Raw genomic sequence first — 112,249 nt, 5'->3', positions numbered from 1 at the left:
GTTGAGGCGGCTGTAAGGCAAGAAACTTTCGTTGGATCCATCCCAGCCACCTCTAAGTAAACTTTCTGTACTTACAGCCTACGCCTGATCCATCCCAGCTGTCTCTAAGTAAACTTTCTATACTTACAGCCTCCGCCGAAAGAGAAACCTAACTCACAGCTTCTTTAACAACAAAAAAATGAGCCGGATCGTCGTGTATCCGGCTCATGAAAATAAATACTTCGTTATGGCAGCTACATTCAAGATTCGATGTCGATTTCACGTTAGCGTCTTCTTGCTTCTGTTAATTGGAACTGACTGACCAGCTGTTGCAGAAACGCTGTGATTGCCTCCACATGATGCGAAGTATGCCTCACACCGTCGAACTCCTGGATCAGCTCCTGCACTTTACCTTCTACCTCTGTAGAAATCGTGCGGTTCTCCATGCTGACAGCTGCAATCTTCTCCATGAGACGAACCACCTCGTCAATAACTTGGTTCTTTTGAAGATCCTCTTCCTTGGCGCTTGCCAGCATCTCAGAAGCCGCGGCGACCAGCGCTGTGCCTTCACTCACCACTAGTGTTCCTTCTTCCATCGAGGAAAAGGCCTTTTGGGCATTGGCATGAATATTTTGCACAATCTCGTGCACCTCTTCCGTTGACTCCCGTGTCATATCCGCCAGCTTGCGAATCTCCGAGGCAACAACGGCAAACCCTCGGCCATGTTCGCCGACTCGAGCGGCTTCAATGGATGCATTGAGCGCCAGCAAATGCGTCTGATTAGAAATCTGCTCAATTACACTCAAAACGCTGCGGATCTCCTGGGTCGTATCCATAAAGGCCCGAATCGTCCCGTTGGTCTCCTCGACCTTGGTCGAAATCTGCTGCATCTTGCCGCCAATCCGCACGACCTCTCCTTGTGCCACGGCAATCTGCTCCGAGGCTTGATGCTCCAGAACGCGGAGCGTCTCCCGCATCTGAGCGGCTGCGTCCTTGGCGTGATCGATATCCTTGAGCTGCCGGCGCAGACTCCGAATCATGTCATGGACACGGGTTCCGACGCGTTCCGTCGAGCCCGCCGTGGTTCCTGTGGACTCGTTTAATTCATGCTGACTGGAGAGCACATCCCTGGCCGCCAGCTTGACCTGGAGCATGATTCCTTCAAGGGAGTCGATCATGTTGTTGATCCATTTGGCTAACTCTCGAATCTCATCGTTATCGAACGCCTTGGTCGACAAGCGCTGGGTCAAATCGCCCTGCCCCTCTGCATTGACCCGAATAAAGCGATTGATCTGTTGCAGATGATCGACAACGCGGCCGCTCCCGCGTTTTTGCAGCACCGATATTCCGATCCCTCCGGCAACGAGCAAGAGTCCAGTTGTAGCCAATGCAAGCCATGCAGCAGAGAGCTGGGAGGCCAGTAAATAGACGAACAACCCAGTTAGGAGACTTAAGCCGAACAAGTGAATAAGATTCATCTTGAGCTGTTGCCAGCCAATTCCCCTCAGACGGTAGACCTCCTCCAGATCGCCCTCGCACATCATCCCCCATCGGTCAGGGCAATGGGGCAGCTGGAAGGTTACCCCTTTGCCGATCACTGGAATGTGCCGGTAATCCGAATAGCCGGGGAATTCCACGAACAGATTGCTGCCATTCTTAATCGTATTCGCAACGCCAGGGTGCAATTCACCAGTAGCGGGATCCGTGAACATGATTTCCAGCTCGGTATGTTCCTTAATGGATACGATGCCCCAGTCCGTGGTTACTCCGTCCTTGAGATTCTCTCCATGCGTGAAGGTACGGTCTTCGAAACGGCTTCGGGATAGTGCAGTACCCGGTACAATATGCGTATTTAACTGAGGCTTAGCCATAAAGATGTAATTATCGCCAGAGTCCGGATAGACGTGGCCCGACTCACGCTGGATGAGGTCGCCCAACACATCGTTAGGGACTCGTCCGCAGATCGCTCCCCGGCAGATGCCCTCTTCCACGAGAGGAAGAATAAACAACAAGGTCATCTTGTCATGGAATGCAGAGGATCGCGCACCGATGGTCTTGGTCAGAGGATCCGGATACGGACCGAATAGACAGTTTCTCCCTCCCTGCTCCCTGGCGTATTGCAGTCCCCCTGCAAAAGGGCTGTCCTGCTCATGAACTTGTCCAATATGATCGCGATAGGTGGAGCTGATGACACGTCCAGCAGGATCTAGGATGAAAATCTCGGTAAAGTCAGCCGCTCGAGTGTAGGTCGTAGTTAATTGCTGAAGAAAGGCCGAAGAATCTGCCGTATGTAGCTTGTCTCTTAGCTGATAGCCTAGACGATCCAAGTGCCCCCAATATTCTTCGGTCCAGGAGATCAACAAATTTTTGCGAGTATCAGCAAACCCTTCGAACACATTTTCCACATCAGCTTTACTGTGACGGTTTAATCGGTAGGACCACCAGAGCGGAAGCCCTTTTTTGAACCCTAACCAATCGAACATATTCATCCCCACTCTCAACATTGTGTTATCTCTATGTTCGTTAATATAACACAAAGACTAGGCATTTGGGACTATAAAACCATATTTATTTGTAAAAAACCCAAAAGTTCAATGTTTTATACGCATACATTTCCATTTATATATCGGATTCCGAACAAAAGTCGGTATTTTAGGTCTTGGGCATCACTTAAATTCAACAAAAAAAGCAGGCTCTCCGCACGAAGCGGCAGCCTGCTTTTTTGTAAGGGGTCTAGAACCCTTTTTTGACCTCGAGGCGGTTGATTGCGCGTTGCAGCGACAGCTCCGCACGCTTGCGATCGACATCACCTTTGCCAGCCAAGCGTTGCTCAGCACGTTGCTTAGCTGCTTGGGCCCGCTCAGGATCGATATCGGTCGACAGCTCGGCACTCTCAGCCAGAACGACAACCTTGTCCTTACGCACCTCAACAAATCCGCCATTGACTGCAATGACTGTCTCTTCATTCCCCTTCTTGATCCGTAGTGGACCAATCTGAAGCGGAGTGACGAGCGGGATATGACCAGGCATGATGCCCAGCTCCCCTTGCAATCCACGGACAATCACCATATTGACATCCTGGGCATATACCTTGCGCTCAGGCGTTACGATTTCCAATAGAAAGGTACTCATGTGAAATCCCCCTGCCTTTTCGCTTTACAGAACTACCTCTTACAGCGTTTTGGCTTTTTCCACGGCCTCTTCAATCGTGCCTACATACATGAACGCTGCTTCAGGCAGCTCGTCATGCTTGCCGTCGAGGATCTCTTTGAAGCTGCGAACTGTATCTTGTACAGCCACATACTTGCCTTTGATGCCTGTGAACTGCTCAGCAACGTGGAACGGCTGAGACAAGAAGCGCTGGATTTTGCGGGCACGCGAAACCGTTACTTTATCTTCCTCAGAGAGCTCGTCCATACCGAGGATGGCGATGATATCCTGAAGCTCTTTGTAACGCTGCAGCAGACGCTTAACGCCTTGCGCTACATCGTAGTGCTCTTGACCGATAACTTCAGGTGCCAGAATACGGGAAGAAGATGCCAGCGGGTCAACCGCCGGGAAAATCCCCATCTCGGAAATTTTACGCTCCAGGTTAGTCGTTGCGTCCAAGTGGGCAAACGTTGTTGCAGGAGCTGGATCCGTGTAGTCATCCGCAGGCACGTAGATCGCCTGGATCGATGTAACGGAACCTTTTTTGGTCGAAGTAATCCGTTCTTGCAGCTGACCCATCTCGGTTGCCAGCGTTGGCTGGTAACCTACTGCGGATGGCATCCGGCCGAGCAAGGCCGATACTTCGGAACCCGCTTGCGTGAAGCGGAAAATGTTGTCGACGAACAACAATACGTCGCGGCCTTCCGAGTCACGGAAGTATTCTGCCATGGTCAGACCCGTCAAGGCAACCCGTTGACGTGCGCCTGGCGGTTCGTTCATCTGACCGAATACCATCGCGGTCTTCGGCAGAACGCCTGCGTCCTTCATCTCATGGTACAAGTCGTTACCTTCACGTGTACGCTCACCTACGCCAGCGAATACGGAGATCCCGCCATGCTCCTGTGCGATGTTGTTGATCAGTTCCTGAATGGTTACGGTTTTACCTACACCCGCACCGCCGAACAGACCGATTTTACCACCCTTGGCATAAGGGGCCAGCAGATCGATAACCTTGATGCCGGTCTCAAGAATTTCTGCTTGGGTAGACAATTCGTCAAATGCTGGAGCTGGACGGTGGATCGGCAGATTAATCTCCGATACCGCTTCACCCGCTTGGTCGATTGGCTCGCCCAATACGTTAAAGATACGACCCAAAGTAGGAGCACCTACAGGTACAGTGATAGGAGCACCAGTGTCGAGTACTTCCGAGCCACGTACCAGTCCGTCAGTGGAGCTCATCGCAACCGCTCTGACCATGTTGTCGCCAAGGTGGACCGCCACTTCAAGCGTCAAGTCGATGTCCTTGCCGGCAGCACCGCCGTCATACTTAATCTTGATGGCATTCAAGATTTCAGGCAATTGTCCGCGTTCGAATGCCACGTCGACAACAGGACCCATGACGGATACAACGCGTCCTTTTTTCATGTTTTTCCCTCCTGGTTCCTTCTATATTAAATCCGTTTCCTAGGATTGCGCGTTCGCACCTGCGACAATCTCGGAGATTTCTTGCGTAATCGATGCCTGACGCGCACGGTTGTACGTCAGCGTCAGTCCGGAGATCATCTTCGATGCATTCGTGGAAGCACTGCCCATCGCTGTCATCTTAGCCCCGAACTCACTTGCCTTACCATCAAGCAGCGCACTGAAGATCAGTGTCTCTGCATATTTAGGCAGCAGCACCTCAAGCACACCTTCCGGGGAAGGCTCATATTCGTAGCTGGCCACAGTCGCTTCGCCGCCTACATCCTCAAGCGGCAACAAGCGTTTTTCCGTCGGAACCTGCGACATCGCATTAACGAATTGGTTGTAGAAGAGATTCAATTCGTCGTAGACGCCCTCTTCGTACTTTTTGACCGCCGTATAAGCGATCGACTTGATGTCCGCAAATGTCGGCATATCCGGCAAACCGGTAATTTCCTCCATCACACGCATGTTGCGTCTGCGGAAGTAATCCCGACCTTTGCGTCCAATGACGAACAGCTCGTATTCATCCTGCGACTTATGTCTCGCCAGAATCGTTTGCGTCACTTTGCGAAGAACGTTCGCATTGTAGCCGCCCGCCAGACCTTTGTCAGATGTGATGACCAGATAACCGACTTTTTTAATCGGACGCGTCTCCAGCATCGGATGCTTAACATCCTTTGTACCGGCCGCGATGCTGGCAACCACTTCTTTCAGTTTATCTGCATAAGGGCGTGCCGCTTCTGCAGCCTCCTGCGCACGTCTCAGTTTGGCAGCAGCCACCATTTCCATCGCTTTGGTGATCTGCTTCATGTTCTGTACGCTTTTGATCTGGCGCTTAATATCGCGCATGCCTTTAGCCAATCGTTTCACCCGCCTTTGTTGCTATAGAGCACTCCGTGACGTCTGAGTGGCCAAGCCCTTCAGATTACGACGCTCCTAAGCCTGGTGTTGGTTCTTGTATAGGGAGCCCCCTCCGGCAGCGCCGGGGAGGGATACACTGTATAGTCTATAACGCGGCTTAAGCGAAGCTGCGTTTGAACTTGTTGATCGCATCCACCAGAGCCGTCTCGTTATCGGACGTAATCTCTTTGGTGTCGCGGATAGAGGTCAGAATTTCCGGCTGATTCGATTCGAGGTAAGCGTGGAATTCGCTCTCGAAGCGCAGAATCGCATCGACAGCGATGTCGTCAAGATGACCTTTGACAGCTGCAAAGATACTAACAACCTGCTTCTCAACCGGCATTGGTTGGTTAACGCCTTGCTTGAGGATCTCAAGCGTACGCGCACCGCGGTTCAAACGAGCAACGGTGGACTTGTCCAGATCGGAGCCGAACTGGGAGAATGCTGCCAGCTCGCGATATGCTGCGAGGTCCAGACGCAGGGTTCCCGCAACCTTCTTCATCGCTTTGATCTGTGCCGAACCGCCTACCCGGGATACCGAGATACCGACGTTAACCGCAGGACGCTGACCGGAGTTGAACAAGTCAGACTCCAGGAAGATCTGTCCATCCGTAATTGAGATTACGTTGGTTGGAATATATGCCGAAACGTCAGAAGCCTGGGTCTCAATGAACGGCAGAGCCGTCAGCGAGCCGCCACCCATCTCGTCGCTCAGCTTGGCTGCGCGCTCCAGCAAACGGGAGTGCAAGTAGAAGACGTCACCCGGATATGCCTCACGGCCCGGAGGACGACGGAGGAGCAAGGAAAGCTCACGGTATGCGGAGGCTTGCTTCGTCAAGTCATCATAGATAACGAGAACATGCTCGCCTTTGTACATGAAGTACTCGCCCATCGCACAACCGGCATAAGGTGCCAGGAAGAGGAGTGGGGAAGGCTCCGAAGCCGCTGCAGTAACGACGATGGTGTAGTCCATTGCGCCATGGCGACGCAGGGTTTCTACAACGTTAGCTACGGTCGATTGCTTCTGACCGATGGCCACGTAGATACATTTCATGCCGCTGCCTTTTTGGTTGATGATCGCGTCGATCGCGATAGCAGTTTTACCTGTCTGACGGTCACCAATGATGAGCTCGCGTTGTCCACGGCCAATTGGTACCATCGCGTCAATTGCCTTGATGCCTGTCTGCATTGGTTCGTGTACCGACTTACGATCGATAACGCCTGGTGCAGGAGACTCAATAGGGCGAGTTGCAGTCGTCACGATCTCGCCTTTGCCATCGAGTGGCTGGCCAAGTGCATTGACTACGCGGCCCAGCAAGGCTTCGCCTACAGGCACTTCCATGATGCGGCCAGTACGCTTAACCTGGTCACCTTCGCGAATGTCTGTATAAGGTCCAAGGATAATGGCACCGACATTGTTCTCCTCGAGGTTCTGCGCCATACCTACAACGCCATTAGAAAACTCAAGCAGTTCCCCGGCCATTACATTCTCCAGGCCGTGTACGCGGGCGATACCGTCACCAACGTTGATGACCGTACCGACATCAACGACTTGGATATCGTTTTTATATTGTTCGATCTGTTGTTTAATCAGCGTGCTGATTTCATCAGGTCTGATACTCAATTCGTTCACCCCTATCTACAGTGCTTTAAATTTCAACGATTTTTCCAATCGCGACAGCTTGCCGGACAGACTGCCATCGTAGAGGCGGTCGCCAATTCGTACCTGAATGCCGCCCAGAAGAGTCGGCTGCACGACTTGCTCTGCCAGTACTACCTTGCCTAGCAGCAGGCTGAATTGGGCTTCAACAGCCTTCAATTCGGTCTCGGACAGCTCTTGCGCCGTATAAACCGTCGCACGCGCTTGTCCCAGCTCATCCGCTGCAACGCGGGTATAGGCTTCATACACGTCAGCCAGCAAACCTTGACGTCTGCGGGCAATCAGAAGTGTCAGTACATCCAGAACCAGCTCGGACACATGGTTGCCCAGCGCCTGCTTCAAGAGTGCCAGTTTGTTGCCGCTCTCGATATTGGGACTGGCCAAAAACTTGCCGATCTCAGCATCGCTTTGCACAGCCTCTACGACCAGCTTGAGCTGGCTTTCGACCGCTGCAACAGCTTGTTGCTGCTGAGCCAGCTCGAACAGCGCTTTGGCGTATCGTTTGGCTACGACAGCTTCGCGGCTCATGGTCGGCCTCCTACCTCTTTGAGGTACTGGTTAACCAACTGCTCCTGAGATTTGCTGTCCACTTGCTTTTCGATAATCTTCGAAGCGATTTTCACAGACAATTCGCCCACTTCGCCACGCAGGGTCGCGATCGCTTTGTTCTTCTCGCTCTCGATATCCTTAACCGCGTCTTCTTTCAGACGGGTTGCTTCCGCTTTAGCCGTATTTACAATTTCATTGGCTTGCTTCGTGCTGGTGGTTTTGGATTGCTCGATGATTTCGTAAGCATCCTTACGGGCTTGATCCAGCGCTGCCTTTTGCTCTGCCAGGAATTGCTCAGCCTCTGTACGGCTCTGTTCCGCCGTTGTGATCTGCTCCTGGATCAGCTCTCTGCGCTTCTCCATGATGCCGAACAGCGGTCCAAAAGCATATTTGTTAAGAAACACATACAGCAGTATAAAAGCAACAATCATAATAATTGTAGTTGATGGTACAAAATGCACAGTTGACACTCCTTTCGAACAGATGGTTTCCTAGACGGGTGATACGTCCGAATCATAACGAAGGCGTGGAGGCTGAAGCCTTCCCCGCCTGGAAATGATCCTTATAGTATTATCTTAGGTAAAGAAGATAAGGAAACCGAGAACGACGCCGATAATCGGCACAACCTCGACGATACCAACACCGATAAACATCGTTGTTTGGAGTGCAGATTTTGCTTCTGGCTGACGAGCGATACCTTCAACTGTTTTACTTACGATCATACCGTTACCAAAGCCTGCTGCGAGTGCACCCAAGCCGATTACGATTGCTGCGTCAAAATATTCCATAATTCAAAAATCCTCCTTAGGGGTTCGTGTAAATTTGGTTTATATTGTTCCCGGTACACACCCCGGTGAGGGCATGTTTACCAGGTTCATACGGTGGTTAATGGTCTTCATGAACGATGGATTCAGAAATGTAAACAAATGTCAAGATGGTGAACAGGAAAGCCTGAATCGCACCGACGAATATACTGAAGCCTTGCCAAACCGCCAGAAGCGGAATGCCTATCCAGCCGAGCATGAGGATCGTAGCGATCAACACCTCACCAGCAAAGATGTTTGCGTATAGACGCAAAGCAAGCGTGGTTGGCTTCGTAATGGTCTTCAGCAGGTTAAGCGGCAGCATGACCGGGAATGGTTCAAGGTAATGCTTGAAGTAATGCTTGGTGTTCTGCGTAATACCAAGGAAATGTATTAAGAAAAATACGACCAGAGCCAAGCCGGCTGTAGCGGCAATGTCAGCTGTTGGTGATTTGAACCAAGCGAAAGCCAAATGTTCATTATTCGCGTGCGCTTCGTCCACCTCTTCAGCACTTAACAGCTCCTGCCCCATGAAGGTTACCGGACCATGGTGGTCGTGATCCACTTCGGTTACGAATCCCAGCGGCAATCCCAGCAAGTTGGAAACGAAGATGAATACAATCAGCGTCGTGGCCAGGATAACAAACTTCTTGGCTTTTTGTAGCGGCATCGTACTGGCAATTGTACTGTGTACGAAATCGATGACCCACTCCATGAAGTTCTGAACCTTCGATGGATTATGAACCGACAGATTGGACACTGCGACTCTTGCGAGCACCATTACAACTATACAAGATACCACGATGGCAAGAATCGACGAGATGTCAAATCCAATGCCGCCAAACTCTACGACGGGAAATAAATGCATGCAGTAATTTCACCCCTTTCCTCTGGAATCGCGCAAATTATGCATGAACGCTGTGACCAAAACCGCAAACTGAACATAAAAACTGGCTAGTACGGCTGCTGGTAAGTTAAAGTTGTCCGGAAACCGAAGTGCAATCAGCGCGACTAGCAGCACTGAGGCAAACCTTGCTCCCGTCCCTATTCCTACCCGGCGCGGACGCCCTTCCCTGATGACCTGCTCCAGCCGGTCAATCCGGCGTTTTAGCAAAAGCGCATTCATCAAGCTCGCCAGTACTCCAAGAATCAGACCGGCCGCAACCGTTCTGCCCTCGGGGACGATAAACCAGGCGACCAGACAACCAGTTACAAAAAAAAGAGCCGATCGGGTTGCACCTCTCATCAGATTATCCATTGGTATCCTCCACTACTCGCTTAAGAATGAGTATGCAGGTGTAGATGCCGACTGCCAGTCCAACTAGCACGCCTGTCACAATCGACCCTAGCCAATTACCAACGAGATAACCGAGGTATATACAAACCGCAAGGTCTATTCCCATCGCGCCGACCATACCGGCAGCGCGCCATGGACTATCCTGATTGCTCTTCTTCGTCATGGCTCATACCCCTGTCAATCCTCATATATTTTATCGAAGCGACGCAAGGTTTGTCAATCAATATAAATTCAAACATTTAGTGAACGGAAAACCGAAAACCCTTGATAATGCTGGATTCTCAAGCTATCACAACCATACAGTGCCACTGTACGCTGTATGATTTTCCTAGGCCCTGCGTTTTTCAAAACGGCATAAGTACTGTGGGAATGCTCGGAAACGAGTTGCAAGCGCTCTAACGGGAGGTAAAAAGACAGGCCAAAAGCTCACGCTCACGGCCTAAGCCGAGGGGGGACACCCCCTCAGGATTGTGCGGTAAATGGATCGGGTCGATCAGAGGAGCAGCCAAAATGATGCAAGATCGCCTGAACGATACGTTCGGACGCCTGACCATCGCCATACGGATTGGCCGCCTGGCTCATCGTCGCGTACGCTTCGTCGTCCGTGAGCAGCTCACGGGCAGAAGCGTACACTTCCTCTTCGTCGGTTCCAACGAGCCTTAGGGTGCCAGCGCCGATGCCCTCTGGACGCTCGGTTGTGTCCCGAAGCACCAGTACCGGGACGCCATAGGATGGCGCCTCCTCCTGCAAACCGCCGGAATCTGTCAGAATCAGGTGGGTATGCGGATAGAAATTATGCAGCTCCACCACATCCATGGGGTCGATCAGCTTAATACGCGGATGACCGCCGAGAATTTCCTCGGCTGGCTCCTTGACAGCAGGACTGAGATGAACAGGATAGACAATAGCCACATCCTCGAACTCGTCGGCAATCCGTTTCACGGCACGGAAAATCTGGCGATGCGGCTCGCCCTGCGCTTCCCGTCGATGAGCTGTCATCAGAATCAGACGTTTTCCTTTAGCCCATTCCAGTACAGGGTGTATGAAATCGTCCTTGACCGTGTAGCGGAACACATCGATGACCGTATTGCCAGTGATGTAAATATCCTCTTCGCGCTTGTTCTCCTTGCGCAGGTTGTCACCCGACAGCGAGGTGGGCGAAAAATGCAGATCCGCTAACACGCCGGTCAACTGACGGTTCATTTCTTCCGGATACGGCGAGAGCTTGTTCCAGGTGCGCAGCCCCGCCTCCACGTGTCCAACCTTAATCTGTTGCATGAACGCTGCATAACTGGCAAGAAACGTCGTCAGCGTGTCTCCATGTACCAGCACGATATCCGGCTTCGCTTCCCGCAGCACAGGCTCCAGACCCTGCAGCACGCGGATGGTAATCTCCTGCAGCGTCTGCCGATCCTTCATCACATCCAAATCGTAGTCAGGCTGGATGCCGAACACTTCAAGCACCTGATCCAGCATGCGCCGATGCTGAGCCGTAACGCACACGATCGATTCAATCTGATCGGGATGGCGCTGCAGCTCCAGGATGAGCGGAGCCATCTTGATTGCCTCTGGGCGCACGCCGAAAATCGTCATTACCTTTAGTTTGCTCATACAGGATTCACTCCTATTCCAGAATCTCGCTCTTATGCCACAACTTATTACTTCGTTCCGAAGATACGGTCGCCCGCATCGCCCAGACCCGGCACGATATAGCCGTGTTCATCGAGCTTCTCATCTACGGCAGCCACGTGAATCTCTACATCCGGATGGGCCTCTTGCACAGCCCGCACACCCTCTGGTGAAGCAATCAGGCACATCAGGCGAATCTGGGTGCAGTTATGATTCTTCAGGGATTCGATCGCTTTGATCGCGGTATTGCCTGTAGCAAGCATCGGATCAATAACAATCAACATGCGGTCCTTGGCATCTGTCGGCAAGTTGATGTAATACTCAACAGCATCGAGGGTTTCGGGGTTGCGGAACAAGCCGATATGGCCTACCTTGGCAGACGGAATCAGCTTCAGAATACCCTCTACCATCCCCAGACCTGCACGCAGAATCGGAACCAGCCCGATCATGCGGCCAGAGATGACCTTGGAGGTGGCAGTCGCCACAGGGGTCTCCACGTGAATCTCTTCCAGCGGCAGATCACGTGTAATTTCATAGGCCATCAGCGTGGCCACTTCGTCGACCAATTCACGAAAGTCCTTCGTATTGGTATGTTTGTCGCGGATAAAAGTCAGCTTGTGTTGAATCAGGGGATGGTCGCAGACCACCAGTTTACTCATCGGGGATCCTCCTAGCTGAGTCATGGAAATATTAGAGTACAAGTTACTACCTCTTAGGGTTGACTCAGAGCCTTGTATATTATAGCACTGTAGAGCCATCTCTGCACAGGAAGCTTGTCACTGTCTTTAGGACGAGCCGCAGCCGCCGCCCGAGCAGGAGGAACCGCCGCCATCGCCGCCGCTATCCCCACCGCCTGAATGACCGCTGTCCTGAGAGGAGTCTACATCATATGAATCCCGCTCCTGCGCGCCTGTCGTGCCCGCGCCGCAACTGCTGGTGGATTGCTGCTGCCGCTGCTGAGGGCCCATGACCTCTTCCATCGAAGACTGCAGCTGGTCGGGGGCCGTTACGGACGCCAGCATAAGTGTACCACCCAGTAGCGACCACGTAACCGTCTCATCTGACCCGCGAGCATAGCGTCGTTCCCCTCGTGAAGCGAGCTCTTCCACCTCGTGCAGCTGCTCCCTCGCCCGGCGCAGTAGTCCTTCCCGTGCCTGCACCAGCTCCGGAGACTGATCGCCTAGACCGCTATTGAACAGCTCCTTGCGCGCCGGCTCTTCATCGTCTTGCCCCAGCAGCTCCAGCAACGCAGGGGACATGGGGGTCCGGTACATCGCTCCCCATAGACGAGAACCCGGGTTGTCAGGGCCAAACAGCTCCCCATACACCCAGTCAAACCACGCCCGTTCCGCGCCAGGCTCCTGCAGCTTGCCGGCTGTTTCCACGGCACTGCTATGCGGGGCATGGTGAATCATTCGGCCGCAGAAGCGTTCACAGAACTCCTGGTATTCGCGCGTGAACATCAGCATCTCATGCCATACTTCATCCACTTGGGCACTGTACATGTTGACGCGGCGCAATAATGCACCCATCAGCAGAAACCGCTTGAGCTCATGCCAGCGCCATTGCCATTCACGATCGGTGAGGGTCGTGTCTTGTTGCTGCATCCGCTCCTTGATCCGCTCTTCGTAGCCCGCCGGAATGGATTCCTCCAGACGGAGAGCCGCATCATACGCCATATGCCCGGCGAAGATTCCCAGCTTCTGCGGCGGCTGGTGAGCTGGCCAGCTGCTTTCCTTATTAGGCCCTGCCTGCCGTTCTTTTTTGACAAACGAATAGTACAGCACTGACAGCAGCACAACAACCGCCACAATGATAATAATCGGCTCCATCTCATCTCTCCTCGCTGATGAATTTCCATGGTTTCACTTTACCACAAGAGAGCACGCCTATGTTTAAGCCATCCCCTGCCGGGTATATTCTAAGAAACGCCTACAAACAGTAAGCAGGTGCTACCAACTAACCTGGAGGAGGAATAATCATGAAAAGACGTATGTTGATGTCCGCACTCGGCATGGGGGCCGCGTATCTGCTCCGCAACAAACATGCCCGCCAAAAGCTCATGGATACGTTCCAGTCCATCACAGGAAAGGCGAGACGCCGGGTACGTTAGGCCGCCTTACGTATACACAACATGCACAAAGACTCCAGTTCCGCTGAGGCAGCGAGACTGGAGTCTTTTGTCATGCTATAAACCGGGACAATTAGTACTTCATGTCCGGATACAGCGGATATTGTGCCGTCAGATCGCGGACACGTGCTTCTGCCTTGGCATGCACGTCTGCATCTTCCGGGTTTTTGAGCGTCATTGCGATAACTTCGGCAATCACTTGCATCGCCGCTTCGTCCATGCCCCGGGATGTTGCCGCCGGAGTACCGATCCGGATGCCGCTAGTGATGAACGGCGAAGTTGGGTCAAATGGAATCGCGTTTTTGTTTACCGTAATACCAACTTGATCCAGCAGATGCTCAGCTTGCTTGCCTGTAATGTTCAGGCTGCGCGTATCAACCAGCATCAGGTGGTTGTCCGTACCGCCGGAGACAATGTTCAGGCCTTCGCCAACGAGCGCTTCCGCCAACACACGAGCGTTGTTGACTACTTGCTGGGCATATTCCTTGAACGATGGCTGCAACGCTTCGCCAAATGCTACGGCTTTGGCTGCAATGATATGCATGAGCGGTCCGCCCTGGGAGCCTGGGAAGACAGCTTTGTCAATGGCTGCAGCCCACGGCTTGCGGCAAAGAATCAGACCACCGCGCGGTCCACGCAGCGTCTTGTGCGTCGTCGTTGTCACGAAGTGTGCATGCGGTACCGGACTTGGATGCAAACCAGCAGCCACAAGACCAGCGATATGCGCCATATCGACCATGAACAGGGCGCCTACGTCATTCGCGATTTGACCCAGCTTCTCGAAGTCGATAATACGCGGATAGGCACTTGCACCGGCAACGATCATCTTCGGACGATGCTTGAATGCAGCTTTGCGAACATCGTCGTAGTTAATGGTGAATGTGTCTTCTTCAACACCGTAAGCGACAAAGTTGTAGAGCAAACCGGAAGCATTAACCGGACTGCCGTGCGTCAGATGACCGCCATGCGCCAGGTTCATACCAAGCACGGTGTCACCAGGGTTGAGGGTAGCCAGGTAAACAGCCATATTCGCTTGCGCGCCAGAGTGCGGCTGCACATTGGCATGCTCTGCGCCGAACAGTTCTTTTGCACGGTCGCGTGCGATATCTTCCGCAATGTCGACATGCTCACAACCACCATAGAAACGCTTGCCTGGGTAGCCTTCAGCATACTTGTTGGTCAGGACAGATCCCATCGCCTCAAGTACTGCCTCGCTGACGATATTCTCGGATGCAATCAGTTCGATGTTGTCGCGTTGACGCTTCAGCTCCAGGCCAAGGGCCGCGAGCAATTCTGGATCCTGTTTGCGAAGATGTTCCATAAGTTCTAATATCCTCCCTATAATCCGTATCCGTTCCGCCGCAACCGGAAATCCCGGCTGGGCGAAGCGGAAGACGGTAAAAATAAGTTATAATTGGTCTTACTTAATCACACGTGCCGCCTGGCTGTTCTGGCGTTGCCTCGGCTGCCTGCAGCAGCGGCTCACCATCCAGCACGTAGACGGCCCTGGCGCCGCCGATCAGACGCGGCCGGGTGGTTGCCATAGTGACATGAGCCTCTCCGATCCGGCGGATCGTCGGGCGCACGGGCACAGCGACCCTCCGGAGATGCATGCCGATCAGCGTGTCGCCAATGTCGATACCGGCGTGTGCCTGCACCGATTCAACGAGCAATGCCTCGTTAAGGGTCCGGTACGCATACGCGGCCATCGAACCACCGGCTCCTGGTACAGGAACAGCGGCCACTTCCTCCAGACCATAGCGCTCCGCCGCTTCGCGCGTCAGCACCAGCGCCCGGTTGAGATGCTCGCAGCACTGGTAGACCGGGTAGAATCCCCGTTCCCGGCGCACAGCCTCGACACCTTCATAGATCGCCCTTGCGATCTCTAGGGTGCCGGAAGTACCGATGTGCTGACCCGCCACCTCGCTCGTGCTGGTTCCAATGACCAGTAATTGGCCGTTACTGAGCCTTGCGGCATCAACCAGCTCTCTTACTGTAGCCTCTACATCAGATGCAATTGTCTTCAAATCTACGTTAGTCATATAGACCTCCGCTTACGGGTGCAGCGATTGCTTGTCTTCCAGCGCTTTGACCTTGCTGATGCGGCCGATATGGCGTTCGCCCTCGGAGAACGGCGTCTCTAGCCAGATCCGGATGATCTCCTGAGCTACCCCAGGGCCGATTACGCGTTCGCCAAGCGCCAGCACATTGGTATCATTGTGCTCGCGGGTGGCTTTGGCCGAGAACAGATCATGCGTCAGAGCGCAGCGAATACCGGGAATCTTGTTGGCTGCGATCGACATCCCGATGCCAGTGCCGCAGATCAGTATTCCGCGTTCCACATTGCCTTCCACCACCTGATTGCATACTTGCAGGGCGTAGTCCGGGTAATCAACGGATTGTTCACTGCTCCAGCCGAAGTCCTGCACTTCGTGACCTAGCGATTCCAAATATGGAACCACCACATCCTTCAAGCGGTAACCTGCATGATCAGCGCCGATGGCAATTTTCATAAGAACCCTCCTAAAAGTTTTCCGAAGGAAAACTCACTTCGGAAGCAGATATAATGAGTACACAGCGGCGCAGTTGTCCGCTATGCCCTTGCTTGAACTATTCTTGTCCCATTATACCCGAATACCCCCAAAAAGACGAAAAAAGAGCATGACGTGCAATGCACGCTGCTCTTTGCCCAGGCGACCGGCCATATGTTCCGATGCTCCCCCGTGGTTGCCCACTTCCGTCGCCAGTTACACCGGATCCTTGTTTGTTATCCTAACTATAATGGAATCCCTGCCAAAAATCAAGACGTCACCGCAGCTTACGAAGCAGCTTGCCCAGCGCTTCAGCGATCTCTTCCGCCGTCATCTCGTACTGCGAGAGGCTGCCTCCGAACGGATCGCCGATGTCGAAGCTAGGGATCCGGGCCTCCAGCTCCAGCAGCCTGGCTCGCTCCTGCTCCGTGAGCTGACCGCCAAGCGCCTGCTTCATATGCAAATCCGTGTATAGACGCTCCAGTTCTTCAATGTCCGAGAGGACTTCCCCTTCCCGGGCAACAAACTCTTTGAGCGTATGGCTTTTATCCACCGCTTGCGGGTACCGCTCCAGTAAATGGCGCTTGTGACCGGCAGTCATCGTCAGGATCAGATCGGCCCAAGCGACCGCTTCGGCTGTCAGTGCCCGTGAGCTTGCTCCATGACGGATCTCTCGGCGCCGCAGTGTCTCGGCAGCATTGGCAGAGATGGGCAGACCATCTATCGTCGATACGCCTGCGGATCGAACCTCCAGCGCCATGCCTTCCCGCTGTGCCAGATCACGAAGCAGCGCTTCCGCCATCGGACTGCGGCAGGTGTTGCCGGTACATACGAATAAAATGCGTTTCAAGGACGCAACGCTCCTTTCCTACCGATCTCATGCTCCTATAGTTCTCCATCCTCATGCCTGTACCCTTTATTTTTACCACATCTGGTTTAGATTAAAAACATCAGACCGAATACAAGCAGAATCACACCGCCACAAGCCTCCCCGTATTCCCCTAGGCTCCCGCTCACTCTGCGGCCCAGTAGCAGCCCGAGAATCGCCGCCAATCCGCCGAACAATCCAAAGATCAGCACCGTCAGCAGCAGATTGGCGGAGAACATGCCGAGCGACACACCAACGGAAAAGGAGTCGATACTCACCATCAGACCCAGCAGCAGGGTGCCCCAGAGGGAGGTGTGATCAATGCTGCTCTCCGAGCCGGAGCGGAGCGAGTTATAGATCATATGGGCGCCCAGCAAGAGCAGCAGCACGCCCGCAGCAGTCGTCGCCACCTGCCCGAGCAGTTCGCTCATATAATGACCGGTCAGGATGCCGGCAAGCGGCATCAGAATGTGAAACAAAGCGATGACGCCGCTCAGCCGCAGCACATGGACCAGCCGAATCCCCTTCAAACCGATCCCGATGCCCAGCGAGAAAGCGTCCATGCCCAACGCAGCGGCCATCAGCAAGATCGTCAGCAACTGTCCCGTCTGCATGGTTGCTTCAACCATCATGTATGGCAGTCCTCCCCCATGTCCAATCCGTCGTTTGATCCAGCATATGCGGACAAGACGGCAAACATGACCAAGCCCCCTCGGCGAGGGGGCTTGGTGTCTAGCGACAGAGATAATGGCCAGGCAAACGGCGGGCTACCTTTTTAGAGGAACAAAGGTACGTTACAGCAGCTGATCGACGGGTTGTCAGGCAAATAGAGGAACAAAGGTGCGCTACAGCTGCCAAACAGCCGGTTTCCAGGCAAATAGAGGAACAAAGGTGCGCTACAGCTGCCAAACAACGGGTTGCCAGCTAAATAGAGGAACAAAGGTGCGTTACAGCAGCCGAACAGCGGATTGCCAGGCAAATAGAGGAACAAAGGTCCCTTACAGCTCGCGGTTAGCGGACTTACGCTCCTGCAGAGGAACAAAAGTCCCTTACAGCCGGTCGCTGCAGCACACTTACACCTGCACCAGCCGGTGGCCCGCAGCCTTGGCCAGTCGGTTCAGCAGCGCTTCACCGATGCCCGCGTCCGGACAGGCCTGGGCCCAGATGCGCTCCACGCCGCTTGCGTCCATTTCTCGCAAAGCAGCATACAAACCGTGCGCCACCGTCTCCAACTCAGCCAGCGAACCCATAGCAACGACATGGTCGGCCCGGTACTCGGCTTCATGCTCCGTATAGGTGAGCACGCCAGTGACTAAGCCCCGGTCCCCGGCGGCATCCACCCCAGCCTGGATATAGGCCTGGACCCGATCTGACGCACCTGCGACGAGCTCCATCTCTCCGCGCGGCGCGTAATGGGTGTACTTCATGCCGGGCGAACGTGGGGCGCCCTCCCCACTGCCTACATCTACCATGTGCACCTGGCGGGCAAGGCCCATCCCTTCATCGCCAGATGCTGGGTGATGTGCGTTCTGACCCTGTACCTGTGAATCATGCGAAGCATGCACTTGCTCATCCTCCACCGCATGAGTCTTCGCAGCCCGGGGCGCGCGCTCTACACCTTCTCCGACGCTCGGTGAATGATTGGTCGTATCATCCTCCACCTGCAACACTTCACCAAACCGGCGCAGCATTTCAGCTGTTACGCCACCTGGGCGGAGCAGGACGATCTGTCCATCCACGACTCGTACCACCGTTGACTCCAGTCCGACGCCGGTTGCTCCCCCATCGACGAGACCATCAATACGGCCCAAGAGGTCTTCCGCGACATGATCCGCCCTAGTGGGGCTGGGGCGTCCCGAGCGGTTGGCGCTCGGAGCAGCCACCGGGCAGCCTGCAGCCGTAATCAGCCGCAGCGCTACAGGATGATCCGGCATCCGTACAGCGACCGTATCCAGCCCGGCGGTGACGAGAGGCGAGACCGCCCCTTCCCGCACAGGCAAGACCAAGGTCAGCGGCCCTGGCCAGAAGGCTTGCATCAGCTCGTTCTCCAACGCTCCATACGAAGTCGTCAGCGGTGCCAACTGCTCCGTATCAGAGATATGAACAATCAGCGGATTGTCTGACGGTCGTCCCTTGGCCTCGAATATACCTGCCACCGCCCCACTGTCAGTAGCATTCGCTCCCAGTCCATAGACGGTTTCCGTCGGAAACGCAACCAGTCTGCCCTCGCGCAGCATTGCTGCTGCTTCCTGCAGACCGGATTCATTCTCTACTTCTATACGATTGTCACTTGCCGTGACAGTAATTTCCCATTGTTTGGTCAACGTATTCATTCCTTCTGCTGTGGTGGAATCGGCAATAACTGCGTCCCATTATACCACATCAAGCTCCAAGCAGTGCCCTACTAACTGAACAAGCCGCGGAAGAAATCGATGATGGATTGAATCAGCTCCCAGAGAAAAAACTTCACCTCAGGCGCTTCGTCGCCTGCAGCAGCTTCTTGACTTGCCGAAGCATCCGTAGAAGCATCAGCAGACACTTCACTCACTGGTGTCGATTCGGCTGCGGAGGCTTCACCGCTAATTCCGTCTACAAAACAAAGTGGCGGAAACAGTACGCACCACCAGTTCTGGCCGTCGCCAGCCCCCAGTGTAACGCGCAGTGCTTCGTAGTCGCCGGCTGGATAGACTTGGCTGCCGTACATTTTTGTCGGAAACGGAACGTTAGCCAGCTCTACCTCAAACCCATAGGTAAACCCCCGGCTCTCCAATGTATCTTCAACCGCAGCCTGCAGCAGCGGCAGATTCGCCTGAATGGCCATGCGTGCTTCCCCGATCGTTTGGGGTCCAGTGGCCCAGCTCTCCATCTCTGCGACGACCGCATCTCGCACGTGGCGTTTGATGGCCTGGTCCTGCGGAGAGTCAGAATTGGCAAGGATACGCAGACGGATCGACTCTTCGGGAATCGCCCCCTGGACGATAGCGGCATCCATCCGCTGGCCTTCCCAACTCATAATAAGAACCATCAGAGCAATAAACAGATAACCGTACGAAGCGCGATAAGAAAAACGGGTATGATTGCGGATAACCATGTCACACAAGCCCCTCTCGTACACATCCGTCGATGCGTCAGCTTGCGTTCCGGAACGTCTATGCTCCTCAGTATGTCCGCGGCTCCCATTCTCTAAACCTAGTAATCTCGAAAACTTCAACTCTCTCTATCAGACTACCTCCGTGACCCCTCAGCAGTGCAATGTATTCGGTTTTTCGTGTTCGTGGAGCTCATTTGGTACTTAATCCACTTAATAAACTCGATTTTTCGTGCTTATTGGGACTCTCTTGCCCCTCAGCAGCGCAATGTATTCGGTTTTTCGTGTTCGTGGAGCTCATTTGGTACTCGATCCACTCAATAAACTCGAATTTTCATGCTTATTGAGACTCTCTTGCCTCTTAGCAACGCAATGTATTCGGTTTTTCGTGTTCGTGAGACTCTTGCGGGGCATGAAAAACGGATGATGCAGTCTATAGCTGCAACCATCCGTTCCTCCCCCAACTATGCTATCTGACAGCGACCACATGCCGCTCAATTCCCGCATAATCTTCGATAATCCGCACCTTGCTCCAGGTGAACCGCTCCTCCAGCAGCCTTGCCACTTCGCGGGCCTGTCCCATGCCCAATTCAAAAGCGACGATACGCGGCAGCTGTGACAATCCCTCCAGCTGCTGCACCATCCGCCGATACGGGTCGAGCCCGTCGTCGCCACCGTCCAGCGCCAAGCGAGGCTCGTAATCCCGCACCTCTCGCTGGAGGTGGGGCAGATCGCCCGCCGGGATATAGGGCGGGTTAGAGACAACAATATCCGCCGACAATCCCGCGACTGACGAGGCTGCTCCTGAAGCTTCCTCCTGTCGCATGAACGGTGCCAGCAGATCGCCTTGCACGAAGGTCACGCGCTCCTCTACGCCCAGCGAGACCGAGTTGGACCGCGCGACCGCAAGTGCATCCGTCGACAGATCGGAGGCGTAGACGTGCCAAGCCGGACGTTCAGCCGCCAGAGTCAGGGCGATAGCACCGCTGCCGGTACCGATATCCAGAACAGTAGGACTCGTTTCATTTACCGTTGCGCTGTCTCCAGCCTTCCGGACGACCTGAGCGTCATCACTCTTGCTTAGTATTTTGCCAGTTGGTCCGTCACCGTTCTGCCTCGCTGCAGCATCGGAGGCGAAGCCCGCAGGCCTTGCCACTTCACCGCCCACCGCCGGGGCCCGTCCTGCGACAGCTCCAACGTCAGAAGAGCTGACTGTCGCTCCGCTTGCCATTGGCCATAGCTGATCCGCCTCTTCCAGGACCGCCTCTACGAGCAGCTCCGTCTCCGGGCGCGGAATCAGCACCGCCGGCGCAACCGCAAAGGCGCGGCCATAGAACCAGCCCTCGCCCATAATGTACTGCACCGGCTCGCCCGCTGCCTTGCGGCGGATCAGCTCGCGCCACGTCTCCCACTGCTCCGCTGGCAACGGCTCGCGCCAGTCACGCAGCAGCTGCGCCCGCTCGATACCGAGCAGATGCAGCAGCAGCAGCTCGCTATTGGCGCGCGCCTCCCCCACGCCGACCCCCTCCAAAAGAGAAGAAGCCTGCAAGCAGGCTTCTCTTAAGGTCAGGCCGGCGGAGTACACAAGTGCAGACGATGTGTCCTGCTTCTCTTGCATACAACCACCTCCCGTCTATTCCCATCTGTATGAACGACACCGGAAGCCAGCCCCCTCCTCGCCAGCTTCGATAGCAACCGTCAGCTCTGCGAGTCTGGATCTGCCGGCCTCTCGCCGTTCGCAGATTAAGCCAAATTCTCCTGCTCCAGCATCTCCGCTTGCTCGGCGATGGTCAGCGCGGAAATAATCTCCTCCATGTCACCGTTCAGCACGGTATCCAGCTTGTGCAGCGTCAGCCCGATCCGGTGATCGGTTACGCGGCTCTGCGGATAGTTGTACGTACGGATCCGCTCACTCCGGTCGCCCGTGCCGACTTTGCTCTTGCGCTCGCCGGCATACTTGGCTTCTTCCTCCTGACGGCGGATATCGTAGATCCGGGACCGCAGCACCTGGAGCGCCTTGGCCTTGTTCTCGTTCTGCGATTTGCCGTCCTGACAGGTCGCCATGATGCCGGTCGGTACATGCAGCACCCGGACGGCCGATTTGGTTGTATTAACCGACTGACCGCCGGCGCCGCTCGAGCAAAACGTGTCGATCCGGATATCCTTATCGAGAATCTCGACCTCGACATCCTCAACCTCCGGCATAACAGCTACCGTCGAAGTAGAGGTATGAATCCGGCCGCCCGACTCGGTAGCCGGAATCCGCTGCACGCGATGCGCGCCGCTCTCGAACTTCAGCTTGGAGTAGGCGCCTTTGCCGTTGATCATGAAGATGATCTCCTTGTAACCGCCCAGGTCGCTCTCACTAGCCTCTAACACCTCGACGCGCCAGCCCTGCGTATCGGCGAACTTGCTGTACATGCGGTACAGGTCGGATGCGAACAGCGCTGCTTCATCGCCGCCCGCCGCGCCGCGCACCTCAACGATAACGTTCTTGTCGTCGTTAGGGTCCTTCGGCAATAACAGGACGCGGATACGCTCTTCAAGCTCTTTCATCCGCTCGCCTTGCTCATCGAGCTCCATTTTCACCATCTCGCGCATCTCGTCGTCGAGCTTTTCTTCGAGCATCTGCTTCGCATCGTGATACTGCTCAGACGCTTCCTTGTACTCCATATAGGCATTATACGGCTCCTGCAGATCGGACTGCTCCTTGGAATAGTCCCGGAGCTTCTTGGTGTCGCTGGCGACATCCGGATCACACAGCAGCTCGCTCAGTTTGTCATACCGGTCCGCCAGCGCTTGCAAACGGTCCAAATTCATAATGGTTCACACACTCCCGGGCGCTGAACGAGTGCCTCGTCCCGCCAATTAGAATTGATTCTTCGGCAGTCCAAGCTTTCGCTCCCGCCTGCCTCCCTATAGTATATCACATTACGCAAGAATTGGAGCAGTCGTTACTCCATCACGCAATTCATTAGCCACGAGGAAAAGCCCCACCCTGTGAGGCCCTCTGGGGCGCTGCCTGCGCAGCGTGCCCGCTATACGTTGAAACGGAAATGCATAACGTCGCCGTCCTTGACGACATATTCTTTGCCCTCAAGGCGGAGCTGTCCGCGTTCTTTGGCAGCATTCATCGTACCGGCGGCTACCAGATCGTCGTAGGACACCACTTCCGCCCGAATGAAGCCACGTTCGAAGTCCGTATGGATGACGCCCGCCGCTTGTGGCGCCTTCATCCCTTTGCGGATCGTCCAGGCACGAACCTCTTGCACACCTGCAGTGAAGTACGTATACAGGCCGAGCAGCTTGTATGCAGCCTTAATCAGCCGGTTCAGACCCGACTCCTCAAGACCCAGCTCCTCCAGGAACATTTCCTTGTCTTCGCCCTCGAGCTCAGCGATCTCCGCCTCTACCTTGGCGCTGATCGGCACGACTTCCGCGTTCTCAGCAGCAGCAAATTCACGGACTTGCTTCAGGTACGGATTATTGTCGCTATCTGCCACCTCAGCCTCGCTGACATTGGCAGCATACAGAACAGGCTTGATCGTGAGCAGGTGCAGGTCGCGGATCAGCAGGCGCTCATCATCCGTGAGCTCCAGACTCCGTACCGGCTTATCTTCGTACAGGGCTTCCTTGATCCGCTCCAGCAATTCGACCTCTTGAGCGTATTTCTTGTCGCCGCCCTTCATGTTCTTGCGGGAGCGCTCGATGCGCTTCTCTACCGAATCCACGTCAGCCAGAATCAGCTCCAGATTAATCGTCTGGATATCGCTTAGCGGATCGACTTTGCCGTCGACATGCGTAATATTCTCATCCTGGAAGCAACGCACGACATGCACAATGGCGTCCACCTCGCGGATATGTGCCAGAAATTTATTGCCCAGACCTTCGCCTTTGCTTGCCCCTTTGACGATGCCGGCGATATCAATAAATTCAAAGGCAGTCGGTACAGTTTTGTTGGGTACGACCAGCTCCGTCAACTTGTCCAGACGCTCATCCGGTACCTCGACGATACCGACGTTGGGGTCGATCGTACAGAACGGGTAGTTGGCCGACTCGGCCCCTGCTTGTGTGATTGCGTTAAACAATGTCGATTTACCTACGTTAGGAAGACCGACAATTCCGCATGAAAGTGCCACGCTTAAACAACTCCTATCTCCATTTCATCTTTCGTCATTATACCCGAAGGGCTAACACTTTAAAAGATTAAAAGAGTTAGGCTGGCCACGCTGCAAATGTCCTCCTAAGCTTCCATGGCAGGCGCGCCTGTCAGCGTTCCCTTTTTACGCCACCTTGAAACGCCGTCTCATCCTGCTTGATATCGTCTTCCGACAGCCCCGAGGCCGCGAGCAACTCCGCCGCATCGTCCTGGGGACGGTAGCCAATCAGCTCCGCGAGGTAGCCGATATCGTAATAATTGTCTGTGTTGGCCGAGGTGCCGTACAGCGACAGAAACCGGTGCGAGTCATCTGCCTCTACGCAGCAAGCCGCCAGCTGCACCAGGTCGCGATCAGAAATCCAGATGTGCAGGGAACGCTCGGAGTGCGGACGATCATCGCCGGGGAAGTTCCCGATCCGGATGTTAATGGATGACAGATCATATTTGTCCGAATAATAGCGACCAAGCAGCTCAATATAGCACTTGCTCAGACCGTAGAGACTATCAGGCCGGTAGGGATCATCCACCGCCGCCTCCTCACCTACCCGATAGAAGCCCATCGCATGATTGGAACTGGCAAAAACGACCCGCCGCACCCCATTGATCCGGGCCGCTTCATAGAGATGATAGGCGCCCGTCACATTGACCGGCAGCACCATGCCGAGAAAGTCCTCATTGTCCTTGGCCCAGCTGTTATGAATAACTGTATCCACACCGCGAGTCAGCTCCAGCCAGCGGTCTGCATCGGTCACATTAAGCTCGACAATCTCCTCCTGCCTGTTCGCCTCCAGATCAGCAGCGATGATATCATAGCGGTCCAATGCCCGCAGTCCAGCCGTGATGCTCCCACCCACTTTACCTGCCGCACCAGTAATCAGCAGCTTGCGTCTGTTCATCTGCGCTTCACCTCATCCTATTGTGGTTGTACTGTTCATTACAGTATTAACCATTTGGCGGAGGAATGATTACGGTCGTCGTAAAGAGGATGGTGCAGCAAAAAGGACTAACGTTGCCGTCAGTCCTCAACAAGTCAGAATGTTAGCAGGCTGCCCTCAAAAAGGCCGGAGATGTCCGGAATAGAATCTGGGGACAACAGCGATCGAAAGATCGATCCGTGACTGTAGGCTTTCTTTTTTCAGCACTCCATCACCGGCAACACCTCAATGTCCTCTGGCAGCTCGACCATGTACAAATTCGCATAGCCATTCTTATCGCTGGTGAACAGAATGCGCTCGCCCGTCCGGTTAAAGCGCGGGTGTGCGTGTACCTTCTGCGAATGGAAGCTGCAGCGCAGCTCACACAGAATCCGGGGTGGACCAAAATCAGCCGTCTGATCCCGCCGCCACATCACGAGCGTCTTCACCTGTCCTTTTCCATCGACAACCGCCTGGTCCTTACCGTCCGCGTGCGCATGCCATGTGTCGAAGGGGAAGTCATGCTCCTCCATCTCCGTGTTGTCGTAACGGATGCTGCCAAAGTAGTTGGTCCCATCCAGCCGGAAGCCATGGTAGCCGATTCGTTCGCCGTCGGGAAAGAAAAACTCGTGCCCCACCTTCTCTGCCGGCTCCAGTCGCTCGCGGATCTTCCACGCCTTGCCGTTCCGGAGATCGAGTCCCCAGATGCGGTGGTCCACCAGCTGCCACGGTCCTTCATGACAAAAGGTGATCAGCCACGGCACCGTGCCGGAGGCATTAATATGCGTAATGAAACAATGCGCTTCATAGCAGACGTCCACTTCGTCCGTATCGACATCGATCCTTACAATCCGGCTGACCGGCTTCGCCTCCATCAGCTCGCGATGGCCGACATAGCCATGCCCCAGATCCAGATCGAGCCGGTGCGATAGATCCTCCTGTATACAGGTCAACACATACCGGCCATCTGCACTACAGCTCATATTGCCGATCCCGAAGCCTTCCGGGCAGGAGAAAACGACACGTTCTTCGAGCGTCGTCATATCGAGCTCGACGATTTGGCCTTTGACCCGTACATAAACGATCCGTTCATCCGGATGGATGCAGGCTTCGAGATCGTTATTGTCGGGATAATCCGTCAACTGCTGCATCTCGCCACTCTCCACATCCATGGAGTACAAGTTGGTGCTATTGCCGCGGTCAGAGAAGAACAGCAGCCGCCGCTCCTCATCATACCAGCCGCTCTCGGTAAAATAAAAATGATGGCTATGTGTCTTGTGATCCGTCAACTGGCGAACGGACAACCCCGTCACCCGGTCCTTGTGTGCCTTCGCTTCTGAAGGCCATACCTTGCCTTTCATGGCGATCGCTCCCTTTGTTTTTAAAATGGTACGACGTTTACAGCCAAGGCTTAAGACCTTCCCAGCGCACATTCCAGCCCTCACTAGGGAAGCCCGGTCCGCCCTGATTGATGCCTTGCGTAGCCTCAGCTCCATCAGCCCAGCCAGCAGCCATCATCGCGACGGCCGTCAGCAGGCCTCCGTTGCCCGGCAGATAAGCCGACAGGCCGGGACGCTGGTAATTGTGGCCGCTGGGCAGATAGGTGTTTTTTGTCGCCTCCATGAGCAGGAAGTCCACGGCCAGCGCCGGCTCACCCAGACGCGCTGCGGTCATGGCGCACATCGGGAAATCCCAGCCCCAGGCGGAATCCCACTCCCAGCTATCCTTGACCTTCAGCAATGTGTTCTTCATGACGGTCTTATCCACCAACGTACCCGGCAGCAGCCCAAGCGCACCGACCATGGACGGGTGGTCGTGATTTTTATCCGTATACGTATCCTCGCATCGCTCATGGGCCAGATAGACGCCTTCGGCTTGCGGTGGCGCAGCCATCTTCCCGGCTACCTCACGCCACTTCGGATCGACCTCGCGACCCAGGCGCTCCGCCCAACGGATAGCAACCTCCAGGCCATATTTCCAGTACTCCAGCTCGTAGGGCGGGTTCATGCTCTCGTCAAGGGCATGGCACTCCTGCGCTGGAATGAGCGGCGGACCCAGCACATAGGCGTCGCGCTCTTCCTCATAGTGGGCATAGGCCACCATGAAGTCCGCTGCTTCGAATACAAGGGGAGCATAACGCGTGAGCAGCTCCTCCGTCGGCTGCTCCAGGTAGCAATATTCGGCCAGTGCCGTCGGGTGCGGCTGCTGCCAGATCAGTCCCGGCGCCACCGGGGATGGCGTCTGCGTGCCGTCGTAGCCGACCATCTTGGGCCAGCGGGCCCCCCGGTAGCCTTGCGATGCCGCCAGCTCGCGTGCCTTGGGCAGAATGTCCAGATACCAGTCCATGCTCCGCAACAGCAGCTCGGATCTGCCCCAGAGCGGGAAATGCGCCGCATGCCACCAGTGCATCTCCAGGTGCATCTTGCCGAACCAGCTGTTGTACATGAGCCCGGTCTCTTGCGGCGGCATCGAGCCGCCGCTGTGAATGGCGCACAGATACTGCGAGAGGACTACGCGGCGCTCCAGCTCCGCTGCCCTGGGATCGGTGCTGCCCGCAAAATCAATGGCCGCCCCGCTCCGCCAGAATCGCTCCCAATACTCGCAGCTGGCCTGCAGCACCGTCGGCAGCTGTGCCGGCTCATGCGCCTTCGTACCGAAGGCCAGCACACACGACACCTGCTCTGCCTGCTCTGGCGTCCACGTGAATTCATGCGTGCCGCTTTGGGCGAACGTGCCGCCATCCCACCGCCAGCGTACCTGGTAGCCGTCCTCATCCATCGTCCGCTGCAGTAGTGCATCCTGGCTGCTCTGTGCCACGATCTCACTAAGGTGCCGATCCTCATTGTCCCAATCCGCTTCTACCGACCGGGCCCAGCTGCGATGCAGCATATCCGGGCCAGGGAAGCGGAGGAACAGCTGCAGGCGGCCTTGGGCAGTGAGCGACGACTTAACCTGCACAGCCAGCGTGTCTTCCTCGGGATGGCAGACGGTCGTGACCTCAACTGTCTCCCCATCAGCCAGAAAACGGCTATGCAGCACGCCCCGCCATAGATCCAATTCCTGATGGAGCGGCTTTACCTCTTGGGCAGCCAGCTCCGTCCCGTCCGCTCGCTGCAGCCGCAGTCCCAGCCTTCCCAGTTGCAGGCGATGCGGATTTTGGCGCAGCCAATGGTACGCCTCTTCCTTGGCACCCGGCTTCATGGGATAGCCAACCTGTCTGCCGTGCGTGTCGTACAGCTGGAACTCAATATCGTCGTCGCCATACTTGGTGTGCCCTCCCGTATAATGCCAACCCCAGTTGGACTGGGTGCCGATCGGGACTTCATATCGCTCGGGATACGACTGCAAACCGGTGAAATCCGCACTGAATGCGAACTCCCCGTTGCCAACTGATAAAGGCGATAACGCTTCCACCTGCGTCAAAACCGGATGGTTGCGCGTCACAATAGCCTGTCTGTCCATGCGCTTGTTAGCCTCCTTGTATGGCCATTATTCCGCCAGCCCCTCCTTGCGAGCCCGCATCATCTCCCGGTATTTGCCCGGCGTGATGTCTTTGTATTTGCGATAGACGCGGATGAAGCTGTTCTCGTGCTGATACCCGACCATGGAGGCAATCTCCGAGATCTTGTGGTCCGTCTTCAGCAGCAGCTCACTCGCCCGCTCCATCCGCAGCTTGGTAAAGTAACCGTGAATCGTCTCGTTCATTTCCTGCTTGAACAGCTGGCTCGCCAGCGAGCTACTGATCCCCGTATGATCGGCGATTTCCTGAACGCCAATCGGCGCCTCCAGGTGCTGCTTCATATAGCCAATCATCTGCTGGCACAGGACATATTCCTTGCTCTGAATCGTGATGCCGAAGCGTCCGGCCAGTTCACTCACCCGCTGACGCAGCCGCTCCAGAATCGAATCAAGCGGCAGCGAAGGCAAGTCCCCAAGCGGCAAGGCCTCCTCGCCCTCCAGCTTCTCCTCGGAGAGCTGCTCCAACCTCTCTGCAACTAGCTCCAGCAAAGGCAAGGCCGCCGACGGATACCAATAGTCTCGGTGAATCTCATCGCCGATTCGTTCAAGCGACCGGAGCGCCTGCTCTTCCTGGCCTGCCCGTACAGCATCCGTCAGCTCGGAGACGATAGCCTCCTCCTGCAATCGGGGCTCGGGCATTTCGTGATCGGAGACTTCCGCGTAAGGAATGACGGACCCGCTGCCCCGGTGCAGCCGGTAGCCAAGCGCATTCTCCGCCTCGAGCATCGCCTGACGCAGCTTGCCTGCATCATCCTGCTGCCCGCTGACACCCACAGAGACGCTAAGCTTGAGCAGCTTCGATACAATAACGACTGCCTCGCGCATCCGCTCCGCAGCGGCAATGGATGCACGGTGCTCCCGCACTCCGGGCACTGCCTCCTCTTCGGGAGAGGTCACCGTCTCCATTTCGCCCACGCGAGGATTACCGCCATCTGCTTCTACTGGCTGCAGCAGCACGGCAATCCGGTTGCGCCCCAGATCTGCGGAGGACACCCGCCATGTGCCAGCCATCAGCTCAGCCACCACATTGATGATAGCGAACTTGAGCAGCGAGCGGTCTGCATGAGAGTACTGCCGGTTCCAGGTGTCATAATCATCGATGGAAATCATCACTACGGTTAAATCACTGCCTGACCAATCGGCGTAATAGCTGCGCCATTTCTCCAACAGCTCGCGGCGGCCATTCATGTTGCCCGTGTAGATATCTACAAGCAGCTTGGAGGCTGCTTCCGGCATCGTCTGGCGGATCATCCGCGAGAGCTGGGCATGGTCAGTCAGCAGCTCACCTGTAATTTTTTCCAGATTGATCAAATCAGCACCCTCGTCATCCCGCTCGTACCGACTCAGCAGCTGACGCATCCGCCGCACGGGCTTGAAGGCCCGTGCATTGAAGTAGATAATCGCCATCGCTCCCAGCGCCAACGCGACCACAGATACGGCCATGGCTACATTGCGGATCTGCTTGGTGCTTGCCAGCAGACTGTCCTGGGAGACGACAGACAGATACCGCCAGCCAGTCACTGGTGATTGCATCTGCGATCCCAGCAGCCGCTTGCCCTCATGCCCGAACTCACCGGAGTCCCGATCTTGGAGCTGGGAAATGGCGGCCTCGACCGTCCCTGGCTCGAAGGCATGATCACCAATCTCGTAAACCAAGTTATCCTGGCTGTCCAGAATATAGCGCCGGCTCGCCAGATCGGAGACAGAAGGTGGCAGCATGTGGGCGAACAGCTGGTCATTACGGAAATTGACGGCGATCAAACCACGAGGCTCGCCCTGGATGATAATTTTGCGAAAAAGCGACACCTCGGTCGCCGTTCCACCCAGACGAAGCGGGACGCTCCGCTTCTTCACGAGCATCGACCGGTCGCCGAACTCGCCTTCTACATCCAGCCAGGATGAATCGACAAATGTGATTTTGTTCGAGCTGTATCCCTGCGGAAAAGCCATGAAGCTCTCACGGGTACTATCGTAAATGTATACGCTTTTAATATAGGGGACCGCGCTAACCGCTGCCTCCATGAACTGATACAGCTCGGTAATATTGGCGTAGGAAGCCTGCTCCTCGCCGGTCAGGAATTGATAGACGTTATTGTTGAGCGCGACCTTGATCGCCAGTTGATTAGTTTCTTGAATGTAGCCGTCAATAAAGTTCATGCTAATCCGCAGCATCTGATGCTGCGGCTCGCTCAGTTCCTCCTGAAGCACCGCTGTCGACGAATAATACGTGCTTGCGCCCACGGCGATAATCAGGATGAGGATGGCGCCTGTCAGAATCAAAACCAGGCGGTTTTGGGTCTGGGACAGACTATATTTGAGCCAGCGAAGACGTGGTTGTGTCATCGGATTCCCACCTTGCCTGCAGTATGCCCCCATTATACTGCCTTCGCCGGCCACTGGCGAATCGGGGCGCGTCGTGTCGGGCAGCAAACGCTACAAACGCTCGCCGCGTACCGGTAAGCAGCACGCGGCTGAAATCGCCCCGTCCGAATTATTTTACTTTCTCATACCATTCCTGTACGCGCTCGGTTACGGTATCGCCACCGGAGGCTTTCCATTGCGCCACGTAGTCATCGAATGCTTCGATCGGACGCTCGCCAATGATGATGCGCGTCATGGTTTCCTGGAACAGCTTGTGGGATTGAATATCCGGGAACCCTTGATAGACGGAGGCCGGCAGCCCGTCTCCGGCAATGCGTTTGGCATCCTGCTCTACAACCTCGTACATGTCCTTGACCATCTGCCAGTCTTCCTCAGGGAAGGTTTCCTCAATCCGCAGCTCCATATCCTCGGCTGTCGTCAGATTGCGCATACCCAGTCGCAGCGGACGGCTATCCTCCGGAGGCAGGATGACTTTGCGCCCATTCTCGCCCATCTCATAGTGCATACCCTCGATGCCATAACGGCCGAACTCATCGTGCTCAGGATTATAGAAGAAGTCCAGCAGCTTCAGGGAAGCTATCGCATTGGCCTCGGCCGCTTTGGGAATCATCCACTCCGGCTCGCCCATGCTCTTCACGGTGACAAAACCTTCATAGCCTTCCGCTTGGGGAAGCGGCATCGCGGCGATATACGCATCCGGCGCTTGCGTCCGCATGGCGGCCAGACGATCTCTTACGTTCGCAGGCATATGATACCAGCTGCCGACGAGGTTGTTATTGATTTTGGCCTGCCAGACATCACCTTTGTTCAGGAACGTCTCGTTATCGAGCAGCTTCTCTTCATAGAGCATTCGCATAAACTCAATCGCCGCTCTCATGTTCTCCGTAATGCCAGCGTACTGGATCTCGCCGTCATAGACATCCCACTCCGGATAGCCTTCCCACATCGCCACGCCATAGATGGCGAACAAGTGGTCCATCCAGCGGCCGAACTCACGGCCTGTCGTTGGCAGCTCGTCAGCCTTGCCATTGCCGTTGGGGTCCTCGTCGCGGAACGCCTTCAGCAGCTCAACATAGTCGTCCACCGTCTCCGGCATATCATGACCAACAGCCTCCACCCAGTCCTGACGAATCAGCGGTGAGCGTTCCGGGATTAGGAATACCTTTGGAACATAGTAGATCTTGCCGTCTTCGGAAGAAGAACGTACGATATCCCATGCTTCCTCGGGGATACTGTTCCAGACATTAGGCGCATGCTCCGGTAGCAGATCATCGAGCGGCAGTGCTCCGCCTTGCTGGATCAGTGTCTGCTCCACGCCGCCGATGGGGCGCATAATGTCGGGCAGATCATCGGAAGCAATCATCATATTGATGTATTCGGCCGGCTCGGAGCCTGGCGGCGGGGTAATCAGCTCATATTCAACGCCGGTATGCTCCGCTACATATTGAACATGCGGATTACTGCTATCCGGTATCGAGCCGACGCCCATGTGACTTTTGAACACCTGAATCTTCGTCAATCCCTCTGTCTCGCCGCCTTCTCCACCGCTTGTTCCCGAGCCGCCCCCACTGTTACCACTGCAACCGGCAGCTAGCAGAAGCCCAGACATCATAAGCAGCATGGCGCGTTTGTGCACGAATTTTTTCATTTGGTATTCCTCCCCTTTTATTTAAAAATGTATTGTAAAAAATGTACCAAAGCGTTCAAAATGACACTGGAGAAGCGTAGCGTCCGCCTCTTTCTCTCGGATTTCCACCCCTGAAAGGGGTCCAAATTCAAGAAATCTGGGAGGAACTGCGGTCGGAAGTGCATTTTGCTCGCAAAGGATCTATTTTTTACTCTTTCAGCGAGCCGAGCAGAGCACCCTTCACGAAGTATTTTTGCAGGTAAGGGTACACCAGGATGATCGGCACGGTCGCAAAAATAATCGTGGCCGCTTTCAACGTCGTTGTATTGAAATCGTAGTCGCCCAGGAACATATTGACGGCCGCCAGCTCCTCGGGACTGACCAGATACGAACGCAGCTTCATCTGAAGCGGGTAGAGATCCTGGTCACGGATGAACAGCACCGCCCGCTGGAACGTGTTCCAGTACCCTACCGCGTAGAACAGACTAACGGTAGCCATGACCGCTTTGGAGAGCGGCAGGTAGATCTGGAACAGAATCCGGAAGTCATTGCAGCCATCAATGCGGGCCGAGTCGTCCAGCTCCTTGGGCAAGCCCATGAAGAAGGTACGGATAATGACGAGGTTGAACGTGCCGATTAGGCCCGGAATGATCAGCGCCCAGAGCGAGTTCATCATGCCCAGCTCGCGAACCGTCAGGAAGAACGGAATCATCGGCGCATTGAAGATCATCGTCAGCACGATGGCGAACATCACATACTTGCGGATCAAAAACTCTTTGCGCGACAACGGATACGCCGTAAGAATCGAGAACAGCATACTGAGCGCCGTGCCGACTACCGTGATATAGACCGTAATGCCAAAGGATCGCCACAGCCCGGCATTTTGCAGCACATGGGTCCATGCCCCTGTGGTGAACTCCACCGGCCACAGGAACACTTCCTTGGAATCCGCTGCGATCGGCGAGCTAAAGGACATCGCGAGCAGATGCAGCAGCGGCATCAGCATTGTCGCCGCAGCGACAATCAGGAAGAGATAATTGAAGGCCTGAAACGTCTTTTCGCCTATGGTTGGTTTCATATTACCACAGCCCCTGTTCGGATTTTCTGGCCAGTCGGTTGAAGATCCACAGCAGCGTAAACCCGATGACGGACTGGAAGACGCCGATTGCTGTCGTCACACTGTATTGCCCCTGCAGCACACCTGCCCGGTAAACGTAGGTTTCGATGATGTCCCCGACGGAATATGTCATAGGCGTCAACAGATTGAACATCTGGTCGAAGCCGAGCTCCAGGAAGTTGCCGATGTTGAGGAGGAACAAGATCAGAATGGTCGGGAACAACGCAGGAAGCGTAATATAGATGACCTGCTTCCACTTGTTCGCGCCATCGACGACGGCCGCTTCATACTGACTGGGATCGATACTGCTGATGGCTGCCAGGTAGATAATCGTACCCCAGCCGACTTCCTTCCAGATCGCCGAAATGACGACGATGGTTCGGAAGAATCGCGATTCCTGCATGTACAGGATGGGTCCGTAGCCGAACCACTCGCGGATCGCATTGACGAAGCCCTGATTGGACAGCAATTCGAATACGACGCCACCTACGACAACCCAAGACAGAAAGTGCGGGAGATAGAATAAGCTTTGCAGCGTCCGTTTGGCAAGCATCAGCCGTACTTCATTGAATAGCAGCGCGAGGATGATCGGTGCCGGAAAACCGAACACTAATTGATAAAGCGCTATCAAAGCCGTGTTGCGTAAAACATTGTAGAAATCATCATAAGTAAAGATAAACTTGAAATTGTCCAGCCCAACCCAGGGGCTGCCGAAAATGCCGTTGAAAATCTGAAAGTTCTGGAAAGCGATTACACTTCCCGCCAGCGGAATGTACTTAAAAATAATATAGAACAATATCCCGGGCAGGATCATCACGTACAGCATCCAGTGCTTGCGGACGTTTTCGACATAGCGATTGCCCGGCTTGCGTGGTGCCGGCCGCTCGGATCGATCCGTCTCTTTTGTACCTGAGCCTGATGTTCGATCCGCAGACAGTTCAGCCATATGACAGCCTCCTTTGCGATTGCTTGTTGCCTGCCCCTATCTTACGCAGCAGACCTCTCCAGGACAATTCGGCAATCGTCCAACGGATGAGCATTTTGGCATTTGGGAGGATCTCTGCGGGATCGGTTCATTGGCTGGAGGATCGGTTAGGCATGGCATAATCCCAGTCTTACCAAGGGTTGTCGCGTGCTCATGCGTTCGTCGGCAGCAGATCAATCAACATAACAAACCCCGGTCTGGACTTGTCCAGAAGCCGGGGCTTGTGATAGGTATAGGCCTATAATTGAAGCTATCGTTGCGGTTCCTCTTGTGGTTCCTGCTCCACACCAGTCTCCGCTTCCGGAGCCTCCGATGCGTCATTCTCAGGAGCCGTGCCGTTCTCTTCTTCTTCTCTGAGCCGCTCCAATTCTTCTTGAAGCTGTCGCTCCATCTCTTCCCATTCCTCGAGTTCCTCTGCGCTGGGCATTTCGATCTCGGGGGCGTTCAGCGCTTCTTCCGGTACCGTCACAGGCTCAGTCGCATCCCAGTCCCGGTAAGAAACCTCGAAGGTTTGGTCAATGTCAACCGGGTAGCCCGCTTCGAAGGCAATGGAGAAGGTCGATTGCGACCAGATCTCCACAGGAAGTCCCGTTTCTCCGTCCATCACAATCCGATATTGCAGCATCTCCGTTTCAACGCTGTCTCTGACCTCTTGCGGCAGCTGTGAGCCGTTCAGGGTACTATCCAGCAAATCATTCATCAACGCGGTCGATTCACGGTCTCCGCCATTGCCTTCATAGCTGAGGATCTGCATGCCGTCTTCTTCGCTCACGGTGAGGCTTCCGCCGACGGTTTCCTTGATCCGCTCCAATTGCGCAACAGGGTTCACCTGATAGTCGGACAGCGTCTCGGTGACGGTAGCAATCTCATCCTGCGGGTATTGGCGCCATCCCTCATCGAAGGTATGGTCGTAGACATAGTAACCGTCCGGGGTCAGGATCGTTTCAATCTGCGTCGGACTCTCCCCCTCGCCGGACTCGATCATTTGCTCCACGGCCAGCGGCTCGAGCTCCACTTTGCCTTCTGACGTCATCGAAAATTGCTCGCTACTCTGCCCTTCGTTATGGGAGAGGTTCTGGCCTAGCTTCATGGTCATTGCAAATCGCTCTTTGGCCTGCGCTTGCCGAATGGCTTGGTCAAGTATGGTTACGGCTTCGGAATCCGGGGCTCCCTCCGCATTTTCTTCTGACTGAGAACATCCCGCTATAACCAGCACAAGTACTAGTAGCAGCAGACGTACTTGCATCGCTTTATTCACATCTGTGGCCTCCTTGTTGTCCAGTGGCACCGTTAGGCACCTTTACACGCTCTAAACAGTGTGCGTCAAAACGAGAGTTTTGGCAAGTTTATGGGAATTTTTTAAAGGTTACGAACGTGTGACCCAAGCATCTTTGGCATAGCCTCTGACGATCCAATACCCATCATGGTCGCCATCTATGAGCTCGATGCGGTTGAGCCATTTTACGGATTTGTAGGCATACATCTGAGGCACGATCAGCTTGACGGGTCCACCCAGGTCGCTGGGAATGGGTTGACCGTCATGCATGACAGCCACCAGAACATCGTCCATGTCAGCCACCTGCTCCATGGAGAGCGAATCCGTATAGACGCCATCGCCGGAATAAAATTTCACAGTACGCGCTTCCGTACGAACCCCAGCCTGTGCCAACAGCGCCTTGAGCGGGACACCTTCCCAGGTGTTTTTGTAGACCGACCAGCCTGTGACACAGTGAAAATCGCTCACCTCTGCCACACGGGGCAGCTTCAGGAAGGCCTCCCAATTAAATCGCAGCGGCTGGTCCACCAGACCATCTACCGTGAAGGACCAGTCGGCATTGGAGAAGCTGGGAATTGGCGTGACGGTATAGACGCGGAAGTTACCCTGACTGCCACCGCCGATTGGCGGCGCAGAGGCGGGGAGCGGCTGGGGCGGCGGCACCATGCGGTTGGCGTCGTTCTCAATCAGATACTCGAGATTAGTGGATCCGCCGCTGAACGTGCGTCCCACCCACTGCAGGAAGGATGGCCCCAGTGTAATCGCGAGGCCCGCACCAATAGTGAGCTTGATGAAGGCCCGACGCGTGTAGACCGCCTGCGGGTTGGCGGCTGGATGTAATGACGTGTCTGAATCGGGTGTTCCTTTGTTACTACGGACTGTGAGCTTGGCTGGCTCCTTGAGCCACTTCAGACGGGTAATGGAATGATAGATGATATAGGGCAGGCCCACCCAGGTGAGCACATCATGAATGACAAGCGCCATATTGGCATTGGCCGGGCCAAACCATTTGAACTGCCAGAGCACGAGCCCTGAACCAAACCAGCCCAGCAATAAAAAGAGGACGATAAGCACATTGACCCGCTGCCACGACTTGCTCCGCAGCTGCTTCCAGTGCTTGGCGGCCAACAGCAGATAGTAGATGACGGGGACAATGGATGCGATGCCAACTACAATATGCGCCCACTTGATCCATACCCGGACCTCGCCCAGCACGCCGCGCCAGAGCCCACTAATCAGAATGAGGCCCGTCAACGCCAGGACCAACACGATCCAGCCATTCCATGTATGCAGCGAGACCAGCTTGCGACCATATCCTTTGCGTATGCGCCCGAGCCATGTTTTCATCGGTCCGTTCCCCTTCCTCATATCCGACTGCCGCACTCAGCGGCCAAAAAACTGACTGTCTCCAGTATACCCTTCGTCGCCCGGGTCTGCCAGTTGACCATGGCGGCCACCTCTGCTTTGTCGCTCGACGCAACCGTCTGCTTTGACTAACCTATGTACTCCGTATAACGTTCGCTCGGCTGTGTTGGATGACTTCAAGAGGAGATTGGTTGGGGTGGGCGTTTGGCTCCCGGGCGAGTTGCAGAGGAAAAAACATGTTGGCAGCGCCGATTAGCAGCTCTAAGTAAAGAAAGTTTCGTTGGAGACGGTTGGTGGCGCGGATCGGCACCTCCAAGTAAAGAAAGTTTCGTTGGAGACGGTTGGTGGCGTGGATCGGCAGTTCTAAGTAAAGAAAGTTTCGTTGGAGACGGTTGGTGGCGCGAATCGGCGGCTCTAAGTAAAGAAACTTTCGTTGGAGGTGGTTGATGGCGCGGATCGGCAGCTCTAAGTAAAGAAACTTTCGCTGGAGGCGGTTGGTGGCGCGGATCGGCAGCTCTAAGTAAAGAAACTTTCGTTGGAGACGGTTGGTCTAAGTGCTGTCGCGTCTACGGTTTAGTGTGCTTGGAGGAGCTCAGGTAGACCTCTAACGAAACTGGATATCGCTATTCACACACATTTTAACGATATGGACTAGCGGACGAAACTAGGTATTCTTATTCCACGGATTTGCCGCATTCGAGCTCTCTTTTGCTCTAATAAGACGATGACGTTTCGTTACTACGCTAACCTCCCTCATTTCGCCGCAATAGGGATATGTCGTTTGGTTAGCAGATGGCGGAGGTGCGCTACTGCGGGCGAATGGCGAGGGTGCGAGCAAATAAAGGAAGAATGGTGCGCTACTGCAGGCGAAAGGCGAGGATGCAAGCAAATAAGGAAGAATGGTGCGCTACTGCGGATGAATGGCGGAGGTGTGAGCAAATAAAGAAGAATGGTGCGCTACTGCGGACGAAAGGAGAGGATGCGAGCAAATAAAGGAAGAATGGTGCGCTACTGCGGATGAATGGCGGAGGTGTGAGCAAATAAAGAAAGAATGGTGCGCTACTATCGGCTAAGGTGCTCCCAAATCGGCTCGCGGCCGGCCTACGGGCGGGACGCCCGTAATAAAAAGAGCGGTGCGGGGACAATCCCCACACCGCTACTTTAATTGCAGACCCCTGCCAACTAGTTGCGCAGTGGCGCTTCTTGCAGGTCTGCCTTGGCCTGCAGGAAGCGGAAGAATGCTGTCGCCGATTCGGCGCGCGTGACCAGACGATCCGGATTGAAGTTCCCTTTTTCGTCCGGGTTCATAATTTTCAGGCCTGCCACGATTGCGGCTTGACCTTTGTTGTCGATCGACGCCGTATCGTTAAATGGAATGTTGAACAGTCCTTCATACTTGGCCAGCGTATTGTAGCCAAGCGCACGGACGATCAGCTCCGCCATTTCCTCGCGGTCGACTTCGCCTTCAGGATTGAAGGTACCGTCGCCGAGGTCGATCAGGTTCGCTTGAACGGCATTTTCGACATAAACGAAGTACTCCGAGCTGGCCCCAACGTCTCTGAAGGATGCGGATTGGTCCGCTACCGACGCGAGCATTGGACGATAGCCGCTGTTCATCGACAGAACGAGCATCTTGATCATTTCGCCGCGGGTAACGACCGCTTGCGGGCGCACTTTGCCATCTTCCAGATCCAGCGCTTTGTACGCCACCATCATCGAGAGCTCCCGCTCGGCCCAGTGACCGGCGATGTCCGTTGCGGTTTCCTTGATCAGGCTGGTGACGTCGCCTGTCTGATAATCACGCCATTGGCCGCTCTCGGCATCCAGGAATACCTGCCCGTCAATTGGACGCTGCACCAGACGGTACACGAGCTTGGCTTCGCCGCTGCCCTCTGCCCCGCCAACACCCGGTACGATCTCACCAGCAGCAACCATCAGATTGTATTTCTCCAGCGGGATCGGCTGGCCGTATTGCGAATGAGTCTGGACATACGTCAGCTCCAGATTGTAGTAATCCATGAAGGAATCTACCGCTTGCTCCTCGGAGATCGTCTGCGGCTTCTGCGCCGGATAGCTTACGCCACCTAGCTCACCACTAAAGCTGCGTACTTCGCCCGTGATCGCATTGATAGACACATGTACGCCCTCTTGAACGGCTGCACCATGGATGAGCCGCTGGAAGCGGAAGTTGTAATCGCGGATATCGCCAGGGATGACCATTTTGTCAGCCAGCTCCCGGTCCTGCTCCGTCTCTTGCAGGTAGAGCTCATTGGCATAGCCCGGCAGCAGTTTTTTGACCGTATCGAGCGCCTTGGTCTTAGCCTGCTCATAGGCCACAACCTTCACCTCGTCGCCGCCTTTAACTTCACTGTTATTATAATTGTAGAAGCTGGTGATTTCGCCTGTGCGGCTGTTCACGGAAGCCCAGATCGATCCGATGTCCTTGCCATCTTCAGTAATCGACCAGTTGAGCTGCCATGTGGCATTCGGTGTGCCACTAAGTTCATTCGTATATTCATGGTAGCTGCTATCCGTCAGCTTGCTGCCAGCCGGCAGCTTGAAGGCATCCGTTACCACTTTGACCGCCTGATCGCTCGTCAGCGATTTGTTCGCAGCCGGTTTGGCACCCAGCGCAGACGGCGCCACAGGATTAGTTGTATTTGGTTTAGTTGGCGTAGCAAACGGCTCATAGCGCTCTCCGGTCAATGCGTCAATCATGAGCGCCTCCAACTCATAGCTGAGATAAGGCTTAATCGGCTGTTTCATTTGGTAAGGCACCACATAGCTTAACCGCGGCTGAGCAAGCTCGCGGATCTTCGCCTCAGCTTCCTCAAGATTAATCGAAGGCTGGCCGGCCTCAAATTTGAGTGTCTTATCCCACTGAACCTGGTAGCCCAGCACATGGCCTTCTCCGTCCACTTCCAGATCAATGAAGTTATCCATATAGGCGATATCATTCACAACCCGGTTGAAGCGCAGCTGATACCGTACATCGCCATTGAGCGGCGGACGGAATTGAATGCCGAAATCGGCATTATAACGCAGCTCTCCGGCATAGCTCTTACCAACTTCGGCGATGAATGCCTCTGCCAGCTCCTGCGCCTGCTCGCGATCGACCTTCGGCGGATAAACCGGCTTGCGCGTTGGGTCGTTCAAGTACGTGTTGAAGCCCAACAGTTCACCACTACCCGCATCAATACGAGTATGAATGCTGCCGAGGTGCTTGTTATTGACTCGTTTCACAAACGACAGATTCCACGCACTGCGTGTGCCTTTGGCCAGTCGCTCGGTTTGGTAGGAAGCGCTTTGGAGTGTATAATCTGCGGGAATCTTCACTAATTGTTTAGCCAGTTCGACGGCTTTGTCCCGGGAGACCGCCACATCGGCTGGAGCTTCCTCTCCGCCCTGTTCAGGCAATACCGGCACGCTCCCCTCCGTAATGGCCGGAATCGGTTGATCCGCCCGCACAGCCACCTCAGCCCATGCGCCTGCCGGCACAGTAGTAAGCGCTACCGCAGCAGCCAACGTCACGATCAACTGTTTCTTGGTTGAACCCGTTTGCTTCTTCTTTTTCACCTTGCACCCTCCTTATGTAAGTGGATAAAATAAGATCCTAACTATATAACGGACGGATTCTGGAATATGTTGCATGGATGTGAAAAAACTTCTGCATCCGTTATTGGGGCTTTCCTTGCCTGCCAGTCGCACCCTGCAAACACGGTGCCGCAATTGACGGGCGGCTACAAACGAAGGCTGCTATGCTACGAATCAAGGAGGAGAGAGACGCTATGAATCCCATGAAAGCCATGAATGAGGCCATCGCCTATATCGAGCAGAACCTGCGGGAGGAGCCTGACCTGGACGAAGCGGCCCGCCGGGCGCACTGCTCAATCTACCACTTCAAGCGAATGTTCTCTTTTCTTGCGGGCATCCCTCTCTCCGACTACATCCGGCGCCGTCGTCTAAGCTTGGCCGCCCTTGAGCTGCGGGAGGGAGCCAAAGTCATTGATGTGGCTCTGGCTTACGGCTATAGCTCACCCGACGCCTTTGCCCGTGCTTTTCAAAACCTGCATGGCATGAGTCCGTCTCAGGCGAGGGAGGATGGACGGCAACTCAAGACATACCCCCGGATGAGCTTTCAGCTTATGATTCGAGGAGGAGAGGAAATGAATTATCGCTTGGAAGAAAAGCCAGCCTTCGGCATTGTCGGGCTGCACCGGCGGGTCCCGATTCAGTTCGAAGGGGTCAACCCCGCCATTGCCGAGATGTGGCAGGAGCTCGGTGCCGGTGGCGCACAGCAGCTTAAGTCCCTCTCAGATATTGATCCACGAGGCATGATCAGTGCGTCAACACAGTTCTCGGAAGGACGAATGGAAGAACAGGGTGAGTTGGATCACTACATCGGTGTCGCGACCACGCAGTCAGCACCTAGCCCCTATGTGCGACTTGAAGTGCCAGCGTTAACCTGGGCAGTATTCACCGCTGTTGGCCCGTTCCCGTCTGCGCTGCAGGAGGTATGGGGCCGCATTTATGCGGAGTGGTTCCCATCCTCGGGCTATGAGTCCGTACCCGGACCCGAGCTGCTCTGGAATGAACACCCCGATACAGACGTCCCTGACTACCACAGTGAAATTTGGATTCCTGTGAAGAAATCCACGGGATAGACACCGGCTTGCTTGCACTACCTCTACAAACGCCAAACAGGCCTGCGCCCGTCAGTCGGGTAGCAAGCCTGTTTGTGTAGCCGAGGATCCGAATCGCTTAGATCTGGCCGAGGATTTTATTTTTCAGAGAATCTTTGCTTTGCAGACCGACCATTTTGTCCACTGGCTGGCCGTCCTTGAACAGAATCAGCGTAGGAATACTCATCACGCCGAACTGGGAAGCAATCTCAGGCTCTTCGTCCACGTTTACTTTCGCAACTACAGCCTGGCCTTCCATCTCAGCGGAGAGCTCCTCCACGATTGGAAGCTGCATTTTACAAGGTCCGCACCAAGGCGCCCAGAAGTCTACTACAGATACGCCACTTGCAATGCTCTCTTTGAAGTTGTCTTTCGTCAATGCTACTGCCATCGTCATCATCCTCCTAAAAATGTTGCGTTTTGCGAAGCAAAACTAGGTTCGTGTCTGGTAACTTAACTCCTGCAAAAAGCTCGGTATCCCGGTGCTTCAGCAGTCCCTGCACGCATGAATCCGGTTCAGTACATCCTGGATGGTAATCCCGGCGAAGTAGGCTTCCAGCTGCCGGTCGGCCTCAGAGAAGATCTCACACATGACATCCTCCATGTTGGAACCAACGACGCAATCCATCTCAGGATCCCCCGAACACCAGCTTGGCATGAGGGAACCGATGGCCATCGCCCGGTATACATCGCCGAGCGTGACCACTTGCGGATCAATCGTCAGCCGGTAGCCGCCGCGCGTGCCTTCTCGCGTCTCCACGAAACCGCCACGCCTCAGACAGCCCATCACCTTGCGGATGCGGGCCGGGTTCGTCTGCACATTGTCGGCGATCGCATCGCTGGAAGCCATGCGTTCCGGCAGATTGGCCAGGAGAACCAGACTATGGACGGCTATCGTAAACTCGCTGTTCATAACTGATGGCACCCCGCTTCGTACTGTAATATTATCAGTTACAGTTATTCTTGTCAATAAGTGCCCTGGAGTTATTTTATACAACCCAGCGAGGGTTATACAGCCTTGGTTCCATAGCCGGTCATCCCATCCGGTATCTATAGTTTACCACCCGTTCCACTGCCCAAACCACATCCCAAACTTGCTTAGAACAACTCCATTTGTTCCAGTCCGTCATCCGGCGGCTTCGGCGGCTCAAAGGATCCCCGGGGCGGCGCCAGTCCGAGCATCTGCATTAACTGCAGCGCATTGTCCGCCGCATCGCCGCCTGAATTGTTATTGAATACGACGACGACCTGCTCACTCTGCTGCTCCAGCCGGATCAGCCGCTCCGCCCATTCCGTCAGCTCTGCTTCATTATATCGGTATAAATAACGAACCTCCCGCCAGTTGGGCTGCCCGCTAGCATGCCAGCCTGCTGCATTGCGTCCGTGGAAGCGGACGACGGTCATCCGTTCATCTGTCGCCTCCTCTACAATCGGAACACTGCCCTCGCCCGCTTGAGGCTCGTCGCAGATACTATGTATCCATCCTTCCTCGCGCATAAACCGTAATGTTCGCGCCCGCATATCCCCGGCATACCAGCTCTGGTGACGAAATTCCAGCGCGCAAGGGATGTTCCCCATCCGCTCCTTGTCACTTCTTAGCTTGGCTACATTTTCTTTGGTGCAGTCAAACCAAGGCGGATATTGAAACAACACGGCACCCAGCTTACCCGCCTCCCGAAACGAGGTCAGGGAGAGACGGAACGCCTCCACCATGGCGTCTTCATCCGGGAAAGGAATCTTGCCGCGCGTGTGCCCCGTCATACCTTGATATGCTTTAACAATAAACATGAAATCATCTGGCGTCTCTGCTGTCCATTTATCCATGTTGCGCTGGGATTGAACCGCGTAAAAGGAACTGTCCACCTCCACCGCGGAGAACCATTCGCTGTAGCTCTGCAGCTTGCGCTTGGCCGCAGCGGCATCCGGATAGAGCTGATCATGGTCGCCCCAGCCCGTAAGTCCAATTGTAATCATCAGCCCGCCTCCTCTACCTGCTATTCCTTATCCTACCGTAAAATCCGTTGTCATGGAATGCAGGGGCAAGTGAATACATATTACCGATAGCCACTGCAATATAATCTGTCACAAAGGTGGTGCAGCTTCTATGGAAGTTGTGTGGATCATCATCGCCGTCGTCGTCGTTGCCGGAATCATCGTCCTGAGCGTGCTCAATGCCAAACGCTGGATAGTCGTGCGTACGGAGGGTGCCTCGCGGACACATCAAATCGAACAATTGCAGGCTTATCTGAAAACGCAGGGCGTCAAATCCAAACTCGGCGCCGGCGCCGCCAGCACGGTTCAACTGAAGGTACTGAAGTCTGAAGAAGCCAAAGCACGCACGCTGTTCGAATCCTTTGAAAACGAGCAGTAGCACATGGAAAGAGCCTGCATGTGTTGACGGATGCTCTCCCGCCCCTCTCGCCACCCAGGCGAGAAGGGCGGGTATTTGTGCTGCAGGTTCAATTGTGCTTTGACGCCGAATACGGCATACTAAGAGCATTCGGTTTACGTACAAAGGAGATGCTCACATGCATATTGATGTTTATCAGGATTATGTCTGTCCCTGGTGCAGAATTGGCAAAAAAAATCTGTCCGACGCCCTCGCGCAGTGGCAGAACACGTATGACGGCGAGATCACGGTAACCTACCGGGCTTATCAGCTGCACCCCGAGCTTCCACCCGAAGGCGCCGACTTCAAGGAAATCATGGCAGCCAAGATGGGCGGCGTAGCCAACATCAGCCAAGCCACGGGACAGGTAACCAAAGCCGGTGAAGCCGTCGGACTGCCCTTCCATTTCGACAAAATTACCCGTATGCCCAATACGGAATTGGCTCACCGACTGACTGCCATAGCGCCGGAAGAGCATACGACTGCGCTTGTCGATGCGCTGCATCAGGCTTATTTCGCAGAAGGTCGCGATATCTCGGACCATGCCGCATTGACGGAGATCTTGTCCGGTATCGGACTGGATGCACAAGACCTGCTCGCCCGTGCTTCGCAAGGAGAAGGAGCAGAGTCTGTCGCAGCCGATCTGGGACAAGCCCGGGAGATCGGGATTCAGGGCGTGCCTTTCTTTGTCTTTAACCAAAAATACGCGCTCTCAGGGGCGTACCCCGCTTCTGAGCTCGTACGCGTACTGGACAGCGCATCCGGAAAAGCCGACGAGCTGTAACATCGTGTGGCTTAACCCTGCTATAGCAAAGAGCGGTGCCTGATTCACTCCGGCACCGCTCTTTGTTTATTCCACCCCTACGCCGATGATGCTCTGCACCTTCTCAGGGTAGTCGGTAATGATTCCATCAATCTTGTATTTGAGCACCTCACGGATGTTGCGCTCTACGTTGACTGTCCACAACCAGACCTCTCGGCCATTGCGGTGAGCATGGTCGATGAAGCGTTGCGAGAGCATGCTCTGTTCTATCGTGTAGAAATCGACGTCGATCGTGGATAGATTACCCGCTGCGATGAAGAGAATCTGTCCCAGCTTGATATCGGGATTCAGATCCCGCACAGTACGCAGAAGCGAGTTGTCGAACGACTGGATGTAGCAGCTGTCTACCCGGTCATAAGCCTCGATTAGCTCCACAACCTTGGCCGCCATTTCCCTGCCATCCCCGTAAGGCTTCATCTCAATGATCAGCTTGACCTGGTCCTGCGTCTCAATCAGCACTTCCTCCAGCGTAGGGATGCGTTCGCCTGCAAAAACACTGGAGAAACGCCGGCCGATATCCAGCACAGCCAGATCAGCGTAATTCATGTTGTGCACCGATTCCGGGACGCCAGCCACGCGATTCAGCGTGTAATCGTGATTGAGCACAATGACGCCATCCTTGGTCATCTGCACATCAATCTCTACCGCATCGATCTTCTTGTCGATCGCCGAGCGGATACTGCTCATCGAGTTCTCTGGCGCGCTATGCAGATCGCCCCGGTGACCTGCAATCTGTACATTCCATTTCAAATACAAGAGGTTATCATTGACGTAATAGTTGATTCCCAGCGAGACTAACAAATACAGCGGGATACCTACCACAATGAGCAGCTTGCGCTTGCGCGTCCGAAATAGACGGGCGACCCGTACCTCCAGCACCCGCAGCCAGCGCATGCGGTATACATGCAGCCGGTCCTCCGGCAGCCTGCCCGCCCGGGCATGGAGCCGGTAGAACATCCGGGTCATGAAGATCATATTGATTGGAATCAGCAGCAGGGCGGCCATATAGGCCAGAAAACCCGATATCGTCAGCATATAATCATTGATGAAGAAGCTGAACGGACTGTTCGGAATCAGCGAGGTCAGATAGTTGACCAAGGATACAATCCCGAAGCCAGCAAGCAGGACCACCGCATTAAACAATACCAATTGCAGCAGAATGCGGATACGATTGCCACGGGTTAGTTCGAGACTGCTGCGGATCGCTTGGCGGGTGGACTGTCCTTCGATAATGATAAAGTGCAGAGAGAACAACCACCGAAGAATATAATAGATAAAGACGATCAGCAGTACAATATAGAGACCCAGCAATATATAAGAGCCGTTGCTCAGCTTGGTTGTAAAATAAATCTGCAGGTTCACCTTGGACAGAACCGATGCCGACAAAGGCGACTCGATAAACGGCAGCAGAAACAGGAAATACAGCATCAGCTGAATCGTCCCGAAGCTGAACAACGCCGGTGTCCGCCGCAAAATAGTTATAAATGCGTCGGCAATCAAGATATCCTTGCGAAAATACACCTTCTGAGCAATGACAAGCACGACCCCAAGCTGCAGGAATAGCACAAGCATCGCCACCAGCGAGATGGCCAGTACAGCCCCAATCCCTTGGTAACTCAAGGCAATCCGGTAGATCTCGCCATTAAGCAGGGAGCCCGTACTGATGGCCCGCATCATCCGGTTGAAGATATATGAGATCAAGGGAATGAACAAGTAACTTGTCATTACCAGAAACAGCAAGGCAAAGGTCACATGCTTCTTATAGGAACGCCTGAAATCTGTCAGACTGTATCGCAACAAATCGGTCATGGCCACTCATCCTGTTCTATCGCGGGTGTTATGATGCCAACATTTATCATAACACAAATAGGGACAAATTAGTGTCCTCCACCCACGACTCTTAAGCCAATGACACCGGTAATGATCATGCCGATGAAGATCAGTTTACGAATATCGCGCGATTCGCTGAACAGATACATACCGAGCAGCACACCGCCAGCCGAGCCGATCCCTGTCCAGATTCCGTATGCTGTACTGATGGGAATCTCCTGCAACGCCCGGGAGAGGAAGTAGAAGCTGAATGCCCCCGAAATAATAGCCCCCAGCGTCGGCTTGAAGCGGGTGAAGCCCTTGGACAGCTTCAGGAAGGTGACGCCGCTCACTTCAGCCAATCCGGACAATAACAAAAACATCCATGCCATCGTTAATTCTCTCCTCCTTGGTATTTCAGCTCAGGTTCAGACTTCAGCTTGGGATCCACAGGCACATCCGGGTCGTCCTTGGAGATGACCTTCAGCCCCACCACCCCACTAATTAAGAGCAGCACGAAAAAGACGCGAAGCGCGCCCGCAGGCTCGTTCATGAAGGCCATTCCGATGATGACCGTACCTGCCGTACCAATTCCCGTAAATACTGCATAGGCGGTTCCAATCTCCAACCGGGTCATCGATTTGGCGAACATATAGAAACTGATGCCCAGCGCCGCTATCGTAAACACACTCGGCCATAGCCGGGTGAAACCCTCTGTCGTTTTAAGGCCGACCGCCCAGCCGATCTCGAACAGACCGCCAATCAGCAAATAAATCCAAGCCATCTCTTGATCATCCTTTCGCGATAACCTTCCAAAACCAGGACCACAACACGTCGCGCCGCGCCAAAAAAACGGGCTCATCATACAACTGCTGTTCGACAAGCAAGCCATCATTTAGCCCATAAAACAGAGCCATCAGCGGCTCAGGATCCTGACGAATCAACACACCTTCATCCATTCCGCGCAGGAACAACTCCTTGTAGCAAGAGGACATTCGTTCTTCGCAGTTGGCAAAATCCTCGCGCAGTTGTCCCAGCAGCCCCTTGGGCGGCACCATCATGGTCCGCTTCAAAAACGTGCTGCCGCTCGTATTCATCTGTGGTTCTGTCATTAAACAAAACAGGGCGTACCACTGCTCCTTCAGCGGTCGGTCCGCCACCTCTCGCATCAGATTCCATACGCGCTCGTTCTCTTCGCGAATCGCATCGGTAACGAGGGCCAGGAACAACTGCTCCTTGGACTGGAAATGAGCATAGATAGAGGGTGTTTTGATCCCAACAGCCTTGGCGATTGCCGAGAGTGCCGTGCCTTCATAGCCATACTCCGCAAACAGAGGAAGCGCAGCTTGCTTGATCCGGTGTGCCGTCACGAATAACCCCAGCTCCTTTCAGACAGCCTAACGAACGTTAGTTAGTGTGAGGTTATTATAGCTCCATCTTTTCTAGCTGGCAATAGAATCATACCAAAAAAGCTGTTTTCCAGGCTCCTCAGCCCAAGAAAACAGCTTTTTATAGCAGACTAGCACCCTCTTCTAAAGGACTCTCCGAGCCGTCACATAGGTCTTGTCCCAGGAACTGCCCGAGAATTTGGATACCGTCACGCCAATTCCCGCTCTGTACGTGTGTAGCAGCTGGTCATTGCCGATATAGATGCTCACATGATTGATAACGCCGTCCCTATTCGTGTCAGAGAAGACCAGGTCGCCGGGCTGCAACTTCGATTTGGCAACATAGCTGCCGCTCTTGGCTTGCTGTCTCGACGAACGGGGCAGCTTGACACCATGCTTGCCGAACACGTATTGCGTGAACGACGAGCAGTCGAAGGCACGTGTCGACCCCGAGCTCGCTCCAAACACATATCTGGTACCGCTGAGCTGTTTGCCAGTCTGGATAATGGCATTGACCTTAGAGGTCGAAGCGGCTTCGACCTGCTGCGGTGGAACAGCAGCCAAGCTTCCGGCACCAACGATAGCAAGACTCAGACTGACGGCAAGCAGCAGCTTCGCAACGGGGCGGCGTTTCTTCATGTTGTAATTCATAGATGTCCTCCTGTAGGATCTTGGATGTGATATTGACTCTATCAAAATACCACATCCAAGGTCCCCACCAATTACCAAGGAGAGACCAAAGTCTTGCAACATCTGGCATCATAGCGCGGAGTTAGAAATGGATGAAAAAACTTTAACCCCATTGGGATTGACAGAAAGCTAGAATCAAACCGGTAACATAGTAGGCAGTTCATCGCCAGCCAGCCAGGTAATTCGCTCACGCATAGCGACAACAGGGCCAATGACGATCGTCACAGGACTTATGAGCTGCTCGGCCTCTTGCAAAGCGACAATGGCATCAAGCCGGCCGGTCAGGACCCGCTGGGCCCCCGCCTTGGAGCCGCTCTGAATGAGCGCCACCGGCGTGCCTTGCGGCTTGCCGGCGTCGAGCAATCGCTGCACAATTACAGGCAGCTGCTGCAGTCCCATCAGTACAACCAGCGTCTCTGCTCCCGCCGCCCACGACCAGTCGACAGATGCACCCGATTTGCCAGTGCATTCGTGTCCGGTAATGACGGCGAAGGAGGCTGCCAGCTTGCGATGCGTGACAGGAATACCCGCATAAGCGGGTGCAGCAATACAGGATGAGATCCCCGGCACCACCTCAAATGGGATCCCCCGGTCCGCCAGGTAGATCGCCTCTTCGCCCCCGCGTCCGAATACGAACGGATCGCCGCCTTTGAGCCGTGTCACGGTGAGCCCCCGGTCCGCGTGGCTGGCGATAAGCTCATTGATCTCTGCCTGAGGCAGCGTATGATGCCCCGAGGCTTTGCCGACATAGAGTAGTTCAGCACCAGGTGCCGCCTCCCAGAGCAGTTCTTCCGAGACCAGCCGGTCGTAGACGATGACATCAGCAAGACGTATGGTCTCCAGTCCCCGCACGGTGATCAACTTGGGATCGCCAGGTCCTGCGCCTGTCAGATAGACATAACCTTTGTTCCCCATGGTCCTTGCCCCTCCCATGATTGGTGCAATGCATTGATTCTTCTTCAGTCAGCTAACAGCCCTCTGGTTTGTCTGCTACCCAACGCGTGACGTCCGCTTGCTTGACTTCCTGCTCAGCGAGTTTCATGTCCACCTTCTCCGCTTCGGACGTTTCATTCAACTGGTCAAAATAACGGGACATCGAAACAACCATACTCCCCATCCGCTCTTCCTCTGGATAGAGCACCCGTGTCACGCCCTCTTCGCGAAGCGACTCCGCTGTTACCTTGCCTACTGCAACGGCAAGGACCTTCTTCTCCAGAGATCGCAGTACCTCATCCAGGCGCCCCATCCGGGCGGCACTAGCCATGATGTACCGAACCTGAACGGTACTCGTCAGAGCTACAGCATCGATGGCCCCCGAGCAGATCTCATCGATCAACTGCTCGGTGACGTCACTTTCAGGCGGAATATGACGGTAGGGGAGGAGTTCCTCGCAGATCGCGCCGCGCTCCGCCAGCATCGCCGTGATACGTGGGGCGGGGTCGCCATAGAGCTGCAGCGCAACCCGGCGGCCGGACAGGTCTACGTCCTTCATCTCCCGCAACAGCCCCGCCGTCGTCCCATCCAGATCACGGGCGGACGGTGTCAATCCGAGCTTTTTCAACACATTTACGGTTTTATATCCCCGTGCCGCCAGCTTCATACGAGACAGTGCCCGCCTGAAGGATTCGCTGAGTCCCAGCTTCTCTGCCGTTTGCAGCAACGCCTCCGTGCCCACTCCCGTGGTCAGGATGAGCCACTCCGCCGGCTGCTCAATCAGAGCCGTCAATTGCTCGCGAATCCGGCTGTCATCCAGGAATACCGTTCCCTGCGCGGGCCGAACCACGGCACTGCCGCCAAACTTGCCGATCATGCGACTCATTTCCTCTGCTTTTCGCGGCCCGGTGATCGCAATGACCTTGCCTTCCAGTCGACTCATGCGCAGTTCTCCTTCCTATTGCAATACGGCGGTCCTCAATCATAAGAGACTTAAAAACCCGAAAAAGACTTTTCTGTGACCGCTGCGAGGAGAGGGGGCCTACGATCGCTGTTGTTCCCAGATTTCTTGAATATATAACCGTATCAGCGGTTGAAATCCGGGAACAAAGGCGAGCATTTAAGGCTTTCTGTAAGAAAGCAGCTTCGGAAGCATATGCTTTTCTCCAGCCTCCCTCTCCTCTCCACTACTCATTTTCGTTTTTTTCTGGGCAAGTCTACTAAGATACTTTGGTTGCCGTATTGTTCATCTTTAAGAATACTTGACCGCTGTCGCCAACTTCAACCTCGAAGGTGCGGACGCAGCCATCATCCGGTGCCTGGACCATGCCGTCCTGCAGGTCGATCTTCCAATCATGCAGCGGACAATAGACATGGTGGTCGCAGACGATGCCCTCCGACAATTTGCCGCTTTTGTGCGGACACAGATTTTCTACCGCCTTGACCGTACCGTCCGACAGACGAAACATCGCCAATTCCAGCTCGCCGATCCGCACCACCTTGCCGCGCCGCTCCGGGAACTCCGACAGATGACCGATATGAATCTCATGCATAGTGCTGTCTCCTCTCTGCTTTGACTCCCGATGGACTACAATGATGGTCTCTGCGTAGTCTCTTCCACTGTCGATGCTGCAGCAGCCTCTGGTGAGGCCGTTGCCGTCAAGGCATCGAACGCACGACGCAGATCGTCGTTTTCATTAATTTCCTGCCATGGATCCTTGGTGAGCGCCAGCGTCTTATCGATCCGCTCGACTAGTGCATCCCGGTCCTCTTTGCTCGCCAGCGCCTGCTTCACCGTATCCAGTCCGATACGCTGCACCCATTCACTGGTCCGCTCAGCAAAATTAGCCGTTTCGCGATAATACTGCAGGTAAGCAGCTGTCCAATGCAGCACTTCATCCTCTGTCTTAACCTTCGTGAGCAGCTCGGCTGCCCGCACCCGGGTACCGCCATTGCCACCTACATACAGCTCCCAACCGCCATCAATGGCGACAACGCCAAGATCCTTGATCGTCGACTCTGCACAGTTCCGCGGGCATCCGGAAACCGCAAGCTTGACCTTATGCGGCGTGTTGAGACGCTCGAACTTCTTCTCGAGATCAATACCCATTTGGATGGAGTCCTGCGTTCCAAAGCGGCAGAACGTGTTGCCGACACAGGTTTTGACCGTACGCAGCGCTTTACCGTAGGCATATCCGGAAGGCATGTCGAGATCCCTCCACATGTTCGGCAGATCTTCTTTCTTTACACCCAGCAGGTCAATACGCTGACCGCCGGTGAACTTGACCATCGGTACATTATACTGTTCAGCCACAGTAGCAATCCGTTTCAGATCCTCTGGCGTCGTTACGCCGCCATAGATGCGGGGAACCACGGAGAAGGTGCCGTCTTTTTGGATATTGGCGTGATTGCGCTCATTGACGAACCGCGACTCCAGCTCATCCTCATGCTCTTCCGGCCAGGCCATGCCCAGATAATAGTTAAGCGCTGGCCGGCACTTGGAGCAGCCTTCGGGATGATTCCACTCCATGACATGCATCACTTCCTTGCTTGTCGTCAGATGCATCCGGCGGATCTCGTCAACGATCTCATCCCGGCTGTGCGTGGTACAGCTGCAGATGCCTTCCTTGACCGTTTCGACCTGATCAGCTCCCAGCGTCGCCGTCAGAATGGCCTCAACAAGCGGCTTACAGCCGCCGCAAGAACCCGACGCCTTCGTGCAGGCCTTGATTTCATTGATGCTGACACAGCCTTTTTCTTCGATGCTCTCGACGATTGTATCCTTGGTCACGCCGTTGCACCCGCACACAATCTCGTCTCCGCTCATGGCCTGGACTAGATCTTCATTAGACATAGCGCCTCCGCCGCCGGATGGCCCGAAAAGCACTTCCTTCTCGCGACCTGCGAAGTCCTCTCCCTTGCGAATCAGCGAGAACAGACGCGAACCCTCCGAGGTATCGCCGAACAAAACCGCGCCGATCACCTTACCTTCCTGGAAGACCACTTTCTTATAGACACCGTCCAGATCATCCTGCACCCGCAGCGACTTCGTGCCCGGCTCGCTCATGAAGCGCCCTGCCGAGAACACATTGACGCCGGAGACCTTCAGCTTCGTCGACAGAACCGAGCCCTGGTAGCCTTCATGCTCTACACCTGCCAACTGTTTGGCCAGAATGGCGCCTTGCTCGTAGAGCGGTGCGACTAGACCGTAGGCGATCCCCCGATGCTCCGCGCATTCGCCGAGCGAATAGATTCCTGAAACACTGGTCTGCATGCTGTCATCGACAACAATACCCCGGCCCACCTCAACGCCGCCGTCTTTGGCCAGCTGGACGTTGGGCCGGATACCGACCGCCATAACGATCAGATCTGCATCCACATGAGACCCGTCTTTAAAAGAAAGCCCCGTTACCCGCTTCTTACCGAGAATCGTGTCCGACTGCTTCTCCAGCAGGAACTTCATGCCTTGACCCTCAAGCTCTTCCTGCAGCATATGGGAAGCCGCCTCATCCAATTGGCGTTCCATTAAATATTTGAAGATATGAACCACGTGTACTTCCATGCCAAGGTTCAACAAGCCGCGTGCCGCTTCAATACCCAGCAGACCACCGCCGATGACCACAGCTTTCTTGTAAGACTTGGCCGTCTCGATCATCGTCTCGCAATCCTTCATATCCCTGAAGGCGATAACCCCTTCTTTGTCCGCGCCCGGGAGAGGCAGCATAAACGGCTGCGAGCCTGTAGCTATGACCAGTTCATCATAAGGAACCGTTAGCCCTTTATCGGTTTTGACCTGTCGGGAGGTGGTATCTAGCGTAGTTACCGTGTGCCCTGCATGCAGCTGGATCAGATTGTCGCGATACCAGTCCCAATCATTTAATACAATATCCTTCATGCTCACATCTCCGGCAAGTACCGAGGACAACATGATGCGATTGTAGTTCGGATGCGGTTCAGCGCCGATTACCGTGATCTCGTATTTGTGGGGATTGAGCTTCAGCAGTTGCTCCAGAAACGATACGCCCGCCATTCCGTTACCGATCATTACGAGCTTCTTCTTCATACAGTCCACTCCTCTGGTTAAAAACATGAAAAGCCTACCCTCTGCGCAGTTGCAGAAGATAGGCTTCGTTGCCATCGCTGGTAGCACGCCATTGTGCCGAGCGATTGATGTCTACAGTTGGTTAATCGATAGGGCTAGTATAGTGCCTGGGGGGAGTTCATGTCAATATACTTGACACAATTTTATATCGTACAGCGATAAATATTTATATCGCGTCACGATAATTTTTCCGTCGACACTGGAATCCAGTTATGTTATATTTTATTACACAACAAGCTGGTCTGATGGCGTTATTCATCTACCGGCACATGAGCGAGGTGAATAAGCATGCCCAAAACGTTGATGCTGATCGAGGATTCCGCGGCCTCCGCGCACCTGCAGCAATTAAAGCACTGTTGCCGGTCTCTGCATCAGGCAACGTCAAAGGATGCTATGAAGTCTTATGTCAGTGTGGTGGAAGCTGTGGTACTCGACGTCCCTCTCTCTAGACTCACGGATTGGCAGGCTTCCATAGCTGCCACGCGGAGATTGCCGGTATTCTGGTTATGCAGTGAACCGGATGCGACGGGCGCTGTCGATTGGGGTTATGTATTAGATGGACTTTTGTATCCATCGATGACTGTCACTGAAATGCAGTATGCGATTCAGTGGGGGATGCGCGTCCACCAGCAGCGCAAGCGCTGGAGTGAAGAGCGCGAGCAGCTGATCCAACGGTTGGAGGAACGCAAGTGGATCGATCAGGCCAAGGCCGTCCTCTGTGAAGTCAAAGGAATCAGCGAAGCCGAAGCCTATGACTTTCTGCGCAAACAAGCGATGAATGAACGCAAGCGGATCGGCGACATCGCCGCTTCAATCGTTAAGGTCTACCAACTGATTCATGGGTGATGGACAGGACACTTGCTGCTCCACAAAAAAGTTGCGTCAAGTATATTGACACAGATATAAAAGCTCGCATATAATCCAAACATACACTCACAATGTTGTGAATTTGAGCGGACGATACATCGACGTATCCCCGCCTGGCAAAGAAGCCGCACTTGCATTCCGGGAGGAATGCAGTGCGGCTATTTCTGTAGAGATGCAGGTTAGAGCGCTGCAGCGCAAAAGAAAGAGAAACCGTGGGCCACGACGCAAACAATGGATAGGATTGCACGTTATTTTGGAGAGGAGCTTGGCTTACGATGATGGATCAAAAAAGTTTTTTGAAAAGTGGGCATACCCCGTCACTGTTCAGTTCGTTCTTATACTTTGATGTGAGTTTCATGATATGGGTGCTGCTTGGGCCGCTAGTCGTCGTCATCATGGCCGATTATCCGATGAATGCAGCACAAGCTGCCAACCTCGTCGCCCTGCCAATCCTCGGCGGCTCCATCCTCCGACTCATTCTTGGCTTCTTGACCGATTATATCGGACCCAAGCGGACCGGCCAGCTCGGCATGCTCATTACAATGGTGCCGCTCATCTGGGGTTGGCAGTTTATCGGCTCGCTTAGCGATCTATACATTGTTGCTTTGCTGCTCGGCGTCGCAGGCGCTTCTTTTGCCGTCGCCCTGCCGCTCGCCAGTCGGTGGTATCCACCGCAATATCAGGGACTCGCGATGGGTATCGCGGGGGCGGGTAACAGCGGCACCGTGTTAACCACGCTTTTCGCCAACCGGATCGCCCAGCATTTCGGGGGTTGGGAGGTTGTGTTCGGCTTGGCGCTGATTCCGATTACACTGGTCTTCATCATTTTCAGCATCTTTGCCAAGGATAGCCCGAATCAGCCGGGGCCCAAGAAGCTTGCCGATTATACGTCCGTATTGAAGCAAAAGGATACCTGGTTGTTCTGCATTCTCTATGCTGTAACCTTTGGCGGGTTCGTTGGCATGGCTAATTATTTGACCATTTTCTTCAATACCCAATATGGGCTGAGTGCGGTCCGCGCCGCAGATTTCACAACCATCTGCGTCATTGCAGGCAGCTTCTTCCGGCCGGTAGGCGGCTGGCTCGCCGACCGGATCGGCGGCATCCGGATGCTGATGGTGCTCTATGGCGGTGTGGCCCTTATGCTCGCAGCTGTCTCATCACTCCCGCCGCTTGCTGTCATCACTGCTCTGTTATTTGTAGGCATGATGTGCTTGGGGATGGGCAATGGCGCCGTCTTCCAATTGGTTCCCCAGCGCTTTCAGAATGAGATTGGACTCGTCACTGGCATTGTTGGCGCAGCTGGCGGATTGGGCGGATTCTTCCTTCCCAAAATCCTGGGCAACCTCAAGCAAACGACAGGCTCATACACGCCTGGCTTCCTTATTCTGAGCGCAATCGCGGTCGCTTGTATCCTGCTGATCTTCGTGGTCCAGAAGCAGTGGAAGCAGACCTGGGTCGGCCAAGGCGGCAAGGCTCTGATCGACCAGCAGACCGTTGCTTCGTAACCTGCGTAATTAATGGTCACACATAGCGGGCGCGAGCGCGCGGCCAGTGGCAGCGGTTAGCCGACCACTCCCCGTTGTCTCGGCGGCGCCGGGCCCGCACCCTATGGCAATGTTAAGAATAGGATCCTACGGTCACAGATCGATCTTACGATCGCTGTTGTCCCCAGATTTCTTGATTTATTAACCGCATGAGCGGTTGAAATCCGGGGACAGCGTATGCTTTCGAAGCTAGCTTTTCTGCGAAAAGCCTTTAGGCGAACGCTTTGCAGCGTAGGCTTCCGAAGTCGCTTTCTTGCAGAAAGCGTTGACCAGATTCGATTCCGTGCCTCTCCGGCCGTTTTTCAACAGCCTGAATGACTGCTAAGCCCCTAATGTAAACAAGCCCCGCCTTCAATCCTCTATGGTCGAGGATCGGAGGCGGGGCTTGGCATAAAGAGCGTTTTGTTCTTTATGGATCACCAATGAATGTATTCCCTATGTCTCAAACTCATCTCTATACCTTCTGTAGGCCTCTGGTGTGTTCAAGGGCACGAACACGGCAGCCTCTTCTGTCGAAGGCACTACGTATTCGGTATGCACGCTGGCTAGCAGCTGCATGAAGCGTTGCTTGCCGACCTGTAGCATCGATTCAATGACAGGGCTCACTCGGGGGTGATACACACCGTGGAAGGGCTGGCCTGGGGCGCAGACAATGTCTGCACCAGTCGCTTGTGCGGTGGCCATCATGCGTTGCACCAACGTCTCGCTCACCCTCGGCATATCGCATGCCATGACCAGAGCATAGCCTCCTGAAGGGTCCGCTTCATGCCTCACAACGTCACTAAGCGCTGCGTGCAGACCTGAGAGTGGTCCTGCACCTGGCCAGCGGTCAAGCGCAAAGCCAACCGAAGCCTTTGCCTGTCCAGACGCTACAGGAGCATCCAGATCTAGGAGAGGGCCAACCCCGGTTTGTAATAACGCCTCCCTATAACGTACCGCACGTGCCGCATCCCCAGCAGCAATCTCAATATGGCAGCACATCGGCAGCAACTGACGCAGGACGCGGGCCAGCATCGGCTCAGTAGACGGACTTAACTGCCGCGGTGTACCCGGCGCCGCAGCTTGCTCGCACTTTTGCTCCATCACAGATTGGTTCTGAGGAGCAATGGGTGTCCCTGCGTGTAGGGTTAGCGGGAGCAGCGCCTTATCCGTCCCCATCCGCCGACTCATCCCCCCGGCAATAATGATTCCGTACTCCAGCAGGCTCAATTGTCTCACCGCTCTCTCTTCAAGCTCGTCCCACTCTAGCTCTTGCACACTCCAATCTAACGCCTTCTGCTTCTTCGACGCCGAGCGCGTTTCTTAAACAACCCGATGAGAATCCACGTTAGCGTGATGGCGATCGCCGCTCCCGTCATATCAATCCAGACATCGGTCATGTTACCTGTCCGGCTATCGGAGTTGTACTGGTTCCACTCATCCAATCCTGCAGCGGCAAAGGTGGCAGCAAGCGTCAGGAACGTCGCCAGAAACGGACGACCGGTGAAGATGGACCGGAGGAACAGCAGCAGCAATGCAGCCATCATCCCGTAGACGAACATATGGGCTGATTTGCGGAAAATAAACTCTATGAAATTATAAGGTGCAAGCTTGGCGCTAATAGGCGTTCCATTATAGGTAAGTGTAATATCCGGCATCCAATAGGACAGGTTCACATCCTGAAATATGCGGTGCAGCAAAGGCTTGATGCTCTGCTGTTCGTAGGATTGAGAAGAGAAGGTGAACACGAGGAGCACCCAGCCTGCCAAAACTAGCAAATAGAAGAAGGTCGATTTTTTCATAGTACATATTTTATGCTCTTTTTTGCCAAGACACAAGCGCACGGTAATCTGTTGCTAATACCAGCCTAGTAACTCTATTAAGTAAGTGCAATAATACCACTAAATGTCCGAATTCCAAGCTATTCTGGCTTGCTAAATGCAAATGTGCAATTACAACGTTTATAATTTACAACATTATCCACTTTCGAGTCGGTTAGTTGTACTTTTCCACTTACGGATGGGCACCTTTCACAACTTCTGCTTACTAATGGTATTTTTGCAGTTAGGCCCTCTAAAGAAATCCTGCAGTTACGGATCGATCTTTCCAGCACGCTGTAACGACAAAAATACCGTTAATCGGTCATGATATTGACGATATCATCAACTTAAAGACAAAAGTACAACTATCTCACTCATTTATAGTAATATATGGATATTCTCGCGGTATTAACTGTACTTTTGTCCAAAAGGGCCGGAATATCACCCTTGAGGCAAGATTTAACTGTACTTTTGTCTTTAGTCTCCAAGAGCTTTGTCGGAGAATTCGAAGCATTGTATATGGGAAGCATCTAATTCTGGCGCAGAATACAATGAAGACCGGCATAAGCTGCCGGTCCATAAAAATGCTAGGTTCTGTCTAGATGTGGGGGTTGTCACGTATGTGCACATTACCCTGCTAGCCCCGTTTGGATTTGAAATGATTGAGCATGATAGCGAAGATCAGAATAACGCCGGTGATGACATTTTGCCAGTACGATGAGATGCCCGAGAGGCCCAGACCGTTCTGCAAGACTGCAATGAACAACACCCCGAGCGCTGTACCCGCGACGCCGCCCTCGCCGCCCCGGAAGCTGGTGCCTCCGAGCAGCACTGCTGCCGCAACCAGCAGCTCCGTGCTCATGCCGACGGTTGGGGATGCGGAAGCCAGACGTCCGGTTTCGACGATCCCCGCCAGTCCCGCAAACATCGCTGCGAGTGCATAGACTGAGATGAGGATGAGGCTGACATTCATACCCGCCAGGCGGGCTGCTGTTGGATTGCCGCCGACCACATAGATGGAGCGCCCGTAATTCGTATACCGCAGCATCAGCCAGACAGCGAGGAATACAAGCCCCATGAGGAGAATTGTCACCGGAATCGGCCCAACCTTGCCATTCCCGATCCATTGAACCAGTCGATAATCTGAAGCATACAGCGTCTGGCCGTTGGTCCACACATAGACAATTCCTCGATAGAGCGTCATGGTCCCCAGCGTGACAACAAAAAAGTTCAACCCCATCCTGCCAATGAGCAGACCATTGGTCAAGCCCCCAATGAGGGCAGCTGCAGCCAATGTCAGCAGGATAGCTGGAATCTCGGGAACCCCGGCGCTCATCATATTGACCATGCCGACGCCGCTGAGGGCCAGCATGGAGCCCACAGACAGATCAAATCCTGCGGTCAGCAGCACCATGGTCATGGCCATCGCCATAATCCAGATGGCTGCCACTGAATTCAACAGGTTCACCCAGTTCTGAAAGCTCAGGAAGACTGGATTCATTACCGCGATAACAACACAGAGCAGGATGAGCAACGGGCCAATCCCTGCAAAACGGAAAAACAAACGCTGCAACATGCCCAAGCGGCCGCCGCCAGGGGCAAGCGCAGGTGCTTCACTAGTAGTTGCCTGTTGCATAGTACATCACCCTTTCTGAAGTGAAATCCTGCTCCATGACCTGGAGCAGCTGACCACGGAACATGACACCGATCCGGTCGGCGATGCCGACAGCCTCTTGCAGGTCAGAGGTCGATACAATGACTGTTACGCCATCTCGCGTGAGCTGCCTTAGCAGCCGATAAATATCTGCCTTGGCCCCTACATCGATACCACGGGTAGGCTCATCGAGGAGCAGGACGCGCGGCGTGGATGAGGTAGCTCTGGCCAGTAGCGCTTTCTGTTGATTGCCGCCTGAGAGTGTCTCAATACGAGTCGCACCACTGGCAGCCTTAATTTTGAATACTTGCTTCAGTTCTTCATACAACTGGCGCTCCTGCTCCGCCTTCACCCTGCTCCACGGCCGCTCACGGACCCGTCGGCTGATGACCGTATTTTCCAAAACCGACAGTCCCGCAATAATCCCTTCCGACTTGCGCTCAGCCGGGATATACGCGATGCCGGACTGTACGGCGTCTACAGGCTTCCTGGGACGATAGGGACGCTGGTCGAGCTCCATCGTTCCCCGCGAGGGCACAGCACCGAATATGGCGCGCAGCAGTTCACTTCTCCCGCATCCCGAGAGCCCCGCTAGGACGAAGATTTCTCCTTGCTTGAAGCTGACACTAATGTCCGATGCGCCTTCACAGCTAACTTCTTCTAACTGCAGCAAGACCGGAGATGTCAGCTCGCTGAGGGCTGGTGCATCCGGAAACAGCTGCGTCAGCTCGCGGCCGACCATTTCTCTGACGATTCGCTCTTCATTTGCCTCTTCGCGCGTCAATTCACAGATAAAATGCGAATCCCGCATGACGGCAATGCGATCACACAGCGTCAGATACTCTGTAAGTTTGTGTGTAATAAAAATAATCGTCTTGCCCAGTGCCTTCATCTCTCTCAAAATCTCGAATAACCGCTCGGTCTGATTATCGGTCAGCGAGCTGGTCGCTTCGTCGAGCAGCAAGATTTCAGGCTCCGAGACCAAAGCCCGGGCTATTGTGACCATCTGCATCTCATGCGGCTGCAACCGACTAGCCGGCATATCCAGATCCAAATTTTCAAGGCCCAAACGAGCCAACATCTCCTTCACCATCGCCTTGCGGCGTCCATGACGAACGAACAGACCGGAGTCCAGATGTCGACCCAGTCCAATGTTCTCTGCGACGGATAGGCTATCCACCAGAGACGGCTCTTGCGTAACAAAAGCAATACCGCTCCGCAATGCGGAGCGGATGCCTTGAAGCCGTTGTCCCCCTATTCGCACCTCGCCGCCATCAGGCTTGTCCAGCCCTGCAATCATTCGCAGCAGAGTGGACTTGCCTGAACCGTTCTCTCCGGCCAGCCCATAAATCTCGCCTGACCGGACAGTGAGCGAAAGATCTGTCAGCGCCATGACGCCTGGAAACGCTCTGTATACACCATCTATCTCGATCGCCGCCAGCTGTCCATTGCTTGCCGAGTCTCTCATAAGCACCTCTCTGATATTAGGGTCGCCAGTATCCCAGCTTCATTGATGTGGCATAGGGGTAACAGGATTATTGCAGCGTGTTCAGCTCTTCATCCCAAGATTGGAAGCTGTCGACCGTATCCACGGTGATCAGATCCGATGGAATCATAACTTCTTTTTTCACGTCAGTTGCCTTGTCGACAACGATCGATTTTGCAGCTTGAACCATCGCGGAACCGGATTTGATCGGGTTAATATTGAAGGTTGCATACTGCTTGCCTTGCTTGATGGCTTCAATACCTGCTTGCTCAGCGTTGAATCCAACAACGATGATGCCATCCGGGTTATCCGCAGAGTAGAGGGATTTGCCGTTGTTTGTAATGGCTTGAGCAGCTCCGATTGCACTGTCGTCGTTATAAGCGAAGACTGCACGGATATTCGGGTTTTTGGTCAGCAGGTTTGCCATCATTGGCTCAGCGCCCGCAATATTATCGGTTGGGTTGTTCTGTTGGCCAACCCAAGTGATGTTGTCGAAATTATCAGCTGCTGTACGGTATTGCTCCATCATGTAGATGTTGCCTGGTACTGGTGCAGCCATACCGATGCCGCCGATTTCAGAGCCTTCTGGCAGCATTTCTGAGAAGAGCTCAGCTACGTCAGCGCCACTTGGGCCGCGACCCAGAATAATTTGTTGGGCCAGGCCGAAGTCCGATCCGCCTTCTTGCGTGTTGAAGTCAATGCCGATAACCGGTACTTTCTTCTCAGTCGCACGGTCAATCGCAGGCTTAATTGCAGCAGGATCAAGCGGCCACACCAGGATGACGTCGACACCTTGAACCAACAGGTTGTCCATATCACTTACTTGCTTGGACGGGTTCAACTGTGCATCAATGCCTACAACTTCCATGCCATAGATTTCAGCTTGCTTTTGAATGCCTTTATACCAGTATTGCAGCGAGTTGTTGGCTTCTGCCGGGATGGAGACACCGATTTTGATGGACGAACCACTTGAAGAGCCACCGCTTGCCGATGCTTCACTAGTACCTGCTGACGTGCTGTTTCCCGAGCCGCCGCCGCATGCGGAGACCAGCAAAGACAAGAGCAGAATGGCTGTCAGTACGAAAAATCCGGATGTTTTACGGGTTGTGCGTGTGTTGCGCATCATTATTCATTTCCCCTTTTCCTGTAATCCAAAGTATGGTGCATCTATCTATATAAAAACGACCAGCCTATCGGCTGTTCGCAGAGCAGTCGAATGCCCCTCAGACCTCGTTCTCCCTCAACGGCCCCTCATCCGGACGATTCGCCAAACCGACAGCAGGAGCGGCCCAGACTGCATGCCGGGCCCCTCTATATGCCGATGCCAAACAGCCACTCGCGAGCCGTCTGTCCTAAGACGCTGACTACCCGCGAAGCGCGGCTGTTGCCGCCTCGTCGATGATTCCATTGGCCGGATCCGCCAGCTTGACGCCATAGTCACGCTCTGCGGATTCTGCCGAAATGACGCCATAGCGCACTTCCCGTGCAACCAGCTCTGCCGGGCGCTTCTTCGGATCGCCGTAGCCGCCGCCACCGCCAGCCATCTGTTTGTACACAGTGCCATAAGGAATATTCGAGATCAGATCCTTCATGTGAGCTTCGGTCTGCTGGCCGTCCGGATACTCCAGAACGATGGAATTGATACTGCCATCCCCGCCCCCGAGCACGCCCGGCGCAGTCATGCCAGCCTTGGCGCCATCACCAAAGACGCTGGCCTGCGAGCCCTCGGATTGAATTTCAAATATCGTCTCTACACCCAGACCGCCGCGCCACTGACCCGCGCCTGCAGAGTCCGGAGCATACTCAAACTTGTGCAGGAAGCACGGATTGATCAGCTCGAACATCTCTGGATCCTGGGCCGAAATGGCGCCACCTGATGCAATCAAGCCGATATGATCGTAGCCATCAGCACCTTCGGTGCCGCCGCTGCCGCCTTTGCAGGCATTGATCATAATGTCGACGTAAGGCGCCTGCTTGCGGGGATCCGTACCGTTCATGATGGAACAGAGCAGTGGATTCCAGCCTGCGGTTACACGGCCTGGCAGCGCTTCGGAGAGTGCTAGCATGACAGCCGAGACGATCTGATCACTCAAGTGATTGCCGAAGCCGGACGCTGCCGGGAACCTCGGATTGAGCATCGAGCCCTCCGGGATAACAAAATGAATACAACGCTTGATCGCTTCGTTATGGGCAATTTCTTGTTCACTCAGCATAAAGAAAGCGATCATGACCGAAGATACCGTAACTGGCATCGGTGCATTCACATAGCCCGGCGTCTGCGGATGCGTACCGGTGAAGTCAACCGTCATCTGCTCATCCTCAACCGTCACTTTCACGTCGATGTTCATACGGGCTTCATGGTCAAAACCATTGTCGTTCGCCCACCACCGCGCCGTGTACTCGCCGTTTGGAATCTCGCTAATGATTCGTTTGGCCATCCGTTCAGTCGAATTAAAAATTTCTTCTACCGCTTCGTTGAACACTGGAATCGTGTAACGGCTGATCAGATCCATCAGCTCGCGTTCCCCAACCGTACAGCCGCCAATCATCGCCTGGATGTCATCTGCAACGATGGGCAGTCTCACATTACCGAAGACAAAATCCCAGACATCGCGACGCTTGCGGTTATTCTCGTAAATGCGCAGCGGCGTAATCCGCAGGCCCTCCTGCCAGAGGTCGGTCGCATACGGATTGTAGGAGCCCGGCACCGAACCACCTACGTCTGCCTGATGCGCCGTAATGGCTGTCCAAGCCACCAGTTGATCGCCAATGAATACGGGCTTGATGACCTTCCAGTCCGACAACTGGTTGCCGCCGGTGAACGGGTCGTTATGCAGAAAAGCATCTCCCGGATGTACATCCTCGCCGAAATAGTCGATGACCGCTTGAACACCAGGACCGGTCGCATAGCCGAGAATCGGGATATACTCCGTCTGTTCGATCAATGCGCCTTCGGCACTGTAAATACCCAGTGAGAAGTCGCGTCCTTCCACAAGCAGAGGCGAGTGCGCGCTCCGCTCGATGACCACACCCATCTGTCTGCCGATTGCCTTCAGCCGGTTAGCGATGACCGAGATTGTGATTTGATCCATTAAGACCGCTCTCCCTTCGCAACATCCTTCATGATGAAACTGCCATAAGATCCGTACTCCAGCTCGAAGCCCGCAGGCACAATAATGGTTGTCGTAATCAGTTCAACAATACAAGGTCCCTCTACATGCGTGCCGGCCTTCATCGTCTCCCCGTCATAGATCGGTGCCTCTACCGATTGGCGCTGCGCAGGGTCGTACATCCGGCGGCTGCCGCGCGGCTGCGCTTGCTCGCCCTCAGCGGCCTGCTCGGAGCGAGGCAATTCGAATACGGCTTGCTTGCCGCGGCAAGAGATCCGCAGATTAACAACTTCCAGCTCATGGTGGCGCAGGTCAAATCCGTACAGCCGCTCATGCTCCTTGTGGAAGAGCTCCTCGATTGGCGCTTTGTCCCCAGCTAGCAGGATCGACTCATCAAATTCAATGGTTACTTCGTAATGCTGACCGCTGTAACGCATATCAATACCGATGATCACCTCGCGCTTGGCGACAGTAACGCCCTCCAGTCCAAGCGCCTGCCAGCCCTCTTGACGGGACTTGCGCAGCATGGCCTCGATGAGCGGCAGCTCGATCTCGTTCCAGCCGTGCTGGAAGCTTTTCACATAATCGTGGCGCAAGTCAGAGGCCAGCATGCCCACCGCACAGAGCACGGAGGAATACTTAGGAATAATCATCTCGGTCATATCGAGCTCGCGCGCCATCATCGCAGCGTGAACCGGTGCTGCGCCGCCAGCCACAACCATTGGGAATTCACGCGGATCATAACCGTTCTGAACCGTAATCTCCTTGATGCCATTGACCATGTTGAGGTTGGAGATCGTGTAGATGCCGTAAGCTGCTTCCTCGACGCTCAGTCCGAGCGGCTCTGCGATGTGCTCACGGATGGCTCGCTCAGCCAGCTCTACGTCCAGCTTCATCTCGCCGCCGAGGAAATAATCGCCGTTCAGATAGCCCAGCACCAGGTCGGCATCGGAGCAGGTTGGCAGCTCGCCGCCGCGTCCGTAGCAGGCAGGGCCCGGTCTTGCACCAGCACTCTGTGGTCCAACCCGGAGAATGCCTCCGTCGTCAATCCAGGCAATACTGCCGCCGCCGGAGCCGATCGAGTGAATATCCGCCATTGGCAGGGAGATATGATTGCGGTTAATCTCGCCTTCTTTGCGGATCGTCACTTCGCCCCCGCGAATGATTGAAGCCTCAAATGAAGTTCCGCCCATATCGATAACAATTGCTTCCTCGCGGCCATAGGCCCGTGCGAATGCACTGCCTGCCACTGGACCGCCAGCAGGACCGGACAGTACGGTCGTCGCCGGAATCTCAGCTACGTTGTGCGGGCTGGTAATGCCTCCGTTCGACTGCATGATCAACAGCTCGCCCTTGTGGAACCCCTGCTCCCGCAGTGCGCCAAGCAATCTGTCAATATACGACTTCAGAACGGGTCCGACATAGGCATTCATAACGGTCGTGCTCACACGGTTGTATAACCGGACCATTGGCGATACCTCAGAGGAGTACGTAACGAATGCTTCCGGCATCAGATTGCGCATCAGCTCTGCTGCCGCAATTTCGTTGGTCGGGTTCGCGCACGCATGCATGAAGCAGATCGCGACCGCTTCGACGCCCTGGTCTTTGAAATGCCGGGCCGCTTGGACAATTTCCTGCTCCAGAACAGGCTGCAGCAGCGTGCCTGCTGAATCCGTACGCTCCTTCAGTCCGATCCGCAGATCGCGCTCGACCAGTGGGGCCGGTGCCACATATTTGTTGTTGAACAAGTGCTCCTTGCTGCGTACGCCGCGTCTCATCTGGAGAATATCGCGAAAGCCCTCGGTCGTCAGCAGCGCCGTCTTGGCGCCACGACCGGTAAGAACGGCATTGGTCGTCACGGTTGTCCCGTGAACGATCAGCTTCGTTTGCTCCAGGAGCTCGCTGCGCGTCATTGACAGCTTGGCAGCAATGCTCTCCAGTCCGTTCAATACGCCGATCGATGGATCAGCGGGGGTGGAGGATGCCTTGTCAATTACCTGCTCGCCAGTAGCTGTATTGAAGGCAACCAGGTCGGTGAACGTACCACCCACGTCGATGCCCAGTGTAAATGTAGTCATGATTAATCCCCTTTCTTACTGTAAATGAACGATATCGTATGGCAGCTTGCTCAGACCTTGAACATCCTCGTCCCCCACGATGAATACGTCGGCGATACTTGCCCCCACTTCTTCATCGGCATCTGCGAAGTTAGGATGAATACTTATGACCATTCCCGGCTCCAGAATTTCTTCGCCATCGTCGGAAATGACCGGAATATCGTGATCAACGCCAATGCCATGCCCATGCCAGATGCCGGTCACGGCCTGCACACTGTCGCCATGGCGCCGGATAATTTGACCGATCTCCCCTACACGCATACCTGGGCGAATGCTCCGCTTGACTTCTTCCATTGCCTGCACGCAAGCATCACCAATCTGCAAGGCCTTGTCCGAGGGACGGCCAAGCGAGAACAGTCCTGCCTTCTCTATCCAATAGCCATTGGCATCGATCAACTCGACATAGGCCGTCACCAATCGATTCCCTGACAGTGGCGTAAGTGTGGGCTTGCGAAGAAAATAAGGCCCTTCTTCCACAAAGACCAAGGTATCAATGGCCCCGCCAGCACGTGCGACACGTTCCGCTTCTGCCGCCACTTCTGCCGGAGTGGCCCCCGCGCGCAAATGCTCCTTGAACGTCTGGAAGCTTCTCTCAGCAAGGTCAAAGGCAGCAGCAATCCCTGCTTTTTCTTCGTTTGTCTTATACGCTTTAATACGGTTCGCCATTCCTGATGCATCCTCTACAACTGCGTCAATTCGTGCAGTCAGATACGCCTGTTGAAACCCTGTCATCAAGGACTTTAGACCCACGACACCAACCCGGGAAGGATGATAGCTTCCTACGAGGGAAGCGACATCAGCCAGAAGCGCCTCTTCCGAATCCAACACATCGCCTGTCCCTGCAAACCGGACATCTTCGATGGTGCCCGTCTGCTTGGCCAGAAAAGCATCCGCACGCGTGTTATAAAAAGCCGTCGGTTTTCCACCCCGGGGATACACGATAAAACCCGGGCGCAGCACAGGAAAGTAACCGCCAAAATAGTTGAGATAGCCATACTGAGTAATAATGCCTTTTCCATAGATGATAGTAACATCATAGTTGCAGGACTCCATGGCGTGATCCATTGCCGACCATCTTGAAGTCAATTTTTCTAGGTGCTGGCCTTGCTTCACGGAACTATCACTCCTTAAATTTGGAAATTTACTCTTCTAAGTATAATGGACAATAGGACTAAAGCCGTGTAAATTTTTTTTACTTCAGAATTCTCATTTTATGTCGATATAACTAAGTATTGACGAACGTCCAATTCGTACGAATCCTATGGACACAAGGAGTGAATTAATAGACCGGTGGACACGACCATTTTCAGGGGTGTGGAGCTGCAGACCGTACCTCAACAAATCGCGAATGCCATCAAGGAAGTCATCTATGAGGGGAAGCTTCAACCCGGGGAAAGTGTAGCCAAGCAAGAGGAGCTAGCACAAACTTTTGGTGTCAGCCGCCCGACGATCCGGGAAGCCTTGAAGATTTTAAACCGCGAACAAGTCATCATGCCTAATCCCAACAAAGAAAGCGGCTATGTCATCGCCAACTTCCATCCCGACAATGCGATGACCAACGTACGTGATACCATTATTCTTTCTCTAACCTTCCAGACCATGACACTGCTCGATCTGTTCCATGTTCGTCAGATGCTGGAGATTCCCTGTGCGGGACTAGCTGCCGAACGTCGGACAGCGAAGGATCTGGAGCGGCTGCGCGAGTATCTGCCGATGATAGATCTGGAGAGCCGCAGTACCCGAGAAATCATCGAACTGGATTTAAGCTTTCATCTTATTCTGGCGGAGTCTACCCACAATCCACTTGCCATCATGCTTATACGAGCCCTAACGACGGCTTATATGCGGTTCATTCCTGAACTACAGCGTGTAGACAAGGCATCCATTGTGGCAGACCTACCGGAAGTGTTTGAAGCGATTGAGGACCAGGATGTCGAGCGGGCCAAGCTTCAGATGCAGCACCACATGTCTAATTTTGTTAATTTTTACGATGCGCATGAGAGGAGTTTCACACATGTCCACCACCCGTAAGGGCTTCGTCTTGACGATCAGAGTCAAGCTGATGCTTGCGTTTTTGCTGCTGATGATCATTCCTACGGTCGTCGTCGGCGTACTGAGTTACAATGTATCCACGACAGAGACAGACAAGCTGATCCGCAACAACCTCCAGAATACCGTCAAAATTGCCAATCAGACCATTATCACCTTCCACGAAGCGGTCATGAACGGCGATATGTCGCTCGATCAGGCCCAATCCCAGCTGAAGTCGATGCTGCTTGGCTTCCAGCTCCCGGACGGCACACGCCCCGGCAACCGCAGTATTGATCTCGGCGAGAACGGCAGCTTCTTCATCCTAGACAGTGAAGGCATTATTGTCGCTAGCATGGGTAGCAATGAGGGACAAAATGTTAGAGATGAGCTTGAAGGTGAACTCTTAACCTCTGTGGAGGAAATTTTGAGCAAAGCCAAGAGCGGCGGAGACTTTACCTATTATAATTCAACATTGGGTGAGACGGAGGAGCCCTCTGAGGTTCTCGCTTACGGGGAAGGCACGACCTTCTGGAACTGGGTTATTGTCGCCAACACGCATCTGTCAGATTTCAATCAGGGCCAGGAAAATATCCTGCGGGCCATCTTCCTCTCGATTGCCATTTCTATCGTCGTGGGAGCAGCTATCGCGTTCCTGATCTCCAGCCAGTTGGCTTCACCGATCCGCCGAATCGCCCAGCAGGCCAGACGGATCGCAGACGGCCATCTCACGGATCCGGATATCAAAGTCACCAGCAAAGACGAGACCGGGCAGCTGGCTCAGGACTTCAATGTCATGACACAGAACCTGAAGCTGCTTATTGCTCAGGTCATCTCCAGCTCCGAACAGGTTGCTCAATCCTCGGGTACGCTCAACGCTGCGGTCGGGGAATTGACTCAGGCTTCCAAGCATACCGCTGACTCGATTCAGGAAATTGCTACAGGTATTGAGGTACAGGCCAATGGTACCGAGCAGAGTACACAAGCGATGGAGGAAATGACGGTCGGCATCCGCCGGATCGCAGACAGCTCCGCTTCTGCTTACGAGATTTCCTTGAAATCGGAAGAAGAAGCGCACCAAGGCAATGAATTTATTGAGCGTTCGATCAATCAGATGCACCTCATTAACGAGTCGGTTCGTGACATTGCGAATGTCATCACCGAGTCTTCGGCTCACTCGCGTGAGATTAGTGAAATTATCAACCTCATGACCGAGATTGCCAGCCAGACCAACCTGCTCTCGCTTAACGCTTCGATCGAAGCCTCTCGTGCAGGCGAATATGGACGTGGCTTTGCGGTTGTCGCAGCAGAGATCAAGAAGCTCTCCAGTGTGTCCAGCGATTCTGCGAAGCGGATTATTGAGCGGGTAGATGCGCTGCAGAGCGGCATTGAATCGGCCGTCGAGGCCATGCGCAAAGGCGAGAAGGAAGTGGAGGAAGGGCTCAAGCTGATCGGTCATACCGGCGAACTCTTCAAGAACATCAAGGAATCCGCCGTGAAGTCGGTTGCCTCCATCCAAGATACCTCGGCCGCTGCCGAGCAGCTGTCCGCCAGCTCGGAAGAAGTGTTCGCTTCCCTGCAGGAAATCGAACAGATCGCCGGTCAATCGGCAGCAGGCGCCCAGTCCATCTCTGCCAGCTCCGAAGAGCAGATCGCATCGATGGAAGAGGTCGGCTACGCCGCTCGCGAGCTCGAGCGCATGTCCGAGGACCTCAAGCGTTCGGCTGAGCGCTTTAAAGTGTAACCACACTCTACGCGATACGAATAACAACAGCCCCTGCATCCATTGTGGACGCGGGGGCTGTTTGATGTGCCGCTCAATCAGGACTGCAATTTCTTCACCATCCGGTAATTGTTCAACGTCACGCCTCGCCGTGAGGCTTGCTTCGGTTTCAACCGCGTGCAAGCCAAGCGCGGTGTGCTACAGCGGGCGCAAAGCCGTGGTGCGAGCAAATAGAGGAAGAAAGGTACGCTACAGCTTACGCAAAACCGTGGTGCGAGCAAATAGAGGAAGAAAGGTGTGCTACAGCGGCCGCAAAACTGTGGTGCGAGCAAATAGAGGCAACAAAAAGACGAGGCCGATATCGGCCCCGCCTTACTGGGGTGCTTACCCCTTCATGTACTGCTCGACTAGTGCTCTGCCTTGCTCCAGCTCCCGGTTGAACTGATCACGGAAAGCCTGCAGACCCGATGTACTGAAGCCGCCTGCCTTGAGCTGTGCCTCAGCATCTGCAACAATACGCTCAAAGTTGACCGTACACTCGTTTACTTTGGCTTCAGCTTGCGTGTAGAGCTGTTGTCTCTTGGCCGCATCCTTCTCACCAAACCATTGCAGTCCAAGCGATTCAATGGAAGCAACACAGGAGTTTCTGAGCGTGTCCAGCTTTGCTTTGGCATCAGCTTCGATAGAGGCTTGGGTTGCAGTCGATCCGCCACCGCCTCCACCAGTGCCGCCACCCGGTGTTCCTGTATTGCCGCCTGTGGATGGTGTACCGCCCGTGTTGCCACCATTACCATTGCCCGTCCCAGTTCCTGGCGTCGTCCCGCCATTATTGCCCGGCTGGGTGGTACCTGGTTGTTGCCCCTGGTTGTTACGGTATGCTTCAGATTCTGCCGTGATGCTCTTGGATTGTGCATTCCAGTTGATCGCGGTGCCTACCGATTCTGACATGAAGCGGACAGGGACATAGGTGCTGCCATCTACATTATAAATACTTTGTCCTTGCGGCAGCACTTTGGCCTGACCATGGAAAACCAGCTTAGCTTCCATTGGAACGGCCGTAATTGATTTTACAGGCTGCGAAGCCGTTGTCGTGCGAGCAGCGTTCATGAGCCACTCCCGCAGCGATACCTGCTCTTGGGCCGTTGGCTCAGAGACGGTAACCGTGCGGCTCTTGCTGTCCCATGCTACCCCCTTCTGAAGGGCGTTAGCAAAGAAACGGAGCGGAATGTACGTACGACCTTCATGAATAAATGCAAACTGCCCGGAAGGCAGGGATAGTCGCTGGCCGTCGAATTGCATTTGGATATTCATGGATTGCAATTTGAGTGATTTGGCACTAGCCGCTGCCGTCAGCGGCAGCATGGCAGCCACCAGCAGGAAGCTTAACAACGCTGCCATCATTCTAGTCTTCATTGTGTTATGTACCACCTTTCGTCATCTTACTAGCATTATAGCGCAGGATCCGCATCCAACCTATACATAATTATACATATTGCTACTATTTGTTGCACTCTTGGACATACGCATCCCTACTCCGATGCCGCTCCCAGAATCGAGCTCAATGCGGAAGCTCTCGCTGAGTTCTTGGCGGATTCATAAGCACTTTGCCACCCGGGCATTTCAGAGGTAGAAATTCCTGCTTGCTTGTAGTCCGCTTGAGCTTGCGACATGATGGATTGGAATTGCCCATCACAGCCCGATTCAGCTTCCGAGATTTTGCCCATATAGCTGCTCTGGATTTTCTGCAGATCGCTGTCCCCCTTTAACTCTCCCACAATTTGACCTACAAGGGCTTGCATCTTGCCGGTACAGGAATTCTGGAGCGCTTGTAATTGCCCATCGTACTTCGCATCAATCCGGCCTTTGGCTGCCGAGTTCGACGGCTGCTCCGGTTGTTCCGGTTGAACAGGCTTGGCGGACGGGTTCGGGTTTTGCTCGCCCGAAGCTGCTGGCGACTCAGGTTGGGCGGACTCCTGTGTAGGCGGCACAGTCGTTTCAGACGTTGTGTCTGCATCCACAGAATTCTCTGTCGTTGTATGCTGTTCGTCAGCACTAGGCGTTGTCGTTGACTGTTGATCTCCTTCTTCCGCGCCGCTACCACCTGGTGCTGTCACAGGATCGGTCGATTCTCCGACGTTCTCATTTCCTGCAGGCTCTTCGTTACCTCCTGCTTCTGCCACTTCGGCAGGCTTGTCCACGCGGGCGAGAACCTCCTCAGGGCTCAAAGAACTGGCATACCAATAGCTACCGCCAATAACCACCGCAGCGAAGACCGCCAGCCCCGCTGATCCCCAGGCAAGCTTACGTCGCCAGGACCAAGCTGGTTTAGCCGATTCATGTTGTTCAGCATCTGTCTTTGTCACGTGCAGCACTCCTTTCTCTGCCTGTAATTGTAAACGTTAGTCCGAGCCGGAAGGTTGCTGTTTGGACGAATGTCCGTTAGAATGACATCAAATAGCACGCTATTAATCTCATAAGGAACAGGTGACCTATGATCGAAGTTCGCACCTCCCCGCTCAGCAAAGGCGAGTTCAGACGCGGTGTTTTCGCAACCTGCGACATTCCGGAAGGCACACTCATTCACGAAGCACCCGTCGTCGCTTACGAGAATGAGGACGATGTCCACATTGAGCAGACGATCCTTGCTGACTATGTCTACCAATACGGCAAGAACCACACCGCCATTCTACTAGGTTATGGCAGTTTATTCAACCACTCCTATCAACCGAATGCCATTTACGATATCAGCTTTGAGAAGCATACGTTCGATTTTTTTGCCTATCGTGACATTCAGGCTGGTGAAGAAATCTTGATTAATTATAACGGTGAACCTGACTGCATGGACCATTTATGGTTCCTGGATGACGAAGAGACCTCCAACTGACCTTCCCCTATGGACGCACGAGAAAACGGCGAAAGCATGAAGGCGGCAGGCCTTTCATCGCTTTCGCCGTTTGAGCTTTTTCAGCCGTTCGCTTCTTCCTGGACCCTTACTTCAACCTCCGAGTTTTCGCTAATCGATGCGTTCTCATAAATTAGAATACGCCACTCACTTGACCTCTCCAGATACTCTACTTCCAGCACGGTAGGAGTAATCAAGTTTTCTGCCTGCTGCAAAGCCTGACGCACCGCCTCCTCACGAGACAATGCCGCGCCCTCAGGTTGTTCATCCTGAATTTGCTTGACCGACTTTCCCTGCGCCTGCAGCGGATAACTGTCATTCACCCCTCCGTCAAAAGCAACCTCAACCTGTTGGCCTACCTCTACTTTGCGATGAATGCCTGACAACCAGGCTGCATTGTAACGTGGATTTTCCATATCCTCTCTGCCTAGCTTCTCGTTAGAGACTACCAGCACCCTTTGCTCATCCTCTTCAACCACGGTCCCTCGTATACCATAGAACGGCTCTTCCGGTTCAGATGCGTTGCCGCCGCTACACCCCGCTAGCAGTACAATCAGCAACATACCCAGTACGTATTTCATCATGCGCAGCCCCCTTTATCTACCATAGACGATAGAACTTTGGGAAAAGTTACGATTTAGACGCGTTGTTGAAGGTATAGCCTTGGCCTACCCAGGATTCTGTCTCGACGGTAGATAGCTGATAGCTCCCGCTTGTGTAAGCTGCAATGACCTTTTGCCAGAAGATCTGGGAGGGAACATTGTCCCCATGCTGCAAAACCTCCCAATCCCCCTTAAACTTATCGAAGACTATTGCAGCAACAGCGCCGCCAATTCCCTGTTTGCGATATTTTCGCATAATGAAGAACTCAGCTATCGATTTGGACGATCCTGATTTTTGTAGATAGCAATGGCTATTTACCAGCAAAAAGCCCCCATAGGCACCATCGACAAGCACAAAGAACGGATACCGGCCTTCGTCTGTCCAGTAATGATCCAGATATCGATACTCGTACCTCCCGAATGCATTGACGTCGCGATCATTAAACTCACTGAAATCATACTCATACAGCTCGATTAACTGGCGGAGAACCGGTTTTTGCTCTTCTTGTACCTCGATCACCTGAATATCCGGCATACGTTCACTCCTCTTATTTACCTGGGTGGTACTGGTCAGTAACCAAGCTTATCTGCGGCCTCTTGCAAAACATCGCCTATCTTCCGTCCATGGATGACATAATCAGCTAGTGTGTCAAGCGGTGTGGGTTCCTCATTCACGATAACGAGCTTAGCGCTATGCTCACGAGCAATGCGGGGCAACCAATTCGCAGGAGAAACGACAAGTGATGAACCCAAAACAATAAACAGCTCGGCTTGGCGGGCTGCTTGCTCGGCTGCCTCCAACGCACGCTCGTCCAGCATTTCACCAAACAATACTACAGAAGGGCGAATGAATCCGCCGCAACTGCACCTCACTTCCTCGTCAAGGTAGCGCTGTTCAGGGTAAGTGTTGCGACAGGCCTCACAATGGAGCTCGCGGATCGTACCATGAATCGGGATGACTTGCGGGTTGCCTGCGATTTCATGCAAACCATCTGTGTTTTGGGTAATGACGCTCTGCAGCCATCCCTGCTTTCCCCAGGAAGTCAGGACATCGTATCCCCGATGCGGCTTGACCGTCTGTAGGGCTCGAATTCTACTGCTATAGAACGACACGAAATCATTTGTATTGTCACGCAGAGCTTCGATACTAGCCAATGAGCGCGGGTCAATTCCCCGCCATAGTCCCTGTGCTGAACGGAAATCAGGCACCCCACTCTCCGTGCTCATGCCAGCACCGGTGAAAACGACTGTATTTTTTGAGGCTTGCAGTAAGTTAGCAATCATCAATACACCCCCTGATGTTAACTCGATTTACAATTTCAAGAAACGATTCTGCCGCGGATACGTATATTCTATTAAATTCATCGGTAGCCAGGCAACCTTGAGCAAGCTTATGCTTTCGAAGTGAGTTTTCCTTCGGAAAACTTTGAGGAGTTATCCTTATGTCTTTAGTAGAAATACTAATGGTCATTGGCGTCGTCGGCATCCTTATCTCTGGATTCATGGTGGGTTCTTGGACAAGTGGTGACAGGCAACGGGCTAATTTTAATACCGTAGTCCCTGAGGAACGACCTATCCGAAACAAAATAGCCCGTTGGTGTGCAGGCGTAGCAGCTGTTTCGTTCGCTCTTGGGGCGGCAATATATTATTGGTTCTAAGCAAATGAAGTAAAAAAGCAGGCAGTGCCCACATACGGCACTGCCTGCTTTGTATAAATGACTGCTTTTTACACGGTTGGTCCATCTGCAATACGGAACAGACAGAAGTGGCCTGCACTTCCCACTACAGCTCCCGTCGAGTCAGCACCATTTGCTAAAGTAACAGCGTTCACGGAACGGTTATAGATGGCCAAGGTCGTACCAGCTGCGTAACTCTGAACCCGAATGACGTTAATTTGTCCAGCTGAACCGGCATTGGCTGACGGAGCGATGACCGGTGCTGCCGTACTACCGTTTATTGATATTGCGAACAATGAGTTGGCTGGCGTAAGAAGTGCAGTATTAAGAACACAAGAGAGGTAGTATAATCCCCCCTGTACCAATGTGAAGGTTGTAGTCCCATTTGTCGTGATTCCCGCAAGCGTAGTGGAGCTATTAATCGTTACAAGACCGTTACTGGCCACCGTTTGACCGGCAATATTTGAATTCACAAACGGCTGAAGGATTGGACCCGTAGGACCAGTTGGGCCTGTGATTCCAGTTGCTCCGGTCGCTCCTGCTACTCCTGTGGCACCAGTCGCTCCTGCCACTCCTGTGGCTCCGGTCGCTCCGGCTACTCCTGTTGCACCGGTGGCCCCGGCTACTCCTGTTGCACCGGTGGCTCCGGTCGCTCCTGCTACCCCTGTTGCACCGGTTGCCCCTGCGGCGCCTGTCGCTCCGGTGGCTCCTGCAGCGCCTGTGGCCCCGGTTGCTCCGGCTACTCCTGTTGCACCGGTCGCTCCCGCTACGCCTGTTGCACCGGTCGCTCCCGCTACGCCTGTTGCACCTGTTACTCCTGTTGCACCGGTGGCTCCGGCTACTCCTGTTGCTCCGGTGGCTCCTGCGACGCCGGTGGCCCCCGTTGCTCCTGCCGCGCCTGTCGCTCCGGTGGCTCCGGCTACTCCTGTGGCTCCCGTGGCTCCGGCTACTCCTGTCGCTCCCGTGGCTCCGGCCACTCCTGTCGCTCCCGTGGCTCCGGCTACTCCTGTCGCTCCCGTGGCTCCGGCTACTCCTGTCGCTCCCATGGCTCCGGCTACTCCTGTTGCTCCGGTGGCTCCTGCGACGCCTGTGGCCCCGGTTGCTCCGGCTACTCCTGTGGCCCCGGTTGCTCCTGCCACTCCTGTGGCTCCGGTTGCACCGGCTACTCCTGTTGCTCCGGTGGCTCCGGCCGCGCCTGTCGCTCCCGTGGCTCCGGCTACTCCTGTTGCTCCGGTTGCTCCTGCGGCGCCTGTCGCTCCGGTGGCTCCTGCGACGCCTGTCGCTCCTGTGGCTCCCGCGACTCCTGTAGCTCCGGTTGCTCCTGCGACACCTGTTGCACCGGTCGCCCCAGCTACTCCTGTTGCACCGGTGGCTCCTGCGACTCCGGTCGCTCCCGTTGCTCCTGCCAGACCTGTTGCTCCCGTCGCTCCCGCTACACCTGTGGCTCCGGTGGCTCCTGCCTCGCCTGTCGCTCCGGTTGCCCCCGCTACTCCTGTCGCTCCGGTGGCTCCGGTGGCTCCGGCGGCTCCGGTCGCTCCCGCTACTCCTGTCGCTCCGGTCGCGCCTGTTGCACCTGTTACTCCTGTTGCACCGGTGGCTCCGGCTACTCCTGTTGCTCCCGTGGCTCCTGCCGCGCCTGTGGCTCCCGCGACTCCTGTCGCTCCGGTTGCTCCTGCGACGCCTGTGGCTCCCGTGGCTCCGGCGGCTCCGGTCGCTCCTGCTACGCCTGTGGCTCCTGTGGCTCCTGCCACTCCTGTGGCTCCGGTCGCTCCTGCTACGCCTGTGGCTCCCGTGGCTCCTGCCTCTCCTGTCGCTCCGGTGGCTCCCGCTACTCCTGTTGCTCCCGTGGCTCCCGCTACACCTGTTGCTCCCGTGGCTCCTGCCTCTCCTGTCGCTCCGGTCGCTCCCGCTACTCCTGTAGCTCCTGTTGCACCTGCGACGCCTGTCGCTCCGGTGGCTCCTGCGACGCCTGTGGCTCCGGTCGCTCCCGTGACGCCTGTGGCCCCCGTAGCTCCTGCGACTCCTGTTGCACCGGTCGCTCCCGCGATGCCAGTTGCACCGGTCGCTCCCGCCACACCTGTGGCTCCCGTCGCTCCCGCTACACCTGTGGCTCCTGCCTCGCCTGTCGCTCCGGTTGCCCCCGCTACTCCTGTGGCTCCGGTGGCTCCGGTGGCTCCGGCTACTCCTGTGGCTCCCGTGGCTCCGGCTACTCCTGTTGCTCCGGTGGCTCCTGCGACGCCGGTGGCCCCGGTCGCTCCCGCTACGCCTGTTGCACCGGTCGCTCCCGCTACGCCTGTTGCACCGGTCGCTCCCGCTACGCCTGTGGCTCCGGTCGCTCCCGTGACGCCTGTGGCCCCCGTTGCTCCTGCTACTCCTGTTGCACCGGTCGCTCCTGCGACGCCTGTGGCTCCCGTTGCTCCCGCTACACCTGTCGCTCCGGTCGCTCCTGCGACGCCTGTGGCTCCCGTTGCTCCTGCCGCGCCTGTGGCTCCGGTGGCTCCTGCGACACCTGTGGCTCCGGTGGCTCCTGCCACTCCTGTGGCCCCGGTTGCACCTGCCACTCCTGTAGCTCCGGTCGCTCCTGCAGCGCCTGTGGCCCCGGTTGCTCCCGTGGCTCCTGCGACACCTGTTGCTCCCGTGGCTCCGGTGGCTCCCGCTACTCCTGTCGCTCCTGTTGCACCGGTGGCTCCCGCTACTCCTGTGCCCCCGGTCGCCCCGGCTACTCCTGTCGCTCCCGTGGCTCCCTCTACTCCTGTAGCTCCGGTCGCTCCTGCTTCACCTGTCGCACCCGTGGCTCCCGTTGCTCCTGCCACGCCTGTGGCTCCGGTGGCACCTGCTACTCCTGTTGCACCGGTTGCACCTGCGGCGCCTGTCGCTCCGGTGGCACCTGCCACACCTGTGGCTCCCGTTGCTCCCGCTACGCCAGTTGCACCGGTCGCTCCCGCTACTCCTGTTGCTCCCGTGGCTCCTGACTCGCCTGTCGCTCCGGTGGCACCTGCCACACCTGTGGCTCCCGTTGCTCCCGCTACGCCAGTTGCACCGGTCGCTCCCGCTACACCTGTTGCTCCCGTTGCTCCGGTGGCTCCTGCCACTCCTGTTGCACCGGTGGGTCCTGCTACTCCTGTTGCGCCTGTCGCTCCCGCTACACCTGTGGCTCCTGTGGCTCCTGTGGCTCCTGCCTCGCCTGTCGCTCCGGTCGCTCCCGCTACACCTGTAGCTCCTGTGGCTCCGGTGGCCCCCGCTACTCCTGTCGCCCCGGTTGCTCCTGCCACTCCTGTGGCACCGGTCGCTCCTGCTTCACCTGTCGCACCAGTGGCTCCCGCTACTCCTGTCGCACCAGTGGCTCCCGCTACTCCTGTCGCTCCGGTGGCACCTGCCACTCCAGTTGCTCCGGTTGCTCCTGCGACGCCCGTTGCTCCCGTTGCTCCTGCTACACCTGTTGCACCGGTTGCCCCTGCCACGCCTGTAGCTCCCGTGGCTCCTGCTACACCTGTTGCACCGGTCGCTCCTGCTAAGCCCGTTGCTCCCGTGGCTCCTGCAACTCCTGTTGCTCCGGTTGCCCCTGCTGCGCCTGTCGCTCCCGTGGCTCCCTCCACACCTGTAGCACCGGTGGCTCCTGCTACGCCTGTGGCTCCCGTTGCTCCTGTGACTCCCGCAGAGCCTGTTGCACCAGTAGCCCCTGCTGCGCCCGTTGCTCCCGTTGCACCTGTGGCACCTACTAAGCCACTTCCTTCAATGGTTACAATAGACGTTCCTTCAATTACTGAAATATCCAAAGTACTTGATTCAAAAGACAGACTTCCGCCCGCGAGTACCTCACCTGTTCCCGTGGTGCCGCTAAGTCCAAATAAAACGGAACCAGGCTGTACAGTTCCCGCTGGACCTGTCGGCCCCGTAGCTCCTGCAGGACCAGTTGGTCCAGTAGCTCCTGTAACTGACCTGCTTTCGATCGATATGATAGATGTGCCTTCAATAACTGCTATATCTAGAGTTGTGGATTCAAAAGACAAGTCACTGCCAACATCAACTTCTCCTGCCCCGGTTGTTCCACTGATGTTAAACAGTGATACTCCTGGTTCAACTGCACCTGTTGGACCTATTGGCCCGGTGGCTCCCGTAGCCCCAGCTTCACCGGTCGCGCCTGTGGCTCCCGTAATCCCAGCTGCTCCTGTCGCTCCGGTTGCTCCTGCGACACCTGTTGCACCGGTCGCCCCGGCTACTCCTGTTGCACCGGTTGCTCCTGCGACTCCGGTCGCTCCCGTTGCTCCTGCCACGCCTGTGGCTCCGGTGGCACCTGCTACTCCTGTTGCACCGGTTGCCCCTGCGGCGCCTGCCGCTCCCGTTGCTCCCGTAACCCCAACTGCTCCTGTCGCTCCGGTGGCTCCCGTAACTCCAGTTGCTCCTGTCGCCCCTGCGGCTCCCGTAGATCCCGTTGCACCGGCTGGGCCGGTTACGGCACGCGATTCAATATTGACGATTGCCGAGCCGCTTCTTACCGTGATATCCAACGTGGAGGACTCGAAAATCAAGTCAGTCAAAGCCTCTACGCCTGCATCCCCCGTAGTCCCGAATACATTAAACAACGGCGTCCCCGGCGCCACTGCGCCCGACGGTCCTGTTGCTCCTGCCGGACCAGTAGGTCCCGTAGCCCCTGCTGGGCCGGTAGCACCGGGAGGCCCCGGAGGCCCGCCCGATGGCCCGGTTGGACCAGCGGGACCTGTCGGTCCCACCGAGATCGGTGTGGCCAATATACTTTCCAACTTATTTTGCAGCAACCACTCTTTCTGTGTCAGCTGGCGAATCGTATCCCGAACACTCGCATTGACATTTAATATGTCACTGATTGTGGCTGCCGGACCTGATAATCCGGGGAGTGTCCCCAGCACATACTGCAGCTTTTCCCCTTCCGCGTTAATAATGTGACTAAGCCCCAATTCCTCCAACGCAATCGAAGACAGCAAGAGATTTACCGCCTCGTCTCTAGTTACGGAGATAATGGGAGTAATATTAGGTATATTAGACTGCGACATCAAATCCCTCCTCACAAAAATTCATATATATGAACGGTCGCTCCTCAAGCCGAACGTTAATTGTAGACTAGGACGAGCTCCGATGATGTGCACTCTATGCCCTAGTTGTAGGCGATGTATCGACAGCAATCGCGCAGGGCGATACATTTTTACGATAGTGAGCATTATGCAATGTATTCCCTTTCTGATCCTCCCGTGCACAAAATAAAGAACCTGTCCATGTTTCGCTAAGAAACCTGTACAGATTCAATAATCTCCGCCTGCGTGACCTTGCACCGAGCCTATATTATCCTGACTCTTCCTCACAAAAAACGCTCACCACAAAACCTTCATCCCGCAAAATCAGCCTACATCGTGGCTGATTCGCGAAATAAGATCATGGCAAGCGTTAGCGTTCAAACGATAGAATAGATGCGGCTTACTTGGCAGCCCGGAACAACGGATGCTCCTGCACGGAAGGCAGCGTATGCGAAGCCTTGTCGAAGTAGCGGCCCTCCAGGAGGCCGATCAGCGTACTCGTCACCGTCACCTCTACCCTATTGGGGCCTGGTTTCAGAATGGCCGTGTCTCCCACCCAACTATACGGAGTCCATGGGCGCAGGCCGAGCGCGTGACCATTTACCGAAACGGCCGCGCAGTCATGGAAGGCAGAGTCGAAATCCGCAAAGACCAATCGGAACCGCTCCCCGCCAGGCAGCTCCTCTGCACCCAACTCGAATGTCCGGCTGAAGACGAGATCGCCCGCATAATACGGCAACCCCGGATAAGGCGCAGCCTTCAATTCAGCCTGAGTCGGCAGCTTCGTCATGCGCGGGTGGTTCGGAGCGGCGAACGAGACGCCGAATGCTCCAACCAGATAGATCGCATCCGTCACCCCATGCCAATCGCTGCCGATCTCTACCTCCACTGTCAGCCGGTTCTCACCCGTTGTCAGTAATGGAGCAACTTCGCAGCTCACGTTGCTGTTGTCATAGAAACGGACGTCATCAAAGTCCGCCTCTGTCAGCGCATGCCCGTTCACCATCAGGCGCCATGTCCCGCCAATCGCACTCCGGTCCATCAATAGCTGGCAGCGTTCCGGCAGCACATCGACTTCGAACACCGCTTCGTACGAAGCTTGCAGTGGATAAGCAATTGCCGTCCGCACCGGCGTCCCGAATGGCTGTTCAAAGGCCAGCGGCAGCGTTATGCCTGCGGCCACAGCTTCGCCCAGCTGATCGATGAAGGTCTTTGCATCTGCCCGGAAAGTTCCCCCTAGCGGCGCAGCCGATTCATCCGGGCGGCGCACGGACATATCAAACGCATCGAAGCGAATAGCATTGTCCCGCAGCGGTGCCATACGCCAAGGTCCCGCAACCGACAGCTTCAGCTCGGAAGGCTTAGCTGAAACCGAACCTGTGCATGCAGCGGTCGCCTCGCCAGAAGAGATTAACACCACATGCGATTGATACGGCGCAAAACGCAGGGTTACTTGATAGGAAGCTTCATTCCCGTCAGCCTGCCTCAGTGCGAGCGCCGTTACTTGTCCTGTCTCAAGGTCATACGACCAGGCGGAGAGCTGGTCTGTCTCCAGGTTCCCCGGGTTACTTCCCGCTGCAGCCTGCTCCAGTACGCGTCCGTCAATGATAAGCTCGGCTGTGACCTCGCCATCCTCCTGATGCGTAGCGAACACCGCCCGCACGCCAGCAGCAACGTCGCGCTGATGCACCAGCAGACTGCGCGCCTCGGATTCAAGGCGCACCTGCTCCGGCAGTTTCTGGTCCAACAGGTCCAGCATAGCCCCCCGCACCTCCTCGCTGAACTGCGATCCCCCATCAACAAAGCTTAGTCGTTCTTGGGCCGCAGAGGCTGCCACTTCATCATTCGCCCCACAAGTCGCCGCTTCTTGCCTCTGTCCCTCTGCGCTTCGGACAACCGGAAGCTCATTTTCACCGCCGCCTTCTGTCGCAGCGCTGCCTCTCTCTCCCCAGAAGTCTGCCGCGCCAGCCGCATCCGCGCTCAAGCCAAATGCCGCCCGCATCTCGCGTGCGACGCGGTCATCGCCCTCGATAGATTCATGCGGCAGCATGCCCATAGCAATTACTTGGCCGCCAGCGTCGATGAAGCGCTTGAGCTTATCCCACGCACGGGATTCCAGATTGGTCAGCGGCGGCAGCAGTACCAGCTCATAGGCCGCATCGCCGACCCGGATCACGCCATCCTCCACGACTCCGCGCTCGGCCAGCGTGTGGGGATCGAGGTGATCATAGTCGCGACGCGCCTGCAGCAAGGTTTTGCAGAGCTCGATCCAGTAGCGCTTGTACGCCGCATGACGGGATTCCTCCTTCTCATCGCTGCCGCCGTAATCATGCTTGTGCAGCGGGTTGGCCAGCATCGTCCACAGCGTCGTAGCCGGGTCCAGCATGGCGATTCGGCGTACCGCCCGACCCGTCCCCATCAACTTGCTGATGCGTCCTGTATAGTCACCCAAGCGGCGGAAGTGCTTCCAATACGGATTTTGGTCGAATTGTGACGGTGGCGCATCATGCTGCGTCATCCCGTCCAGCGTGTAGAAAAAGGCATGGAAATTGTAAAAGTTAATGCCCATCGCCGCCATCCGGTCGATCATCCACCGTGCGTCCTGCAAGGTCATGGACCAACCTACACTATGGAAGCATTCGATCAACGCCCGCTCGCGCCCGTATTGGGCTGAGACCGAGCTGACCATCTTGGGATTGGCCCGCAGGTCCGCGGTGTATTTATCCAGAATCCAGTCCAGTGAGCGGCCGATCTTCTCATGGGCGCTGTCACCGCCAGGCACATGACTATGAGCCTGCGTGGAGAGCCGCATCGAAGGCACCTCGGTCACATAGTGCAGGCCATACTGCTCGCACCAAGCCGAGACAGGCTGATGATAGCTTTCCTGCAGCAGCTCATGCACGGTCAAATAAAAATCATAGCGGACCCGGGCTACCGGCAGCCGCTGTGCTCCCGCAGCCCCAGCGTTCTCAGCGGCAGTCCCGTCAGCCAGACCTGATACCCCGGAACCCTCTGCACGAGCCGTCTCACCCGCAGCCTCTGCGCCAGGCGCACAGCCCGTGCTCGCCCCAGCTCCGTCCCACGCTAATCCTCCAATTAACGCTTCCAAATGCTCCTCGATACGATACCCCCTGCGGTTCAGGAAGGCTTCCGGTACTCGCGGCGACCATGGCACCTTGCCTAGCGGTGCAATTTCGTCGGTGAACATCCCTCGAATTGGACGGCCAAAATACGCCCCCAGCTCATCCGCATACCGCTGATGCGTCAGCCGGATGAAGGTTGCCATGGCCTCCTTGTGGCAGGGATCGACAAACGTACCATAATATTTGAAATCCTCGATTTCCTCTTCCAGAAAAATATGCACTTCCCAATCGCCTGCCGGAGGCGCCCATTGCAGCTTCTGCACCGTCTGGTACGTGAAGAAACGCTTCTGATTATAGGCGGTGAGACCTGTTTTCTGAAAGACTGGCTGCACCTGATCATTGCCGATGTAACGGCGAATGTCGACGGACCGCTCCCAGTCCAGCTCTCCCCCTGCCGCTCTCGGGATGGCCCGGGCGCTCAGCACACGGCCCCATGGCAGCTCGCTCACACACAGCTCGCCGCCTGCAGCTCCCAGTGTCCGGTGCACCAGCATCCGCTGCTTGGCGTCGGGGTGCTCCAGAATCACTTCCCCTCCGGCAATGCCGCTTGGGTATGGATATTCGTCATACAACCAGACCTCGAGCCCGTGCTCCAGCGCGGCCTCAGCCGCCACGCGCACTTTGGCGAACCAGGCGTCAGAGAGGTACGGCACATGCATGCCTTGGCGGGCGCAGACGAAGAATCCGCCGACGCCCTGCTCAGCCATCTCTGCAATCTGTCTGGTAATCTCCTCGTCCTCCAGATCCCCGTTCCAGAACCAGAACGGCTGGATGCGCCATTTGGCTTCCGGCGTACGCAGCTTCTCTACGAATTCACCCAGTGCTCCTGCAGGGACATTCTGCCCACTCATTCCTGCGGTCTGCGGCTGTGCGATTTCCTCCGCCACCTGTGCAATTCGGTCTACCGTCTTCTCATCCATCCTGCTCCTCCTCATCCCGCGGGAGCCCGCCAGGTTCCTCACGGCTTTTTTGTCGGTACTGACTCGGCGTCAGCCCTTCATTCTTCTTGAATAGCCGGTTAAAATAACTGTGCTGATAGCCCACTTCCTCCGCCACATCGCTAATCTTCTTGTCCGTGTCGCGCAGGCTCTGCTTGGCACGCTCCAGTCGCAGCTGGGTCAGATAATCGATAAAATTTAGCCCGGTGATCCGTTTGAATGCCTTGCTAAATGCCGAAGGCGACATCTTCACCTCATCGGCACAGTAATCGAGTGAGATATCTTCGCGGAACCGCTCCTGCACAATGATGATGGCCCGCTCGACTGCTTCCCGGACCTGATGATCCTTTTGCTGCGCCCACTGCTGCATGAACGGCCGGACTACCTTGTCCTGGAACCAAACGGTCATCTCTTCCGGCTCGCGCAGCTGGGCAAGCTGCTCATAGAGGTTGACGCCTTCGTACAGCTGATGGGTATGAAGCCCGGATTGCAGCACCACATGGAGTACGGCTCCGAGCAGCTGCAGCATCCCCTGCTTGAGCGCCGCCTCATGCGGTGCCCGCGCCTGAATCTCGCCTGCGAACTCATGTATCCGGGTGACGGCCTCATCCTCGTTGCCCAGACGGATGGCATAGATAATTTCTTTTTCCAGCTCAAAAGGATAGCCGAGCCCGCCCGTCTCACCTGCTCCATCCCGTTGCTCCAGATCAATGACCTGGCTGCCATCCTGCAGGTCTCGGAAGCCCAGGGCCAGCTTGGTCTCCTCGTATAACGCGGGTATCTGCTTGAGTGCGCTGCCGACGCGGCTGAGCGCAATGGTCGCATGCAGACGCAGCACCTCGGCGATTGCCGAGGTCATCTCCCGCGTCAAGCGTTCGACCCGCTCCTCGGCCGTATCCTCGTCCCACTCGGCTGGTAGCCGGCAGAGCAAACCGATCGTCAGGTCGTGGAAGTTGACGATATCTGCCTCCAGCTCCGATTGCTCGGCCAACTCATGAATAATATTCGATGCCGCAAAGGTCACCAGGCCCTCATCGCCCTGCGAGAACCGGCCTTCCAGCCGGGAGAATCCCGTCAGCCGGATCATCATAATGCGGTAGCGGCGAGCTTCGACTTCCCAGCCGTATTGACTCATCCGCTCCTCCAGCTCCTGCTCTCTGAACGCATAGAGGTTCCCCTGCAGCAGCTGCAGGAGGAAGCCTTCCCGAAGATGCGGGAGATGCTGGTCCAGTTTTTTTTGCAGAATACCGCTCTCCCGCGATAGATCGTTCCAGCCGGACTCGATGAGTGCGAATTCGTCGTCCGCAGGGCCACTCCCCCTGCCTTGCACATTCATCGCCTTCATCAACCGCTCGACTGGCGAGTAGAGACGGGCCGAAGCGAACCAGGCAAGAGCCAGTGCCATCAGGACCAGACCTATACTCATGGCGATGATCAGCTTGGAGACAAAAACAACCGGTGCGGTAATCGCCGTGATCGGGGCCGCCGACACATATGACCATTGGTCCCCCAGTCTTGAGAACCGGCCGTAGGTGACGGAATACGTCTCCCCGCTCTGCGAATCCTCGAATAGAGAGGTTCCCGTTTCTCCCCTGTGCTCCGGCATCGTTGCAAAAATTTTTCGGTCCAATTCGCTGGGCTGATTGTCTGGCGTGGTCGTCAGCAGGAACCGGCCATTTTCGGAATAGAGAAACGTCGTTCCCTGATGATAAGGAGTCAAGGTCTTGATCTGATCCAGCACCCGCTCCCGGTCCAGATAAATGATGAGTGAGCCAAAGGCCGGTGCCGCCGGATGCTGTGAATCCGTCAGCTTATGAACGAGACTCAGCGTATGCGGCCGACTGTTGCCGTAGTTCAGTAACCCCGGGAACTCATTCGACCAATGCATGGCCCGGCGATGCGTCAGCAGACCCTCATACAAATTGATCTGTTCCAGGTCTTCCAACTGTTTGTATCCGCTTTCGGTAAAGACGATCGGCTGCTCTCCTCCGACGTACAACTCCACCTGATGAAACATCGGATTGGAGCCCTTGATCGACAGCAGCGTACGATAGAGTGTATGAACCTGCTCATAACCTGTCGCCAGGTCGAGGTCTGCCAGCTGATCGTGAAAGTTCGCATCATACGACCAGTGGGAGATGAACATCTCCATATTGGCGAACTGATTCTCGAAGGTGTTCGCTGCCCGCTCCAGTTGGCTTGTATGAATATGTTGGAGCTCATGCTCGACTTGCGATTCAATCACCCAGTAGATAAAAAAACCGATGGCCAGTCCCGGAAGACTGGCCAGAAGCAGCACCATCGCCAGCCGATTGCGATATTGTCGCATACCCGACGTCAACAGCTGCGCCCAATAATCTCGCCACTTGCCCATGTGCGCCTCCGTTCCGGCCTTTCCAAGGCCCGTTACAATGCTCCCATTCTACCATACAATCCCCCGGCAATGGCAGTGGACTAGGAAGGCAAATGGAGTGGCCCCCGTCCGTTGGAAGACGGCGGCCGCTGCGTAGTCTGGCCAGCCAGCGAAGCTCTGCTCGGGACAGGCTTATACGCAGCTGTTGCCTGCCTATCCGCAGGAGGCCAGGCGACAGGACAAGCAGCTTGCGCTGCTATCCCTGATGCTGCTATTGACTCTTGCGGCTCTGGTAATCGGCATTCATTTCCTCGGCCATTTTTACAAAGTTGGCGTTGGCTTGCAGCCGTTCCACATAGGCATCCCAGGCCGTGATGGGCTCGGAGCCCAAAATAATCTTGGTCTTCATATCCTGCAGCTCCTTCAGCAGCTCCGGCTGATAGGTCTGTGCCGTCTCGGAGTACACCCCGATACTGACATCGACCGAGCTGGTTTGCTCCTTCTCATCCTGGATGCCGCGGTACAGATCCTGAGCCTCTTGCGGGAACCAGGGCTTCGAGGTGCTGTCGTAGGGATCGGCGACATAGACGATTTGGTTGTAGCTCTCGATCGCGTCGGATTGAATTTTGGCCGTATCCAGAACGACCTCGCCATTTTCTACCGTATGATGAACGCCCTCTACACCTTGTCTGTGCAGCTCGAATACTTCATCGGTTACCCACGTGTCGTAGACGGCGAGAATCTGGCGCACTTTCTCCTCCGGCACCGAGCGCGGAATCGCGTTGATTCCCGAGAAGCCAGGGCCTGCAGGGTTGTGATCATTAATCTGTGTAATCGGCACCAGATCGGTCATCTCCATCTCCGGCCAGATCTGCTTCATCGGCTGAATATAGGTCTCATACGCACCCGACTTCTCCGCGATCAGTCCAGCTCTGCCCGATTGGAACAGCTCCCTTACCTGACTGACCTTCAGCGATGCCAGGTCCGGCGGGAACAATCCTTCCTGGTAGCCGCGGGCCATATACTCCAGCGCCTCGCGCATCTCCGGCAGTAGCGCCGCGAACACTAACTCGCCATCTACATCCTTCCACAACACGGAGCCGCTGGACTGTCCGGTCGTTTGCAGGAAGATCTGCTCGAACAAGCCCATACTGCCCATATTCTCAGGATTGACGTAGCCGGCATAGGCAATCGTATCCTGCTGGCCATTGCCGTCCGGGTCCTGCTCCTTGAAGGCCTTCATCACGTCATACAGCTCATCCGGCGTGGTCGGCATATCCAGACCCAGGTTCTCAAGCCAATCGGCACGAACCGTGAAGAACGTATCGGCTTCGGCCGGTCGTGGACGCGGAATGCCATAATTGCCGTCATTGATGCGTGTCAGCTCCCAAGCCGTGTCTGTCAGCGTCCCCATTAGGTTCGGATAGTCCTCCAGGAACGGCGACAGATCCCAGAACGCACCCTGATTAACTGCCGTGCGGAAGGTCGAGCTGAACGGATCACCGATGTAGACGATATCCGGGAGATCGCCCGACGCCAGGGTAACATTCAGCCGGTCGGGATAGTTATTGGCCGATACCCATTGAATATCCAGCTTGGCATTCGTGACCTCTTCGATCTTCTGCTGTACTTCATTATTGCTCGGTGGTGGCGACGGCGTGAAGAAGACACTCATGATCGAGATATCCACTGGCCCATCCTCACTTCCAGACGATGAACCGCTTCCATTTCCACCACTGCAAGCCCCCAGCACCAGCGACGACGCCAACACGAGCATCCCCACCTTCAACGCTTTACCCTTTGCTTTATGCATATTAGACCCTCCTATTTATTTTTTACTTAGAAGTTTGATGTAAGTTCCGGAGAGGACGGAATCGATTCTGGAGAAGCGGAGCGCTCGCCTTTGTCCTCAGATTTCACCCCCTCCAGGGGTTAAAATCATCAGGAAATCTGAGGACAACAGCGATCGGAAGAATGATTCCGCTCCACGCAGGCCTCTTATATCATGCTTCTATCCCTTAATCGACCCCACCATCGCACCCTTCGCAAAATGCTTCTGCAAGAACGGATACACCATCACAATCGGCAAAATCGCGATAACAACAGCAGCCATCTTCAGCGTCTCCGACGGCGGCGGCTGGTTGAACGTTTCGCTCACCATACTGCTGCCCGACGCATCAACAAGCATATTCTGGAGCAGTACCTGAATCGGCCATTTGTCCGGTGAATTCAAGTACAGCATCGCATTAAAATATTGGTTCCAATACCCTACCGCGAAGAACAGGCCAAATGCGGCGATCGCCGGCATCGACAGCGGCAGGACAATTCGGAAAAACGCCGTAATATCATTACAACCATCAATCGCAGCTGCCTCATCGAGGCTCTCGGGGATGCTCTGGAAGAAGCCTCTCATGAGAATAACAAACCAGCCCGTCGAAAGCGAGACAAGGATGACGGCCCACAAACTGTTCAGCAGGCCGAGCTCCCGTACCAAGATATAGTTGGGAATAATGCCGGGCGTGAACAGAATGGTGAACAGAATCATCAGCATGATCGGCCGCCGCCCCTGCATTCTTTTGCGGGACAAGGCATAAGCCAAAGAGGACGTCACGATCAGCGAGCAAGCCGTACCTACAACTGCCAGAAAGGCACTCACACCCAGCGCTTGCGGAAAAGCAGACGTCGACAACAGATAGCGGTACGAATCGAGCGACCAATTCGTCGGGAACAACACCAAATCCTTGCTCAAATATTCAGCGGGATCGGTGAAGGAGACGATAACAACGTAGTAGATGGGAAAGATCGTAATTAAGCCGATCAACCCCAGGACAAGGATATTGGCGGTCTGAAACACCCGCTCACCCAAGCTTAGCTTCATAGAACGTACACCTCCCTTGGTTGAAACCTCGCAGCATTAGTAGATGCCCTCCTCGCCAGCTCGCTTCGCCAGATAGTTCGCCCCTAGCACAAGGACGAGGCCAACGACCGATTTGAACAGGCCGACAGCTGTACTGTAGCTGAACTGCCCCTGCTGAATGCCCACTCGGTACACATAGGTGTCGAACACCTCCGCCACATGCGAGACCGCGCCATTGTACATCAGGAACACTTGCTCGAACCCGACATCCATCATATCCCCCAGACGCAGAATCAGCAGGATGACGATCACCGTACGGATTGAAGGCAGCGTCACGTGCCACATTTGGCGCAATCTGCCGGCTCCGTCCATTTTGGCCGCTTCATATTGCTGTTGGTCGATACCCGCGATGGCTGCCAGGAACAGGATGGTTCCCCAGCCGGCCTCCTTCCAGATCGATTGGCCCGTGAGCATGAACCAGAAGATATTCGGATCAGTCAGGAACGGGTACGGATCTTGTCCGAAGAAGACCAGCATCTTGTTAATGATGCCTTCGCCCTGGGAGAACATCAGGAATGTGAGACTGAAGATGATAACCCAGGATAGGAAGTGCGGCAGATAGAACACCGACTGCAATACCCGCTTGTACAAAACGCCGCGCAACTCGTTGAGCAGTAGTGACAAAATAATCGGCAGCGGGAAGAACAGCGTCAGGTTCAGTAGGTTGATGGCCATCGTGTTCCGGAACAGCAGCCAGAAATCCGGATTAGAGAAGAAGCGCCGGAAATGATCAAAGCCAACCCAGTTGCTGTTGAATACCCCCGCATACGGGGAGTAGTTTTGGAAGGAGATGACGATCCCCCACATCGGCAAATACTTGAATATCAAGAAGTACAGGATACCCGGCAGCGCCAGCAAATAAAGATATCGGTTCTTGCGGACGGCGCTGATAAAGGATGAGCGGGTGCGGAGCTTTTTGGTTTCCCTGCTTGCGGAGCCGCTTCCTGAGATGTGGCCAAGTTCCGTCTTTTGCATGGGACACCGCCTTTCTGTCGTAATAGCTGGTTGGTTTGTCATTTGTGCTCTATGCGATGAGCAGGTGTTTCATAGGTAGAATTGATTGCGCTTGCACGATCACAGCTCAGGTCGCGTCGTCCTCCATTCGGGGAGTGTGTTGACGCTGCGATCGGTTCGCTTGTTACCCAGCATAGAGGGTCTGCCTTTGACGCACAACCGGACATTTTTGAACGGGCTAGGCATGCGGAAAATAACCACTCAGCCGCCAATTTCTCTTTTTTTGACGGCTTGCACTTCCTTGACCAGGCGGCGAAAACCCAGTGCTGGCGCGGGTTTAAGCTAGTGCAAGGTTGTGTAGAGGAAGAAAGGTGCGCTACAGCAGACGGCATGCAGGAGTACGAGGAAATAAAGGAACAAAGGTGCGCTACAATTGGTGGATGATGGGTGTGTGAGTAAATAGAGGAACAATAGTGCGCTACAGCTGGCGGATTGACGGGGGGCGAGTAAATAGAGGAACAATGGTGCGCTGGAGCCGCAGGTGGTTGCAGAGGGCAACGCACCTGCCTTGCCGGTTCATGAGGAGCTGAACCAGTACCAGTTCGGACCGAACTGCTTCAACTCCAGCAGCTGCGTAATGCCGAAGGCCAGGTCATCAGGCGGACTGCCGTCAGCCGAGTAGACGAAGCCGGACATGCTGCCGATGATGCCGCGGTAGGTAAAGAAGAGAACTTGCAGATTATCATCTATCTCATGGACGACAATTTCACCGCCGCCTCTGGAGAGATGGCGATAGTCGCTGGGCAGTCGGATCAAGGCCGGATTGTGTCCGACATTAGGCTGAAGTTGGTCTTCTTGGACCATCTGCACTACGGTCTCCCGCTTCGCACGATGGGCACGATCATTCCATTCCACAGCGAGTGCATTGAAGGGAACAGTTAGTACCAGCACGAGCGTGACCAGTTGAATAATGAAGGGAATGCCTGTCCTGGCTCGGGAGGGCTGCTTGCTAACGATCAAGTAGACAAGCGTGGCAACACCAGTCCCGAGGAACACCGCCAGGCCCGCCAGCTCAATAAGAGGAAGAAAAAACGGGGTTACCCAATGAACTAGATGCCACCGGAACATTTGCAGCAATAATACTGCTAGTGAACTCCCCAGTGCCAAGAACAGCATGAGATTAAAATAAAACCGCTGCTGCTGGCGCCAGTAGTTCCGTTTTGCTTGATCCAACTCCTCTTCCATCCTGCCTCCTATTCTGCTGCGATGGCACGCAGCCGCTTAATCAAGGCTGTCTCCTCTTCCGCCGACGGAGCCAGATAACCGCCCTGCTCAACGATGCGACCACTCTGCAACCGCTCATCCAGCCAGTCTGTCACGAAGCCCGGCGCATAGCCGCGTGTACCAAATGGCTGTCCAAAGGCAATCATCTCCGTATAACGCTCCAGATAGTGCTCGCGGGTGGTCTGTGGATATTGATTGGTGAACAGCCACAGTTGAACATCGTATAACAATTGTGACCGTTCGTCGGCATGCAGGGCAAAAAAACCTTTTTCCTCTATCAAATCCGTACTGATCCTCCGGATCGCACCCTCGACATCTGCAACCTCCCTGACCGCGTCGCACAGCTCGGACAACAACGGGGAAAACGCAGCGTTCTGGGCCATCTCCAAAGCCTCCGCCTTGTCTTCTTCGGAGGTATCATACTCATCGTCATGCACTAGCCCTAATACGAAGGCAGCAAAGTTCGGTGCCAGCGGTGTGATGTGATAATCGCCTTCCTGATCGACATGGGCAACGGTAGGTTCGCCATCCGGACCGCAGGCGCTGTAATCCAACACGATCATGTCATGTCCGGCAGACGGACAATCTGCGAAGTAGACGCCGATATCCGGGTACCCCCACTCTTCCATCATAAATCGGCTGCCCAGCCCACCGCCCAGAGAATAATCTTTGTCACGGCCAATCCCCATGATCCCTGTAAGCGCTACGTGATCCTGCGCCCACGAGGTCGCTTCTGTTGTAGGGAAATTGGTGTTACGCGGAATTCCGCCGTTCTGCTGCTTCATGAGCGCAATGTACGAGGCTGGGAGCTTGTAGCCCAGCTCCTGTTCGATCTCCGCGATCAGCTCATCTGACGGCGGGTCGGATACATAGCTCTCCCGGGCATATTCACTGTCCTCCCAGAATTCATCCGGGTCCAGAGCCGCAAGTGCTGCGGCATCTTCCAATGGCTGTTTTACTTTAGCATCCAAAATGATCACTCCTATTAGGTATAGAGTTCGTATAATCGCTTTAACCAGCATACATCTTCTTCCATAAGATAGGCCATAGGTCAGACAGACCGTTTGACCGGGACGCCTTAACCTTAGCCCCTCTCCTCTGTTGGCAAGTGCTGCAATTCGCGGTATGCTCATTAGATATGAAATGCTGGATGAATTAGGAGAGGTGGAGTGGTTCATGTACGTCGTGTCTGGAAACCGAAGCATAGTGGAGGAATCAACGCTGGCGCAAGTCGAGTTGGTGTCGGGAGTTGTGCTGCCCAGCGCTTACCGATCTTTTCTGATGAAGTACGGCGAGGGAACTTATCGGGGTTGGATGAATGTGGCGAGGCCGGACGAGGAAGTGCTGAAGCCATTTGCCGAGTATGGGCTATGGGAGCATGACGACGACAGTCCGATTACAGAAGAACAAATTGGCAGCTGCGTCTCGCTGGGGACAAGCGTGGATGGTGACTTTCTCGCCGTGCATCCTGAAGTGGAAGGACTACTGTGGCTCCCCCGCCACAACGACCGAATCTCCCTGCTGCAGCCAGCGGACGGTGACTATCCCACCATGCTTGATGCCATTTATCAGCGTGTATATGAGAGGTCCGCTGCAGAGCCGTCGTGGTTCGAACCCTGGTATGAAGAAAGGACCGTACAGTTCTATATCTTCACCAAAGAGACGCGTAAGCTCTCCCTTCCCTCACTTGCCCAAGCAGCCCGTGAACGCTGGCATCCAGACTTCATCATCGAGAACGAGTACAGCTGCAAGCTATTCTACAGGCCGCTCGGAGGCTACCTGCGTTTCAACTATGCCACGGAAACGGAAGTAGCGGTACTTATGGATTGCGTGACATCACCTCTGATTCCAGAGATGACGGCTTGGCTGGAACAACACGGTGGGCGACGGATGTCTTGAGGACCTTTGCCCGTAAGCATGTACGATAACTAGAACAGGGCAGACACGGCGAGCAGGGGAACAGCCCTTAAAGGCAGTTCTCCTCTACCTCCACCCGCTCATTGTGAATCGTGACATCGGTATAGCCGGATACATACTCGGTGTAGGAGCAGACGGTAGTCTGGACCTCTTTGCCATTGGCATCCGTATACCGCATGTAAATCCCGCCCTCACCGCGATGCGATAATTGAGGTTTAAAAACGCGCTTGCGTCCACTCCCGATCTCACCAGATTTCGGCTGCCAGGAGTCCCCTGTCACGAGTTGACCGGACTGACCGGTTACAAGAGTTCCTATTTCCACATTCGTCATCGCTTGTTCTGATCGGTTGTCGACAGTTAGCGAGAAGCTCTGAAAGTCCCGTCCCCATTGTAGAGGGTTCCCTCCCACGCTCACGACAATGAGCATCACGACGGCGATAACAGCTGCAGTTGACAGTCCCATCCACAAACTAAAGACCCTAAGCCTCTTTCCCATCCTCACTCCCCCTTTACCTAGTCTATTATTGCGACGCATAGCAAGAAATCGAGCTTGATTAGTTAATGGACGATTCTCCCAGGTTGAAGGTTCAATGCGATGCATGCGGATTGGATTTCTGCCGTTTGAAACGATATACTGATGGCAAATCCCGACCATCTGAGGAGGCGCTACAGTCCCGTGAGCCACGATACCCAAGACCAGTGTGCGTTATGCGGACGCCATCCGCTCAAGACGACCGTCCACCATCTGATACCCAAGGAGAAGGGCGGCGCCGGTATGCCTACTGCTGATATCTGCAGCGCCTGTCATCGTCAAATCCATGCTCTGTATACCAATCGCGACCTCGTAGATCGCGAGCTGACCACCGTAGCCGCACTACAGGCTGATCCCGAGATGGCCCGCTTCCTGAAGTGGATCGCCAAGCAGCCACTCAGCGTCAACCCGCGCGTACGCAAGTCCGAGCGCGTGAAGCGGCACCGCTGAGCGATCGGGCGCAAGCCTTATGGACCCAACCGGCTTGCATACTGGCATCCTAGCAGCGGATTCAGCAGCAATGTGGCATTGGAAAACCGGCGCTGGTTAGAGTTCGACGCCGCAGTAGGCGCTACAAGGAAAGTTTCTTTCGTTGGAGTGAGGTTCGACGGCGCGGTAGGCGCTACAAGGAAACTTTCTTTCGTTGGAGCGGGGTTCGACGGCGCGGTAGGCGCTACAAGGCAAGTTTCTTTCGTTGGAGCGGGGGGGCGTCGTCGCAGTAGGTGCTGCAAGGAAAGTTTCTTTCGTTGGAGCGTGGCTCGACGGCGCGGTAGGCGCTGCAAGGCAAGTTTCTTTCGTTGGAGCGGGGGGCGTCGTCGCAGTAGGCGCTGCAAGGCAAGTTTCTTTCGTTGGAGTGAGGTTCGACGTCGCGGCAGGTCCTGTAAGACAAGTTTCTTTCGTTGGAGCGGGGTTCTGCCGTGTGTGCAGGACCTTCAACTATAGCTCGGATGGCGGCGTCTCAGCGCACGCAGCGGTGGCCGACAGATGCAGCAGCTGAGCGTATGAAAACGGCAACGAACAAGTGCAGCAGCTGAGCGTATGAAAACGGCAACGAACAAGTGCAGCAATTCGACGGACGCTTGCCCAAGAGACGGCAGGTTCATTAAGCACGAAAAATCGTGTTTATTTTGACCAATGTACAGGAATTGGCCTAATAAACACGATTTTTCGCATACATTCGAGGAAAAAATCGATTTCACGGCAAATAAGTATGAAATTTCGAGTTTATTTGTCCCGCCCCCTCTCTGCCGAAACCACAAAAACACCCCGCCTAGTACAGGCGAGGTGGTGGGATGCAGTTCGATTGTGTTCATAGACATCACAGACTGCATTGAGCACACAGGATCGTAAGTCCTCAGCCAGCCCCCTACAATCCGCTCAGCAGATCCACGTTCAGGAAGTTGCCGTTGCCCCTTGAACTATCATACCCAAGCTGGATCGTGTTGGAGCCAGCGTTGAGCGGAACGGTCACCGTAACGGTGTTCCAGCTGCCCCAGCCCGAGGTACCGCTGAAGCTCAGATTGTTGGCGACATAGACGCCATTCACGCGCACATACCGCGAGGCATTGCCTGCGCCTGCGGCATAGCGGAATGTAATGGTACGGTTGCCTGCAGTGTTTTGGTTGACGTAAAAATCCAGCGAGGTGCCGCTCGTATTCCAGCCAGCCACATAGCCCCGGCCAGTGTAGCCGCCCTGTGTGCTCTCATTAATCATACCGCCGCCACCGACGAGGGTGCGCCGGGCATTCTCTGCCTCATAAGCGCCGTTACCGGCAATGTACCCCGTATAGTTATCCGGCGGCGTCAACTGCAGGATCGAGGCGCCCGCTGCCGCAGCCAGGCTCTGGACATAGCTCGAGCCAGTCGGACGAAGCCAGTCACTGCCGATAATATTGTCGCTGGTGCGGCGGTGATTCCAGGCCTGGGTCGCATTTTGCTGCAGGAAATTCAGATATTGCGACTGTCCGCCAATCACACGCAGCCGGTTGAGATTGCGTGCGAAGATCATTTTGAAGCCAGCGCCGTCATTCTCCCCCTCGTACAGGAGAGTTTGCGCAGAGACCAGATTGTTGATGGCATACGTGGCAGCCGTGTTGGCATCGGTAATGTAGGCGTTATTGCCCGTCACTTGGTACAGCGATACCGCAGCGCCGAGGTAGTTGCCATAGTTGTACGTGAAGTCCCAGTCAATGACCGTACCTGCTCCCGGCCCCTCCAGATGGTCGTTGATCTTGCTGCCGGAGACGAGCTTGGTTTTCACCCAGTTGTAGATTTGCGTCGCTTTGGTCAGATAGGCACTGTTGCCCGTCGCTTGGTACAGCTTCACCGCAGTCATGACCATGGGCGCGTTGGTGGCTACATTCTTCTGGGCATTGGAGGACACATTGGGGTTATGCGCATCGCGCCGCCACCAGATGCCGCCGCCGTAGTAGCTGGTATCCCACTCTTCATAGATTTTATCGAATAGAAAAGAACCCCGGTTGCGGTACTCCGCCGTCCCCGTCAGCTCGTAGGCCCGCAGACAAGCGAGCGCCCACCAGCCGAGATCGTCGTTGAACACATTTTGCATCATATCTGGATACTTGGCGTTGAACCCGGCATAGATATCATCGATCAGAGTACGGTAAGTTTGGCTGCCTGTCCGCTCATACGCGTCCATGACAGTCTCCCACAGCTGGGCGCCCCACCAGAAGTCCGTATACAGACCGCCGTTGGGGCCGTGCGCATGCTCGGGGTGAATCTGGTGATCACTGTTGGTGTAGAAGTACTTGGCCGATGGATCGTAGAAGACATTAATGAACGCCTGCATGGCGTCATGGGCATTAGCTGCCGTGAAGGCCTCCGCCTTGCGGCTGCCAACGGGGCCCAGCAGTGAAAGAACGAGCAGACAAGACACGATGAGGGTGATGCGTTTGTTCCAAACGATCATGAACACACCTCTTCTCCAAAGGATGGTTAACCGTTGCTTGTGTCGCTCCCATGATGTGTCGTGATGCGGGCAAGCGCTTCAATCAGCATGACGCTGCTCAGCTGTACGCTCAACTGGACGGGTCCGCTGGGCCGCTGCTCCCAGGCTGGACCAGTAAGACCGGACTCGTGATCCAGACCTGCTGACCACAGCTGCTCGCCATTATGCAGCAAAACCTCCTGCCACTCCTCCGCCTCCCCCGTTCGCAGCATCAGCTCAGTGAGATAGCGGATCATGATACCCTTGAACAATCCCGTATCGTCGATGCCTTCATCAGGCAGCATTCCACTCTGCGGATGGACATACCGCTGGCGTGCCGTCGCTGCCGTCTGGCGGGCATCTGCCAGATACGCCACCTCGCCTGTGCAGGCATGCATTTCTACCCCGGCGCCGATCATGACGCCCTGGCAATACGTGAAGGTCCAGTCCTTGTCGATTACACCATCGCCGAGCCGGTTGATGCCATCCCAGACGAAGCCAGTCTGCGGGTCCACGAGGTGCTGTCGGTTCCAGGCATAGATCCGTCGCGCCCACGCCAGGTCCTCGGGATCGCCGAACCGCTGATGTAGCCGAGCGGCCAGGATGGCCGCGGGAGCATTGGCGGGCGTGTTCTTGTAATCCAGCTGGTCCTTTTTCCAGGCCATGCCTCCACCCTGATGCTCGTTCCACGCGGTGCGGATATCCGCCCACAGCTCCAGCACCTGGGCGCGGTACGTGTCTTCTCCTGTTGCGTCATAAACCCGGAGCAGCGCCAGCGCAAGCCATTCCATATCATCGTAATAATTGTGCAGGAAGGTGTAGCCGTTGACCCGGTACAGATGCTCCGCCAAGGCCCGAATCCATTCCAGATACTTGGCTTCCTGCGAGCGTTCGTATCCGTCCATCCAGACGTCGATCACATGCGCTTGCCACCAATAATAGAAGTTCTCGCCGGGCTGCGCAGCCTCTAGTGGGTACCACTGCGCCAGAATACCCGTGCTCGCATCATGATAGTTGGCGTACAGCCGCTCCTGGAGCCAGGCCGCGCGTTCGTCCCAGCAAGACATCCCAATCCCCATCACCTCCCCTCCAGTAAGGCTGCCGCCTCCAGCAGAATCACGCCGCTCAGCTGGGTGCTGAGCTCGACTTCGCCTGCTGGCTGCTCATCCCAGGCTCCACCGAACAAAGTAGCACCCTCGCCGCTCGCTTGCCACAGCGCCTGGGCGTTCGCATACAGAACCTCTGCCGCATCACTGTCGGCGTCTGGTAGCAGAGCCAGATGGCCACCATAGCGGGCGAGAATGCCTTTGAACAACCCGCCGTCACCCGTTCCCTCCGCCGGGAATAGCCGGTCCGGCTCTCGCGTAAGCTCTGCCAAGGCCGCCCGCCAGGTCTGCTCAGCATCCCGCTTGTACTGGGACTCGCCAGTGAGACGGTACAGCTCCACAGCCGCGCCAATATATACACCCTGGCAGTACGTAAACTTCCAGTCCTTGTCAATGACTCCATCCTGCTGACGGTTCATGCCGTCCCACACAAAGCCCGTCTCGGGATCGACTAGCGACTGCCGGAGCCAGCGGTAGATTTTCTCGGCCCATGCCAGATCGGCAGGATCGCCAAACGCTTCATAGAGCCGGGCCGCCAGAATGGCAGCCGGGGCATTGGCGGGTGTATTTTTATAATCTAGCTGTGACTTCTGCCAGGCAATGCCCCCACCCATGTGGTCGTTCCAGCCAGTCTGGATATCCGCCCACAGCAGCAGCGCCGCCTCCTTGTATCTGGCTTCGCCAGTTGCCCGGTGCGCCCGCAGCCAGCCGATCGCCATCCATTCCATATCGTCGTAGAGCGGATTGGGCCAGACACCGCCATTGCGGGTTAGCAATCCGTCGTAGAGCTCACTAAGCCTCTGTGCATAACGGGGATCTCCCGTCCGCTCCAGCCCGTCTGTCAGCGCCTCGACCGCATGCGCCATCCACCAATAGTGGAAGATGGTATTGCATTCGCCATTTGGACAGGGGCTCTGGATGTTGTACATCCGAATCGATGGATTCCAATACCGCTCCTCCAGCATGCGCTGCGCCTCATCTGCTCTTGCCTGCCACAGAGTTGCTGTCATCTCATGTCTTCGTTCATTCATCATTAGGTTCTCCTTCCAGACAAGGGGGTTCGCTAGCCTTTGACGCCACTGAAGGCAATGCCCTGGACAAAATAACGCTGCAACAGCAGAAACAGCACCAGTATCGGCGCAATCGCCACAAGCGCACCTGCCATCATCGGGCCGAAATCAGTCTGATAGTTGTAGGAAAAGGCCTGCAAGCCCATTTGGATCGTGTGTTTCTCTGGATCATTTAGCACGATCATCGGCCACAGAAAGCTATTCCAGCCCGCTTGAAACGTGAAGATACCCAGGGTCGCGAGGGCCGGAGCGGTCAAGGGCAGATAGATGCGCCAGAAGATACGGAACTCACCCGCTCCCTCAATTCGTGCCACCTCCAGCATGTCGCCGGGGAGCGAGACGAAGAATTGGCGCATGAAGAAGACGGCGAACGAGCCCGAAGCACCAGGGAGAATGACACCCCAGATTGTGTTCATGAGACCATAGCCGCCCTCGCCCATCAGATTGTTGCCGCCGAGCAGCGGGAAATGCTGCAGCACGTACACACTCGGAATCATCGTGACGATGCCGGGAATCATCATGGCCGCCAGCAGAATACGGAACAGCGGCTGATTAAGCCGGAACTTCAGCTTGGCAAACGCATACCCGCTAAGGGAACCGAAAAACAGGTTGAATAGCACCCCCAGCACAGCCAGCACAAACGAGTTCCAGAAGTAGAGCCCGAACGGGACTGTCGTAAATGCCTTGACGAAATGATCGAAGGTGATCGACGTCGGAATCCATTGGATCGGAATCGTGAAGATCTCTTCATCCGGCTTGATCGCGGTCAGCAAGCTCCAGTAAAACGGCAAGAACATGACAATGGCAATAATAGCGCTGAATAAATAGAAGCCGGTGCGTCTAAGCGCCTTGGCTCCGGTTAACTGACCGGTTGTCTCCATCTGGGTCCACCTCCTATATCACCGACTCTTCCGCTTTGGTGATTCGCATGTTGATAAGTGAGAAGATCAGAATCGCCATCGCAAGGACAAAAGCCTGGGCGGAAGCATAGCCCATCTGCAGTTGATTGAAGCCTTGCTGGTATATCAGATAGACCGGTGTCTTGGTCATATTGGCCGGGCCGCCCTGGGTCAGAACAAAGGCCTGGTCGAACAATTGGAGCGCCCCGATAATCGCCATCGTACTGACGAGAAATGTCGTTGGCCTGAGCTGCGGCCAAGTGATGTAACGGATCATATCCCAACGATTGGCGCCATCAAGGCGAGCCGATTCATACAGATGACCCGGTACGCCTTGCAGTCCGGCCAGATAGATAATCATGTTGGAGCCGACCGACTGCCAGAGCGTCACAAGAACGATCGCCATCATGGCCGTCTCGGTCTGGGCAACCCACGCCGGTCCCGTAACGCCAATATACGACAACAGTCCGTTGACCAGCCCGAACTCCGGATGTAGGAGCCACAGCCATACCGTCGCGGCGGCAACGGCTGAGGTCAGTGTCGGGAGATAATATAGAGTCCGGAACAGCTTGACGCCGCGCCAGGCGTGGTTGACGAGCAGTCCCAGCCCGAAGGACACCATAATGTTCAGCGGTACGAAAATGACGGCGTACAGCAGCACGTTGCGGAAGGTCAGCCACAACAGGCTGTCGTCCAATAGTCTGCGATAATTGTCCCATCCCACCCAGTCCATGCGGCTGAGCACGTCATAGTTGGTGAAGCTCAGGTACAGCGCCATCACGACCGGAATCACCATGAAAATAATAAAGAGCAGCATGGTCGGCGCGATGAACAAGTACGCGGTTCTTGCCTGGTGACGCTCCAGCTTGTTGATTGCTGACATCGCGATTCCTCCTATCTCGAAGCGCGCCATCCGTCCCGATAGCCCCTTGTGGGTACTGGGACGGATGGCCTGCGGGTTACTCGACGACTTCGTTATCCTTGAGCAGCTTGTCGCCCTGCGTCTGCGACTTGGCGAGGGTATCCTCGGCACTCTGTTTGTTCTGGATGAACAGCTCCAGATTCGGAATCAGGCCATCGACTTCCATGACGGAGTAGCCGGGGTGCTGCGGCCGGATTTTGGCGAATTCCAGCGTCTCCAGGAACGGCTGCCACAGCGGATCATCCGCGAAGAACGGATCCTCCAGCGCTGGCTTGTAGCCAGGCAGGTTGAGTGAGGTCTGCGCCCACAGCATCGCGTTGTCCTTGTTGGCGAGCCACCATGTGATGAACTCCCACGCCTCATCCTTGTGCTTGGAGCCTTCAGGAATAACCAGTCCGAAGCCGCCCATGACGCTGGCCTGGTCGCCACTTGGTCCTGCTGGCGGTGGTACGATGCCGAAGTCGAGCTCACTGCCATATTTTTTATAGGTGCTGAGCATCCACGGGCCGGTAAAATGCATCGCCAGCTTGCCGGTCACGAAGGCATCCGTGCCTTCACCCAAGCCCTGCTCAAAGCCGATTTTGTACACCTTATCCTGGTTCATCAGCCGATCCCAGAATGACAGCACTTCCATCCCCTGCTCGTTGTTGAAGCTGGTCTTGCCATCCTCGGTAATCATCTGACCGCCTGCCTGCTGCAAATACATATTGAACAAGCCCGGATCGCTCATAGAGAATCCCGCCACCTCCAGCTTGTCACCATTCCACTTGGTGAGCGCCTTGGCAGCTGTCGCCAGCTCCTCCCAGGTGGTCGGCGGCTCCAAGCCCGCTTCCTCCAGCATGGTTTTGTTATAGAAGAGCGCCCGCGCATCCACTGTGAGTGGCAAGCCGTACAGCTTGTCGTCATAGGTTAATTCCTTCAGCGATTCCTCAAAATAATTGTCACGCTCCACGCCATCGCGGGCCATCAGCTCATCGATGGGATGCAGCACGTTTTTGGGTGCATAGAGCGATGTCCGCCAGCGGTCCCAGAACAGGATATCCGGCGTGCCGCCTGAGGTTGCGGAGGTCAGGAACTTGGTGATCATATCCTGTTGAAGCACATATTTGACGCGAATCTTGTCTTGCGATTCATTGAAGGCATTGACCATCGTCTCGAACTGGACCTGGCCTTCACCACCCCAGTCGCCCCAGAATGTTAACTCGACCGGCTTGTCACCCGAGCCGCCCTCAGTTCCGGGACTCGTGCCACCTTCACTTGTGCCGCCACCATTGTTGCCGCTGCAGCCTGCAATCATCGCCGCCGTCAGGACCGTCGCCGTCAAGGTCATCCATCGTTTTTTCATTGTGTTGCCTCCCTTTTTTTAGCTTATTTATATATTGCGAATCTTGTAGCCCAGTTGTAACAGAACCAGTTCACAGTACATCATGTTGGCCCAGGAGAACCATTCACGTGTATATTGGCTGGGATCATCCGCATGGAAGCCCTCGTGCATCATGCCCGTCCCGGCATCGGTGCGCTCCAGCAGCTCCAGAATCGCCTCCCGCTCGGCCGGGTCTGAAGCGGTCAGCCCTTGCATAGCCAGTGCGATTGGCCAGATGTATCGGTTCGGGGTGTGGGGACTCCCGATCCCGGAGGCTGCTTCGCCCTCGTAATAGTACGGATTGTCCTTGCTCAGCAGGAAGGCGCGGGTTCGCTGATAGAGCGCATCGTCCGCTGCGGCATAACCGAGATAAGGGATGGACAGCAGACTCGGCACGTTGGCGTCATCCATCAGATGATGGTGGCCCAGACCGTCCGTCTCATAGGCATAGATCAGGCCGTGCTCCGGATGCTGAATTATGGCATGCTCATGGATGCCACTCTCGATCTCAGCTGCGAGCTCTGCTGCCTCAGCGGCCAATACGGGGTCCTGCCAAATGCCGGTTGCGATCTCCGATACATAGCCAAGCACCACAACCGCAAACATATTGGACGGCACCAGATAGCCATAGGTGCAAGCATCATCGCTGGGGCGAAAGCCCGACCAGGTCATACCGGTAAAGACCGTTTCGCTGCCTTTGCCCTCCCGCACGAGTGTGTCGGTTGGCGGGCAATTGAGGCGCTGGAAGCGATAAGGCGACTGGGTCTCGTGATGCTGCTCCGTGCGCCACAGCTCCAGAATGGTCTGGACACCCTGCCGCATCGTGTCGTTGAATTGGGCGATCATACCTGTGTTCTTCCAGAGCAGGTAGGCGAGCTGAATGGGATAACAGAGCGAGTCAATCTCATACTTGCGCTCCCATACCAACGGGCTGCTCTCGGTCAGGTCCTCCTGATGGCCGCGTCCGTTCGCCGCCTGATTGAATGCGTTTGCATAAGGATCAGCAAGAATGAGCCGGAACTGACGCTCCACCAGCCCCCGAATCATCTCTGCGACTTCCTCATCTTCAGCAGCAGGGATGATGTACGCTCTCACCTGCGCGGTCGAGTCCCTCAGCCACATGGCCGGGATATCTCCTGTGATGACAAAGGTCGTGCCATCGTCCTCGCGCTGAATCGTTGTATTCCAGGTGTTCGCAAAGCATCGCTCGAATAGGTCCGCCCGTCTCGCGCCGGCCGGCAACCGTTCCCTCACGGCTGCGATCAGTCCCGACAGGGCGGTTGGCAAGGTACTGCGTTCGGTCTGCATGTCTGGTTCCACCGTCCATGTGATGTAATGTGTAACGCTTACACGAGTTAGTATATTGGCATATTAATATTATGTCAATGTTTATTTTACTTGTCGAAAATAATCAAATGATATACCAGATGGTTAGTATGTTACCGCGTAGGATTGTGCGGCCTCCGTCAGGAAAGCAGACCGATGGCGGTTGGCTAGCCAAATAGAGGAACAAAGGTACGTTACAGCGGGCGGTTGGCGGTTGGTCGAGCAAATAGAGGAAGAAAGGTGCGTTACAGCGGGCAGTTGGCCGTGTTGCGGGCAAATAGAGGAACAAAGGTGCGTTACAGCTGGCGGTTGGCGTTGTTCGAGCAAATAGAGGAACAAAGGTACGTTACAGCGGGCGATTGGCGGTGTTGCGGGCAAATAGAGGAACAAAGGTGCGTTACAGCGGGCCACCAGCGGGTTGCCGAGCAAATAGAGGAGCAAAGGTGCGTTACAGTGGGCGGTTGGCAGGGATGCGGGCAAAATAATAAAAGACTTCCCGCAGGAAGTCTTCTTTATTATTTGCATGCCGCGTAACTTGTGGGCCGCGCTAAATGCGGGCCGGGCCCGTGGATTCGCCGGGGACGAGCTTGGCGTCGAGCTGGCGCTTGTTGGGCACCGTCTCGCCCTTCATGATCCGCAGCACGTTTTCCACGGCCAGCTGGCCGATACGCTCCTCGTCCTGTCGAATATGCGTAAAGGCATAGCCCCCGCCAAGTGATGTCGGCGGCGAGTCGAAGCAGACAATGGAGTAGTCCTCAGGAATGCGCTTGCCCATTCGTTCAATAGCAGCCTTGGCCAGCAGGGCAATATTGTACTCAATTGCAAATACAGCCGTAATCGCCGGATGCTCCTCCAAATGTGCAATGATCATTGCGATATCTCGCTCAATGTTGGTGTCATTGAAGGAATTAGGCAGCGTCGAAGTCACATCATTAATCCATAATCCCCGGTCGACGATGATCCCCTGCTCAGCATGGGCTTGGATGAAGCCTTCAATCCGCTCCTCTACTGCAGTCGTGTCTGTCGGCGGCGGCGAGAGGAAGGCGATATGCCGGTGACCAAGGTCAAAAAGGTATTCCGTAGCATGTCTAGCAGCTGCCGCATGCGCCGTGGAGATTGAGGCCGCAGCGACCCCCTTGAGGTGGCGGTCCACCAGCACCAGCGGGAAGCGTTCGATGACCAGCTTCAGAATCTCAGCGTTGAAGTACTCCCCCTGCGCCGGGAATACGATCAGCCCGTCCACGCCAAGCTTGAGCAGCTTCTGAATTGAGGCTTCTTCATTGTCAGGAATGCCAAATGAGCGCCGCAGCACCAGGAAGCAGTCATGCGCGCGCGCGGCCTCCTCCATTCCGTAGATCAGCCCCGTGCCATAGCTGTTGCCAAAATCGGTAATGACCAGGCCGATCGTCTTCAGCTCCTCCGCAGGCGCTGCGGTCTTGCGTTCCTGCAGCGCCACGGCACTGTCCGCGAAGTCCCGCTCGGCGTCGGCCACGAATGAGCCCTTGCCCGGCTTGCGGATGATAAGCCGTTCACCAGCCAGTAGCTCCAGCGCTTTTTTGCTCGTAATCCGACTCACACCGTATTCGTCCGCCAGCTCCTTCTCCGACGGGATCCGGTCGCCAATCCCATATTTGGCCGTCAGAATATCCTGCTTCACATTCTCAAAGATTTTCTCGTACAACGGTTTGGACGATGTATCTTCCACCCTGAATCCCTCATTTCCATAACCCTACTGCCCAGTACGGCTCATAATAATATATCATGATATATTAAGATGTGGGTTTTGGCAACAATTAATCGGACACAAGACGACATACTGGCGCTCTCCAGCATTCCTATTAGGCCAGCGACTGCGACTCCACCCGAAATTCCGGCGGGATGCGGCGGGCGACCGAGCTCCGAATCGCCGCTTCAATGACGGCATCCCGGACTTTGAGGGCCACATTTTCGTTAAACAGGCTGGGAATAATGTATTGCTCGTTTCTCTCATTGGCGGTGACTACGGATGCAATGGCCATGGCTGCGGCCAATTTCATGTCGTCGTTGATACAGGTGGCCCGGCAATCCAGCGCACCGCGGAAGATGCCCGGGAAGCACAAGACATTATTAATCTGGTTCGGATAGTCACTGCGGCCGGTAGCCAGCACGCGTACATGAGGCGCTGCCAGCTCCGGGTCAATCTCGGGCTCGGGATTCGCCATGGCGAAGACGATTGGATCAGCCGCCATTTGCTTCAGATGCTCCACCGTCAACACGCCCGCACGGGACACACCGATGAACACATCCGCGGCGCGCATGGCATCCAGCAGCTCCCCTTCTTCGGAGCACAGCTGTGGCTGCTTGGCCAACCATTGCCAAGCCGGATTGCCATATGCGGTATACGGCCGCAACGGCCCTTCCCGGTCAACCGCCACCAGCCGCTGCACCCCTGCAGCGAGCAGCATCTTGCAGCACGCAAACCCGGCGGAGCCAATTCCATTCACAACCACCTTGACCTCTTCGATCCGCTTGCCGACGACCTTAAGCGCATTGAGCAGCCCCGCCAACACCACTACCGCCGTCCCATGCTGATCATCATGGAAGACCGGAATGTCCAGTTCCTCCGATAGTCGGCGTTCGATCTCGAAGCAGCGCGGCGCACTGATATCCTCCAGATTGATGCCACCGAATACAGGCGCAAGCTGCTTCACAGCGCGAATCAGCTCCTCTGTATCCTGGGTATCCAGGCAGAGGGGGAACGCATCCACATCTGCCAGCTGCTTGAACAGCATCGCCTTCCCTTCCATGACCGGTATGGCAGCCGTCGCCCCAATATTGCCAAGACCCAGCACCGCCGAGCCGTCCGATACTACCGCAACCGTGTTGCGCTTGATGGTCAGGGAGAATGCCTTCGCCGGGTTTTCCACGATAGCCTGGCAGACGCGGGCGACGCCGGGCGTGTACACCCGGGAAAGATCATCCCGGTTCTTGATCGGCATCTTGGCCGCAATGCTGATCTTGCCGCCGAGATGAACCAGAAACGTCCGGTCCGACACGTTGATCAGACGGATGCCAGGATACCGTTCAACAGCCTCCAATACTCGCGGGTAAGAACTGTCGGATACGTTGACCGTAACATCGCGAACGGTTTTCTCCTTGCCCGGCGAGATCACATCGACCGCTACGACATCGCCGCCTGCCCGGTTAATAATCGTGACGAACTCTCCAAAAGTAGACGACGCATGATCCATTTCAATTCGCAGGATGATACTGGTATTAATCGCCATTGCTTCCTCCTGCCGGAGCTGTAGCTACGGGGTTACTCAGTGAACCGATCCCGTCAATTCGACATTCGATCCGATCGCCCGCCCGCATCATGACGGCGCCAGCCGGTGTTCCGGTCAACAGTACATCACCGGGCACCAGTGTAACGTAGCGCGAGATTCGTGCGATCATCTCCGGGATGCTCATAATCATCCGCTCCAGTCCGCAGTTCTGATACTCCTTGCCATTGAGCGACGAGCAGACACGCACCGCATTCAGATCCAGCTCTGTCGTTACAAGAGGCCCTAGCGGCAGGAACGTATCCGCCGCCTTGCCCAGCGTCCAATGACCATCCGGATGAAAGAGGGAAAGCGCCGTGACATCATTGGCCACGCAGTAGCCGAAGATGTATCCCTCCGCTTCATCTGCCTTGATCCTCTGTGCCGTCTTACCGATCACCACCGCCAATTCCGATTCAAACTTCACTTCGTCCACGCCGGGCGGCAGCACGATGTCTGCTTCCGGCCCAATAACTGATAGCGCCGGTTTATAGAACAAGACTGGTACAGCTGGCAGTTCGTCTGGATGCGCCTCCCCTGGAGCCAGGTAGTTTTTGCCGAGACCAATAATTGAGCGAGGGACGAGGGGCGCTTCCAGTATCACCTCACCCAGCCTGTACTCCCCTTCAGCATATGACCACTGCGCCCACGGTTCACCTGTAATCTCCCGGATGCGCTCCTCGCTCTCCAATACACCCGATAACACGGGAGCCTGCTCACTCGCTCTGAATCGAACAAACTTCATATCTAGTCCTCCCTTTTACGAAAATACTGGCATTGTCACCGCCAGCTCCTATATACTACATCCATAACCTATTCGAATAGATGAGTCCATTTAATATGCCCTATCGACATAAGGAGGTCGTTCCATGGATATTCGCCAACTCCACTATTTCTCTGAAGTGGCGCGCCTGCTCAGTTTCACCAAGGCTGCGTCTGCGCTGCACCTCTCCCAGCCCTCGCTAAGCAAAGCCATCAAGCAGCTGGAGGACGAGTTGAATGTGCCGCTGTTCTATCGTTCCTCCCGGCAGCTGGAGCTGACGGATGCAGGAAAGGCTGTGTTAAAAAATGCAAAAGACGCACTGCAGGCCTTCGGCAATCTGACCTCGGAGCTGACCGACCTGCTGGAACTGAAGAAAGGCGAAATCCGGATTGGTATTCCGCCGATCATGGGTGCAGCCTTTTTCTCCAAGCTTATTAGCGCGTTCAAGAACACCTATCCGCTGATCGATATTACCCTGACTGAGGTCGGCACCAAATCCATAAAATCCCAAGTGGAGGACGGCAATCTGGATATCGGCCTGGTCTGCAGCCTGCCCCCTTCTACCGATAGCTTCGATTCGTTGCCGATCCTGAAGGACCCGCTCGTGGCAGTGGTTCCCGCCGACCATCCCTTCGCAGCCCGGCCCATGCTTCATTTGTCCGAGCTGAAGAAGGAATCGTTTATTTTGTACAAAAATGACTTCTCGTTGCACGACAGTATTCTCGAAGCTTGCCTGGCCAGCGGGTATTATCCAGCCATCGTCTGTGAGAGCTCGCAGAAGGACTTTATGCTGGAGATGGTCGAAGCCGGGATCGGCATTTCCTTGTTCCCCAGACGCATTGCTGACCAGTTGCACAATCACAACCTCGCCGCCATCCCACTTGAAGGAAACCCTGTCAGCCTGGAGCTAGGCATGATCTGGCGCAAGCATAAGCATTTGCCGTTTGCGGTGCGTGAATTCATTACGATTGCCAAGCAGCAATTGCAGATTCTCAACTAATTAGACGCGAGAGTGCTCCTGTCGCTGGGTGCGCTTGGCCTCCAGACGGCGGCGATGCAGAATCGGCTCAGTATAGCCATTGGGCTGATCACAGCCGAGGAAGACAAGATCGCAGGCCGCTTGGAAGGCAATGGAGCTCTCGACATCTGGTGTCATGGGGCGATAGGCGCTGTCGCCCGCATTTTGCCCGTCGACCACTGCTGCCATGCGGATCAACGCGTCCCGTACCTGTTCACGGGCAAAGAGTCCGTGACGGAGCCAGTTGGCAATATGCTGACTGGAGATCCGCAGGGTAGCCCGGTCCTCCATCAGGCCGACGTTATGCAGGTCCGGTACCTTGGAGCAGCCGATGCCCTGATCCACCCACCGCACAACATAGCCCAGAATACTTTGTGCATTGTTATCGAGCTCATGCGCCAGTTCCTCATCTGTCCAGGACGGATGTTCAACCTGTGGAATTTGCAAAATTTCATTTCTGTAGTCGTGTGCAATTCCACTCATTCTTTGCTGAATTTCATCCACATGAACCTGATGGTAATGCATCGCATGAAGCACGGCCGCAGTTGGCGAAGGCACCCAAGCCGTATTGGCACCGGCTTTCAGCTGACCAACTTTTTGCACAATCATATCGGCCATTAGATCCGGCATCGCCCACATGCCCTTACCGATCTGAGCATGTCCTCGGAAGCCAGCGGCAAGTCCGGTATGCACATTATTCTGCTCATACGCCTGCAGCCAGGCAGCGGATTTCATGTCCAGCTTCTTGATCATTGTCCCCGCCTCCATGGAGGTATGGATCTCGTCACCGGTGCGGTCCAGGAATCCTGTATTAATGAAGGCAATTCGTTCTCTTAATTCATAGATACAGGCATCCAGGTTGAGGCTGGTGCGACGTTCCTCGTCCATGAGTCCGATTTTGAGCGTGTGCCGCGGAAGCCCTAGCAGATCCTCCACCCGGTTGAACAGTCGATTGCTGAATGCCGCCTCCGCAGAGCCGTGCATCTTGGGCTTGACGATGTAGACGGAGCCCTGGGCGGAATTCCGGTAGCGTGAACGGCCTTGAAGGTCATGGAGGGCGATCAGACTGGTTACCACAGCATCCATCAGTCCTTCGAACACCTCTTGACCGTCCTCATCGAGAATGGCTTCATTGGTCATCAGATGGCCGACGTTGCGCACGAACAGGAGTGAGCGCCCCGAGAGCTGCAATTCTTCGCCCTCCGGCGATGTATAGGTCCGGTCTCCGTTCAGCGACCGGTGCACAAGACTGCCGGCCTTAGTGAAAGAGACGCTTAGATCCCCCCGCATCAGCCCCAGCCAGGCGCGGTAGACGCCAACCTTGTCCTCCGCGTCCACAGCCGCAACAGAATCCTCACAGTCCATAATTGTCGTCAGCGCCGCCTCCATGATGATATCCTTGACGCCGGCCTCATCCGAGCTGCCGATCCGGTCCTTGCGGTCAATCTGAAGCTCCAGGTGCAATCCATGCTGTCGCAGCAGCACCGCTTCCGGCTGGCCGGGATCGCCTTGGTAGCCTGCAAATGCCTCCAGGTCCTGCAATCGGGTGACCGTTCCATCCGCCAGTGTAGCCGTCAGCTCGCCAGCCTGAACATGATACTGGGTCACTCCGGCATGCGAACCCTCCTGCAGAGGAACGGTCTCATCGAGAAACTGCTTGGCGTACGCAATGACAGCGGCTCCGCGCACGGGATTATACTCTGGTGTACACGTCGCCCCATCCGTCTCGGGAAGCACGTCCGTACCGTACAGCGCATCATAGAGACTCCCCCACCGGGCATTGGCCGCATTCAGCGCATATCGAGGATTGTTGACCGGCACGACGAGTTGAGGGCCCGCTTGGCGCGTAATTTCCTCATCCACCCCGCTGGTTGTAATCTGGAAAGCATCCTTTCGCGGCTCCAGATACCCGATCTCCTGCAGGAATGCTTTGTAATCCTCGGTCTCCCCTGCCCCGCCTTGCTGTCTGTGCCATTCGTCAATCTGCGCCTGCAGTTGGTCGCGACTCACCAATAATGCCTTGTTCTCTGGCGTCATGTCATGGATAAGCTCCTCCAGACCGGACCAGAACTGCCCTGCGTCCAGTCCAGTTCCCGACAGTGCTTCCTTCATAATAAAGTCATACAGAACATCCGCTACCTGCAGCTTGCCTTGCTTTACATAGTTGCTCATGTCTGTTCCCCTCCCTTGATTACCCTCATCTTAAATCAGATTCTTCCATAAATAAAATATATATTTCGAATATTCAGTATGCCTTTCAGTTATACATAGCGTCTGTGTTGCTAAAACATAAAACAGAGAACCGTATATCATCACGGCTTCAGGACAGGCAAGCGCCAATAGGGAGCATATTTTCCGTTATCCGCTTCATATCGGGGGTGCTGCCTGGTTTGTGGAGCATATTTTCCGTTATTAGCAAACTAACCATTGGTTATCGATGATATACAGTAGTTTGTGTACCATGATTTGGAGTCTATCCAAAGCATAAAAAAGAAGGGTATTCTCGGGAGTGACGAAACCACCAAGAAAGGACCCTTCTCGATGACTACTATAACCCAAAGCACACTGAATGAGCTAGTTGAAAATCTTGTTACTGACTTCGTGAAAAACACGCTGGAGACCATCATGCGAGCAGAGATCCAATCGCATCTGGAGGAGAATCAAGACGGACCGCACAACAGTCGAAATGGTTACTACAAACGAACGCTCCATACGAAATTCGGCCAC

The 112,249-nt window shown here is 55.2% G+C and carries 94 protein-coding genes and 1 riboswitch; of the genes, 14 read left to right on the top strand and 80 right to left on the bottom strand.

The annotated features are described in order from the left end of the window. Positions 1 to 263: 263 nt before the first annotated feature. The 14 genes from F556_RS0123675 to F556_RS36595 form a co-directional block, all read right to left on the bottom strand. Positions 264 to 2,462 carry a methyl-accepting chemotaxis protein gene (locus tag F556_RS0123675; protein ID WP_026297463.1) on the bottom strand — a complete coding sequence of 733 codons (2,199 nt, stop codon included), beginning with the start codon at positions 2,460 to 2,462 and terminating at the stop codon, positions 264 to 266. 250 nt (positions 2,463 to 2,712) lie between these two features. Next, positions 2,713 to 3,111, bottom strand: a complete 399-nt coding sequence (locus F556_RS0123670) for a F0F1 ATP synthase subunit epsilon (protein WP_020619483.1) — start codon at positions 3,109 to 3,111, stop codon at positions 2,713 to 2,715. Between the two features lie 39 nt (positions 3,112 to 3,150). Then, positions 3,151 to 4,554 carry a F0F1 ATP synthase subunit beta gene (gene atpD, locus F556_RS0123665; protein WP_020619482.1) on the bottom strand — a complete coding sequence of 468 codons (1,404 nt, stop codon included), beginning with the start codon at positions 4,552 to 4,554 and terminating at the stop codon, positions 3,151 to 3,153. A gap of 39 nt (positions 4,555 to 4,593) precedes the next feature. Beyond that, positions 4,594 to 5,454 carry an ATP synthase F1 subunit gamma gene (gene atpG, locus F556_RS0123660; protein WP_020619481.1) on the bottom strand — a complete coding sequence of 287 codons (861 nt, stop codon included), beginning with the start codon at positions 5,452 to 5,454 and terminating at the stop codon, positions 4,594 to 4,596. A 157-nt stretch (positions 5,455 to 5,611) separates the two neighbouring features. After that, a complete protein-coding gene (gene atpA, locus F556_RS0123655) occupies positions 5,612 to 7,117 on the bottom strand; it encodes a F0F1 ATP synthase subunit alpha (RefSeq protein WP_020619480.1) in 1,506 nt (501 codons plus the stop codon). A 15-nt stretch (positions 7,118 to 7,132) separates the two neighbouring features. Next, positions 7,133 to 7,681 (bottom strand): F0F1 ATP synthase subunit delta, encoded by a 549-nt coding sequence (locus F556_RS0123650; RefSeq protein WP_020619479.1) that lies wholly within the window; start codon positions 7,679 to 7,681, stop codon positions 7,133 to 7,135. Continuing rightward, entirely contained in the window at positions 7,678 to 8,163 is a 486-nt protein-coding gene (atpF, locus tag F556_RS0123645; RefSeq protein WP_020619478.1) for a F0F1 ATP synthase subunit B, read from the bottom strand. The genes F556_RS0123650 and atpF overlap by 4 nt, the downstream gene beginning before the upstream one ends. A gap of 114 nt (positions 8,164 to 8,277) precedes the next feature. Continuing rightward, positions 8,278 to 8,490 (bottom strand): F0F1 ATP synthase subunit C, encoded by a 213-nt coding sequence (gene atpE, locus F556_RS0123640; protein WP_020619477.1) that lies wholly within the window; start codon positions 8,488 to 8,490, stop codon positions 8,278 to 8,280. Between the two features lie 97 nt (positions 8,491 to 8,587). Next, a complete protein-coding gene (gene atpB, locus F556_RS0123635) occupies positions 8,588 to 9,373 on the bottom strand; it encodes a F0F1 ATP synthase subunit A (protein WP_020619476.1) in 786 nt (261 codons plus the stop codon). A 9-nt stretch (positions 9,374 to 9,382) separates the two neighbouring features. Beyond that, the gene (locus F556_RS0123630) at positions 9,383 to 9,763 is read right to left on the bottom strand and encodes an ATP synthase subunit I (protein ID WP_020619475.1); all 381 of its coding nucleotides are present in this window, start codon (positions 9,761 to 9,763) and stop codon (positions 9,383 to 9,385) included. After that, a complete protein-coding gene (locus tag F556_RS0123625) occupies positions 9,756 to 9,965 on the bottom strand; it encodes an AtpZ/AtpI family protein (RefSeq protein WP_020619474.1) in 210 nt (69 codons plus the stop codon). Before F556_RS0123625 ends, F556_RS0123630 begins: the two co-directional genes overlap by 8 nt. A 299-nt stretch (positions 9,966 to 10,264) precedes the next feature. After that, entirely contained in the window at positions 10,265 to 11,413 is a 1,149-nt protein-coding gene (gene wecB, locus F556_RS0123620) for a non-hydrolyzing UDP-N-acetylglucosamine 2-epimerase (RefSeq protein ID WP_020619473.1), read from the bottom strand. Positions 11,414 to 11,460: 47 nt separating this feature from the next. Beyond that, positions 11,461 to 12,090 carry a uracil phosphoribosyltransferase gene (upp, locus tag F556_RS0123615; protein ID WP_020619472.1) on the bottom strand — a complete coding sequence of 210 codons (630 nt, stop codon included), beginning with the start codon at positions 12,088 to 12,090 and terminating at the stop codon, positions 11,461 to 11,463. Positions 12,091 to 12,216: 126 nt separating this feature from the next. After that, positions 12,217 to 13,263, bottom strand: a complete 1,047-nt coding sequence (locus F556_RS36595; RefSeq protein WP_020619471.1) for a glycine-rich domain-containing protein — start codon at positions 13,261 to 13,263, stop codon at positions 12,217 to 12,219. Positions 13,264 to 13,412: 149 nt separating this feature from the next. Between F556_RS36595 and F556_RS39095 the strand changes: the two genes are divergently transcribed. Beyond that, positions 13,413 to 13,544: a hypothetical protein gene (locus tag F556_RS39095; protein ID WP_020619470.1), complete on the top strand. Its 132-nt coding sequence runs from the start codon at positions 13,413 to 13,415 to the stop codon at positions 13,542 to 13,544. A 91-nt stretch (positions 13,545 to 13,635) separates the two neighbouring features. On the opposite strand, the gene F556_RS0123600 is transcribed toward F556_RS39095, so the two are convergent. The 21 genes from F556_RS0123600 to F556_RS0123500 all read right to left on the bottom strand — a co-directional run bounded on the left by F556_RS0123600 (position 13,636) and on the right by F556_RS0123500 (position 40,969). Further along, positions 13,636 to 14,883, bottom strand: a complete 1,248-nt coding sequence (locus tag F556_RS0123600) for a serine hydroxymethyltransferase (RefSeq protein WP_020619469.1) — start codon at positions 14,881 to 14,883, stop codon at positions 13,636 to 13,638. 103 nt (positions 14,884 to 14,986) lie between these two features. Continuing rightward, a complete protein-coding gene (locus F556_RS0123595) occupies positions 14,987 to 15,604 on the bottom strand; it encodes a TIGR01440 family protein (RefSeq protein WP_020619468.1) in 618 nt (205 codons plus the stop codon). Positions 15,605 to 15,616: 12 nt separating this feature from the next. Beyond that, a complete protein-coding gene (gene rpiB / locus F556_RS0123590) occupies positions 15,617 to 16,075 on the bottom strand; it encodes a ribose 5-phosphate isomerase B (RefSeq protein ID WP_020619467.1) in 459 nt (152 codons plus the stop codon). 167 nt (positions 16,076 to 16,242) lie between these two features. Next, positions 16,243 to 16,323, bottom strand: a riboswitch (ZMP/ZTP riboswitch). A gap of 47 nt (positions 16,324 to 16,370) precedes the next feature. Next, positions 16,371 to 16,943 (bottom strand): low molecular weight protein arginine phosphatase, encoded by a 573-nt coding sequence (locus F556_RS0123585; RefSeq protein WP_020619466.1) that lies wholly within the window; start codon positions 16,941 to 16,943, stop codon positions 16,371 to 16,373. Between the two features lie 86 nt (positions 16,944 to 17,029). Beyond that, on the bottom strand, positions 17,030 to 17,590 hold the full coding sequence (locus F556_RS0123580; RefSeq protein ID WP_026297462.1) for a manganese efflux pump MntP: 561 nt from the start codon (positions 17,588 to 17,590) through the stop codon (positions 17,030 to 17,032). 146 nt (positions 17,591 to 17,736) lie between these two features. Continuing rightward, complete coding sequence (locus F556_RS37295; RefSeq protein ID WP_169447632.1) at positions 17,737 to 17,952, bottom strand: hypothetical protein; 216 nt, start codon at positions 17,950 to 17,952, stop codon at positions 17,737 to 17,739. Between the two features lie 82 nt (positions 17,953 to 18,034). Further along, positions 18,035 to 19,294 carry an L-threonylcarbamoyladenylate synthase gene (locus F556_RS0123575; protein WP_020619464.1) on the bottom strand — a complete coding sequence of 420 codons (1,260 nt, stop codon included), beginning with the start codon at positions 19,292 to 19,294 and terminating at the stop codon, positions 18,035 to 18,037. A gap of 71 nt (positions 19,295 to 19,365) precedes the next feature. After that, positions 19,366 to 20,052 carry a stage II sporulation protein R gene (gene spoIIR, locus F556_RS0123570; protein WP_020619463.1) on the bottom strand — a complete coding sequence of 229 codons (687 nt, stop codon included), beginning with the start codon at positions 20,050 to 20,052 and terminating at the stop codon, positions 19,366 to 19,368. Positions 20,053 to 20,518: 466 nt separating this feature from the next. After that, complete coding sequence (locus tag F556_RS0123565; RefSeq protein ID WP_020619462.1) at positions 20,519 to 21,667, bottom strand: N5-glutamine methyltransferase family protein; 1,149 nt, start codon at positions 21,665 to 21,667, stop codon at positions 20,519 to 20,521. Between the two features lie 125 nt (positions 21,668 to 21,792). Next, complete coding sequence (gene prfA / locus F556_RS0123560) at positions 21,793 to 22,869, bottom strand: peptide chain release factor 1 (protein WP_020619461.1); 1,077 nt, start codon at positions 22,867 to 22,869, stop codon at positions 21,793 to 21,795. Between the two features lie 218 nt (positions 22,870 to 23,087). After that, positions 23,088 to 24,188, bottom strand: a complete 1,101-nt coding sequence (gene ychF / locus F556_RS0123555; protein ID WP_020619460.1) for a redox-regulated ATPase YchF — start codon at positions 24,186 to 24,188, stop codon at positions 23,088 to 23,090. 130 nt (positions 24,189 to 24,318) lie between these two features. After that, on the bottom strand, positions 24,319 to 25,104 hold the full coding sequence (locus tag F556_RS0123550) for an NAD-dependent epimerase/dehydratase family protein (RefSeq protein ID WP_020619459.1): 786 nt from the start codon (positions 25,102 to 25,104) through the stop codon (positions 24,319 to 24,321). Between the two features lie 239 nt (positions 25,105 to 25,343). Beyond that, a complete protein-coding gene (locus tag F556_RS0123545; RefSeq protein WP_020619458.1) occupies positions 25,344 to 26,483 on the bottom strand; it encodes an oligogalacturonate lyase family protein in 1,140 nt (379 codons plus the stop codon). Between the two features lie 37 nt (positions 26,484 to 26,520). Continuing rightward, on the bottom strand, positions 26,521 to 28,584 hold the full coding sequence (locus tag F556_RS0123540) for a glycoside hydrolase family 65 protein (RefSeq protein ID WP_020619457.1): 2,064 nt from the start codon (positions 28,582 to 28,584) through the stop codon (positions 26,521 to 26,523). 27 nt (positions 28,585 to 28,611) lie between these two features. Beyond that, positions 28,612 to 30,984 carry a helix-turn-helix domain-containing protein gene (locus F556_RS0123535; RefSeq protein WP_020619456.1) on the bottom strand — a complete coding sequence of 791 codons (2,373 nt, stop codon included), beginning with the start codon at positions 30,982 to 30,984 and terminating at the stop codon, positions 28,612 to 28,614. A gap of 148 nt (positions 30,985 to 31,132) precedes the next feature. Beyond that, positions 31,133 to 32,671, bottom strand: coding sequence for an extracellular solute-binding protein (locus tag F556_RS0123530; protein WP_020619455.1), 1,539 nt, complete (start codon positions 32,669 to 32,671; stop codon positions 31,133 to 31,135). Positions 32,672 to 32,858: 187 nt separating this feature from the next. Next, the gene (locus tag F556_RS0123525) at positions 32,859 to 33,728 is read right to left on the bottom strand and encodes a carbohydrate ABC transporter permease (RefSeq protein ID WP_020619454.1); all 870 of its coding nucleotides are present in this window, start codon (positions 33,726 to 33,728) and stop codon (positions 32,859 to 32,861) included. Position 33,729: 1 nt separating this feature from the next. Continuing rightward, a complete protein-coding gene (locus F556_RS0123520; RefSeq protein ID WP_020619453.1) occupies positions 33,730 to 34,713 on the bottom strand; it encodes an ABC transporter permease in 984 nt (327 codons plus the stop codon). Between the two features lie 289 nt (positions 34,714 to 35,002). Continuing rightward, complete coding sequence (locus F556_RS0123515; protein WP_020619452.1) at positions 35,003 to 36,010, bottom strand: DUF6612 family protein; 1,008 nt, start codon at positions 36,008 to 36,010, stop codon at positions 35,003 to 35,005. A 108-nt stretch (positions 36,011 to 36,118) separates the two neighbouring features. Then, positions 36,119 to 37,375: a molybdopterin-dependent oxidoreductase gene (locus F556_RS0123510; protein ID WP_020619451.1), complete on the bottom strand. Its 1,257-nt coding sequence runs from the start codon at positions 37,373 to 37,375 to the stop codon at positions 36,119 to 36,121. A 1,200-nt stretch (positions 37,376 to 38,575) separates the two neighbouring features. Next, positions 38,576 to 40,969: an S-layer homology domain-containing protein gene (locus F556_RS0123500; protein WP_020619449.1), complete on the bottom strand. Its 2,394-nt coding sequence runs from the start codon at positions 40,967 to 40,969 to the stop codon at positions 38,576 to 38,578. Between the two features lie 212 nt (positions 40,970 to 41,181). Between F556_RS0123500 and F556_RS0123495 the strand changes: the two genes are divergently transcribed. After that, positions 41,182 to 42,057, top strand: a complete 876-nt coding sequence (locus tag F556_RS0123495) for an AraC family transcriptional regulator (protein ID WP_020619448.1) — start codon at positions 41,182 to 41,184, stop codon at positions 42,055 to 42,057. Positions 42,058 to 42,154: 97 nt separating this feature from the next. Here the strand turns inward: F556_RS0123495 and trxA are convergent, their stop codons facing one another. The 3 genes from trxA to F556_RS0123480 form a co-directional block, all read right to left on the bottom strand. After that, positions 42,155 to 42,466: a thioredoxin gene (gene trxA, locus F556_RS0123490; protein WP_020619447.1), complete on the bottom strand. Its 312-nt coding sequence runs from the start codon at positions 42,464 to 42,466 to the stop codon at positions 42,155 to 42,157. A gap of 96 nt (positions 42,467 to 42,562) precedes the next feature. Beyond that, on the bottom strand, positions 42,563 to 42,988 hold the full coding sequence (locus F556_RS0123485) for an RrF2 family transcriptional regulator (RefSeq protein ID WP_020619446.1): 426 nt from the start codon (positions 42,986 to 42,988) through the stop codon (positions 42,563 to 42,565). A gap of 185 nt (positions 42,989 to 43,173) precedes the next feature. Next, on the bottom strand, positions 43,174 to 44,049 hold the full coding sequence (locus tag F556_RS0123480) for a DUF72 domain-containing protein (protein WP_020619445.1): 876 nt from the start codon (positions 44,047 to 44,049) through the stop codon (positions 43,174 to 43,176). A gap of 130 nt (positions 44,050 to 44,179) precedes the next feature. On the opposite strand from F556_RS0123480, the gene F556_RS0123475 reads away from it, so the two are divergent. After that, positions 44,180 to 44,446, top strand: coding sequence for a hypothetical protein (locus F556_RS0123475; protein ID WP_020619444.1), 267 nt, complete (start codon positions 44,180 to 44,182; stop codon positions 44,444 to 44,446). Positions 44,447 to 44,603: 157 nt separating this feature from the next. Next, positions 44,604 to 45,248, top strand: coding sequence for a DsbA family oxidoreductase (locus F556_RS0123470; RefSeq protein WP_020619443.1), 645 nt, complete (start codon positions 44,604 to 44,606; stop codon positions 45,246 to 45,248). 66 nt (positions 45,249 to 45,314) lie between these two features. Here F556_RS0123470 and F556_RS0123465 read toward each other — a convergent pair whose 3' ends face one another. From F556_RS0123465 to nirB, 9 genes are all read right to left on the bottom strand, one after another. Further along, entirely contained in the window at positions 45,315 to 47,096 is a 1,782-nt protein-coding gene (locus F556_RS0123465; protein WP_020619442.1) for a glycerophosphoryl diester phosphodiesterase membrane domain-containing protein, read from the bottom strand. A gap of 68 nt (positions 47,097 to 47,164) precedes the next feature. Then, positions 47,165 to 47,488, bottom strand: a complete 324-nt coding sequence (locus F556_RS0123460; RefSeq protein ID WP_020619441.1) for a DMT family transporter — start codon at positions 47,486 to 47,488, stop codon at positions 47,165 to 47,167. Between the two features lie 2 nt (positions 47,489 to 47,490). Further along, positions 47,491 to 47,880: a DMT family transporter gene (locus tag F556_RS35025; RefSeq protein WP_020619440.1), complete on the bottom strand. Its 390-nt coding sequence runs from the start codon at positions 47,878 to 47,880 to the stop codon at positions 47,491 to 47,493. A 7-nt stretch (positions 47,881 to 47,887) separates the two neighbouring features. Further along, positions 47,888 to 48,466: a TetR/AcrR family transcriptional regulator gene (locus F556_RS0123450; RefSeq protein WP_020619439.1), complete on the bottom strand. Its 579-nt coding sequence runs from the start codon at positions 48,464 to 48,466 to the stop codon at positions 47,888 to 47,890. Between the two features lie 162 nt (positions 48,467 to 48,628). Then, positions 48,629 to 49,135, bottom strand: a complete 507-nt coding sequence (locus F556_RS0123445; protein ID WP_020619438.1) for a C40 family peptidase — start codon at positions 49,133 to 49,135, stop codon at positions 48,629 to 48,631. 174 nt (positions 49,136 to 49,309) lie between these two features. Beyond that, on the bottom strand, positions 49,310 to 50,089 hold the full coding sequence (gene cobA, locus F556_RS35020; protein ID WP_020619437.1) for a uroporphyrinogen-III C-methyltransferase: 780 nt from the start codon (positions 50,087 to 50,089) through the stop codon (positions 49,310 to 49,312). 52 nt (positions 50,090 to 50,141) lie between these two features. Further along, on the bottom strand, positions 50,142 to 51,050 hold the full coding sequence (locus F556_RS35015; protein ID WP_020619436.1) for a uroporphyrinogen-III synthase: 909 nt from the start codon (positions 51,048 to 51,050) through the stop codon (positions 50,142 to 50,144). Between the two features lie 277 nt (positions 51,051 to 51,327). Further along, positions 51,328 to 51,660, bottom strand: coding sequence for a nitrite reductase small subunit NirD (gene nirD, locus F556_RS0123430; RefSeq protein ID WP_020619435.1), 333 nt, complete (start codon positions 51,658 to 51,660; stop codon positions 51,328 to 51,330). A 35-nt stretch (positions 51,661 to 51,695) separates the two neighbouring features. Continuing rightward, the gene (gene nirB, locus F556_RS0123425; RefSeq protein WP_020619434.1) at positions 51,696 to 54,170 is read right to left on the bottom strand and encodes a nitrite reductase large subunit NirB; all 2,475 of its coding nucleotides are present in this window, start codon (positions 54,168 to 54,170) and stop codon (positions 51,696 to 51,698) included. Positions 54,171 to 54,497: 327 nt separating this feature from the next. Between nirB and F556_RS0123420 the strand changes: the two genes are divergently transcribed. Together F556_RS0123420 and F556_RS0123415 are read left to right on the top strand one after the other, a co-directional pair. Continuing rightward, positions 54,498 to 55,055, top strand: a complete 558-nt coding sequence (locus tag F556_RS0123420) for an ANTAR domain-containing response regulator (protein ID WP_020619433.1) — start codon at positions 54,498 to 54,500, stop codon at positions 55,053 to 55,055. A 299-nt stretch (positions 55,056 to 55,354) separates the two neighbouring features. Continuing rightward, on the top strand, positions 55,355 to 56,584 hold the full coding sequence (locus tag F556_RS0123415) for a nitrate/nitrite transporter (protein WP_040717688.1): 1,230 nt from the start codon (positions 55,355 to 55,357) through the stop codon (positions 56,582 to 56,584). Between the two features lie 474 nt (positions 56,585 to 57,058). Here the strand turns inward: F556_RS0123415 and F556_RS0123410 are convergent, their stop codons facing one another. From F556_RS0123410 to F556_RS0123375, 8 genes are all read right to left on the bottom strand, one after another. Further along, positions 57,059 to 57,880 carry a molybdenum cofactor guanylyltransferase gene (locus tag F556_RS0123410; RefSeq protein ID WP_020619431.1) on the bottom strand — a complete coding sequence of 274 codons (822 nt, stop codon included), beginning with the start codon at positions 57,878 to 57,880 and terminating at the stop codon, positions 57,059 to 57,061. 8 nt (positions 57,881 to 57,888) lie between these two features. Beyond that, positions 57,889 to 58,404: a VanZ family protein gene (locus tag F556_RS0123405; RefSeq protein WP_020619430.1), complete on the bottom strand. Its 516-nt coding sequence runs from the start codon at positions 58,402 to 58,404 to the stop codon at positions 57,889 to 57,891. A gap of 655 nt (positions 58,405 to 59,059) precedes the next feature. Further along, on the bottom strand, positions 59,060 to 60,058 hold the full coding sequence (locus tag F556_RS0123400) for an ABC transporter permease (protein ID WP_020619429.1): 999 nt from the start codon (positions 60,056 to 60,058) through the stop codon (positions 59,060 to 59,062). Beyond that, on the bottom strand, positions 60,039 to 61,544 hold the full coding sequence (locus F556_RS35010; protein ID WP_020619428.1) for a sugar ABC transporter ATP-binding protein: 1,506 nt from the start codon (positions 61,542 to 61,544) through the stop codon (positions 60,039 to 60,041). The genes F556_RS0123400 and F556_RS35010 overlap by 20 nt, the downstream gene beginning before the upstream one ends. Before the next feature lie 67 nt (positions 61,545 to 61,611). Continuing rightward, on the bottom strand, positions 61,612 to 62,688 hold the full coding sequence (locus F556_RS0123390) for a sugar ABC transporter substrate-binding protein (protein WP_020619427.1): 1,077 nt from the start codon (positions 62,686 to 62,688) through the stop codon (positions 61,612 to 61,614). A 238-nt stretch (positions 62,689 to 62,926) separates the two neighbouring features. Further along, positions 62,927 to 64,654 (bottom strand): hydantoinase B/oxoprolinase family protein, encoded by a 1,728-nt coding sequence (locus F556_RS35005; RefSeq protein ID WP_020619426.1) that lies wholly within the window; start codon positions 64,652 to 64,654, stop codon positions 62,927 to 62,929. Then, entirely contained in the window at positions 64,654 to 66,750 is a 2,097-nt protein-coding gene (locus tag F556_RS0123380; protein ID WP_020619425.1) for a hydantoinase/oxoprolinase family protein, read from the bottom strand. Before F556_RS0123380 ends, F556_RS35005 begins: the two co-directional genes overlap by 1 nt. Before the next feature lie 15 nt (positions 66,751 to 66,765). Continuing rightward, positions 66,766 to 67,854: a M24 family metallopeptidase gene (locus tag F556_RS0123375; RefSeq protein WP_020619424.1), complete on the bottom strand. Its 1,089-nt coding sequence runs from the start codon at positions 67,852 to 67,854 to the stop codon at positions 66,766 to 66,768. Between the two features lie 225 nt (positions 67,855 to 68,079). On the opposite strand from F556_RS0123375, the gene F556_RS35000 reads away from it, so the two are divergent. Both F556_RS35000 and F556_RS0123365 read left to right on the top strand, forming a co-directional pair. After that, positions 68,080 to 68,820 carry a FadR/GntR family transcriptional regulator gene (locus tag F556_RS35000; RefSeq protein ID WP_020619423.1) on the top strand — a complete coding sequence of 247 codons (741 nt, stop codon included), beginning with the start codon at positions 68,080 to 68,082 and terminating at the stop codon, positions 68,818 to 68,820. After that, positions 68,804 to 70,561: a methyl-accepting chemotaxis protein gene (locus F556_RS0123365; RefSeq protein WP_020619422.1), complete on the top strand. Its 1,758-nt coding sequence runs from the start codon at positions 68,804 to 68,806 to the stop codon at positions 70,559 to 70,561. The genes F556_RS35000 and F556_RS0123365 overlap by 17 nt, the downstream gene beginning before the upstream one ends. A gap of 363 nt (positions 70,562 to 70,924) precedes the next feature. Here F556_RS0123365 and F556_RS0123360 read toward each other — a convergent pair whose 3' ends face one another. Both F556_RS0123360 and F556_RS0123355 read right to left on the bottom strand, forming a co-directional pair. Continuing rightward, positions 70,925 to 71,953, bottom strand: coding sequence for a copper amine oxidase N-terminal domain-containing protein (locus tag F556_RS0123360; protein ID WP_083938111.1), 1,029 nt, complete (start codon positions 71,951 to 71,953; stop codon positions 70,925 to 70,927). 116 nt (positions 71,954 to 72,069) lie between these two features. Further along, on the bottom strand, positions 72,070 to 72,903 hold the full coding sequence (locus F556_RS0123355; protein ID WP_020619420.1) for a hypothetical protein: 834 nt from the start codon (positions 72,901 to 72,903) through the stop codon (positions 72,070 to 72,072). Positions 72,904 to 73,031: 128 nt separating this feature from the next. Here F556_RS0123355 and F556_RS0123350 point away from each other — a divergent pair, with 128 nt between their 5' ends. Beyond that, a complete protein-coding gene (locus F556_RS0123350; protein WP_020619419.1) occupies positions 73,032 to 73,424 on the top strand; it encodes an SET domain-containing protein in 393 nt (130 codons plus the stop codon). An 80-nt stretch (positions 73,425 to 73,504) separates the two neighbouring features. On the opposite strand, the gene F556_RS0123345 is transcribed toward F556_RS0123350, so the two are convergent. The 3 genes from F556_RS0123345 to F556_RS0123335 are packed head-to-tail and all read right to left on the bottom strand — an operon-like array spanning position 73,505 to position 75,328. Beyond that, complete coding sequence (locus F556_RS0123345; protein ID WP_020619418.1) at positions 73,505 to 74,026, bottom strand: DUF3221 domain-containing protein; 522 nt, start codon at positions 74,024 to 74,026, stop codon at positions 73,505 to 73,507. 46 nt (positions 74,027 to 74,072) lie between these two features. Then, positions 74,073 to 74,579 (bottom strand): GNAT family N-acetyltransferase, encoded by a 507-nt coding sequence (locus tag F556_RS0123340; protein ID WP_020619417.1) that lies wholly within the window; start codon positions 74,577 to 74,579, stop codon positions 74,073 to 74,075. Positions 74,580 to 74,614: 35 nt separating this feature from the next. Next, the gene (locus tag F556_RS0123335) at positions 74,615 to 75,328 is read right to left on the bottom strand and encodes an NAD-dependent deacylase (protein ID WP_020619416.1); all 714 of its coding nucleotides are present in this window, start codon (positions 75,326 to 75,328) and stop codon (positions 74,615 to 74,617) included. A gap of 158 nt (positions 75,329 to 75,486) precedes the next feature. Here F556_RS0123335 and F556_RS39270 point away from each other — a divergent pair, with 158 nt between their 5' ends. After that, positions 75,487 to 75,702: a DUF5316 family protein gene (locus tag F556_RS39270; protein ID WP_020619415.1), complete on the top strand. Its 216-nt coding sequence runs from the start codon at positions 75,487 to 75,489 to the stop codon at positions 75,700 to 75,702. 68 nt (positions 75,703 to 75,770) lie between these two features. Here F556_RS39270 and F556_RS38630 read toward each other — a convergent pair whose 3' ends face one another. From F556_RS38630 to F556_RS0123285, 8 genes are all read right to left on the bottom strand, one after another. Further along, positions 75,771 to 80,750: a beta strand repeat-containing protein gene (locus F556_RS38630; RefSeq protein ID WP_020619414.1), complete on the bottom strand. Its 4,980-nt coding sequence runs from the start codon at positions 80,748 to 80,750 to the stop codon at positions 75,771 to 75,773. Positions 80,751 to 81,168: 418 nt separating this feature from the next. After that, positions 81,169 to 84,831: a glycosyl hydrolase family 2 protein gene (locus tag F556_RS0123320; RefSeq protein WP_020619413.1), complete on the bottom strand. Its 3,663-nt coding sequence runs from the start codon at positions 84,829 to 84,831 to the stop codon at positions 81,169 to 81,171. Next, on the bottom strand, positions 84,824 to 87,223 hold the full coding sequence (locus F556_RS34990; RefSeq protein ID WP_020619412.1) for an AraC family transcriptional regulator: 2,400 nt from the start codon (positions 87,221 to 87,223) through the stop codon (positions 84,824 to 84,826). Before F556_RS34990 ends, F556_RS0123320 begins: the two co-directional genes overlap by 8 nt. Before the next feature lie 250 nt (positions 87,224 to 87,473). Beyond that, on the bottom strand, positions 87,474 to 89,015 hold the full coding sequence (locus F556_RS0123310; protein ID WP_020619411.1) for an extracellular solute-binding protein: 1,542 nt from the start codon (positions 89,013 to 89,015) through the stop codon (positions 87,474 to 87,476). A gap of 198 nt (positions 89,016 to 89,213) precedes the next feature. Beyond that, the gene (locus tag F556_RS0123305; RefSeq protein ID WP_020619410.1) at positions 89,214 to 90,080 is read right to left on the bottom strand and encodes a carbohydrate ABC transporter permease; all 867 of its coding nucleotides are present in this window, start codon (positions 90,078 to 90,080) and stop codon (positions 89,214 to 89,216) included. Between the two features lie 36 nt (positions 90,081 to 90,116). After that, positions 90,117 to 91,094, bottom strand: coding sequence for an ABC transporter permease (locus F556_RS0123300; protein WP_020619409.1), 978 nt, complete (start codon positions 91,092 to 91,094; stop codon positions 90,117 to 90,119). Between the two features lie 555 nt (positions 91,095 to 91,649). After that, entirely contained in the window at positions 91,650 to 92,318 is a 669-nt protein-coding gene (locus tag F556_RS0123290) for a hypothetical protein (protein ID WP_020619407.1), read from the bottom strand. Between the two features lie 8 nt (positions 92,319 to 92,326). Beyond that, positions 92,327 to 93,337 (bottom strand): SMI1/KNR4 family protein, encoded by a 1,011-nt coding sequence (locus F556_RS0123285; protein WP_425414015.1) that lies wholly within the window; start codon positions 93,335 to 93,337, stop codon positions 92,327 to 92,329. Positions 93,338 to 93,500: 163 nt separating this feature from the next. Between F556_RS0123285 and F556_RS0123280 the strand changes: the two genes are divergently transcribed. Then, complete coding sequence (locus tag F556_RS0123280) at positions 93,501 to 94,256, top strand: hypothetical protein (protein ID WP_169447630.1); 756 nt, start codon at positions 93,501 to 93,503, stop codon at positions 94,254 to 94,256. A gap of 67 nt (positions 94,257 to 94,323) precedes the next feature. On the opposite strand, the gene F556_RS0123275 is transcribed toward F556_RS0123280, so the two are convergent. Beyond that, complete coding sequence (locus tag F556_RS0123275) at positions 94,324 to 94,770, bottom strand: hypothetical protein (protein WP_020619404.1); 447 nt, start codon at positions 94,768 to 94,770, stop codon at positions 94,324 to 94,326. 180 nt (positions 94,771 to 94,950) lie between these two features. On the opposite strand from F556_RS0123275, the gene F556_RS0123270 reads away from it, so the two are divergent. Continuing rightward, complete coding sequence (locus F556_RS0123270) at positions 94,951 to 95,256, top strand: HNH endonuclease (RefSeq protein WP_020619403.1); 306 nt, start codon at positions 94,951 to 94,953, stop codon at positions 95,254 to 95,256. A gap of 916 nt (positions 95,257 to 96,172) precedes the next feature. On the opposite strand, the gene F556_RS0123265 is transcribed toward F556_RS0123270, so the two are convergent. From F556_RS0123265 to F556_RS0123215, 10 genes are all read right to left on the bottom strand, one after another. Further along, positions 96,173 to 97,735 (bottom strand): glycoside hydrolase family 76 protein, encoded by a 1,563-nt coding sequence (locus F556_RS0123265; protein WP_020619402.1) that lies wholly within the window; start codon positions 97,733 to 97,735, stop codon positions 96,173 to 96,175. A gap of 26 nt (positions 97,736 to 97,761) precedes the next feature. Continuing rightward, positions 97,762 to 98,832: a glycoside hydrolase family 76 protein gene (locus tag F556_RS0123260; RefSeq protein ID WP_020619401.1), complete on the bottom strand. Its 1,071-nt coding sequence runs from the start codon at positions 98,830 to 98,832 to the stop codon at positions 97,762 to 97,764. Continuing rightward, positions 98,832 to 99,890, bottom strand: coding sequence for a glycoside hydrolase family 76 protein (locus tag F556_RS0123255; protein WP_020619400.1), 1,059 nt, complete (start codon positions 99,888 to 99,890; stop codon positions 98,832 to 98,834). Before F556_RS0123255 ends, F556_RS0123260 begins: the two co-directional genes overlap by 1 nt. 32 nt (positions 99,891 to 99,922) lie before the next feature. Then, positions 99,923 to 100,810 carry a carbohydrate ABC transporter permease gene (locus F556_RS0123250; RefSeq protein ID WP_020619399.1) on the bottom strand — a complete coding sequence of 296 codons (888 nt, stop codon included), beginning with the start codon at positions 100,808 to 100,810 and terminating at the stop codon, positions 99,923 to 99,925. 13 nt (positions 100,811 to 100,823) lie between these two features. Next, the gene (locus tag F556_RS0123245; RefSeq protein WP_020619398.1) at positions 100,824 to 101,711 is read right to left on the bottom strand and encodes a carbohydrate ABC transporter permease; all 888 of its coding nucleotides are present in this window, start codon (positions 101,709 to 101,711) and stop codon (positions 100,824 to 100,826) included. A 76-nt stretch (positions 101,712 to 101,787) separates the two neighbouring features. Beyond that, complete coding sequence (locus tag F556_RS0123240) at positions 101,788 to 103,095, bottom strand: ABC transporter substrate-binding protein (RefSeq protein ID WP_020619397.1); 1,308 nt, start codon at positions 103,093 to 103,095, stop codon at positions 101,788 to 101,790. 27 nt (positions 103,096 to 103,122) lie between these two features. Further along, positions 103,123 to 104,421 (bottom strand): glycoside hydrolase family 125 protein, encoded by a 1,299-nt coding sequence (locus F556_RS0123235; RefSeq protein ID WP_020619396.1) that lies wholly within the window; start codon positions 104,419 to 104,421, stop codon positions 103,123 to 103,125. 565 nt (positions 104,422 to 104,986) lie between these two features. Then, on the bottom strand, positions 104,987 to 106,144 hold the full coding sequence (locus F556_RS0123225; RefSeq protein WP_020619395.1) for a GntR family transcriptional regulator: 1,158 nt from the start codon (positions 106,142 to 106,144) through the stop codon (positions 104,987 to 104,989). Between the two features lie 133 nt (positions 106,145 to 106,277). Further along, entirely contained in the window at positions 106,278 to 107,705 is a 1,428-nt protein-coding gene (locus tag F556_RS0123220; RefSeq protein ID WP_020619394.1) for an NAD-dependent malic enzyme, read from the bottom strand. Continuing rightward, positions 107,695 to 108,486, bottom strand: a complete 792-nt coding sequence (locus tag F556_RS0123215; RefSeq protein ID WP_020619393.1) for a fumarylacetoacetate hydrolase family protein — start codon at positions 108,484 to 108,486, stop codon at positions 107,695 to 107,697. The genes F556_RS0123220 and F556_RS0123215 overlap by 11 nt, the downstream gene beginning before the upstream one ends. Positions 108,487 to 108,610: 124 nt before the next feature. On the opposite strand from F556_RS0123215, the gene F556_RS0123210 reads away from it, so the two are divergent. Beyond that, entirely contained in the window at positions 108,611 to 109,504 is an 894-nt protein-coding gene (locus F556_RS0123210; RefSeq protein WP_020619392.1) for a LysR family transcriptional regulator, read from the top strand. Here the strand turns inward: F556_RS0123210 and F556_RS0123205 are convergent, their stop codons facing one another. After that, a complete protein-coding gene (locus tag F556_RS0123205; RefSeq protein WP_020619391.1) occupies positions 109,505 to 111,694 on the bottom strand; it encodes a malate synthase G in 2,190 nt (729 codons plus the stop codon). 369 nt (positions 111,695 to 112,063) lie between these two features. Between F556_RS0123205 and F556_RS34985 the strand changes: the two genes are divergently transcribed. Continuing rightward, positions 112,064 to 112,249: transposase (locus tag F556_RS34985; RefSeq protein ID WP_211222627.1), on the top strand; the 186-nt coding region annotated here is incomplete at its 3' end.

The sequence above is a fragment of the Paenibacillus daejeonensis DSM 15491 genome (assembly GCF_000378385.1).
Lineage (GTDB): Bacteria > Bacillota > Bacilli > Paenibacillales > Paenibacillaceae > Paenibacillus_D > Paenibacillus_D daejeonensis.
This window is presented reverse-complemented; position numbering and strand designations above follow the sequence as displayed.

Bases quoted from the DNA above. Each gene is read 5' to 3' on its own strand.
- F556_RS0123415 (WP_040717688.1), top strand. From the start codon at position 55,355: ATGGATCAAAAAAGTTTTTTGAAAAGTGGGCATACCCCGTCACTGTTC.
- F556_RS0123600 (WP_020619469.1), bottom strand. From the start codon at position 14,883: ATGGAACATCTTCGCAAACAGGATCCAGAATTGCTCGCGGCCCTTGGC.
- F556_RS0123340 (WP_020619417.1), bottom strand. From the start codon at position 74,579: ATGCCGGATATTCAGGTGATCGAGGTACAAGAAGAGCAAAAACCGGTT.
- F556_RS0123420 (WP_020619433.1), top strand. From the start codon at position 54,498: ATGCCCAAAACGTTGATGCTGATCGAGGATTCCGCGGCCTCCGCGCAC.
- F556_RS0123595 (WP_020619468.1), bottom strand. From the start codon at position 15,604: ATGACTAACGTAGATTTGAAGACAATTGCATCTGATGTAGAGGCTACA.
- rpiB (WP_020619467.1), bottom strand. From the start codon at position 16,075: ATGAAAATTGCCATCGGCGCTGATCATGCAGGTTACCGCTTGAAGGAT.
- atpD (WP_020619482.1), bottom strand. From the start codon at position 4,554: ATGAAAAAAGGACGCGTTGTATCCGTCATGGGTCCTGTTGTCGACGTG.
- F556_RS0123305 (WP_020619410.1), bottom strand. From the start codon at position 90,080: ATGAAGCTAAGCTTGGGTGAGCGGGTGTTTCAGACCGCCAATATCCTT.
- F556_RS0123670 (WP_020619483.1), bottom strand. From the start codon at position 3,111: ATGAGTACCTTTCTATTGGAAATCGTAACGCCTGAGCGCAAGGTATAT.
- F556_RS0123210 (WP_020619392.1), top strand. From the start codon at position 108,611: ATGGATATTCGCCAACTCCACTATTTCTCTGAAGTGGCGCGCCTGCTC.
- F556_RS0123475 (WP_020619444.1), top strand. From the start codon at position 44,180: ATGGAAGTTGTGTGGATCATCATCGCCGTCGTCGTCGTTGCCGGAATC.
- F556_RS36595 (WP_020619471.1), bottom strand. From the start codon at position 13,263: ATGGAGCCGATTATTATCATTGTGGCGGTTGTTGTGCTGCTGTCAGTG.
- F556_RS35025 (WP_020619440.1), bottom strand. From the start codon at position 47,880: ATGGCTTGGATTTATTTGCTGATTGGCGGTCTGTTCGAGATCGGCTGG.
- F556_RS0123675 (WP_026297463.1), bottom strand. From the start codon at position 2,462: ATGTTCGATTGGTTAGGGTTCAAAAAAGGGCTTCCGCTCTGGTGGTCC.
- F556_RS0123360 (WP_083938111.1), bottom strand. From the start codon at position 71,953: ATGAAGACTAGAATGATGGCAGCGTTGTTAAGCTTCCTGCTGGTGGCT.
- F556_RS0123235 (WP_020619396.1), bottom strand. From the start codon at position 104,421: ATGCAGACCGAACGCAGTACCTTGCCAACCGCCCTGTCGGGACTGATC.
- nirD (WP_020619435.1), bottom strand. From the start codon at position 51,660: ATGCATGAGATTCATATCGGTCATCTGTCGGAGTTCCCGGAGCGGCGC.
- F556_RS39270 (WP_020619415.1), top strand. From the start codon at position 75,487: ATGTCTTTAGTAGAAATACTAATGGTCATTGGCGTCGTCGGCATCCTT.
- F556_RS0123405 (WP_020619430.1), bottom strand. From the start codon at position 58,404: ATGAAAAAATCGACCTTCTTCTATTTGCTAGTTTTGGCAGGCTGGGTG.
- F556_RS0123510 (WP_020619451.1), bottom strand. From the start codon at position 37,375: ATGAAAACATGGCTCGGGCGCATACGCAAAGGATATGGTCGCAAGCTG.
- F556_RS0123300 (WP_020619409.1), bottom strand. From the start codon at position 91,094: ATGCAAAAGACGGAACTTGGCCACATCTCAGGAAGCGGCTCCGCAAGC.
- upp (WP_020619472.1), bottom strand. From the start codon at position 12,090: ATGAGTAAACTGGTGGTCTGCGACCATCCCCTGATTCAACACAAGCTG.
- atpB (WP_020619476.1), bottom strand. From the start codon at position 9,373: ATGCATTTATTTCCCGTCGTAGAGTTTGGCGGCATTGGATTTGACATC.
- F556_RS0123535 (WP_020619456.1), bottom strand. From the start codon at position 30,984: ATGACACAACCACGTCTTCGCTGGCTCAAATATAGTCTGTCCCAGACC.
- F556_RS35010 (WP_020619428.1), bottom strand. From the start codon at position 61,544: ATGAGAGACTCGGCAAGCAATGGACAGCTGGCGGCGATCGAGATAGAT.
- F556_RS0123550 (WP_020619459.1), bottom strand. From the start codon at position 25,104: ATGAACAGACGCAAGCTGCTGATTACTGGTGCGGCAGGTAAAGTGGGT.
- F556_RS0123445 (WP_020619438.1), bottom strand. From the start codon at position 49,135: ATGAATTACAACATGAAGAAACGCCGCCCCGTTGCGAAGCTGCTGCTT.
- F556_RS0123240 (WP_020619397.1), bottom strand. From the start codon at position 103,095: ATGAAAAAACGATGGATGACCTTGACGGCGACGGTCCTGACGGCGGCG.
- F556_RS0123495 (WP_020619448.1), top strand. From the start codon at position 41,182: ATGAATCCCATGAAAGCCATGAATGAGGCCATCGCCTATATCGAGCAG.
- F556_RS0123345 (WP_020619418.1), bottom strand. From the start codon at position 74,026: ATGATGAAATACGTACTGGGTATGTTGCTGATTGTACTGCTAGCGGGG.
- F556_RS0123265 (WP_020619402.1), bottom strand. From the start codon at position 97,735: ATGATCGTTTGGAACAAACGCATCACCCTCATCGTGTCTTGTCTGCTC.
- F556_RS0123530 (WP_020619455.1), bottom strand. From the start codon at position 32,671: ATGAAAAAATTCGTGCACAAACGCGCCATGCTGCTTATGATGTCTGGG.
- F556_RS0123310 (WP_020619411.1), bottom strand. From the start codon at position 89,015: ATGCATAAAGCAAAGGGTAAAGCGTTGAAGGTGGGGATGCTCGTGTTG.
- F556_RS35015 (WP_020619436.1), bottom strand. From the start codon at position 51,050: ATGAGTCGACTGGAAGGCAAGGTCATTGCGATCACCGGGCCGCGAAAA.
- F556_RS0123335 (WP_020619416.1), bottom strand. From the start codon at position 75,328: ATGATTGCTAACTTACTGCAAGCCTCAAAAAATACAGTCGTTTTCACC.
- F556_RS0123290 (WP_020619407.1), bottom strand. From the start codon at position 92,318: ATGGAAGAGGAGTTGGATCAAGCAAAACGGAACTACTGGCGCCAGCAG.
- cobA (WP_020619437.1), bottom strand. From the start codon at position 50,089: ATGGGGAACAAAGGTTATGTCTATCTGACAGGCGCAGGACCTGGCGAT.
- F556_RS0123380 (WP_020619425.1), bottom strand. From the start codon at position 66,750: ATGACTACATTTACACTGGGCATCGACGTGGGTGGTACGTTCACCGAC.
- F556_RS38630 (WP_020619414.1), bottom strand. From the start codon at position 80,750: ATGTCGCAGTCTAATATACCTAATATTACTCCCATTATCTCCGTAACT.
- F556_RS0123375 (WP_020619424.1), bottom strand. From the start codon at position 67,854: ATGGATCACGCCATGGAGTCCTGCAACTATGATGTTACTATCATCTAT.
- F556_RS35005 (WP_020619426.1), bottom strand. From the start codon at position 64,654: ATGGATCAAATCACAATCTCGGTCATCGCTAACCGGCTGAAGGCAATC.
- prfA (WP_020619461.1), bottom strand. From the start codon at position 22,869: ATGAATTTGGACCGTTTGCAAGCGCTGGCGGACCGGTATGACAAACTG.
- trxA (WP_020619447.1), bottom strand. From the start codon at position 42,466: ATGGCAGTAGCATTGACGAAAGACAACTTCAAAGAGAGCATTGCAAGT.
- F556_RS0123565 (WP_020619462.1), bottom strand. From the start codon at position 21,667: ATGCAAGAGAAGCAGGACACATCGTCTGCACTTGTGTACTCCGCCGGC.
- F556_RS0123650 (WP_020619479.1), bottom strand. From the start codon at position 7,681: ATGAGCCGCGAAGCTGTCGTAGCCAAACGATACGCCAAAGCGCTGTTC.
- nirB (WP_020619434.1), bottom strand. From the start codon at position 54,170: ATGAAGAAGAAGCTCGTAATGATCGGTAACGGAATGGCGGGCGTATCG.
- F556_RS0123485 (WP_020619446.1), bottom strand. From the start codon at position 42,988: ATGAACAGCGAGTTTACGATAGCCGTCCATAGTCTGGTTCTCCTGGCC.
- F556_RS0123320 (WP_020619413.1), bottom strand. From the start codon at position 84,831: ATGGATGAGAAGACGGTAGACCGAATTGCACAGGTGGCGGAGGAAATC.
- F556_RS0123575 (WP_020619464.1), bottom strand. From the start codon at position 19,294: ATGAATACGTTGACCAAACAATGGGAAATTACTGTCACGGCAAGTGAC.
- spoIIR (WP_020619463.1), bottom strand. From the start codon at position 20,052: ATGGTTATCCGCAATCATACCCGTTTTTCTTATCGCGCTTCGTACGGT.
- F556_RS0123245 (WP_020619398.1), bottom strand. From the start codon at position 101,711: ATGTCAGCAATCAACAAGCTGGAGCGTCACCAGGCAAGAACCGCGTAC.
- F556_RS0123215 (WP_020619393.1), bottom strand. From the start codon at position 108,486: ATGAAGTTTGTTCGATTCAGAGCGAGTGAGCAGGCTCCCGTGTTATCG.
- F556_RS0123630 (WP_020619475.1), bottom strand. From the start codon at position 9,763: ATGGATAATCTGATGAGAGGTGCAACCCGATCGGCTCTTTTTTTTGTA.
- F556_RS0123350 (WP_020619419.1), top strand. From the start codon at position 73,032: ATGATCGAAGTTCGCACCTCCCCGCTCAGCAAAGGCGAGTTCAGACGC.
- F556_RS39095 (WP_020619470.1), top strand. From the start codon at position 13,413: ATGAAAAGACGTATGTTGATGTCCGCACTCGGCATGGGGGCCGCGTAT.
- F556_RS0123220 (WP_020619394.1), bottom strand. From the start codon at position 107,705: ATGGCGATTAATACCAGTATCATCCTGCGAATTGAAATGGATCATGCG.
- F556_RS0123255 (WP_020619400.1), bottom strand. From the start codon at position 99,890: ATGAATGAACGAAGACATGAGATGACAGCAACTCTGTGGCAGGCAAGA.
- F556_RS0123470 (WP_020619443.1), top strand. From the start codon at position 44,604: ATGCATATTGATGTTTATCAGGATTATGTCTGTCCCTGGTGCAGAATT.
- wecB (WP_020619473.1), bottom strand. From the start codon at position 11,413: ATGAGCAAACTAAAGGTAATGACGATTTTCGGCGTGCGCCCAGAGGCA.
- F556_RS0123465 (WP_020619442.1), bottom strand. From the start codon at position 47,096: ATGACCGATTTGTTGCGATACAGTCTGACAGATTTCAGGCGTTCCTAT.
- atpE (WP_020619477.1), bottom strand. From the start codon at position 8,490: ATGGAATATTTTGACGCAGCAATCGTAATCGGCTTGGGTGCACTCGCA.
- F556_RS0123460 (WP_020619441.1), bottom strand. From the start codon at position 47,488: ATGGCATGGATGTTTTTGTTATTGTCCGGATTGGCTGAAGTGAGCGGC.
- F556_RS0123275 (WP_020619404.1), bottom strand. From the start codon at position 94,770: ATGGGAAAGAGGCTTAGGGTCTTTAGTTTGTGGATGGGACTGTCAACT.
- F556_RS0123545 (WP_020619458.1), bottom strand. From the start codon at position 26,483: ATGAAAGGCAAGGTATGGCCTTCAGAAGCGAAGGCACACAAGGACCGG.
- F556_RS0123580 (WP_026297462.1), bottom strand. From the start codon at position 17,590: ATGGTTGAAGCAACCATGCAGACGGGACAGTTGCTGACGATCTTGCTG.
- F556_RS0123520 (WP_020619453.1), bottom strand. From the start codon at position 34,713: ATGGCTGAACTGTCTGCGGATCGAACATCAGGCTCAGGTACAAAAGAG.
- F556_RS0123390 (WP_020619427.1), bottom strand. From the start codon at position 62,688: ATGATGCGCAACACACGCACAACCCGTAAAACATCCGGATTTTTCGTA.
- F556_RS34990 (WP_020619412.1), bottom strand. From the start codon at position 87,223: ATGGGCAAGTGGCGAGATTATTGGGCGCAGCTGTTGACGTCGGGTATG.
- F556_RS0123480 (WP_020619445.1), bottom strand. From the start codon at position 44,049: ATGATTACAATTGGACTTACGGGCTGGGGCGACCATGATCAGCTCTAT.
- F556_RS0123400 (WP_020619429.1), bottom strand. From the start codon at position 60,058: ATGCAACAGGCAACTACTAGTGAAGCACCTGCGCTTGCCCCTGGCGGC.
- F556_RS0123280 (WP_169447630.1), top strand. From the start codon at position 93,501: ATGCTGGATGAATTAGGAGAGGTGGAGTGGTTCATGTACGTCGTGTCT.
- F556_RS0123365 (WP_020619422.1), top strand. From the start codon at position 68,804: ATGTCCACCACCCGTAAGGGCTTCGTCTTGACGATCAGAGTCAAGCTG.
- F556_RS0123625 (WP_020619474.1), bottom strand. From the start codon at position 9,965: ATGACGAAGAAGAGCAATCAGGATAGTCCATGGCGCGCTGCCGGTATG.
- F556_RS0123250 (WP_020619399.1), bottom strand. From the start codon at position 100,810: ATGGAGACAACCGGTCAGTTAACCGGAGCCAAGGCGCTTAGACGCACC.
- F556_RS0123260 (WP_020619401.1), bottom strand. From the start codon at position 98,832: ATGGGGATTGGGATGTCTTGCTGGGACGAACGCGCGGCCTGGCTCCAG.
- F556_RS0123525 (WP_020619454.1), bottom strand. From the start codon at position 33,728: ATGAAACCAACCATAGGCGAAAAGACGTTTCAGGCCTTCAATTATCTC.
- F556_RS0123205 (WP_020619391.1), bottom strand. From the start codon at position 111,694: ATGAGCAACTATGTAAAGCAAGGCAAGCTGCAGGTAGCGGATGTTCTG.
- F556_RS0123540 (WP_020619457.1), bottom strand. From the start codon at position 28,584: ATGGACAGACAGGCTATTGTGACGCGCAACCATCCGGTTTTGACGCAG.